The following is a 114,240-nucleotide window of genomic DNA, read 5'->3' as shown; positions in this document are numbered from 1 at the left end:
GTCAGATCGAGGAACAGGAACGGCGCAATCAGCGCGCCGGCGGCAAGCGCTGACCAGCGCCAGCCCTTCCAGACCACGACGAAGCCCATCATCGCCGTGACCACCATGGTACCGGTGACCGAGATGCCGTAGGCGGATGCGAGCGCACTCGACGAGCGGAACAGCAGCACCAGCAGCACCACCGCGACCAGCAGCAGCTGGTTGATGCGCGGAATGAAGATCTGGCCGGAATGGGCTTCCGACGTATGGCGAATTTCAAAGCGCGGCAGCAGCCCGAGCTGGATCGCCTGGCGCGTCAGCGAATAGGCGCCGGTGATGACGGCCTGGCTCGCGATGACGGTCGCCATGGTGGCGAGCACGACCATGCAGCCTCGGAGGAAGCCTTGCGGGAACAGCTGGAAGAACGGGCTCACGATGGCGCCGGGATCGCCGAGCACCAGCGCGCCCTGCCCCAGATAGTTCAGCGCTAGCGAGGGCAGCACGACGATGAGCCAGGCGGTCTGGATCGGCCGCTTGCCGAAATGGCCGAGGTCGGCATAGAGCGCCTCGGCGCCGGTCACCGCCAGGAACACCGCGCCCAGCGTCACGAAGCCGATGACGCCATGGTGCAGCATGAAGTTCACGGCATGGAGCGGGTTGAGCGCGAGCAGCACCTGCGGGTGCTGGGCGATCTGAGGGATCGCCGCCACCGCCAGGACCGCGAACCAGACGCACATGATCGGGCCGAAGAAGGCGGCAACGCGCGCCGTGCCGCGGGACTGCACGGCGAACAGGCCGACCAGGATCACCACCGTCAGCGGAACGATGTAGGGCTCGAACCTCAGCGTGACGTCCTTCATGCCCTCGATCGCCGACAGCACCGAGAGCGCCGGCGTGAGCACGGCATCGCCGTAGAACAAGGCTCCGGAAATGATGCCGAGCAGCACGATTGTCGTGCCGCCGCGGCCGGTGCCGACCGCCCGCTGGGCCAGCGCCATCAGTGCCAGCGTGCCGCCCTCGCCGTTGTTGTCGGCGCGCAGCAGGATCACGACGTATTTGAGCGTCACCACCACGATGAGCGCCCACAGGATCAGGGAGAGCACGCCGAGCACGGCGGCTGGCGTCGGCAACCCGTCCGCGCCCGAGGCGGCCATCACCGCCTCGCGGAAAGCGTAGAGCGGGCTGGTGCCGATGTCGCCGTAAACGACGCCGACGCTCCCGAGCGTCAGCGCGCCGAAACCGGCGGTGGTATGGGCATCGCCATGCCCATTGGCCGCCACCGTTTCCGGGGCGGGAACTGCTACGTCGCTTGTCATGGGAGAGCCCGCTGGCCTCTAGAATGCTTCACTGCACAACGGCGGAAGAGCGCGCGGCTTATAGTCCTGCGCCACCGGCATAGCCTAGCCCGATTCTGGGCCGTAGCCATGCAAATATGCATGGCTGCGTCAGTCGCATTCTAGATGGTGACCTGGGTTCCGACTTCCACCACCCGGCCGGTGGGGATCTGGAAATAATCGGTGGCATCGTTGGCTGATCGGCTCAGCGCGATGAATACATGATCCTGCCAGAGCGGCATGCCCGACTGCGCCGAGGCCTTCAGCGACCTGCGCGACACGAAGAACGAGGTCGACATGATGTCGAACTGCCAACCCTGCTTGCGTGCGATCGCGAGCGCCTTCGGCACGTTCGGCTGCTCCATGAAGCCGAAGCGCAAGCGGACCTTGGAGAACTTGTCGCTGATCTTCTCCATCCTGAACCGCTCCGACAGATCGACCCGGGGCGTCTGCGCGGTCTCGATGGTCAGGATCACGTTGTGCTCATGCAGTACCTTGTTGTGCTTAAGGTTGTGCAGGAGCGCGGTCGGCACGAAGGCGGGGTCGCTGGTCAGGAACACTGCGGTGCCCTTGACGATGTGCGGCGGCCGCTTCTCCAGGCTGCGGATCAGATCGTCCAGTGGAACCTCGATCCTGCGGGTCTTCTGGACCAGGATCGCCGAGCCCTTGCGCCAGGTCCAGATCGTCCCCACCATGACGATGCCGAACAGCAACGGCACCCAGGCACCATCGAGTAGCTTCAAGAGATTGGCACTGAAGAAGCTCAGATCGACGATGACGAACGGCACGATCACAGCCGCAGCCGTGGCGGCGCGCCAGTTCCACAATTTCCAGATCACGACGAAGCCCATGATGCCGTCAGCGACCATGGTGGTCGAGACCGCGATGCCATAGGCCGAAGCCAGATTGCTCGGAGTGTGGAACAGCAAGACCAGCAGCATCACGCCGATCAACAGCAGCCGGTTCACGCGCGGCAGATAGATCTGGCCGGCATGCGATTCGGAGGTGTAGCGCACCTCGAAACGGGGCAGCAGGCCGAGCTGCACGGCCTGATAGACCAGCGAATAGGCGCCCGTGATCACCGCCTGGCTCGCGATCACGGTTGCGGCCGTCGCGAGCCCGACCAGCGGCAGCACCAGCTTCTCGGGCACCATGCGATAGAACGAATGCTCGATCGCGCTGGGATCGGACAGCACCAGCGCACCCTGCCCGAAATAGTTGATCAGAAGCGCGGGCAGCACGAAGAACATCCAGGCGGATTGGATCGGCTTGCGGCCGAAATGGCCGAGATCGGCGTACAGCGCCTCGCCGCCCGTCACCGCCAGGAACACGGCACCGAGGGTCACGAGGCCGATCGTGCCGTGCGACAGCACGAACTGCACAGCGTAATAGGGATTGATGGCCGCCACCACGGTGGGGTCGTCGGCGATGTGGACGGCCCCCATGATGGCAATGACGGTGAACCAGATCACCATCACGGGCCCGAAGGCCGAGGCGACCAGCGCAGTCCCCTTGCTCTGGACCGCGAACAGCAGCAACAGAATGAGGACGGTGACCGGGACGACATAGGGCTGGAGCGCGGGGGTTGCGAGCTTCAGACCTTCCACCGCCGATAGCACGGAGATCGCCGGCGTGATCATGGAATCGCCGATGAACATCGAAGCGCCGATCACGCCGAGCGCGAGCAGGACCCAGCTTCGCCGTCCGAGCGCGCGCTGGCCCAGCGCCATCAGCGAGAGCGTGCCGCCCTCCCCGTTATTGTCGGCGCGCAGCAGCAAGAGGACATATTTGGCGGTGACGACGATCAGGAGCGCCCACAGGATCAGCGAGAGCACGCCGAGCACGATGACGCGCGAGACCGGCTCGCCATGGGCGGCGGCCTTGACCGCCTCGTGGAATGCGTAGAGCGGCGAAGTGCCGATATCGCCAAAGACGACGCCGACACTCCCGAGCGTAAGGGCCCAAAAACTTGAGGTGGGCCGCCCGTCCTGGGTCTCGGCCTGTGTGATGCTCGCCGTCATGAAGGTGGAGAACGCTTCGTCCCTGAAATTGATCCGGCGCCTATTGACGCTTCCGGCGCACCTGTCAATCGGCGCACCATCATAGCAGGCGCCGAGCCGGATGCTGTGACGCCACAGCCACGCTCATCGCCAGCGCGACGACATGCCTCAGGTAAGATGGTAGCGCAAGGGGGTTACGGCCTCAGATTCGGCGGCAGCGGCGGATCTTCGCGCATCAAGGTGATGGTCACCCGCCGGTTGGCTGCCAGCGAGGGATCGTCCGGAAACAGCGGCTGGGTATCGGCCTTGCCGGAGACGGCGAAGATGTGCGACGGCGGCAGGCCCTGGCGCTCGAGGATCTGGCGCACGGCGTTGGCGCGATCGGCCGACAGATCGAAGGCGCCATAGTCGCTGCGGGTCGGCACGAACCCCGCCGCGGTGTGGCCGGCGATGGAGACGCGAAGCGGCGTTGCCTTCAGCGGGATCGCGAGCTTCTCGACGAGGCGGCGGGTGCGGTCATAAGGCACCTTGGAGCCGTCGGCGAACATCGAGCGGCCGTCCTGATCGACGATCTCGAGGTTCAGGCCCTGCTTGGTCTCCTCGAACATGATGTGCTTGGACATCTCGGTCAGCTCCGGCATGTCCTGCAACGCCTGGCGCAACGAGGCTGCCGCCAGCGCGAAATTGCGGTCGATCTTGATCTTCGCGCCGGAGGTCTTTTCGCGGTCTTCCTGATCTGGCGTCGGCGTGTTGGAGGCATCTTCCGGCTGGATGTGGTCGACGTTCTTGAGCCGCGGGCGCGTCGGCAGGCCGTCGGATTCGACGATGCCGGAGTAGCGCGCCTCGGTCTGCACGCCGAACGCCTCGCGCATCGAGCCCGCGACGATCTTCAGCTTGTTGGCATCTTGCGTGGAGAACGCGACCAGCATCACGAAAAACGCCAGCAGCAGCGCCATGAGGTCGGCGAAGGTCACGAACCAGCCGTGGCCGCCGCCGTGAGCATTGCCGCGCTTCTTCTTGGCCATCTTTCAAAATCCAGGCGGCGGCCTCAAGCCGGCACCGGCTCGCCTTCGGTGTGACGATGCTTCTCCGGCAGATAGGCCAGCAGCATTTCGCGCACCAGGGTCGGGCTCTTGGAGTCGCGGATCATCAGGATGCCGTCGATGATCAAGGTGCGGTTGGTCTCTTCGTCCAGCAGCTTGCCGTGCAGCTTGTCGGCGATCGGCAAGCAGATCAGGTTGGCGACAACGGCGCCGTACAGGGTCGCCAGCAGCGCGGTGGCCATGAACGGGCCGAGCTTGGAGGGATCCGACATGTTGGAGAACATCTGCACCATGCCAAGCAGCGTGCCGATCATGCCGAACGCCGGGGCGCAGTCGCCGACGGCGCGGTAGATCTTGCTGCCTTCGTCGAGGTGCATCAGGAAGTTGTCACGGTCGCGCTCCAGATTGTCGCGAATGAAATCGAGGTCGTAGCCGTCGGCGACATAGCGAATGCCCTTGGCGAGGAACGGCTCGTCGGTCTCGACCTTTTCCAGTCCGACCGGGCCCTGCTTGCGGGCGATTTCCGCGATGCGGGCGAGTTCGTCGACGAGGTCGTGGGCGGAAAGGCGGCTGAGAGTGAAGGCAAACTTCGCACCGAGCGGCACGCCGTGGATCATTGCCGACAACGGAAAGCGAATCATCGTTGCGGCGAACGAACCGCCGAAGATGACGATGACGGCGTGGATGTCGTAGAACATCCCGAACGTACCGCCCATCAGGATCAGCGACGACACAACAATGGCGCCTGCGACGAGGCCGACAAGTGTTGCGATATCCATGATCGACTCCAACGCCTACGCAACAACGGCCGTCCTGGCCGCTGGCGCGGCTCAACCCCGAACCGCATCGCAGACCCTAGAGCGCCGCCCTTAAAGCCGCGTAAAGGTTAAGTCTCGACGATGTGCCGCGCTCCGCCTTAAATCTTCCGTTTGCCGTCCGGCGATAGGAATTTCAACCTTCCGCTAACCATAGGCAGGCGCCCACCACGTCGCGTCGGCTGCGGCCCTCCGCCACATCGTGGACGGGGATCAGTTGGTGTCTGCTAGCGTTGCGACAGGGCCAATCGCGGAGCCAGCGCGATGTTGATGCTATTCGGTCTACTCACGGCGCTGCCCGCGGCGCTGGCGTTCCACCTGCTCGAGCCGGAACTCGTACTTCCGGCGTTCAGCGTGTTGCTCTTTATCGAGGCCGCCTTCGCCGTGCTCGCAGCACGGTTGATGCGCAGCGCCAACAGCGCAGACGAAATCACCCTCTGGGACCTTGCCGGCGGCTTCACCCTGATCGGATGCGCCGCCGCCGTGCTCGGAGAACCGGATCAAGCCGCCCTGCTTCTGACAGAGCAAGGCGGCATTCGGCCGTCGTCCGGGCCGTAGATTGCCCTAAAGCGCGATGCGATTAGGATGAATCGTTATCGCACTTTAGGTTATTGTTTGAGCATGATCCTTTTCGGAGAACCGCTACACACTTTTCCGGATCATGCTCCAGCAGCCGTCAATGGATCTCCGCAGAGCGCTTCAGCGCGGCCTTGAGCTTCTCGAGCGAGAAGTCGGGGCTGCGGGCGATCTCCAGGATCGGCGTCTCGCGGCGGCCGCATAGTTCGGCGGCCTCCGGCAGCTTTGCGGCAAGGTCGAGCGGGATCACGATGGCGCCATGCCGGTCGGCGTGGATGAGGTCGTCCGACTTCACGCTCATGCCGGCGACGCGCACCTCCCCGCCAAAGCTTTCCGCGTGCACCCAGGCGTGCGACGGGCCGATCGAGCCGGCCAGCGCCTGGAAGCCCGGGGCCCATTGCGGGATGTCGCGGATCGAGCCGTCGGTGATGACGCCCAGGCAGCCGAGCGCCTTGTGCACGTTGCTCTGTACCTCGCCCCAGAACGCGCCATAGCCGACGTCGGGTCCGTCGATGTCCTGGATCACCGAGATGCGCGGGCCATGGCCGGTGCCGACATATTCGTAATATGCGATTCGGCGCTTGGACTGCTCCTCGGCCGGAAGCGATGACTTCAGAACCGAGCGGATCGTCACCGTGCGGGCATAGCCGACGATCGGCGGCAGGTCGGGAAACGGACAGACCAGCTGCTTGGTGGTGTAGCCGATCAGCCGCCGCTCGGGCGCCACGATCTCCATGGCGTTGCAGATCGTCGGCGTATCGTAACGGCCCAGCGCTTCGAGGACGGAAGCGGGCAGCGGCCCGGTCGCGGAATTGGTCACGGCGTTCTCTCCCAGGTTGGCGGCGATTGATTGCGCGATGCCGCCGGCACAAGGGCGATATAGCCGAGATCGGATCGCGACCCAACTCAGGCGGGCTTCATGGCAGATATCCGCAAGGAGCGCTTTAGTGCAGCCGTCCGGGCCGATCGTCGTCCTGCGGCGGCTCCGACAAATTCGCCAGCGTCGGTGCCGAGGGCGGTGACGGGACCTCGCCTCCCGCCGGCGCGGCGGCTTCCATCGCGCGCGCCTGGTCGCGATAGGATTTGTAGCCGAGCGGCAGCGCGAGAAGGTACAGCACCGTGCCGATCGACAGCACGTGCCAGGGATAGGCGATCAAGAGCGCGATGAAGACGATCACGGCGACGAAGGCCGGCAGCACCAGCTCGGGCGGCACGCGCATCCGCTTGGTCTTGCCGGAGAACACCGGCAGGCGCGACACCATCAGAAACGCGATTAGAAGCGTGTAGGCCGCGGTCACCGCCGCAGGTGTGCGCCCGACGTCGAGGAACGCGACATAGATCGGCAGCAGCACGGTGATCGCGCCGGCGGGCGCCGGCACGCCGGTGAAGAAATTGGCGGCGAAGGCCGGCTTGTTCGGATCGTCCATGGTGGCATTGAAGCGCGCAAGCCGCAGGCCGCCGGAGATCGCGAACACCATGGCGGCGATCCAGCCGGCATTGCCGAGCTCGTGCAGCTGCCAGAAATACAGCATCAGGCCGGGCGCCACGCCGAAATTGACGAAGTCGGCGAGACTGTCGAGCTCGGCGCCGAACTTCGACTGCCCCTTGATCATGCGCGCGATGCGGCCATCGATGCCGTCGAGCGCGGCGGCGAACACGATGGCATAGACCGCGAGCGTCATCCGCCCTTCGATCGACAGGCGGATCGAGGTCAGGCCGGCGCAGATCGCCAGCAGCGTGATGACGTTGGGCACCAGCATCCGCACCGGGATCGGTCGGAACCGCCGGCGGCGGACGTCGGGATCCTTGAAATCGTAAGGCGTCATGGCTCGTCCTTATCTCGAGGCGAGATATAGCAAGCCGCGCCGCCCTCCGCCATTGCGGCGGAACGCCTGCGAGCACCGACTATTGGTTAATTGGCGCGGAACGCGCGGCCCGAGTCGTCGCCGGCAAGGTCGGCCAGGATCGTCTCTCCGGCGATCGCGGTCTGCCCTTCCGAGACCAGCGCCTTGGTACCCACGGGCAGGTAGACATCGAGGCGCGAGCCGAAGCGGATCAGGCCGAAGCGCTCGCCGGAGCCGATCGCCTGCCCCTCCCTGACGAAGCAGACGATGCGCTTGGCGATCAGGCCGGCGATCTGGACCACGCCGATCCGCGCCGTCGGCGTCGTGATCACCAGGGAGTTGCGCTCGTTGTCCTCGCTCGCCTTGTCGAGCTCGGCGTTGATGAAGAGGCCGGGCCGGTAGGCAATACGATCCACCCTGCCCGCCACGGGCGCGCGGTTCACGTGGCAATTGAACACGCTCATGAAGATCGAGACGCGCGGCAGCGGCCGGTCGCCGAGCCCGAGCTCGGCCGGCGGCAGCGCCATGGTGATCATGGAGACACGCCCGTCGGCCGGCGACACCACGAGACCCTCGCGCACCGGCGTCACACGGACGGGATCGCGGAAGAACAGCGCACACCACACGGTCAGGATCGTGCCGATCCACCCCAGCGGCGACCACAGCCAGAACAGGATCAGGCTCGCCAGCGCAAAGGCGCCGATGAAGGGATAACCCTCCTTGTGGATCGGCGGGATCTGACGCTGGATCGAATCGAGAATGGACATTGCTTTTGCCGGTCGGGGTTGATGCCACGGGGTGGTCGCGCGGGCTTGTTTGGGCCAGACTTTGTTTAGGCCAGACTTGGGACCGGAGACAAGGTCACTCCGCCGCCGCGGGCGTCGTCAGGCTATCATCGACCGGCGGCGGCTCTCGGTTGGGCGCGGCATTGGTGTCGGCCATCTTGGCCAGCTTCTCGCGGGCCTCCTCGGCCTCGCGCTGCCTGTTCCACATGCTGGCATAGAGCCCGCCCTGCGCGAGCAGGCTCGCGTGAGTGCCGCGCTCGGCGATGCGGCCCTGGTCCAGCACGATGATCTCGTCGGCGCCGACGATGGTGGAAAGCCGATGCGCGATCACCAGGGAGGTGCGGTTCTTCGCCACGCGGTCGAGCGCCCCCTGGATCTCGTGCTCCGTATGTGTGTCGAGCGCCGAGGTCGCCTCGTCGAGCACCAGGATCGGCGGCGCCTTGAGCACCGTGCGCGCGATCGCCACACGTTGCTTCTCGCCGCCCGACAGCTTCAGGCCGCGCTCGCCGACCTGGGTTTCGTAGCCCTTCGGCGCCATGCGGATGAAGTGGTCGATCTGCGCCAGCCGCGCCGCCGCCTCCACCTCGGCATCGGTCGCGCCCCAGCGGCCGTAGCGGATGTTGTAGCGGATGGTGTCGTTGAACAGCACGGTATCCTGCGGCACCATGCCGATCGATGCGCGCAAGCTGGCCTGCGTGACCTCGCGGATGTCCTGGCCGTCGATCAGGATCCTGCCGCCGGAGACATCATAGAGGCGAAACAGGAGCCGCGAGATGGTCGATTTGCCGGCGCCGGAGGGACCGACGATGGCAACCGTCTTGCCGGCCGGCACCTCGAAGCTGATGCCCTTGAGGATGGGGCGCGCCGGCTCATAGGCAAAGCGCACGTCCTCGAAGCGCACCGTGCCGGCGGAGATGACCAGCGGCTTCGCGCCAGGCGCGTCCTTGATCTCGGCCTCGCGGCTGAGCACGCCGAACATCTTCTCGATGTCGATGATCGCCTGCTTGATCTCGCGATAGACCATGCCCATGAAGTTCAGCGGCTGGTAGAGCTGGATCATCATTGCGTTGACCAGCACGAAATCGCCGACGGTGTTGGTGCCGTTGCGCACGCCGATCGCGCACATCAGCATGGTCGCGGTCAGGCCCAGCGTGAAGATCACCGCCTGGCCTGTGTTGAGCACCGCGAGCGAGGTATAGGTGCGGACGCTCGCCTCCTCGTAGCGCTCGACCGATCTGTCGTAGCGCTGCGCCTCGCGTGCCTCGGCACTGAAATACTTCACCGTCTCGTAGTTGAGCAGCGAGTCGATCGCCTTGGTGTTCGCCTCGGTGTCGGAATCGTTCATCTTGCGGCGGATGCCGATCCGCCACTCGGTCGCGACGTAGGTGTAGTACATGTAGAGCGTGACCGTGATCAGGGTCGCGACCACGTAACGCCAGTCGAACTGCCAGAGCAGCACCGCCAGCAGCAGCGAGACCTCGACGATGGTCGGGATCAGCTGCAGGATCACCATGCGCACGATGACCTCGATGCCCTCGCGGCCGCGCTCGAGCACGCGCGTGAGGCCGCCGGTCTTGCGCTCGAGGTGAAAGCGCAGCGACAGCTCGTGCATGTGGATGAAGGTGAGGGTCGCGAGCTTGCGTACCGCATGCATGGCGACGCGGGCGAAGATGCCGTCGCGCCATTGCGTCAGCACCGCCATCAGGATGCGCATCACGCCGTAGCTCGCGGTCAGCAGCAAGGGCGAGGCGATCACCCAGAGATGCCAATTGTCGGCCGCCACCGGCGCGGTGTTGGCGCCGGTCAGCGCATCCGTCGCCCATTTGAAGCTGAACGGCACGGTGAGCGTGATCAGCTTGGCGGCGAGCAGCAGCACCAGCGACCAGACCACCCTCATCTTCAGGTCGAAACGGTCGCCCGGCCAGATGTAGGGCCACAGATGTGCCAGCGTGCCCATCAGCGTGGCCCCGGCCTGCGGTCCTGCCACGGAAGGATCAGGAACGTCGGCGCCGTCGAACGATTGAGGTTGGTCCATCAACAAACCCGAAAGCCCGCCGGATGCGGGCGAAACTGCGATTAACGATTTTCGCCCGTCATATAGAGCCTTCCCGATGCCCGCGCACCCCGCCAGATGGCGAATCTTCGATTGTTTGTCGCGATTTACCGGTAAATTCCCGGAAGTATCGAATCACCGTTTGGGCTTGACGCCACTTCGCTGCAATGCATCATGGCACCAATGAGCACTATCAAAACCGTCTGTGTCTATTGCGGCTCCGGCCCTGGAACAAATCCCAACTTCATTGAAGCGGCGAAGGCGCTCGGCAGAGCGTTGGCGGAAAACAAGATCCGTCTCGTTTATGGCGGCGGCTCGCTCGGTTTGATGGGCGCGGTCGCGACCTCCGTGCTGGATCACGGCGGCATGGTCACCGGCATCATCCCCGATTTCCTCCGGATGCGCGAGAATGCGCTGACGCGCGTGCAGGAGATGGTCGTCACGCCCGACATGCACGAGCGCAAGCGGCTGATGTTCGAGCGCTCCGACGCCTTCGTGGCCCTGCCGGGCGGGCTCGGGACGCTGGAGGAGCTGGTGGAGCAGCTGACCTGGCAGCAACTCGGCCGTCACGCCAAGCCCGTGCTGCTCGCCAATGTCGACGGCTTCTGGGAGCCGCTGTTCTCCCTGGTGGCCCACATGCGGCAGACCCAGTTCATCCGCGCCGGCCTCACCGTCGATATCCTGAAGGCGGACAAGGTCGAGGAGATCATCCCACGGCTGCGCGCCGCGGCGGCGCAGATTCCCGACGACCAGCGCGATCTCGCGCCCGACGTGGCCCGGCGGCTGTAGGCAGCCTTCTATTCCTGCGGAAACGTCACCGCCTCGATCCGGTTGCCGTCGCAATCGGTGACGAAGGCGGCGTAGTAGCGCACGCGATCGTGCGGGCGAAGGCCCGGTGCGCCGTCGGAGGCGCCGCCAGCGGACAGCGCAGCTGCGTGAAACGCATCGATCTCGGCCGTGGTTTTCGCCCGCAGGCAGATGTGCACGCCGCTCTCCGGCGCGACACGCGGCATGCCCTCGCGCAGATTGATCCAAAACTCCGGATAGGCCTTGCCGAACCCGATCGTCCGCGGCCGCGTGACGAGGCGCGCGAGGCCGAGGGCGGCGAGCGCGGCTTCGTAGAATTTTGCGGCGCGTTCGAGATCGCTGACGCCGACGGAGATGTGGTCGATCATAGCCGTCCTCCCTCCCGCAGTCATTCCGGGGCACGCGAAGCGTGAACCCGGAATCTCGAGATTCCGGGTTCGGTCCTGCGGACCGCCCGGAATGACTCCCGGAAAGCTACGCCGGCGCGTCCGACTTCACGAGCTTGTAGATCACCGAATCCATCAGCGCCTGGAACGAGGCGTCGATGATGTTCGGGGAGACGCCGACGGTGGTCCAACGATCGCCGTTCTCGTCCTCGCTCTCGATCAGCACGCGCGTGACCGCGCCGGTGCCGCCGTTGAGGATACGGACGCGATAGTCGATCAGCGTCAGGCCCTCGATGAATTTCTGGTACTTGCCGAGGTCCTTGCGCAGCGCGACGTCGAGCGCGTTGACGGGACCGTTGCCTTCGGCCGCCGAGATCAGATGCTCGCCGGCGACGTCGACCTTGACCACCGCGAGCGCCACCGTGACGCGTTCGCCGAGCGCGTTATAGCGCTGCTCGACATTGACGTCGAACTGCTCGACCTCGAAATAATGCGGCACCTTGCCGAGCGTGCGGCGCGCCAGGAGCTCGAACGAGGCGTTGGCGGATTCGTAGGCGTAGCCGGCCGCCTCGCGCTCTTTCAATTCCTCGACGAGACGCGTCAGCTTCGGATCGCTCTTCTCGTAAGGGATACCGGCGCGGTCGAGCTCGGCGATGACGTTGGAGCGCCCGGCCTGGTCGGACACCAGCACCTTGCGGTGATTGCCGACCAGCTCCGGCAACACATGCTCGTAGGTCTGCGGATCCTTCAGCACGGCGGAGGCATGGATGCCGGTCTTGGTGACGAAGGCGCTCTCGCCGACGTAAGGAGCATGCCGGTTCGGCACGCGGTTGAGCATGTCGTCGAGCGTGCGCGACACCTTGACGAGCGTCGCCAGCTTCTCCGTGGTGACGCCGATCTCGAAAGCGTCGGCAAACCCCGTCTTCAGCTTCAGCGTCGGGATCAGCGAGCAGAGATTGGCATTGCCGCAGCGCTCGCCGAGGCCGTTCAGCGTGCCCTGGATCTGGCGCGCGCCGGCACGCACCGCGGCGAGCGAATTGGCCACCGCCTGCTCGGTGTCGTTATGGGCGTGGATGCCGACGTGATCGCCGGGGATGTGCCTGGTCACGTCTCTGACGATGGCCTCGACCTCATCGGGCATGGTGCCGCCGTTGGTGTCGCATAGCACCACCCAGCGCGCACCGGCCTCATAGGCGGCCTTGGCGCAGGCAAGCGCAAAGGCGGCGTCCTCCTTGTAGCCGTCGAAGAAATGCTCGCAATCGAGCATCACCTCGCGGCCGGCGGCCTTCGCCGCCGCGACGCTGTCGCGGATCGAGGCGAGGTTCTCTTCCTTCGTGGTCTCCAGCGCGACGCGCACCTGATAGGCCGACGCCTTCGCCACGAAGCAGATCGCATCCGCCTTCGCTTCCAAAAGCCCCGCGACGCCCGGATCGTTGGACACCGACCGGCCTGCCCGCCGCGTCATGCCGAAGGCGGTGAAGCGCGCATGATTGAGCTTGGGCTTGGTCGCGAAGAATTCGCTGTCGAGCGGATTGGCGCCGGGATAGCCGCCCTCGACATAGTCGATGCCGAGGTCATCGAGCATCGCCGCGATGACCTGCTTGTCGGCCAGCGTGAAGTCGACGCCGTTGGTCTGCGCCCCATCGCGCAGCGTGGTGTCGAACAGATAGAGACGCTGCTTGCTCATTGCCCTGCTCCGAGCGTCTTTTTCATCGTGGTGTTGGCGAGCCACTCGTCATTCACAGTGACGCTGTTGCGTTGCTGGGCGGTGTAGCCGCGCTTGGCGAAGAAGCCCTCCGCGGTATCGCTGGCGTCCACCGAGAGACTGTTGGCGCCGCGGCCGCCGGCGAGCTTCTCCAGCGCATCGACCAGCATGGTCGCGATGCCCTGCCCGGCGACGGCCGGATGCACATAGAGCATGCGGATGTGATCGTTGCCGCGCAGCGAGGCGAAGCCGACAGGCGAGCCTTCCAGCGTCGCGATCAGCGTCAGGTCGGACGCAAGCCGCTTGCCGAACTCCTCGTCCTCGGCCGCGGCCATCCAGGCTTCCTGCTGCGCCTCGCTATAATCGTCGCCGGTCAATTCCTCGATGCTGGCGGCGAAGATCGCGGCGAGGATCGGCACATCCGCCGGAAGGAAGGGCCTCAGTGCGGGCTTTGGCAAAGTCTGTCCCATCGTCCTCACCACACCCCATAAAGCTTGAGCACGATCGCCACCGCGCCGGCGAGCAGCGCGATCTTCAACGCGATGTAATAGAGCCAGTGCCGCGGAAATGGCGTGTCGGGCCGTTTCATCGGGCGATCTCCCAGGTCGTGCCTTCCTTGGAGTCCTTGATCGTAACGCCCATCGCAGCGAGCAGATCGCGGATGCGATCGGACTCGCCAAAGTCCTTGCGGCTACGCGCAGCTGTCCGCTCCGCGAGCAGGCGCTCGACCTCCTTGGCGTCGACCCCGCTCGCCTGCTGCTTGCGCCCTTCCCACTGCGCCGCGCTCTCGGAGAGGAATCCGAGCAGCCGCAACGAGCCCGCAAGACTTGCGATATCGTTGCCGCGCAGGCCGTGCAGCGCCGCGATCGCCTGCGGCGTGTTGAGGTCGTCGAGCAGCGGTTCGACCACCGACGCAGCCGGCTCGCCGGGCGCGACATCGGCCGCGACGCGATACCAGTCGTCGAGGGTCTTGGCGCTCTCCTCCAGCGACTTCATGGTCCAGTCGATCGGCGAGCGGTAATGCGTCTTCAGCATGTTGAGGCGCAGCACCTCACCCGGCCAGTCCCTGAGCAGTTCGTGGATCGTGATGAAGTTGCCGAGGCTCTTCGACATCTTTTCGCTCTCGACCTGCAAGAAGCCGTTGTGCATCCAATAATTCGCCATGCGCTCGCGATGGAAGGCGCAGCAGGTCTGCGCGACCTCGTTCTCATGGTGCGGAAACACGAGATCGATGCCGCCGCCGTGGATGTCGAAATGCTCGCCGAGATGCTTCCAAGCCATCGCCGAGCACTCGATGTGCCAGCCCGGACGTCCCTCCGCCTTGATGCCTGATGGCGACGGCCAGGACGGCTCGCCCGGCTTCGACGGCTTCCACAGCACGAAGTCGGTCGCATCGCGCTTGTAGGGCGCAACATCGACCCGCGCGCCCGCGATCATCTCGTCGAGCGAGCGCTTCGACAGCGCGCCATAGCGCGGCAGCGCGGAATTGGCCGCGTTCATCGCCTGCGGCGAGAACAGCACGTGGTCCTCGGCGACATAGGCAAAGCCGCCAGCGACCAGCTTCTCGATGATCTCGCGCATCTCGCCGATATGCTCGGTGGCGCGCGGCTCGACGCTCGGCCGAAGCGCGCCGAGCGCATCGACGTCGGCATGAAACTGCCTGCCGGTCTGCTCGGTGACCTTGCGAATGGCCTCGTTCAGCGGCAGGCCGGGAAAGTCGCGCGCGGCGCGGTCGTTGATCTTGTCGTCAACGTCGGTGATGTTGCGGACATATTTGACGTGCGCCTCGCCGTAGATGTGGCGCAGCAGCCGAAACAGCACGTCGAACACGATCACCGGCCGCGCATTGCCGATATGGGCGAAGTCATAGACCGTCGGTCCGCAGACATACATGCGGACATTGTTCGGATCGAGCGGCACGAAGGTGCGCTTTTCCCGGCTCAGCGTATCGTAAAGACGCAATTCCATGACAACCCATCCCTCTCGGCCGGGCGTCCAAGGCTCTCAATGTGTTTGAGAAAAGACGGCTCCAGCCAGCGAATCGCTAGCTCGTAATCTCGCGGCAAATGGCGCAAATGGCGAGGAGACCGTTCATGCGGCCACATATGGGCCACCGCGGGCCCTGGCGTCAAGGGCCGCGAAAATGCCGTTTTTGCCTCCGCACGGGGCGCGGCCTGCCCGGAGGGTTCATGATCCCCTAACCATTTGAGCCCATTCTGGAACCCGCGGTTCCCTAATTTTTTGCCCCCGGTATTTTCATGCGATCCCTGCTTGCGCTCATTTTCGGCGCCTCGCTCCTTGCAGCATCTCAGGCGTGCGCCGAGACCCGCGTCTTCATCATCGCCGACCAGTGCCTGGCCAAGAACGACACCAAGGGCGACACATGCGGCGCCTCCGCCGCACGCACCTATTGCCAGTCACGAGATTTTGCGAAGGCATCAAGCTATCGCCGGGTCGATCCCGACGAAATTACCGGCTCCGTCCCCAAAACCGGCACAAACTGCTCCCATGGCCGTTGCGACGAATATGTTGCAATCACCTGCCAGCGCTGAATTCCCTCGGAGCTGGCGGACCTTAGGACCAGTTCGGCCCCCGAAACGACGTGACGGTGCCGCAGGAAGCGGCTATTGGGAGGGCGCGCTTCGGCCCCCAACTTACTTGGTAAGTCAGTTGGAAAGTTACGCCGGGCCGCGACCTCGCTAGAATGGCGGATATGCCTGAATTCCTCTCTCTCCTCCGTGCCCGCTCCCTCCTTGCCTGCACCGTGCTCCTCGGCACAGTCGTGCTCGCCAATGGCGCTTTGGCGCAGGCCGGCCCGCCGCCGCAGCCCGGCCAGAACGGGCTCGGACCGAACCCGATGTGCGTGCGGCTGGAAGCCCAACTCGCCGCGCTCGATCGCGGCGGAGGTGATGCCGCGCGCGAAGAGCAGATCCGCCGCTACCAGGATTCCCAGGCCAAGCAGCAGGCCGAGCTCGACCGTGTCACCATGCAGGCCAAGCGCATGGGCTGCGATTCCTCCGGCTTCTTCTCGCTGTTCAACGGCCAGTCGGCGCAGTGCGGCCCGGTCAACACCCAGATCCAGCAGATGCGCGCCAATCTGGACCAGATTACCGGCAGCCTCGAGCGGCTGCGCGGCGGCCCCGGCGCCAACCCGGAGCGCGACAACCAGCGCCGCTCGGTGCTGATGGCGTTGGCGCAGAATAATTGCGGCCCGCAATATGCCAACGCCGTGCAGCAGCAAGGCGGCGGCAACTTCCTCAGCAATCTGTTCGGCGGCAACAACCCGAACAATCCGCAAGCCATGCCGCCCTCCGATCTCGGCCCGCAATCCGGCACCTTCCGCACCGTCTGCGTGCGCACCTGCGACGGCGCTTATTTCCCGATCTCCTTTGCCACCGTGCCGGCGCGCTTCCCTGACGATGAGAAGACCTGCAAGGCGCTGTGCCCGGCCGCGGAAGCCGTGCTCTACAGCCATCGCAATCCCGGCGAGGACATGAACGCGGCGGTCTCGATCGGCGGCCAGCCCTACACGGCGCTGCCGACCGCATTCAAATTCCGCAGCGAGTTCAACCCGTCCTGCTCCTGCAAGGCGGCGGGACAGACCTGGGCGGATGCGCTGAAATCGGCCGATGACAAGGCCGCGGCCGAGCAGCAGGGCGACATCATCGTCACCGAGGAAGGCGCCAGGAAGATGCAGCAGCAACGGCTCAACAAGGGCGCGCCGCAGCCTGCCAATGCCAAGAAAGGCGCGGCTCCTGCACCAGCAACTGCTGCCGCACCGGTCGCCACGCCGCCCGCGGACGCGAGCCCCGCGTCAGAGAACAAGCCGATCCGCTCGGTCGGCCCGACCTTCCTGCCGCAGCAGCAGAAGTAGGCCGTCGCTCTGTCATGCTTCGCGCAGGCGTCCCAGCGCGGCCGTTCCGCTGTTATGGCTCGCCCTCGCGGCTCCAGGGGAAGAGATTGGCCGGAAAGTCTGCTGCGTAGCGCCTGCCCTTCCGGGGCGGAAGCGGTGCATCCGGTGGGTTCGGATTGGGCTCGACCACCCGCCGATAGAGGTGCCAGGTGGCATGACCGAGCACCGGCAGAACGACGGCGAGACCGACGAAGAGCGGCAGCGAGCCGATCACGAGCAGCGCCGCCACGATGAGGCCCCATCCGGCCATCGCAACCGGATTGGCCGCCACCGCTCGGAGCGACGTGCGGATCGCGTCGATCGCCGTCGCATGACGGTCCAGCATCAACGGAAATGACACGACGCTGACGCACAATGCCACAACCGCAAACAGGAAGCCGACACCGCAGCCGATGATGATGAGCGACCAGCCTTCGGGCGTCGTCAGCACGCGAGTTGCGAAGTCGGGTATGCTTGCGGCCGCAGCGTGACCGAAGATCGCGACATAGATTGCGTTCGCGACACCGATCCAGGCCCCGAACAGGACCAGCAGGAGCACGCCGAGTTCGACCATGGCGCCGAACGACGGTGCGCGCAGCACCTTGATCGCATCCCATGCTTCGACCTCCTCGCCGCGCTCGCGACGACGGCTGAGTTCGTAGAGACCGACCGCGGCAAAAGGACCGATCAAGGCAAAGCCGGCGGCCAGCGGAAACAGTAGCGGCAGCACCGAATAGCCGAGCACCATCCTGAACAGGACGAGACCGAGAACGGGATAAATCAGGCACACGACGATCGCGTGGCTCGGCATCGCCTGGAAATCATTCCAACCCAGGCGCAGGACCTCGGTCAAGTCGGACAAGCTGATCTTGCGAATGGGATAGGAGGTCGCTTCGCCGAATGCGCGCCGCCTGATGTCGTGGGAGTACAGAGTGGCCATGTACGGAGCCTCCCGAGCTGAAAATCGCGGGTTTTCGACAACACGCGCTCTTCAGCTACGCGTGTCCGCCTGACGAGCAGGAAACGCGATGGGTCCGGGTACGGCAACCCAGGTTCAGCAACCGAGCCTGGCCGGACGGAACCCGTCGCGACCTGTCCGGCAAGCTTAGCGCGCGCGGAGCACGGTTGCATTCACGGTTGGGTGAATTGCGCACCAGCACGGATTTGTGCGTTGCATCACCCAAACCGAACATGGGCACCGGATGCTTGTCGGTTTGCCAGCACCGGCAATCACACCAATTCGGGCACCTCTATTGCTCTATTGACGCCGGATTAGGCTGGGATCATTTTAGACGCAGACGCCCTTAGAGTTGAAGGTCGCGAGCGTTCTCTTGATTTCGCGATCGGTGGACTGGGCGAAGCAAGAGGCCGGCGATGGCATATGCCAAGAAAGGCCAGCCATCGCGACAGACATGAGCTCCGCCCTGGATTCGTATCCGTAGCCTTCGATGGCAAGGATGGATCAGGATGGCTGTCGCACTGATACTGCTTCTGGTCGCGATCGGCTCGGTGCTGTTTCACGTCTACAGCCCGTGGTGGTGGACGCCGATCGCCACGAACTGGGCCTATATCGACCACACCATCAACATCACGTTCTGGATCACGGGCTTCGTTTTCGTCGCCGTGATCGCCTTCATGGCTTACTGCGTCTTCCGCTTTCGCCACAGAGAGGGAAGAAGGGCTGACTACAATCCGGAAAACAAAAGGCTCGAATGGTGGCTGAGCGTCGGGACCGGCGTCGGCGTCGCGGCCATGCTGGCGCCTGGCCTCGTGGTCTGGCACCAGTTCGTGACGGTGCCTGCGGATGCCACCGAGATCGAAGTCATGGGCCAGCAATGGCAGTGGAGCTTCCGCCTTCCGGGCAAGGATGGGCAGTTGGGCACATCCGATGTCCGCAACATCGCTTCCGACAATCCGATGGGCCTCAATCGTGACGACCGGCACGCGCAGGACGATGTCGTGATCGAGAGCGGCGACCTGCACCTTCAAGTCGGAAAGCCGGTCAAGGTTCTCCTCCGCTCGGTTGATGTCCTGCACGATTTCTACGTGCCCGAATTCCGGGCCAAGATGGACATGGTTCCAGGCATGGTGACCTATTTCTGGATCACGCCGATCCGAACCGGAACCTTCGATGTCCTCTGTGCGGAGCTTTGTGGCACTGCTCACTATCAAATGCGGGCCAAGGTCATCGTCGACGAAGAGCGTGAATATCACGCTTGGCTGGAGCAACAAAAAACGTTCGCAGAATTGTCGCCGGCAAAAGCCGTCGTGAAGACGACGTACCAATCCGGCAGCAAGTAGCAAGCTGCCGCCGAAGATAGATCGGGCGCAAGAGGCCAGCGCCTCCCCCCGATGGAAACGACCGAGGAGGTTCTATGGTCGATGTTCCATATGAAGGAATCCCCGGCATCCCGCCTGCCGAAGTACCTGACGTCGAGCTCTATCATCCGCGGAGCTGGTGGACACGATATGTGTTCTCGCAGGACGCCAAGGTGATCGCCATTCAGTATTCGCTGACGGCCACGGCCATCGGGCTGGTGGCTCTGGTGCTGTCGTGGCTGATGCGGCTGCAACTGGGATTCCCCGGCACCTTCTCTTTCATCGATGCCAACCAGTACCTCCAGTTCATCACCATGCACGGCATGATCATGGTGATTTACCTGCTCACCGCATTGTTCCTGGGCGGCTTCGGCAACTACCTGATCCCGCTGATGGTCGGCGCCAGGGACATGGTCTTCCCCTATGTGAACATGCTGAGCTACTGGATCTACCTGCTCGCAGTCCTGGTGCTTGCCTCGACATTCTTCGTGCCCGGCGGCCCCACCGGCGCCGGTTGGACGCTGTACCCGCCGCAAGCAATCCTTTCAGGAACGCCTGGGCAGGATTGGGGCATCCTTCTCATGCTTGCGTCCCTGATCCTGTTCATCATCGGCTTCACCATGGGCGGGCTGAATTATGTCGTCACAGTGTTGCAGGCGCGCACGCGCGGCATGACCTTGATGCGCCTGCCCCTGACGGTGTGGGGCATTTTCACGGCGACCGTCATGGCGCTCCTCGCGTTCCCTGCATTGTTCGTTGCCTCGGTCATGCTGCTGTTCGACCGTCTCTTGGGAACCAGCTTCTTCATGCCCGCCCTCCTCGAGATGGGCGCGCTATCGAAACATGGCGGCGGCAGCCCGTTGCTCTTCCAGCACCTGTTCTGGTTCTTCGGTCATCCCGAAGTCTACATCGTCGCCCTGCCCGCCTTCGGCATCGTCTCCGATCTGATCAGCACGCATGCGCGCAAGAACATCTTTGGTTATCGCATGATGGTCTGGGCGATCGTAGCCATCGGCGCGCTCAGCTTCATCGTATGGGCGCACCACATGTATGTGAGCGGCATGTTCCCGCAATTCGGGTACTTCTTCGCCACCACGACGCTCATCATCGCCATCCCCACCGCGATCAAGGTCTACAACTGGGTGCTGACCCTGTGGCGCGGCGACATTCATCTCACGGTGCCGATGCTGTTCGCCCTCGGCTTCATCGTCACCTTCGTGAACGGCGGGCTCACCGGCCTCTTCCTCGGCAACGTCGTCGTGGACGTGCCCCTCTCGGATACCATGTTCGTGGTCGCCCATTTCCACATGGTGATGGGCGTGGCGCCGATCATGGTCGTGCTCGGCGCGATCTATCATTGGTACCCAAAGGTCACGGGGCGGATGCTGAACGAGGCCATGGGCAAGTTTCACTTCTGGGTCACCTTCCTCGGCGCCTACCTGATCTTCTTCCCCATGCACTATCTTGGACTGCTCGGGGTCCCGCGCCGGTATTTCGAACTCCTAGATACGACGTTCATCCCGTCCTCGGCCCATTCACTCAACGCCTTCATCTCCGTGGTGGCCTTGATCGTCGGCTTTAGCCAGATGGTGTTCCTGTTCAACCTTGTCTGGAGCCTGTTCAAAGGTGAGGCCTCAGGCGGCAATCCGTGGCGGGCGACGACGCTGGAGTGGCAGACGCCGGAGACGCCCCCAGCGCACGGCAACTGGGGCAAGGAGCTCCCTGTCGTGTACCGCTGGGCCTATGATTACAGTGTGCCCGGTGCCGCGGAGGACTTCATTCCGCAGAACCAGCCGCCGCGCGCGACTCAGCTCGTTCAGGGAGCTGCTTCGTGAGCGCCATCATCCTGTTCCTGGCTGTGCTTGCGGTGATCGCCGGATGGTGGCTGTCTCAGCAGCGCCTGACGGCCAAGCCCTGGCTGGAGGAAGGCCCGGCCGGTGACTTCCCCGGCGGCGATGCCATAACCTGGCCGGCAGCGAAGATCGGACTTGGCGTGTTTCTCGCGGTCGCGAGCGCCTTGTTCGTCCTCTTCATCAGCGCCTACTCGATGCGCATGAGCGTGGCGGACTGGCGGCCGCTGCCGGTGCCGCGGCTGCTGTGGGTCAACACGGGCGTCCTGGTCCTGAGCAGTGTCGCGCTGCAATGGTCGTATGTGGCCGCGCGCCGACACGATACTGAAGGCGTCATGATCGGTCTGCTCGTGGGCGGAGCATCTGCCGTGATCTTCCTCGCCGGGCAGCTCCTGGCCTGGCAACGGCTCGGGGCTGCGGGATATTTCGTGGCGTCCAATCCAGCGAATTCCTTCTTCTACCTGTTGACCGCAGTGCACGGGCTGCATCTGACGGGCGGTCTGGTGGCCTTGGGCCGAACCTCGGCCAAGATGTGGCGCGGCGCCGAGATCGCCGACATGCGCTTGAGCGTGGAGCTGTGCGCCATCTACTGGCACTTCCTGCTGTTGGTCTGGCTTGTCCTGCTCGGTCTTCTCACCGGCTGGACCGACGATTTCGTCGACATCTGCCGCCAATTGCTGAGCTAGGGAGGCGAGACCAGATGGCTGAGACCGTGCTGACAAATCCGGGCCAATCGCCTGCGCCGCTTGAAGGCTGGCGCGGCATCGCCGCCGACTGGGCGTCCGATCAGCGCGCCTTCAAGAATGTGTCCTGGGGCAAGGCCATGATGTGGATCTTCCTCCTCAGCGACACCTTCATCTTCAGTTGCTTCCTGCTCTCCTACATGACGGCGCGCATGTCGACGACCGTGCCGTGGCCCAATCCCAGCGAAGTCTTCGCCCTCAATATCGCGGGCAACCACATGCCCCTGATCCTGATCGCCATCATGACCTTCGTGCTGATCAGCAGCAGCGGTACGATGGCGATGGCCGTCAATTTCGGCTACCGCCGCGACCGCGTGAGAACCGCGATCCTGATGCTGGTCACTGCAGCCTTCGGCGCGACCTTCGTCGGAATGCAGGCCTTCGAATGGACCAAGCTGATCATGGAGGGCGTCCGGCCCTGGGGCAATCCATGGGGCGCCCCGCAGTTTGGTGCGAGCTTCTTCATGATCACCGGCTTCCACGGCACCCACGTGACGTTCGGTGTGATCTTCCTGATCGCCATCGCGCGAAAGGTCTTTCGTGGCGACTTCGACGTCGAGAGGCGCGGCTTTTTCACGAGCCGAAGGGGGAATTACGAGATCGTCGAGATCACGGGCCTGTACTGGCACTTCGTCGATCTCGTGTGGGTGTTCATCTTCGCATTCTTCTATCTTTGGTGAGGTCGGCGCATGACAAACGCGGCGGTACACATGGAAGAACGGCTCCACGCTCCGGCGCACGGCGCAGTGGCAACGGAAGCCGTTCACGCCAAGGGGCAACAGCACCCGATCAAGCTCTACCTCGTGGTCTGGGGCTGGTTGTTCGTCCTCAGCACGTTCTCCTACCTCGTCGACTACTTTGGCCTGCATGGCTATCTGAGGTGGTCGCTGATCCTGCTGTTCATGATGTTGAAGGCCGGCCTGATCGTCGCCGTCTTCATGCACATGGCCTGGGAGCGGCTGGCCTTGACCTATGCCATCCTGCTGCCGCCGGTCGTGGTATTGGTATTTGTGTCGATCATGGTGCTCGAATCCGAATACACGCACTTCCTAAGGGTGCTGTTTTTCGCAACCCCGTCATAGCGCCTGCCGTCGCTCAGGCTAGGCTTCACCCCTCGAATGCGTCGATTGACGCCGTGCTTCCACGTGACACCAGCGCCTCATCCGTCGCCGGCAACGGCTGGCCCTTGTCGCGAAAACGGTTGGTGATGGGATAACGGCGGTCGCGCCCGAAATTCTTCGGTGTCACCTTCACCCCAGGCGCGGCCTGGCGGCGCTTGTATTCGGCGACGTTGAGCAGATGGTCGATCCGGGTCACCGTCTCGCGGTCGAAGCCGGCGGCGATGATCTGGTCGAGCGGCTCCTCGCGCTCGACCAGGCGCTCCAGGATGGCATCGAGGACGTCGTAAGGCGGCAACGAGTCCTGATCGGTCTGGTTCTCGCGCAGCTCCGCGGTCGGCGGGCGCGTGATGATGTCCGGCGGGATCACCTCGCCCGCGGGGCCGAGCGCGCCCTCCGGCTTCCAGGAATTGCGCAAGCTTGCCAGCCGGAACACCTGCGTCTTGTAGATGTCCTTGATCGGGTTGAAGCCGCCGTTCATGTCGCCATAAAGCGTGGCGTAGCCGACCGACATCTCCGACTTGTTGCCGGTCGTCACCACCATCAGCCCGGTCTTGTTGGAGATCGCCATCAGCAGCGTGCCGCGGGTGCGGGCCTGGAGGTTCTCCTCGGTGATATCGGGCGGCAGGTTCTTGAAGATGCCGGACAGGATCGTCTCGAACCCGGTCACGGCTTCGGCGATCGGCAGCACCTCGTAGCGGATGCCGAGATGGCCGGCGAGCTCGCCGGCATCCGCGATCGAATGCGGCGCGGTGTAGCGGTAAGGCAGCATCACGCCATGCACCTGGTCGACGCCGAGCGCGTCGACCGCGATCGCCGCGCAGAGCGCCGAATCGATGCCGCCGGAGATGCCGAGCAGCACGCCTGGAAAGCCGTTCTTGGCGACGTAATCGCGTAAGCCCAGCACGCAGGCGGCGTAGTCGGCCTTGTCGCCTTCGGGCAGCTCGGCGATCGGCCCGCTGCAGCGCCAGTCATCGCCGTTTCTGCTGAAGGGCAGCGTGACGATGCCCTCTTCGAAGGCCGGCAGCTGCGCCGCGAGCGAGAGATCGCCATTGAGCGCGAAGGATGCGCCGTCGAACACGAGCTCGTCCTGGCCGCCGACCTGGTTGAGATAGACCAGCGGCAGCCCGCTCTCCGTGACGCGCGCCACCGCGACCGACAGGCGCACGTCGTTCTTGTCGCGGGCGTAAGGCGAGCCGTTCGGCACCAGGATGATCTCGGCGCCGGTCTCGGCCAGCGTCTCGACCACGTTCTCGTAGTCCTCGGACTCCTCCAGCCAGATGTCCTCGCAGATCGGCACGCCGATGCGCACGCCGCGCACAGTGACGGGACCGGCGGCAGGGCCGCGCGAAAACAGCCGCTTCTCGTCGAACACGCCGTAATTCGGCAGGTTGCACTTGAAACGCAGGCTCGCGATGCGCCCGCCGTCGAGCAGCGCACAGGCATTGTAGAGCATGCCCTCCTCGACCCAGGGCGTGCCGACCAGCATCGCAGGCCCGCCATCGGCGGTCTCGCGCGCGAGGCTTTCGATCGCGGCGCGGCAGGCGGCCTGGAAGGCGGGCTTCTGCACCAGGTCTTCCGGCGGATAGCCGGCGATGAACAGTTCCGGAAACAACACGAGATCGGCGCCGTCGGACTTGGCCTGCGCCCGCGCCGCGCGCGCCTTGGCCGCATTGCCGTCCACGTCGCCCATGGTCGGATTGAGCTGGGCGAGCGAGACCGCGAATGTGTCGAGACGTTCGGTCATGGCCGCTTTATCCGATCCCGAGTTACAGGAACCCCAATCGCTCGATGATGGCAATGATCCAGAACGCGCCGGTCATCAAGAGCGCAACGCCAACCGCGGCCGAACCCATATCCTTGACGCGGCCGATCTGCTTGTCGTGATCCAAGGTCAGCCGGTCGGCGAGCTTCTCGATCGCGGTATTGAGCAGCTCGACCGTCAGCACGAAAGCGACAGAGCACACCAATTCGACCGCGCGCATCGCGGTGGCGCCGATGAACCAGGCGAGCGGCACCGACAGCAGCAGCGCGAATATCTCCTCGCGGACGGCCTGCTCCGACCGGAACGCAAAGGCCAGCCCGTTGCGGGAATTGATCGTGGCCTTCCAGATCCGCAGCAAGGTCTTACAGCCCCGCTGCGGCCGGAATCGGCTGAGCCTTGCCGGCGCGCTCCTGCTTGAGCAGCTCCGCGACCAGGAACGCCATATCGATGGATTGCTCGGCGTTGAGGCGGGGATCGCAGACCGTGTGGTAGCGGTCGTTGAGATCCTCGTCCGTGATCGCGCGGGCGCCGCCGAGACATTCGGTGACGTCCTGGCCGGTCATCTCCAGATGCACGCCGCCGGCATGGGTGCCCTCGGCGGCGTGGACCGCGAAGAACGACTTCACCTCGGACAGGATGCGGTCGAACGGGCGAGTCTTGTAGCCGGACGTCGAGCTGATGGTGTTGCCGTGCATGGGATCGCACGACCAGACCACCACCCGGCCCTCGCGCTTCACGGCGCGGACCATGTTCGGCAGATGCTCGCCGATCTTGTCGGAGCCGAAGCGGCCGATCAGCGTCAGCCGGCCCGGCTCGTTGTCGGGATTGAGCACGTCGATCAGCTTCAGCAGCTCGTCCACCTTGAGCGAGGGGCCGCACTTCAGCCCGATCGGATTCTTGATGCCGCGGAAATATTCGACATGGCCGTGATCGAGCTGGCGGGTGCGGTCGCCGATCCAGATCATGTGGCCCGAGGTCGCGTACCAGTCGCCGGTGGTGGAATCGACGCGGGTCATGGCCTGCTCGTAGCCGAGCAGCAGCGCCTCATGGCTGGTGTAGAAATCGGTGGCACGCAGCTCCGGATGGCTCTCGAGGTCGAGGCCGCAGGCGCGCATGAAGTTGAGCGCGTCCGAGATGCGGTCGGCCAGCTCCTTGTAGCGGCGTGACTGCGGGCTATCCTTGAGGAAACCCAGCATCCATTGATGCACGCTGCCGAGATTGGCGAAGCCGCCGGTGGCGAACGCGCGGAGCAGGTTCAGCGTCGCGGCGGACTGGCGATAGGCCATCAGCTGGCGCTGCGGATCGGGAATGCGCGCTTCGCTGGTGAAGGCGATGTCGTTGACGATGTCGCCGCGATAGCTCGGCAGCTCGACGCCATTCACCTTCTCGGTCGCCGACGAACGCGGTTTTGCGAACTGGCCGGCGATGCGGCCGACCTTCACCACCGGCACCGCGCCGGCATAGGTCAGCACCACCGCCATCTGCAGCAGCACGCGGAAGAAGTCGCGGATGTTGTTGGCGCCGTGCTCGGCGAAGCTCTCGGCGCAGTCGCCGCCCTGCAGCAGGAAGGCCTCGCCGGCCGCAACGCGGCCCAAGGCCTTCTTCAGATTGCGCGCCTCGCCTGCGAACACCAGCGGCGGAAAGGTCGCAAGCTGCGCCTCGACGTCGGCCAGAGCCTTGGCGTCGGGATATTCGGGCACCTGTAGCACCGGCTTGCTGCGCCAGGACTCGGGCGTCCACCGCTCGGACATCGCAATCTCTCCGTGAAGCAAAAATCACAACCTGATCTAGGGGTTGCGAGGGCCGCCTTATACACAGGCCGGCCACGCCCCGCCAGTTGTAAATCCATTTCGCAGCGCAAACCATTGCGGCCAAAGCCGAATTCGCATTTGCTTGGGCGGGCTCAGGAATCCGACAGGACACCGATCGCCATGGGCGCGGCACTGGATGACGTTTTCATCGACGAGATCAGCTTCCCGGCAGCCGACGGCTATGCCCTGACCGGCACCCTGTTCCTGCCGCGAGGCGCCAAGCGCCATGCCGTCCTGATCAATTCGGCGACCGCCGTGCCGCGAAAGATCTATCGGGGCTTTGCCTCCTACCTCGCCCATCGCGGCTGCGCGGTACTGACCTACGATTATCGCGGCATCGGCGATTCCCGCCTGCCGGCGATGGTCGGCTACAACCAGCCGAAATCGCTGGTCGGCTTCAAGGCCTCGATGTCGGACTGGGCTGCGCTCGACGTCACCGCCGCGGTCAGCTGGATGCGCGAGCGCTATCATGCCCTGCCGCTCGCCTATATCGGCCATTCCTTCGGCGGCCAGGCGCTCGGGCTGATCGCGAACAACAGCGATATCTCGCGCGCCGCCTTGGTGGCCTCGCAGGCCGCGACATGGCGGTTGATGGCCTCGCCGGAAAAATACCGGGTCTACGCCTTCATGAATTTTGTCGGTGTGCCGCTGGTCCATGCACTCGGTTACGCACCGGGCTGGGCCGGTGTCGGCGAGGATTTGCCCAAGGGCGTCTTCCTGCAATGGACCGAATGGGTCTCGAGCCCGCGCTATCTGTTCGATTCAAAGCTGCCGGCACTCGAGAACTTCGCCAGGTACAAGGGCGAGTTGCGCTCGCTATGCTTCTCCGACGATCCCTGGGCGACGCGGCCCGCGGTCGAGCTGCTCGCGAGCGGATTCACTGCGATCAAGCCGGAGGTGCTGATGGTCAAACCGTCCGACGTCGGCGCCAAGGCAATAGGCCATTTCGGCTTCTTCCGCCCCGAGCACCGCGACACGCTGTGGCGCGGCGTCGCGGAATGGATTCAGGGGGAATGAGGTTGTTCACCTCTCCCGGATCAGGGCTATTGCAAATGACTTCTAGCGGCGGTCTGCGGCCCGCCTCGTCCTTCGAGACGGCGCTTACGCGCCTCCTCAGGATGAGGCTAATCAGGGTCGGTGCCCGTTGAAACTGCCGCCACATGCTCCGCCCTCATCCTGAGGAGCCCGCCTAAAGCGGGCGTCTCGAAGGATGGCCGCAGGGAAAAGGTGTCATCCACTAGCGGATGATCGTCGTCAGCGACGAGTAGCGCCGGTTCGGCTTGGCGTCGGATGGCGCGAACTGCGCGAAGGCGTCGCTGACGCGCACCGCCGGCGGCGTGTCGCTCGCGAACCGAAACTCCTTCGGCCGCGGTGCGTAGAAGCTGGCGCGGTAATAAGCGTCGTCGAAGCGTGCCTCGCCGACGCCGAACAATGCGTCACAGACCAGCAGGAGCGCGTAGACTCCCGCGACCGCTGCGACGATCTCCCTGAGAACTGTCATGCCGATGCCCTGCCCTTTTTGCGGGCAGGATGCAGATCGGTTCCAAAGGCCTGGTTTAAGGCGCCCGGCTTCTTGTCGGCAGCGTTTGCCGGCGCTGAACCGATTGCAGACAATTTTATCGATCTCGAAAAGAGAGCCCGCCCAACCGGACGATCAGGCGGGCTCCAGGATTGGCCGCTCGGGAGGTATTGGGCGGCCAGCTTATCAGCCGTGCTCGGCTTCCTTGCGATGGCCGCTCTCGCTGAGGCGGTCGACCCAGGCGATGCCGACCGCCGAGACGATGAAGGTCATATGAATCAGCACCTGCCACATCACCCCGCTCTCGGTGAAATTGCTGCGGGTCGTGCCGAGATTGCCGGCCTCGATGAAGGTCCTGAGCAGCGAGATCGAGGAGATGCCGATGATCGCCATTGCGAGCTTGATCTTGAGCACGCTGGCATTGACGTGACCGAGCCATTCCGGCTCGTCCGGATGGCCGCTGAGGTTCAGCCGGGAAACGAAGGTCTCGTATCCACCCACGATTACCATGATCAGAAGGTTCGAGATCATGACGACGTCGATCAGCCCGAGCACGACCAGCATGATCTGCTGCTCGCTGGCGTCGAACGAATGCAAGACGAGGTGCCAGAGCTCCTTCAGGAACAACAGCACATAGACGGCCTGGGCGACGATGAGGCCAACATAGAGCGGCAGCTGCAGCCAGCGCGAGCCGAAGATCAGCTTCGGAAGCAGGCCGACCGGCGGCAACGGCGCGGCCCGCGCCGAAGGTGCTTTGGGTTCAGGCGTCATTGATCACTCCGGATTGCGGTCGATTGTCGCCTCAGAGACTCGCAATCACCGGTGCAAGTTCCAGCGTGCCGCGATAGATCATCTCAAACGCGACGTAAAGGATGATGGCGAGGCCGACATAGGCCACCCAGCGCTGCTTCTGGAGCAAACGGCCAAGCAGATCCGCGGCAACGCCCATCATCCCAACCGACAAGAGCAGGCCGAAGGCCAGGATGTAGGGATGCTCCCGCGCGGCGCCCGCGACCGCGAGCACGTTGTCGAGCGACATCGACACGTCGGCGGCGACGATCTGCACCGCCGCTTGGCCGAAAGTTTTCTGCTTTACCGGCTGCTGTACCGGCGCAGCACCTGCGCCGCCACTATCGAATGAGAGTTCTTTCGCATGCGCGGACTGCTCGCGCAGCTCGCGCCACATCTTCCAGCAGACCCAGAGCAGCAACACGCCGCCGGCGAGCAGAAGGCCGATCACTTGCAGAAGCTGGGTCGCAACGCCGGCGAAGGCGATGCGCAATGCGGTGGCAGCGGCGATACCGACGATGATGGCGCGGCGGCGCTGCTCGGCCGGCAGGCCGGCAGCCGCAAGGCCGATGACGACGGCATTGTCGCCGGCGAGCACGAGATCGATCAGGATGACTTGAAGCAGCGCGGACAGCGCTTCGGCGGTGATGAGTTCAGTCATGATTGATCATTCCTAGAGGCAGACGGATCGAGCCAATGCGGCTTGCGCCGCTCGATCCAATCGAAGACTTTTGAACGGGAGGAGCGCAGCGCAGGCACGTCCTCGGCGAGCAGAGCAAGGCCGAGCGGCAGCATCCAGACGCCGAGCACCGGGAGGATGGAGAGCACACCGCCGACGACCAGCAGCGTGCCCGAGGGGATCCTGACCCAGCGGCTGGACGGCTTGAGCAGATAGGTCAGGGTGTCGCTCATGCGCGGCGGCAGGCGGTCGACGAGCTTGGCCAGGCGCGGGTCTCCACCAGCGATCTGGTCGGTGTTCCCCTCGGTTTGCCCGGCGCGCTCGTTCGAAATCGTGCTCATGCTTACCCCTTCGAGGCGGCCTGCAGCTTGGGGCCCGGCGCACTCGCCCCAACCGGCTTCGCGCGCGGCAGCACCAGCGTCAGCAAGCGCAACAATTTAATCGCCTGGACTTCGTGGGGATGTACGTCCTCGTCTGCGGCAGCAACGCGCTCCGACAGCTCCACCAGATGCGACGAGAGCGGCAGGTTCGAAACCGGTCGCAGCGTATCGATCACGACGTTGGCAAAATCCGGCTCTTCGAGCCGTTCGGCGAGTTCGTCGAACATGGCACGGAGCCGTTCGTCGCCGATGTGCGGCGCCAGCTTGCGGTCTCTGATGAAACGGATCACCTCGTCGCGTTCGACGGCTGAGACGCGCCGGTCGGCCACCGCTACCAGCGCGCCCACGATCACCACGGCCGCCGTGGCCTGCTCATTCAGGCTGGACGGTTCCGTGATCTCGATCGGATCTGAGGTTTCGGTTCCGGACATCGTAGCTCCCTTAACTTGCGAAATGGCCGCACGGAGCTGCGATGGCGACGAATGGTCGGAAAAACGAACAGGGGCCCGACAATCGGCCGATCCATCGCATTCGCGCGGGACTGGTCATCCGACATCGCGAGGTTTGCCGACGACGTCGACGTCCTCGCCAGAGGGGCCCGGATTCTTGTTCGCTTCAGAAATATAGGTACGCCTGTCGGAATCAAGGCGGACTGGCTGCGACCAGCCGCCGCATCGGTTCGGCGTTGCGGGATCGGTCATGCAACCCTTTCGCAGCCGGAACCATGCGTCCGTGACAAGTGTTGATGCACCTCGCGATGCATCAAACCGCCTGGCAGGAACCCGCATGTGCCGCTGGATCGCATACCGGGGCGAAACCACCTCGTTCGAACCCTATGTTACCGAGCCCGAGCATTCGCTGATTGCCCAGAGCATCCGCTCGCTTCAGTCCACGGCGGGCTCGAACGGAGACGGCTTTGGTCTCGGCTGGTATGGCGAGCACCCCGAGCCGGGCCTTTATCGCGAGACGCGCCCGGCGTGGTCGGACGAAAACCTGCGCTACCTCTGCCGGCATCTGCGCTCGCATCTGTTCTTCGCCCATGTGCGTGCCGCAACCGGCACGGCGGTGACGCGGCAGAATTGTCATCCCTTTGCCTGCGGGCACTGGATGTTCATGCACAACGGATTCGTCGGCAGCTGGAATCGGCTGCGGCGCAAAGTCGAGGCGCTGATTCCCGATGCCTACTATCCGTCCCGGCTGGGCACGACGGATTCGGAAGCCGTGTTCCTGGCCATGATGGGGGCCGGTCTCGAGCACGATCCGCTCGGCGCGACCCAGTCCGTGCTGCAATCGCTCCTCGGATTCGTCAATGAAGACGGGCTTCACGAACGGCTGCGCTTTACCAGCGCGATTGCCAACGGCCGCGACCTCTACGCATTTCGGGTCTCGGTGAACGATGCCGCGAACACGCTCTACTTCCGCGAGGACGGCGGGCAAGTCATCGTCGTCTCCGAGCCGTTCGATAAGGAATCGGACTGGGCGGAAGTCCCGCCGAACCATGCCCTGATCGCGCGAGCGTCCGAAGCCGTCAAAATTGTTCCGTTCGAACCTGCAATTTCCAGTACATCGGGTGCGGAACCGGCCACAATCAGACGGATTATCGCCCGCAGGTAGTGACCGCGCCGGTGGCCAATGACATTTGCTTCAGACGTTTCAAAGCTGCTGCGTCTTGCCCCTTCCGAGGACAAGCAGCATGTCGTCATCCGTTCTGCCGGCGGCGGCGGCAATCCGGCGGAATATTCCTTCGGCATCGAGGAGGAATACTTCCTCGCGGACCGCCGCAGCTTCGAGGTCGCGATCCGCACGCCCAACGAGCTGTTCGAATCGGCAAACTGGTCGACCGGCGGCCAGGCCATGCGCGAGATGCTGCAATCGCAGCTCGAGGTCGCAACCAACGTTCATGTCGACGTGAACGACGCGCGCGAGGAGCTGCGCTTCCTGCGACGCGAGGTCGCGAACGTCGCTGCGCAATACGGGTTCGTGATCATGGCCTGCGGCACGCACCCGAGCGCAGTCTGGCGCATGTCGCAGCCCAGCCCGAAACCGCGCTACGAGGAGATGATCGAGGATCTGCGCAGCATCGGTCACCGCAACATGATGTGCGGCATGCATGTGCACGTGCAGTTGCCTGATCCCGAGAAGCGCATGGCGGTGATGCGGGCGATGCTGCCGCACCTGCCGTTGTTCATCGCGCTGTCGGCGTCCTCGCCGTTCTGGAATTCCCACAAGACCGGATTGAAGGGCTACCGCCTCGCGGCTTATTCCGAGCTGCCGCGCACCGGCCTGCCCGAATTGTTCGAAGGCAAGCAGGATTTCGATGCTTATGTCGGCGCGTTGCAGCGCTCCGGCGTGATCCCGGACGAAAGCCACATCTGGTGGGCAATGCGCCCTTCCATGAAGCATCCGACGCTGGAGCTTCGCGCGCCCGACACCTGCACCTTCGTCGACGACGCGGTTGCCATCGCCTCGCTCTACCGCTGCCTGACGCGGCATCTCTATCTGCGCCCTCAGCTGTCCCGGGAGGTCACTGCGGTCGAGCGCGCGATCGCGGTCGAGAACAAATGGCGTGCCCAGCGCTACGGCACCGACTGCATCTTCGCCTCCAAGGACGGGCCGGTGACGATCTCGGAGCTGCTCACCGGGGTGATCGACGACATTGCGGAGGACGCAGCCGCATTGAACTGCTCCGCGGAGATCGAACACTGCCGCACCATCGTCGCCCGCGGCAGCTCGGCGGAATTCCAGCTTCGCGCCTATCGCGAAAGCGGCGACGACATCGCAGCCGTGTCACAATGGATCGCTACCTCTACGCTGTCGGGAACGAGCGCGCCTGTGCATCGCAGCGCTTCTGCGCCGTCATAGCGCCCGCGCAAGCTTGCGCGACGAAAATGCCATTCCTGAGTTACGGAGATCGTTGGAGAAGCGCATGAATCGCACCACACCCTGCACCGGCTGCGGCCATGCGCTTGTCCCGATGCTGACCGCCCACGGCCACACGGAGCCGAGCTGCCTCTGGTGCGAAGGCTTCGACGCGCGCGCCATGGACATGGCGAAATGGGCAGGCAGCCCGTCCGGCAAGCCCGAGCCGGCGCTCCCGCGATCATTCGACTGAACCGTGCCGGGTGCCCGTCGCCGGGGCCGGCTGCATGCGCTTTTGCAGGGCATGCCGACAAATTAGACAAGACAAGCCGCTGCGCCCGCTGACGGATTGCCAGGACAGGTCGGGCGAGTTCGGCGCAACCTATTGTCTAACCTCAGGTGCAATCTCGATTATTTGCGCGTCGCGTGCAGCCGGCGGACCAGCGCGCCGCATTGCGCTCCGGCTGGCCTGAAATTCGCAAGACAGCATCAGGCCAAGTCCCTGCCCGGCCACGATGAGGAGCGGCCAGTCACGTGCGCTCGGCTTCCGGGATGAATGGCCTCAGATCGGAGAATGCCATGAACGTGCATGCTGCGGGAGACATCAAATTCACCGGTCTCACCCATCCGAACGGCGCCCGGCTGCGTCTCAACGATCAGGACTTCGTGGCGATCGATCGCGACAAGAATGCGAATTTCGAGGCGACCTACCGGCCGCAGGCGCTCTACAACCGCGCCAACGAAGGCTTCCACGCCAACAACGAAACCTTCCTGCTGCACGAGGTCGCCACCAATCTGCCGATCTATCGGCCCGACACCGGCCCTACCGACTTCCATTTGCATCTGCCGCCGGGCGGCTTTCAGCTCGTGCTGGTCACCTCGGGCGCGTTCACCTTCGACTATGACGGCCGCTGGTACAATGTCGGCCCGGGCGCGGTGATGCTGCAAAGCGCGATCGTGCATCGCCAGCTGTTCTACACCTGGTCGGGCCTGTCGACCGAAGAGAATTTGAAGACGCCGCAGACGGTGGTGCCCGATCCGATCTCGATGGGCTATTCCGGCAAATTTCTCGAAGCCTTCATCACCGATCCCACCACCTTTCCGAATCCGACCATTGTCGGCCCGGATCAGATCAATGAGGACGAAACGCCGCGCGTGGCCTGGAGCCATCCGCTGCACGACCGCCCGGCCGATGCCGGCTTCTGGCTTCAGGATCCCCTTGCACTCGACGCGCTGTTCAAGCCGCTCACCGACAGTCCTGTCAGATCGGCGATGCCGGTTTACGTGCGCGATATCGGCATCGAGATTCCGAGCGGGCATCTCGTCACCGGCCACATCATCGCAACCGACCCGCGTGGCCACGCGCTCTTGCCGAAGAGCACGTCTGCCGCGGCGGACGCGACCTGCTTTGCCAAGGGCGAGGTCGTGATCTATCGCGTCATTCGCGGCACGGCCGAGTTCAAGAAAAGGTCCGGCGAGAGCTTTGAACTCTCTGCCGGCGACGTGGTGACGGCGGGCAAGGATTCCATCAGCCTGATCGGCGTCGGCGAAAACACGCAGGTCCTCCGCCTCGGCCTGCTCAAGGGCATGAACGAGCTGCGCAGCTGGACGGCGACGCAGCGCGACGAGATCGACGGCCTCGCCGGCCAGATCATCACGCAAAAGGACGTGCGCCCCCTGCGCACGGAAGGCAAGCCGGTCGGGTATTTGTACGGCTAGGCGGCTCGCAGTTAGGCGCCCGAGGCCTTCTGACGCAGAACTGGTACTTGGAGCAGCAGGCCGCGCGACAAAGATGCCTGATGCCCCGCGTTACGTAACGCCTCTGTAAGTGCTCCAGCTCGCAAGTCGCTTTGTTGTGTCGGCGATCTCCTCTGGAGCCGTGATTCCGAGCTTCGCCAACAATCGCGCTCGCTGTTCTGCGATTTGCTTGCAGCTGCCTCCAAGCCGGACAGCGATCTCCGCGTCTGTTTTCCCGGCGGCCAGGCGCCTAAGAAAGCGCTTCTCGTGAGGGCTGAGCAAAATGTCGGTCATTTGCCTCTTGTCGTGTCTCGTGACTCCTCCGCTGCGACGGCGGTCAGCAGTTCGAACGGCCCTTCTTCGACAGTCGCGAGCGTCGGGCACGCTAGTTGGCAATCAAAAGCTTAGGGCGAGGACAGAAACGGCTGCGATTGTGAATATGCTGGCTGACACGGCGAGCACAAGATAAACACGGTCTCGCATGGATTACATTTCCACCTGCCCGACAAACTTACATCGAACTCCTGCGGGCAAAGGTCCAAAAGTGAACGTTCGGCCTCACCGCGCAGAGTTGGCTTGCGCGCGCTGAGCCTTGATCCGCTCGCATTCGCGCGCAGGTTCGGGATGCCATCTGCCGATGCCGGTGCTGCATGCGCAAGGTTGCCTCTGCCATCCCTACCAGGCAGTCATCATCAATCGTGGCCTGGCCGCGCTCCGCTGCATCAACGAACATTGACAGGTTCTTTTCCGAATGCTTTCGTGCCTCCCGCTGTTGCGCAGGCGGGTCCATGGCCGAAGTTTACTTCGGAAGGCATTCGACGTTGTATGCGATGATGATCTGCGTCGGATCGGCTTTCCCTAGGCTCTTCAAATCTTCCAAACCGCTTCTGAGCTTGGCTCCGGCCTCGCTCAAGCTGCCTTCAAGTGTAGTCTTGGCCTTCCGGCAGCGCTCCTCACTCGTGAACTCCTGGAACACGACGGTTGGGAGGAGCCTCCATTCCGCCTTGTCACTGGTGGCGGCGGGGCTGACTGAGTAGGAGAAGACGTACATCAGGACCCACATCCCCTTGCTCCCTACGTGATGCGCGCTGCTAGTTGGCCCCTCGACTGAACCGCTCATGTCCTGTCACCAATTGATGTAGATCAATTCCCTGCGGCTCTGATTGTCAAAATGGAGCTCAGGGAACAGTCGACCTTTTGGGGCGATAGGCATGAAACGCTGGATGGGGCTTCTCGTTACAATGCTCGTATTAGCTGGATCATGCTCAAGCGAGGCGGCCGCCGTACGGATCGCATACGATCCCGGCGGAAGGATCGGAAAATATATCGATCGTTATGAGCGGCTGCGCGCTTCAGGTCGGGACGTAATGATCGACGGCTTCTGCGCATCTGCCTGCACGATTGTCTTGGCGACCTTGCCCTCGAACAGGATTTGCGTCACTTCACGTGCAGAACTCGCGTTTCACGCCGCTTGGGACATTGGGCATCGCGGACAGCCCGTGACAAACCCCGGCGCGACGCGCATGATTTATTCGATGTATCCGGGGCCGGTGCGTCGCTGGATAGCCCAACGCGGCGGGTTAACGCGGCGAACGATATTTCTTAGTGGAGGCCCGCTGCAGGCCATGTATCGCTCGTGCCCCGTCTGAGCCAGCAAGCGAGAGAAGCTTCTTGGACGCTTGGCTCAGGGCAAGACTGACGGGCAAATGCGAAGGCACCGCGAAGAAGATCGCCCTATTCGCAGCGGTCGCTGAGAGAGCGAGGGGCACGGCCGCCCCGCTCCCTCGCTTCTCTCAATACTGATACGGATATTGACCAGGGCAGACGTAGCTGCCGTAGGTATCGTAGTAGCAACCGCTGTTGTAATTGTTGTAGTACCCGTAGGCTCCCGCCGCCGCGGCGGCGCCTACAGCGGCAGCACCGTAACCCCAACCCGGCCGATAATAGCCGCCACCGTATCCCGGGTAACCCGCGATCGGTCGTCCCGGCCGGCCGGCGATTGGACGACCTGGATAGCCTGGACGTCCTGCTATTGGGTGCGAAGGCCGTGGACCTCCGGCCACTCGATAGCCCCGACCACCGTGGATGCGTCCTGCATGAACGGCGCCGCCTCGAACGTGGGCTGCCCTCATGCCGCCACCATGAAAGCCCCGCGCGCTCATGCCGCCGCCGTGAAAACCTCCCCCACCGCGAAAGCCGCCACCTCCACCGCGGCGTGCAAATGCATCATCAGGAACAAGGCTGGCCGCTACGAGGATCGCGGCCGCAAAGCCGATCAGACTGTATCGAACCATAGCATCCTCCCGGGTAGTGAGGTGCCGGCGACTGCTGTCTTCAGAATTGAATGCTCGCGCCAGCGGCACCGGAGGCAATCAATTCTCTTCCAGCACCTTGCGCACTTGATTTAAGTCAATTGAGCAAGGCCCCACCCGATCGGTGGCGTGTTCCCGACAGGAACTTCCGCGCTCGCATTGCTCAGGAAAATGGACGGAGGTGCGGAACCGCATCATGCGGATCACGGGCATGCTTGCCCGCCTCCTCGCGGAGCGACGGGAGACTAAGCAAGAACCGCTCGCGCCTCTACTCCGCCGCCTGCCGCACGTGCCGTGCGGTCGGGGTGCGCATGGTGACGAGCTCTTCGGCCGCCGTCGGATGCAGCGCGATGGTCGCGTCGAAATCGGCCTTGGTCGCCTTCATCTTCACCGCGATCGCGACGGCTTGCGTGATCTCGGCGGCGGCATCGCCGACGATGTGGCAGCCGAGCACGCGGTCGGTCGCGCCGTCGACCACGAGCTTCATCAGCACGCGGGTGTCGCGGCCGGACATCGTCGCCTTGATGGGCCGGAACGTCGTCTTGTAGATGTCGACGTGGCTGAATTGCGCGCGCGCCTCGGTTTCCGTCAGGCCGACCGTGCCGACCTCCGGCTGCGAGAATACGGCCGTCGGGATGTTGGCGTGATCGACCCGCACCTCGCGCTTGCCGAACACCGTGTCGGCGAAGGCATGGCCCTCGCGGATCGCGACCGGCGTCAGGTTGAAGCGGTGGGTGACGTCGCCGATGGCATAGATGCTGTCGACCGAGCTCTTGGAGAAATGGTCGACCGCGATGCCGCCGTTCGCGGGATTGATGGCGACGCCGGCATTCTCCAGCCCGAGATTGGCGACGTTCGGATGGCGGCCGATCGCGAACATCACCTGGTCGGAGGCGAGGCTCGAGCCATTCGACAAATGCGTGGTGAAGTCCTCGCCGTGGCGGTCGACCTTGGTCACGGTGCAGCCGGTGAGGATGGTGATGCCATGCTTCTCCATCTCGGCGCGGACATGGGTCCGGACATCCTCGTCGAAGCCGCGAAGAATGTTGTCGCCGCGATAGATTACCGTGACGTCGGAGCCGAAGCCGGCGAAGATGCCGGCGAATTCCAGCGCGATATAGCCGCCGCCCTGGATCACGATCCGCTTCGGCAGCTTCTTCAGATGAAACGCCTCGTTGGAGGAGATCACGTGCTCGATGCCGGGGATCGCCGCGCCATGATTGGGCGCGCCGCCGGTGGCGATCAGGATGTACTTCGCCGTGACCTTCTTGTCGTTCTCGAGCAGGCGGACGGTGTGCTTGTCCTCGATCACCGCGCGGCACTTGACGATCTGCGCGCCTGATTTCTCGACGTTGGCGGTGTAGGCCGCCTCCAGCCGCGCGATCTCCTTGTCCTTGTTGGCGATCAGCGTCGCCCAGTCGAAGCTTGCGGGCGGAACGGTCCAGCCGAAGCCGGCGGCGTCCTCGAGCTCCTGACGGACATGCGAGCCGATCACGAACAGCTTCTTCGGCACGCAGCCGCGGATCACGCAGGTGCCGCCCATGCGGTACTCTTCCGCGATCATGACGCGGGCGCCGTAGCCGGCCGCGATGCGGGCGGCGCGGACGCCGCCCGAGCCGCCACCGATGACGAAGAGGTCGACGTCGAAATCAGCCATTGTCCACTCCGACCCCTTTTCTGGAACGCCCCTTCAGATAGGTGCGCTCAGATCTCCTTGCCACGCTTGCGCATCTCGGCACGGAAGGCGCCCATCACGGTTTCCGAGAAGCTCTGGGCCCAAGTGTTCATGAACGCCATGCTCTGCCCGATCGCGCGCGGCTCGGCATCGATCAGCTTCTTGCCCAAGGGCGACTTGTAGAAAGTGACGAGGTCCTTCAGCTCCTGCTCGGTGAACTCGCTGGCATAAATCTGCGCCATGCCGTCACCGATCTCGCTCTGGCGGCCGTTGAGCTGCTGGGCCACGATCGGGGCGACCTCGTTGAGGTCCTTCTGGTAGTTCAGGTTCTGCTGGATCAGCGCGCCCTTGGTCTTCTCGACCATGCCCGGCACCGCGCCCGCATACATCGCGGCGGCGTTCTTGATCTGCAGAATTTCCTTGGCCGCCGCGATCGCCGCGGGCGAAGCCTTCGGCTGGGCCGGCGCCGCGGGAGCCTTCTGGCCCGCCTGCTGCGCCACGGCCGGGGCGGCCGAAACGGCCAGTCCCGCAGCGAGAGCCGCAGCCGGCAAGAATTTCAAGACGTTCTTCATTCCTAGTCTCCTTTCGGCTTGCGCCGTTCAATCACGCGGATTCCGCCGCCGCCCGCCAGAACGGCCGAGCTGGCCAAGCCGACGAACAGCCCGTGCTCGACCACACCGGGAATGGCGCTCAACGCCTTGGCGAGACCGGAGGGATCCGTAATACGTCCGAGCTGGGCATCGACGATCCAGTGGCCGCCATCGGTGACGAAAACGTGGCCGTCCTTGTCCCCGCCTTTCGCCTTGCGGAGTGCCATTTGCCCGGAAACGCCGCATTCGGCAAATGCCTTTTCGATCGCGCGGCGCGTCGCACCGAGCCCGAACGGGACGACCTCGACCGGCAGCGGAAACTTGCCGAGCGTCGGCACCCATTTGCTGTCGTCGGCAATCACGATCATGCGGTCCGAGGCGGCCGCCACGATCTTCTCGCGCAACAGCGCGCCGCCGCCGCCCTTGATCAGATTGAGCTCGGGGTCGATCTCGTCGGCGCCGTCGATCGTGAGGTCGAGATGATCGATCTCGTCCAGCGTCGTCAGCTTGACGCCGCAGCGCTCCGCATCGGCCCGCGTCGCCTCGGAAGTCGGCACGCCGATCACCTTGAGCCCGGCGGCAACGCGCTCGCCGAGCAGCTCGACGAAGTGCTTGGCGGTCGAGCCGGTGCCGAGCCCGAGCTGCATGCCGTCGCGCACCTCCTCCAGCGCACGCGCCGCAGCCTGCCGCTTCAACTGGTCCATGGTCACGTGTGCGCCTGCCTTGTGAAGTCTCGGCCGATTCCGGCCGGTTTCGGGCGCCTATGTAGCCTCGTTTTTCCCAAGAGAACAGGGCCTGGAACAGGGTCTGGGAACAGGCCCATAAGGTGATCTTATGGGCCCGCCCCTTGCGCGGATGTAACCGGGCCGGTAGCGCTTGGGAATCATGACCTCCTTCAAGACGACGTCCCCTCACACCATCGTCTTCGATCTCGACGGCACGCTGGTGGATACGGCGCCCGACCTGATCACGGCCCTCAATTACGTGCTCGACCGCGAAGGCCTGCCGCCGGTGCCGATGGCCTCGGCCCGCAACATGATCGGCGCCGGTGCCCGCAAGCTGATCGAGCGGGGGCTGGAAGCGGAGGGCCGCACCGTCACGCCCGCGGACATGGACCGGATGACCGCGGATTTCATCGCGTACTACGCCGACCATATCGCGGTGGAATCCCGCCCCTTCGAGGGTCTTGAGGCTGCGCTCGACCAGTTTTCGGCGCAAGGCCACCGCCTCGCGGTCTGCACCAACAAGCTGGAATGGCTGTCGAAGCGCCTGCTGGACCAGCTCGACCTCAGCCGCCGCTTCGCGGCGATCTGCGGCGCGGACACTTTTGGCGTCCAGAAGCCCGATCCGACCATTTTTCGCGAGACCGTGGCCCGGGCCGGCGGCGACGTGAAGGCCAGCATCATGGTCGGCGATGCCGGAACCGATGTCGGCGTCGCCCGGCGGGCCGGCGTGCCCGTGATCGGGGTCAGCTTCGGCTACACCGACGTACCGATCGCCGAGCTGAAGCCGGACCGCCTGATCCACCACATGCGCGACCTGCCGGCGGCCGCGATCAGCCTGATGACGGCAAGCAACACAGCAACCATTTGATAGGATTGCCATTTGTTGCCCTCACATCCCTAATGGATGCATGGAGGGCTGACTTCACGGGCGCCGCGGGCGTTCGCCGGCCGTAAGCGGAACCCGGCTGCGAGCCGCACCGAACGAGCCGAAATCCCGGGCCGAGGGGGTCACATGCGTCAGTGCTGCACTCACGTATACCACCCGATTGTCCTTGCCGCGTCCGATGCTTAGATTGGGTCGACCGCACCGCTGCAGCAAAGGTGCGCCCGTCGCCACAAGTGACAAGGCCTCTCGCATGACCCGATCCGCCGCATTGTCGACCCCGATGACCGATCCGTTCGGGCGGACCATCACCTACCTGCGCGTCTCCGTCACCGATCGCTGCGACCTGCGCTGCTTCTACTGCATGTCGGAAGACATGACGTTCCTGCCCAAGGCGGACCTGCTGACGCTGGAGGAGCTCGATCGGCTCTGTACGGCCTTCATCGCCAAGGGCGTGAAGAAGCTGCGCCTCACCGGCGGCGAGCCCTTGGTCCGCCGCAACGTGATGTCGCTGGTGCGCTCGTTGTCGCGGCATCTGTCGAGCGGCGCGTTGAGCGAGCTGACGCTGACCACCAACGGCACCCAGCTGGCGAAGCACGCGCGGGAGCTCGCCGATTGCGGCGTCCGCCGCATCAACGTCTCGCTCGACACCCTCGATCCCAAGAAGTTTCGCGAAATCACCCGCTGGGGCGAGATCGACAAGGTGCTGGAAGGCATCGAGGCCGCGCGCGCCGCAGGGCTCGCCGTCAAGATCAACGCCGTGGCGCTGAAGAACCTCAACGAGGACGAGCTGCCGTCGCTGATGCGCTGGGCCCACGGCAAGGGCATGGGCCTGACGCTGATCGAGGTGATGCCGATGGGCGAGATCGGATCGGGCCGCATCGACCAATATCTGCCGCTGTCGCTGGTGCGCGCCCGCCTCGCCCAGCAGTTCACGCTGACGGACCTGGCCGAGACCACCGGTGGGCCGGCACGCTATGTCAGCGTCGCCGAGACCGGCGGCAAGCTCGGCTTCATCACGCCGATGACCCATAATTTCTGCGAATCCTGCAACCGGGTGCGCATCACCTGCACGGGAACGCTGCACACCTGCCTCGGCCACGAGGATGCCTCCGATTTGCGCAAACCTCTGCGTGCATCCGGCGACGATCTATTGCTTGCGGATGCGATCGACCGCGCCATCGGCCTGAAACCCAAGGGCCACGACTTCATTATCGACCGCCGCCACGACCGTCCGAGCGTCTCCCGGCACATGAGCGTCACCGGCGGCTGACGGCATTCGGTTCCGGCCTTATTCCCCTTAACTATCAACAAACTTCCGATTGACTGGCGGCACGCCCGCTGGTTTGGTGCGGCTGCCTCATGCCTGCGCGGCGAGACAAGCCACGCGCCATCTCGGCGCAGTCAAGACGGCCGGGGCACAATCGGGGGAGGACCTATCGTTGCAAGCGCTCCTTAAGCTGAGCAGCAGAATCGACGCGTTCACGCGCTGGACCGGCAAACGTATTGCGTGGCTGATCGTGCTCGCCGTTATCATTTCGGCAGTCAACGCGATCATCCGCAAGACGTTCGACACGTCGTCCAATTCGTGGCTTGAGCTGCAATGGGTGCTATTCAGCATCGTCTTCCTGCTCTGTTCGCCCTGGACGCTGCTCGACAATGAGCACATCCGCATCGACATCGTGAACAACACGCTGCCGAAGAAGGCGCGCAACGTCATCGACGTCGTCGGTCACGTATTCTTCCTCGCTCCGATCTGCATCGTCATGATCATTACCGGGGTGCCGTTCTTCCTGCGCTCCTTCCAGATCAACGAGCAATCCGGCAATGCCGGCGGTCTGCCGCAATGGCCCGCCAAAGCCCTGATCATGATCGGCTTCGCTTTCCTGCTGGTGCAAGGCATCTCCGAGCTGATCAAGCGGATTGCAGTGATGCGCGGCTTGATGCCGGACCCGCACGAATCACAGGTGTCGGCGCTGGAAGCGGAAGTCGAGCATCTCGTCGAAGCGATCGAGAAGAAGTAGCCGTTGGCGACGGTGTAGGGGGAATCCATGACCGCATTCATCATCGCCAATATGGCGCCCATCATGTTCGTGTCGCTGGTCGTCATGCTGCTGCTCGGCTATCCGGCAGCATTCTCGCTCGGCGCCGTCGGCCTGTTCTTCGCCATCATCGGCGTCGAGCTCGGCCAGTTTCATCCCGACTTCCTCCAGGCTCTGCCGGAGCGCGTCTATGGCGTGATGAACAACGACACGCTGCTCGCGATCCCCTTCTTCACCTTCATGGGACTGGTGCTGGAGCGGTCGGGCATGGCCGAGGACCTGCTCGACACGATCGGCCAGCTGTTCGGCACCATCCGCGGCGGCCTCGCCTATGCCGTGATCTTCGTCGGCGCGCTGCTCGCTGCAACGACCGGCGTCGTCGCGGCGTCCGTGATCTCGATGGGCCTGATCTCGCTGCCGATCATGCTGCGTTATGGCTATGATCGCAGCGTGGCTTCGGGCGTCATCGCCGCCTCCGGCACGCTCGCCCAGATCATCCCGCCCTCGCTCGTCCTGATCGTGATGGCCGACCAGCTCGGCAAGTCCGTCGGCGATATGTACGAAGGTGCCTTCGTCCCCGGCCTCGTCCTCGCCGGCCTCTATGCCCTCTACGCCTTCCTCGTGAGCATGATCTGGCCGAAGGCCGCGCCTGGCCTGCCGAAGGAGGCCATCGGCTTCCGCGAAGAGAACGGCGACCGGGGCCTGGTTTCGCTCGGTTTCCTGTTCCTTGCGAGCTGCGCGTTCGGATGGTTCATGATGCGCAGCTCAACCACTCGCGGTGCCGATTACGTCGTGCTCAGCATGTTCTACGGCATCATCTTCGCCTTCGTCGTCGCGGTGCTGAATTGGGGCATCGAGAAGCTCACCGGCTTCCGCTTCCTCTCAAAAATGGCGCAGCAGACCACCTTCGTCATGGTGCCGCCGCTGTTCCTGATCTTCCTGGTGCTGGGCACGATCTTCATCGGCATCGCGACGCCGACCGAAGGCGGCGCGATGGGTGCCGCCGGCGCCCTCATTCTCGGTGCCGCGAAGCGGCGGCTGAGCTGGGACCTGATCCGGCAGGCCACGGAATCGACTGCGAAACTGTCGGCTTTCGTCGTGTTCATCCTGGTCGGCGCCCGTATTTTTTCGCTCACCTTTTACGGGGTCAACGGTCACGTCTGGGTCGAGCATCTGCTGACCTCGCTGCCGGGCGGCCAGGTCGGCTTCCTGATCTTCGTCAACGCGCTCGTATTCGTGCTGGCCTTCTTCCTCGACTTCTTCGAGCTGGCCTTCATCGTGATCCCGCTGCTGGGACCGGCGGCCGAGAAGCTCGGCATCGACCTGATCTGGTTCGGCGTTATTCTCGGCGTCAATATGCAGACTTCGTTCATGCACCCGCCGTTCGGATTCGCGCTGTTCTATCTCCGCTCGGTCGCGCCGAAGGAACGTTACACCGATCGCGTCACCGGCAAGCGGATGGATCCCGTCACCACCGGCCAGATCTATTGGGGTGCGGTGCCCTTCGTCGTCATCCAGATCATCATGGTCGGCCTCGTGATCGCGTTCCCGTCGATGGTGATGCACTACAAGGGCGTGCAGACGAACATCGATCCCTCTACGATCAAGATCGAGGTGCCGCAGATCGAGCTGCCGCCGCTGGATCTCGGCCCACCGCAGAAGTAGCGGGAACCAGGCTCGCCGTCATGCTCCGCTATCGCGGCGCATGACGCGCGTGGGCGCGTGACAATCACCGGAATCGGAGGCATACCGGGCCGTCCCCCACCCGCATGGATGGCCGCTCATGCTCCGATCTCACGCTGCTTCCACGGTCCTTGGCCCGTTGATCGCCTCACTCTGGCTGGCATGTGCCGCAACGCTGGTGCACGCCGAGCCGGTCGCCGACGTCCATGCGCTGGCGCAAAAGGAACAGCAGCCGCTCCTCGACACGCTGCGCGATCTCGTCAACATCGAATCCGGCAGCAAGGACATCGAGGGCCTGAACCGGATCGCCGAGCGTGTTGCCAGCCAGCTCAAGCAGCTCGGCGGCACCGTGGAGATCCTGCAGCCCACCGACATCTATCGCCTCGACGACACCCCCGAAAAGATCGGGCCCGCCGTGCACGCCGTGTTCAAGGGCACGGGGGCCAAGAAGATCATGCTGATTGCCCACATGGACACGGTATACCTGAAGGGCATGCTGAAGGATCAGCCGTTCCGCATCGATGGCGACAAGGCCTACGGCCTCGGCATTGCCGACGACAAGCAGGGCGTCGCGCTCATTCTCCATACCGTGGCATTGCTGCAGAAGCTGAACTTCAGGGATTACGGCACGCTCACGGTGTTCACGAATGGCGACGAGGAGATCTCCTCGCCCGGCTGGCGCAGCACCATCACCAAGCTCGCCTCGGATCAGGACGTGGTGTTCTCGTTCGAGGGCGGCGGCACCGACGGCACGCTGCGGCTCGCCACCAGCGGCATCGGCTCGGCCTATCTCACCGTGCATGGCAGGTCGTCACATGCCGGCGCTCGGCCCGAAGGCGGCGTGAATGCGCTGTACGAGCTCTCGCACCAGGTGCTGCAGATGAAGGACTTGTCCAAGCCCGAGCAGGGCCTGAAGCTGAACTGGACGGTGTCAAAGTCCGGCACCAACCGCAATGTGATCCCTGCCGAGGCGACGGCCCAGGCCGACGCGCGTGCGCTCAAGGTGTCCGACTTCGACGAGCTGCAGAAGGCGCTGCAGGACAAGATCAGGAATCGCCTGCTGCCGGAGTCCAGGGTCGAGCTGAAGTTCGAGGTGCGCCGTCCGCCGCTCGAGCCCAGCGAGGCCTCGCGCCGGGTGGCTGCCCATGGCAAGACGATCTATGGGGAGATCGGACTATCCCTCAAGGTCGACGAGAAGGCCATCGGCGGCGGCACCGATGCGGCTTTCGCCGCGCTTCAATCCAAAGGAGCCGTGGTGGAAGGCATGGGCCTGTCGGCCTTCGGCGCGCACTCCAACGATGCCGAATATGTGCAGGTCGACAGCATCGTGCCGCGGCTGTATCTGGCGACGCGCATGATCATGGACCTGTCCACCGGCAAGCTGAAATAGCGGTCGCGCTCTCTTCCTTCTCCCCTTGTAGGAGAAGGTGGCGCGAAGCGCCGGATGAGGGGTCTCTCTCGGCGCATTCAATTGAGGGTGAGGCTCGCGGAGAGAACCCCTCACCCGTCTCGCCGCTAACGCGGCGCGCCACCCTCTCCCACAAGGCAGCACTAACGCATTTGAAGTTTTTCGCTGCGGCCATCCTTCGAGACGCCCGCTTTAGGCGGGCTCCTCAGGATGAGGACGGAGTGCGCGGCAGCCGTTCAACGGGCACTGACCCTGATTAGCCTCATCCTGAGGAGGCGCGTCAGCGCCGTCTCGAAGGACGAGGCGTGCGCGCAGATCGCCGCCACAAGTCATATGCGATTGCCCTGCACAACAAGCGGAGAGGGTAAAGAGGTAGTTTTGTTCGCCAGCCGAAACCGCAGCGTGAACTCCGCACCGCCGCCGGGCAGGTTCTGCACCGAGACCGTGGCGGCGTGATCATCCGCCACGGCGCGCACGATCGATAGTCCCAGCCCCGCACCGTCGCTGCGCCGGCGATCGGCGCGCCAGAAGCGCTGGAAGATCAGCTCGCGCTCGCCCTCGGCGATGCCCGGGCCGGAATCGCGCACGCGCACTGAACCGTCTTCTCCCACCTCTACCTCGACGGTGGTGCCCTCGGCCGTGAACTTGATGGCGTTTTCGGCGAGATTGAACACCGCGCGCTGCAGCATCTCCGAATTGCCGTGGATCAGGACCGGCGCCTCGGTGCCCTTCAGCGCGATGTCCTTGCGTTGTGCGATCGCGAACGGGGCGATCGAGCCGACCACCTCGGCACAGACGGCGCGCAAATCTGCGGTCTCGCCGGGATCGAGCACCAGGGTGTCGAGCTCGGCGATCTCCAGCAGCTGGGCGACGATCCGGCTCATCGCCTCGATGTCGGCATGGAGCGCCCGCCGTTCCGCGCCGTCGCCGAGCGTCTCGATCCGCGTGCGCAGGATCGCCAGCGGCGTGCGCAATTGATGCGCGGCATCCGCCGTGAACTGCCGCTGCACGCGAAAGCCGGCCTCAAGGCGGTCGAGCGCTTGGTTCACGGCGGTGACCAGCGGCACGATCTCGCGCGGAATCTGCTCGGTCGGCAGGCGAATGTCGGTGCGCGCGGGACCGATATTGCTGGCTTCCTGAGAGGCCTTCCACAACGGCGCGATCGCCCGGCGGAAGATGATGATGTCGATGGCAAGCAGGACCAGGAGGATCGGGACGGTGATCCACCCGACCCGCCGGAAAAAGTTCGAGACGATATCATCGATGATGACGTCCCGGTGGGCCAGATCCTCGGCAACCTGGATGCGCACCGTCTTGCCGGCAACGTCTCGCGTGACGCTGGCGCCGGAGACGGTGTCGGAGAAACGGGAGGGCGCCGTCGCGGCTGCGCGTCGGTGCGAGGAGAACAGCAACCGGCCGTCGGCATCGCGAATGTCGAACTGGTAGCGGCCGTAAGCGTCCGAATAAAGCCCCTTGAGGCTGTCGGGCAGGTTGAAGGTCAACGTGCCGTCCGGCTGCGCGACGATGCGCTCCGCCAGCACCTCGGCCTGCGCGCGCATGGCATCGCGATGCAGCTGGTCGATCTCGGAGTTGAGCAGCCAGAACAGCACCAGCGGCAGGAAGATCGCCACCATCGCGACCGCGACGATGTGCAGGAACACGATGCGCGAGATCAGCGATTTGAAGGTCAGCGCTCCGGCACGGCCCGCGGCGGGCACGCTATTTCTCCTCAGTCATGAGATAGCCGACGCCACGGATCGTATGGATCACGACCTTGGCGCCGTGTTCAGTCAGCTGCTTGCGCAGCCGCGACACGTAGACCTCGATCGCATTGGAGGCGACCTCGCCGTCGAGACCGAAGATGTGGTCCTCGACGTTCTTCTTCGGCACCACCCGCCCTTGCCGGCGCAGCAGGATCTCGAGCACGGAGGTTTCGCGCGCGGAGATGATCCGCGGCTGGTCGTCGACGAAGATCTGCCGGCTCTCGGTGTCGTAGACGAGGTTGGCGAGAGTGAGCGAGCGGCCGAGCAACTGCCCGGGGCGGCGCAGGATGGCCTCCAGCCGCGCCACCAGCTCTTCCATCGCGAACGGTTTTGCCAGGTAGTCGTCGGCGCCGCTGCGCAGGCCGGTGACGCGGTCCTGCAAGCCGCCACGCGCGGTCAGCACCAGCACCGGCAGCGGCTCCATCTGGTGACGCAACTCGCGCAGCACCGACAGGCCGTCGGCATCAGGCAGGCCGAGGTCGAGGATCATCGCGGCATAGTTCACGCTGTTCACCGCCTCGCGCGCCTCGGCCGCGCTGCCCACGATGTCGCTCTCATAGCCGGCTGCGGCCAGCCCGCCGGCCACGAGCCGCGACAGCTCGGCATTGTCCTCGACGATCAGAAGGCGCATCCGAGTCCCCACGAACACCTGAGGTCGCCGCACGGGCCCGCGGCATCCTCGCTCTCTTCCACCATTCCGGCCGCCGCAGCCAGCGAAAAAGGTGCGGTGGCCGCACCGCTTGTCAGGTTGGTGTAAGCCCATCATCACAGGTGCCCGCGAAGTATCCGGTCCAGACCGCAGAAGGAGGTCAAGAGCTCGGACATCTACTGGGGGCGCAATGCCCTGGATCGGCCTGCAGGCGATCCTGGTCGCGGTCTTCGTCGCGCGCACCGCCCCTGCGCGCTTGCAATGCATCGCGGTTCCGTCGGGGTGGACGGCCGCCTCGCGCTATGGCTAAATTTCGAGGTCAGAGCTGCGCCTGGAGGAGCCCGATGCCTTATTTCCATTCCGGACAGGATCAAAGCGACCGCATCTGCAAGGTGCTTGCCGACCTCTTTTGCGCGCTCTTGCTGGGGACTTTTGCCGTCGTGTTCTTTGGCTGGCTCGGCGGCCTTGCCGCCTTCGTGATCATCGAAGCATGCCTGGTGGGGCTCGATTGGCTCATTCCGAGCACGGATGACGCCGCTGGCGTCGTTCGCTAGAGCATGATCCGGAAAAGAGTGCAGCGGCTTTCCGAAAGGATCATGCTCAAACAATAACCTAAAGCGCGATGACGATTCATCCCAATCGCATCGCGCTTTAGGACCCCAGACCAAGCCTCGGCTGCCGCGCGTCTGATTGGATGCAGTGCTCCCGAAAGGCGGTTCTCAATTGCGCCTGCTGGTCGCTTGTCGCTGCCAGTTCTGCGTCGGTCTGAGTTGCAGGTAAATCCATGTAAGCGATCGGCCGATCGAACTGGCTTGCCGTGAAGTCGTACCTCCGGCCGTCGAGCCGATTGTAGAAATGGTCTCCGGTCGGCAGCGGCGTCTTCAGCAAGTCGCCGCCGAAGAGCTCGTGAATGAGCAGCGCAGTAACGTTGCACTGCCCCGCCGCGGGATTGTCCGCCGTCCATTGGCTGGCCGTCGAGACCGACCATGCCTTGCGCAGTGCTCTTTGAATTTCAGCAGGATCGAAGCGCATCGGGCCATCGTCCAGCGGCGCAATTTCGGATCGGGCGATGATGCATGTCTACCACTGTTTTGCCCGACGGGTCAAAAAATTCGGTAATTTCGCAGTCGTTCATGGTGGCGCCGCCAAGTCATGCCGCCAAGTCATTGATAATGCTGCACCCGCCTACTGTGCATGGGGTTGTTTTCGAATTTTTGTTTGATGACCTCCAAATGCCGCAACGACAACGCCCCGGAGCCTTCGCTCCGGGGCGTGCTGCATCCGATCGTGACGTGACTAGCTCTGCGAGCGCCGCGCCATGAAGATGTCGTAGCCGACCTCGGCGACCTGGAACCAGGAATAGCCGTCGCTCGTGAACTTGGCGAGCGAGTCGTTCACTTTCTTGAAGTTCGGGTTGGTCGCAGCGACTTCGGCGTGCAGCTCCTTGGCGGCCTTGTAGCAGGCATCCATGATCGCGGGTGAGAAGGCGTGCAGCTTGGTGCCGCCCGCCAGCAGCTTCCTCAGCGCCAGCGGATTGGCGTTGTCGTAGCGCGCCATCATGTAGTTGTTGGCGTAGTGGCCGGCCTGCTCCAGCACGCTCTGGTAATATTTCGGCAGCGCGTTCCACTTGTCGAGGTTGACGAAAGCCATCAGCATCGGACCGCCTTCCCACCAGCCGGGATAGTAGTAGTGCGGCGCGATCTTGTAGAAGCCGAGCTTCTCGTCGTCATAAGGCCCGACCCATTCGGCGGCGTCGATCGTGCCCTTCTCCAGAGCCGGATAGATGTCACCGCCGGCGAGCTGCTGCGGCACCACGCCGAGCTTCTGAAGCACGCGGCCGGTGAAGCCGCCGATGCGGAACTTCATGCCTTTGAGATCGTCGGGCGTGTTGACCTCTTTCCTGAACCAGCCGCCCATCTGGCAGCCGGTGTTGCCCGCGAGCAGCGAGATGACGTTGTAGCCCTTGTAGAACTCGTTGAGCACGTCGCGGCCGCCGCCCAGCATGTACCAGGCCTGGTTGATGCGCATGTTGGGACCGAACGGCACGGCCGAGCCGAAGGTGAAGGTCGGGTCCTTGCCGAAATAATAATAGGACGCGGTGTGGCCGATCTCGCAGGTGCCGTTCTGCACGGCGTCGAGCACCTGCAGGCCCGGCACGATTTCGCCGGCCGCGAAGATCTGGATCTGGAATTTGTTGTCGGTCGCCTCGGCGACCATCTTGCACATCATCTCGGCGCCGCCAAACAGCGTGTCGAGCGATTTCGGCCAGCTCGTCGGCATGCGCCATTTGATTTCCGGCATCGACTGCGCGATCGCGGGAGCCGCGAGCGTGGCGGCGCCGGCCGCGCCAAGTCCTGTGACCTTGATGAAGTCTCTTCTCTTCATGATTTCCTACCCTGATGGATCTGATTGTGAAGCCTTCTTTGCGAGGCTTGCCCACAGAATGGAACATCACGGGACCGAATGCCATCCCGATCGCACTGCGGCAAAAGAAAAAGCCCGGCCTCGCGAGCGAGGCCGGGCTTTTCCGGTCTTACGACCTCAGCCGTAGATCAGCCGCGGGTGCGGGAGCGGATCATGAAGCTGTCGTAGGTATATTCGGCGACCTGCCACCACAGATATTCGTCGGAGCGGTAGGCCTGCATGGCGTCGATCGCCTTCTTGAAGTCGGCGTTCTTGCCCGAGATCTCAGCCCACAGCTCGTTGGTCGACTTGAGGCAGGCTTCCAGCACCTCGTTGGTGAACGGACGAAGCTGGGTGCCACCGGCGACCAGGCGCTTCAGCGCCGCCGGATTCTGCATGTCGTAGCGCGCGGCCATCCAGGCGTTGGCGTTGGCCGTCGCATTGGTGAGGATCGCCTGGTAGCTCTTCGGCAGCGCACTGAACTTTTCCAGGTTGGCGAAGGCATGCACGGTCGGACCGCCTTCCCAGAAGCCCGGATAGTAGTAGTACTTGGCGACCTTGGCGAAGCCGAGCTTCTCGTCATCGTAGGGCCCGACCCACTCGGCCGCGTCGATGGTGCCCTTCTCCAGCGCGGGATAGATGTCGCCGCCGGCGAGCTGCTGCGGCACCACGCCGACCTTCTGAAACACCTGGCCGGCGATGCCGCCGATGCGCATCTTCAGGCCGGAGAGGTCGGCGACGGTCTTGATCTCCTTGCGGAACCAGCCGCCCATCTGCGCGCCGGTGTTGCCGCAGGGAAAGCCGATCACGTTCGACTTCTTGAAGAACTCGTTGGCAAGCTCGTTGCCGCCGCCCTGGTAAAGCCACGAATTCTGCTGGCGCGCGTTGAGGCCGAACGGCACCGAGGCGAAGATTGCGAAGGTCGGGTCCTTGCCGACGTAGTAGTAGGACACGGTGTGGCACATATCGACCGTGCCGTTCGAGGTCGCATCGAGCGCCTGGAGGCCGGGGACGATTTCGCCGGCCGCGAACACCTGGATCTGGAACTTGTTGTCGGTCATCTCGGCGACGTACTTCGCCACCTGCTCGGCGCCGCCATAGATGGTATCGAGCGACTTCGGGAAGCTCGAAGTCAGGCGCCACTTCACCTCGGGCGAGGACTGTGCGATCGCCGGCGAGGCCACTGCGGTCGCCGCCGCGCCTGCTGCCGACACTTTGAGAAAATCACGACGCTTCATATTCAGGTCTCTCCTTGCTGGGGCGTTTCCCCTTAACTTCTCTTATGCCGCCGCTCATTCCGGCGACGCGTGGATAGTCGCGTCGAACCGAAGGGGCTTGACTGCCGTGCGCCTTTAACACGGCCAGCCCGGTTTCGGAACGCGACAATGGCATGACGGGGCTCTACGAAAGTCGCATGTCCCCGGAGCTTGCCGCGGCTACCGGTCAGGCCGTCGCAATGACGCCCTTGAGCTGGTCCCGGACCTGGCCGGCAATGGCGCGGTAGATCGCCGCATGAGGGCCTTCCGGCTCGCTGTCAACCACGGGATTGCCGGCGTCCGAGGTGGCGCGAATCGCCATGTGCAGGGGGATCTCGCCGAGGAATGGGACCCCGAGCTTCTCGGCCTCATGCCGGGCGCCGCCATGGCCGAAAATGTCCGACCTCGTGCCGCAATGCGGACATTGGAAGTAGCTCATGTTCTCCACAATCCCGAGCACGGGCACGTTGACCTTCTTGAACATGGCAAGCCCCCGCCGCGCGTCGATCAGGGAGAGGTCCTGCGGGGTCGAGACGATCACGGCGCCCTTGAGCGGCACGTTCTGCGCCAGCGTGAGCTGGGCATCGCCGGTGCCCGGCGGCATGTCGACGACCAGCACGTCGAGCTTGCCCCATTCGACGTCGCGCAGCATCTGCGTCACCGCCGACATCACCATCGGGCCGCGCCAGATCATCGCGGTCTCCTCCTCGACCAGGAAGCCGATCGACATGATCGCGAGCCCGAAGCGCCGAAGCGGAATCATCTTGCGCTCGTCGTTCAGCTCCGGCTTGTCGCGCAGGCCCGTCAGGCGCGGCACCGAGGGGCCGTAGATATCGGCATCGAGCAGCCCGACCTTGAGGCCGAGGTCGCGCAGGCCGAGCGCCAGATTGAGCGCCGTGGTCGACTTGCCGACGCCGCCCTTGCCGGAGGCGACCGCGATCACGGCGGCAACGCCGGGAATTTCCGATTGCCGCGCCATCGGGGACCCACCGCCCTGCGGCGGCTTGTGGGCATGGGCCGGCTGCACGCCGGGCGCGCCGCGGCTCGGCTGCGGGGGTGGCGGCGGCGCGGAGCCCGGCTTGCGCTCGGCGGTCAGCGCCACCATGACGGTGGTGACGCCGGGAATGCTGCGCACGGCTGCCTCAGCTTCGGCCCGAACGGATTCCCAGGCCCTTGCTTCGGCGGCGTCGACATTGATCGAGAAGAATACCTTGCCGTCGGAGGCGCTGATCGCGCTCAGCACATTGGCATGGGGGAGCGCGACCCCGCGGGGCGACTGGACCCTGGCGAGGCTATCGAGAACCTGTTGCTGCGTCACGCTCAAAGCGCATCTCCTGCAGTTGAGGATGCCCCATTAGAGCGGAAACGCCCAAAAGGCTACTGTCTGCCGATATCGTCCGCCTTTTCGGCCGGCGCCGCCCCCTGCTCCCGGGCGGCCTCGTAGTTCAGCTCGATCATGACCCCGTTGGGGTCGTGGACGAAGATCTGCCAGAGATCGCCGCCGGGCACCTGGCGGGCCTCGAACTTGATCTTTTTTGACGCCAGCCGCTGTTTCATACCGTCAAAGCCGCGACTGGCGAAGGCGACATGGTGGACAACGCCGGAATCCGGCTTTTGTGGCTCGTCGGTCGGGGAAATGTCGACGAGGTGAACCACCGGCCTGCCCTCGCTGTACATCCAGGCGCCCGGGAAGGCGAAGTTCGGCCGCGCGCCTTTTTCCAGGCCCAGCACGTCTTCGTAGAAGCGGACGGTCTCGGCCAGATTCCGGGTCCGGATGTTGAAATGATCGAGAACGCCCACGCTCACGCCGCCCATGCTTTCGCTCCCTTGTTTTGAAGTCCTTGAGGTCGCCACCCTAGCACGGCAGGCAGCCAAACGAAGCCGTTGCCCTCTGGCCTCAAGGGTTTATGGTGCGCCTCCGGTCCGCCTCACCGCGGAACCCAGGCATCCCTCGCTTGGCAAGAACCGTAAACCCGAACTACGGACAAGGTACCACTATGGCTAAAGTCGCTTTCCTCGGTCTTGGCGTGATGGGCTTCCCCATGGCCGGACACCTCGTGAAAAAAGGGGGCCATGAGGTCACCGTCTACAACCGCACCGCGGCGAAGGCGAAGGAATGGGCGGACAAGTTCGGCGGCAAGACCGCACCGACCCCGAAGGCCGCCGCCGAGGGGCAGGATTTCGTGATGTGCTGCGTCGGCAACGACAACGATCTGCGCGCGGTCACGATCGGCCCCGACGGCGCCTTCGCCGGCATGAAGAAGGGTGCGACCTTCATCGACCACACCACCGCCTCCGCCGAGGTCGCGCGTGAGCTGGACGCGGCCGCCACCAAGGCCGGTTTCAAATTCATCGACGCCCCCGTCTCCGGCGGCCAGGCCGGCGCCGAGAACGGCGTGCTGACGGTGATGTGCGGGGGCACGCAGGAGGCCTATTCCGGGGCAGAGCCGATCATCACGGGCGCCTATGCGCGGATGTGCAAGCTGCTCGGGCCCGCCGGAAGCGGCCAGCTGACCAAGATGGTCAACCAGATCTGCATCGCCGGTCTGGTGCAGGGCCTCTCCGAGGGCATCCATTTCGCCAAGAAGAGTGGCCTGGACGTCGCCGCAGTGATCGAGACCATCTCGAAAGGGGCCGCGCAGTCCTGGCAGATGGAAAACCGATACAAGACCATGAACGAGGGCAAGTACGATTTCGGCTTCGCCGTCGAATGGATGCGCAAGGACCTCTCGATCTCGCTGGCCGAGGCCCGCCGCAACGGCGCCAATCTGCCGGTGACCGCGCTCGTCGATCAGTTCTATTCCGAGGTCGAGAAGATGGGCGGCAAGCGCTGGGATACGTCGAGCCTGCTCGCGCGCCTGCAACGTTGACGCCCTGCTGCGGCCCGGTCCGGGCGCAGCCGACCTTGAACGTCGTCGCGACATCCGTCGCGACGGCGTTCCGTAAAGCGCGCCGACCGATACAATCATAGACTTCCGGGGGGAAGCCTTGCCTAACGTGATCGCCGCCATCCTTGCTGTTGTTGCGCGCCTGCTCCCGGTCGCGCTCCTGGCCCTGCTGGCATCACCTTCGCATGCGCTCGCCGCATCGCTCGATGGTGCCAGCATTGGCCCGCAATGGGCACTTCCATTCGCGGGGATGCTGCTCTCGATCGCCATATTTCCGCTCGCCGCGCCTCACTTCTGGGAGCATCACCAAGGCAAGATTGCCGCGATGTGGGCCACCCTGATCGCGCTGCCGCTTGCAATCTGGTACGGCCCGCTTCCAACCGTCCAAGCGCTCGTTCATACGGCGCTGCTCGAATACGTCCCGTTCATTCTGCTGCTCCTCGCTCTGTTTACCGTCGCCGGCGGAATCGTGGTGCGCGGCAATCTTCACGGCTCCCCCGTCCTGAATACGCTGCTGCTCGCTCTCGGCACTCTGATCGCGAGCGTCATCGGCACGACCGGCGCCTCTATGGTCATGATCCGACCAGTCATTCGCGCCAATGACGATCGGCGGCACAACGCGCACGTCGTGATCTTCTTCATCTTTCTGGTGTCCAACATCGGCGGCTCGCTCACGCCACTGGGAGATCCGCCGCTGTTTTTGGGGTTCCTGCGCGGCGTGGACTTTTTCTGGACGACGACACACCTGTTCCCCCAGACCACGTTCGCAGCCTGGATTCTGCTCGCCCTGTTCTTTTGCATCGATACGTATCTCTATCGCAAGGAAGGCCGCGTCAAACCGGACCCGACTCCGGACAATCCCTTGCGGATCAGCGGCGGCCTCAACTTCGCTTTGATGGGAGTCATCATCGCTGCGATCCTCTTGAGTGCCAAGCTCGACCTCGGCGGATTTGAAGTTCTCGGCACGCACCTCCAGCTGCAGAATCTCCTGCGCGACGCCGTGATGATCGGAGTCGTGTTCGCATCTCTCGCCGTCACCTCGAAGGAGGACCACGACGCGAACGGCTTCTCCTGGGGTCCGATGATCGAAGTAGCAAAGCTGTTTGCCGCGATCTTCATCACCATCATCCCCGTGCTTGCGATTCTCAACGCCGGCAAATCCGGCGCGTTTGCCTCCGTCGTAAACATGGTCACCAACGCAGACGGCACGCCGAACAATGCCGCATATTTCTGGTTGACCGGCCTGCTCTCATCCTTTCTCGACAATGCGCCGACCTATCTGGTCTTCTTTGAGCTTGCCGGAGGCGATGCCAAGCATCTGATGACGAACGGCGCCTTGACCCTTGCCGCGATTTCCGCCGGTGCGGTGTTCATGGGCGCAAACTCCTACATCGGCAACGCGCCCAATTTCATGGTGTACGCAATTGCCCGAGCGGGTGGTGTCGCAATGCCCGGCTTCTTCGGATACATGGCCTGGACCTCCGTCCTGCTGCTGCCGGTCTTCGGGTTGGTCACGCTCGTTTTCTTCAGATGATCGAAGCGCGGGTTGATGAAAGCGGCCGCCCGGACTGCGTATGAATTAACGCTCGGTTAACGTAATTCTTTAGCTCCTTAAGTCAGCTCTTAAGGATTTCTTGCCAGAGATAGACAATGCAGAAAGCCCGCGTCCGGCGTGGGCAGGAATCCGTGTTGCTTGATGAGTAACCCCGCTGAAAAGCCCGAGGTCGTGCAGCTTCCGGCCGAGCCGGTGAGCGCGCCATCGGCGAGCAGCCGAAGGGCTGCGGCGCAGCGGGTGCGCGAGGCGCGCGACAAGTTAACGTCGACCAGTGGAACCCGGCCGGCTTTCGACGCCGAGATGCTGCGGCAATACGCCCAGACGCGGCTGTCGGCCTCCTATGTCGTGATGCTCTTGGTGGTGGCGACCGGCGTGCTGTTCGGGCTATGGATGCAGCCGATCCCGGCCGCGGCCTGGACCGCCGGCATGCTCTGCATCCACAGCGCCATGATCCGCAGTTGCCGGCGCTTCCTGACCGAGCCCGCCTCGCCGGCCGCGACGCGCGCATGGCGGACGCGCTTCGTCGTGCTCGACCTGCTCTATGGCCTGTGCTGGATGGCGATCCTGATCCATCCCGTGCTCGACATGGTCACGGAAACGCTGATGATGTTCTTGATGCTGCTGGTGATCGCAGTATCGAGCATGCTCGCGGCCAATCTACCGATTGCAGCTCTTGCCGCCACCGCGCCGGTCGCGGTTGCGATGGCGCTGAGCTTCGTGACGACCGGATCGCTGGACAATTACATCCTGGCAGCGTTGTCGCTCGCCGCCGAAGGCTATTTCGTGCTGCTGGCGCACCGCCTGCACTCCTCGACCTTCGCCACGCTGGAAGCGCGAGCGGAAAAGGACGCGCTGATCGGCGAGCTGGAGCAGGCCAAGGCGATCTCGGACGAAGCGCGCCACCGCGCCGAAGCCGCCAACGTCGCCAAGTCGCGCTTCCTCGCGCAGATGAGCCACGAGCTGCGGACGCCGCTGAACGCCATCCTCGGCTTCTCAGAGGTGATGAAGAGCGAGATTTTCGGCGCGCATGCGGTACCGGTCTACAAGGAATATTCCGCCGACATCCATAATTCCGGCGTGCACCTGCTCAACCTCATCAACGAGATCCTCGATCTGTCGCGGATCGAAGCCGGCCGTTACGAGCTCAACGAGGAAGCGGTGTCCCTGGTCGGCATCGTCGCCGATTGCCATCATCTGATGAAGCTGCGTGCCTCGAGCCGCGGCATCACCATCCACGAAGTGTTCGAGCAGGCGATGCCGCGGCTCTGGGCCGACGAGCGCGCGATCCGCCAGGTCGTGCTCAACCTGCTCTCCAACTCGATCAAGTTCACCCCGCAGGGCGGCGAGATCTGGCTCAAGGCCGGCTGGACCGCCTCCGGCGGACAATATCTCTCGGTGAGGGATTCCGGCTCCGGCATTCCCGAGGACGAGATCCCGGTCGTGCTCGCCTCGTTCGGCCAGGGCTCCAATTCGATCAAGTCGGCTGAACAGGGCGCCGGCCTCGGCCTGCCGATCGCCAAGAACCTGATCGACCTGCACGGCGGCACGTTCACGTTGAAATCGAAGCTGCGCATCGGCACCGAGGTGATCGTCACGTTCCCGCCGGAGCGCGTGATGAGCGCGCTTGCCCCACTCTCGGACGATTCTCCACCGCTCCAGCCGGAGAGCTCCGTCGTGCCGGACGAGAAACGCCGGCCGCGGCACAAGCCGATCATGAGTGCCGGCACAGGCTCTTAACGAGATGCTTGCAGACATGCCCGATCATCCCTCACTATGTCCGTATGAGCAAAGAAACGCCGTGCGTCGCCGTGTGCATGATCGATCCCAAGACCAAGCTGTGCTTCGGCTGCGGCCGCACCTTGCCGGAGATCGCACGCTGGCACGCCATGGAGAGCGCGGACCGGCGCGCGATCATGGCCCTCTTGCCGGAGCGCATGACGGAAGCCGGACTGGTGCCGATCGCTGGATCCCCAAAGCACGTCTGATCCGCCTGCGTGCCCTTGGAGGCGCGCGATGATCCGCTTCCTGCTCGTTCTGATCATGCTCGCCGGCACGGCAGGTGCCGTCGTCGCCTATGGCGATCCCGACCAGATTGCGCGCGCCAGCCACAAGGTCTCGCATATTTTTCGCGCACAAGCCGCCTCCCCAGCGCCGGCCGTGCAGATCCCGCGCGGCCAGGGCGGCGAATTCACGCTGCGCGCGAAGATCAACGGCGTCACTGCGCCGATGGTGATCGATACCGGCGCGACGTCGGTGGTGCTGACCTGGGAAACCGCAAGGGCGATCGGGCTGCCGCTCGAAATGCTTGAATACGACGTCGATCTCGAGACCGCGGGCGGCCACACCAAGGCGGCCCGGCTCACGCTCGACCGTCTCGCCGTCGGCAAACTGGTCGAGAAGTCGGTGCCGGCCCTTGTCGTGCAGCGCGGTCAGATGAAGACCAATCTGCTCGGCATGAGCTTCCTCGACCGGCTGGAAAGCTGGGGCGTGCGCGCCGACACGCTGATGCTGACAGGGTATCCGGAGCTGCAGCGCAGTCCCCGCCGCGCGCGTACGGCGGTGGACTAAAGCGCGATGCGATTAGGATGAATCGTCATCGCGCTTTAGGTTATTGCTTGAACCTGATCTTTTCGGAAAACCGCTGCGCACTTTTTCGGATCATGCTCCCGCTCACTTAGGCCGCCTCAGCCGGCGCGCGCGCACCGACTCGCGTGATCGCCTCGCGCAGCACGTCGAGACCGGCGCCGGGCTTCACACCCTGCTCGGCCAGATGCCGGCGGAACGCACGCGCGCCGGGCACAGCATGAAATGCGCCGACGAAATGCCGCGTGATCGCGTGCAGCCGCGTGCCGTGCGCGAGCTGCTCTTCGATGTAGGGCATCATCGCCTCGAGAGCGTCCTGCATGGTGGCGTGCGGCGCCGGCCCGCCAAAGATTTCGTGGTCGACCGCGAGCAGCCGCCACGGCTCCTGATAGGCGGCGCGGCCGAGCATCACGCCGTCGACATGGGCAAGATGCGCCTTTGCCTCGTCGATGCTCCGAATGCCGCCATTGATGATGACGGGCACATCGGGCATCGCGCGCTTGAGCCGGTAGACGCGATCATAGTCGAGCGGCGGGATATCGCGGTTCTCCTTCGGCGACAGGCCGTTGAGCCAGGCCTTGCGGGCGTGCACGATCAACGCATCGCAGCCTGCGGCGACCACCGCACGCGCGAGCGCATCGAGCGCGACCTCCGGATCCTGATCGTCGATGCCGATGCGGCACTTCACCGTGACGGGAACGGCGACCACGCGCTTCATCGCGTCGACGCACCTCGCCACCAGCTCCGGCTCGGCCATTAGACAGGCGCCGAAACGGCCATCCTTCACACGATCGGACGGGCAGCCGACATTGAGATTGATCTCGTCATAACCAAAGTCCTCGCCGATCCGTGCCGCCGCCGCGAGCTCGCGCGGATCCGATCCGCCGAGCTGAAGCGCCACGGGGTGCTCGACCGCGTCGAACCCAAGCAGCCGCACCCGGTCGCCATGAACGATCGCGCCGGTCGTCAGCATCTCGGTGTAAAGCAATCCCCGCCGCGTCAGGTGACGGTGGAACACCCGGCAATGCCGGTCGGTCCAATCCATCATGGGCGCCACGGAAAAGCGATAGTCTTGATATTCCAAATACTTACCCTATCATTTCAACGGACTAGAACAGGGGCAAGTGCACACGTGTGCACTCCAAACTAGCCAAAATTGCACACGTTTGTACCGCATTTGATCTCCCGGTGCACACGTAGCGCACACGAAATTGGGGTGCAGCGCACACGCAATGCCGACCTTTACAAAACTCAAATCGGGAAGCTGGCGCGTTCAGGTCAGGAGGAAGAACGAGTATGTCGCAACCACGTTCGTTCGGCGCCGCGATGCTGAGGAGTGGGCTCTTGATGTGGAGCGCTCCATCGATCGTGGGACCCCGATCCGGCGGTCCCGCCCTTTTGAACAGCCTTAGATCTTCTCCGATTGATCGCGCTGCACCTCGACGATCTTGCACAGGTCGGCAAACCCGGACGAAAGCGAGCTACCGAGGGCGCGGGGCCGGCGACGCTCGCGATCGACTTCTCATTCATCCGAACGATCCAACTCCACGCCGCCGCCGTCCATGGCATCGACGATTCCCTTGACAATGTTCAACTCGTTAGAGCTGCGCTCAAGCATCTGGATCTAGTCGGGAAGTCTAATGAACGAGATCGGCGCCTTGCTCAAGACGAACTCGATCGGCTGATTAGATACGCCGAGTCTAATCCGCAACAATTTCTACCCCTAGGTAGAATTGTTCGCTTCGCAGTCGCGACTGCAATGCGCCAAGCGGAGATTTGCCGGATCGAGTGGTCTGATGTCGACATGTCGAAGCGAACCGTCACTATTCGCGACCGCAAATATCCTCGACGCAAAGACGGAAACCACTCCGACCTGCTGTCGTCATCAGGCTCGCTTCTCGGGTGGGCCCTCCCCGTGGACCAGAGACCGGCAATCTGATGCTACGCGGCTTCGGCTCAGCTCGGCTGACGTCGGCATCGCTCCGACGTTCTCATGCACAGCACTTCGGGTCATCACGAGAGAACTCAATCTGGTGCTGGTGTCCTCATCACTCGCATGCTGGGCGCGACTGAAGGCATGATCTTGGGAAGCTCGAGGTCTCCTCGGCTGCCAATACCGAAGCGCTACGATTGGCGAGCCTGGCCGATATCGCGATCTCGAACAGCGACAAGGCGCTCGCGCAATCATCAGCTGCTTGGCTGCTTCTACGAGCTGGCGGAAAAGCCGCCGGTAGCGCCCGCCGCCGCGCCGCAGAACGGCGGGCAATCTCCATTCTCGATCGAGTGGTGGCATTTGATCCGTCGGAACGCGCCCTGCCGGCCGATTTCGGCGTCCGCGTCTCAGGCAAGAACATCCGTATCTCGTCGCAACCAAACGGAAATCAGGGATCAGGTGGCCGTCAACTCCTGGTTGTCAATGCAAATTCCTGCTGCAGACCGTGACCCGAAGGCTCAACACCGTCAGCCGCAAGCAACGTGCCGGTGGCTTGCTCCTGTACGCGTTCGTGCCCATTTGACCCTCCCAGAGTCCTTCGATACGTTGCACTCAACCTCCGCTGTCAACTCAAAGTGAGTCACGACCAAGGTGAGCGCATTCGTCTCTGCGACCAGCAAAGCTGCCGATTCCCCATCGCCAACCCGCTCCAGTTTTCGACGCTTTACTGTCGGGTTCATTGGATTTGTAGCGATGCCTCCGCTCGCCCTCTCCGCGCTCATCGTATTGGTCGATCCCTATTACGTGTTTGGGACCCCTGACATTCCGGGGATCAATGTCGTACGGCCACGATACGAAAATCACGTTCCCGCTGTGAAGCCGTATCAGGTGCGACGGATCAAGCCCGAGGCGATCATGTTGGGGAGTTCCCGCGCCGAGGTCGCGCTCGATCCGCAGCATCCCGGATGGAACGGCAAGAACGTCTTCAACTTCGGCCTGCCATCGGCCACGAGCTACGAGGTCATGCTGGCGTTTCTCCACGCACAATCAGTCGCACCGCTCAAGCAAGCCGTGATCGGCCTGGATTTCTTCGGCTTCAATATCTTCTTTCCGCGTGACCAGGCATATCTGGAGAGCCGATTTTCAGGCGACGGAGTTCGGGCGTTCGCTGATTTTCTGACAACCGAGCTTGCCGCGCGCCGGCCCGATAGCAACAAGAAGCCTTCCGCCTCCGCTGCGACACCTGCGCCCGGCGAAGTGGCCCGCTCGGAGGCTCAGCTGGCACCTCGAACGGAGGCCACCGCCGATCCCGTTTGCAGAAATGCCGAACCCGAGAAATGCACGCAAGCAGGGATGGCGGAGAGCAGCCCCTCTATCGACTGGAATGAGGCTCTCTATTTGCGGCTTCACCCTGATGTCGCCGCCGAAGTGCGTCGCGGCACGTTCACCAGCGGCTATCATCACTATCTCGCCGCCGGGCGCGCCGAAGGTCGGCAGACCGGAGTGCCGACGCCTGGCTGGAACGAGGCGCAATATCTTCGGATCTATCCCGATGTCGCCGCGGAAGTTCGGCGAGGCACCTTCGTCAGCGGCTATCACCATTATCTTGCCGCCGGGCGCGCCGAAGGCCGGCAGGACGGCACACCACCGCCCGACTGGAACGAAGAGCTTTATCTGCGCGTCAACCCCGACGTGAAAGCGGAGGTCACCCGCGGCACCTTCATCAGCAGCTATCACCACTACCTCGCCGCTGGCAAACAGGAACGTCGCGAAGGCGGCTTCACGCCGAAGGTCTGGAGCGAAACGAGATATCTTCAAGTCAACCGCGACGTCGAATATCAGGTTTCGCAAGGTTCTTTTCTGAGCGGTTATCACCACTATCTGGCGGCCGGACGAGCTGAAAAGCGGATGGGCGGCTTCCCTCCCGATGGCTGGGACGAGGCGAGCTATCTGTCCAGAAACCCCGTTGCCCGTGTCAGATTAGCGCTTGGCGAATATAGCGACGGCTACTCGCACTACGCGGCAGTCGGTCAAAAGCAGGGGCTGACGGGTGGATTCCCGTCCGCCGATTTTGGGGACGCGCTATTGTCGCATTCGCAAAGGCTCGAGAAAGCTGCGTTCCAGATCGGCGAGCTCTTCCGCCTGGTTCTTTCGACAACCGCCGTGCGCGATACGCTCGCGACGCTTCGCGGGCAATCGGAGCCCCTGCCCTTCAACGGCCGTGGCATGCGCATCTGGGACTGGCAGGACGACAGCATGCGCAAGAACGGCGGAAATGGCCGCGTTTTCCGCAACAACATCCTGAGCTGGCGGTGGTACATCTGGCTCATGCCACCGCGATATATGTATTGTTTCAGCAACCCCGACACCGGAATGAGCAGTTTCGAGGCCTTCCGCTTCCTCGTTCGGCGGGCCCATGAAAAGGAAACCGATCTGCGGCTCTTCATGACGCCGCTCCATACATCGGTTCGGCACCTATTCGTGGCGCTCGGCCTCTCCGACCGATACGAATTCTGGCAGCGGGAATTGGTCCGCATCAATGAAGAGGAGGCAGCGCGCGCCGATCGCAAACCATTTCTCCTGTGGGACTTCAGCGACGCTAGCTCCGTCACGCGTGAAGTCGTTCCAGAACGCATCGACCTGACGCCGATGCGCTGGTTCTGGGAGTTTTCCCATTACCGCCATACGGCCGGCGATCTCATCCTCGATCGCATCTTGGATCGTCCGGAATCCGCGCTGCCCGCCGATTTTGGCGTCCGCCTCACGCGTGAGAATATCGATGCGCACCTCGCCCACAGCCGGGCGGGAATTGCCGATTGGGCGGCGACCAATTCCGGATTTGCAACGCAGATCTCGGCCGCAACTCAAGGCCCCAAGGTTCAGAATCGTCAAAGCAAAGCGACTTGTTGGTGAACCTTGCTGTTCAACTCGCCCATCTTCCTGTTCGTCTTCCTGCCGATCACGCTCGTTGGCTTTTACCTGCTCGGTTGGTGGCGAGGGCGGAATGCCGCGTTGCTGTTCCTGCTGGCGGCGTGCCTGGTCTTCTATGCCTATTCGAGCCTGTTTAACTTCGGCCTCTTCCTCGTTTCCGTGGCCGTGAATTTCTTCTTCGGCTACGCGATCGCACACGCCGGCCTGAATTCGCGAGCCTGGCTGATCGGCGGCATCGTGCTCAATCTCGCGCTGATCGGCTACTTCAAGTACACCGGCCTGATCGTCTCCAGCATCGACCAATTGTTCTCGGCATCGTTCGTCATCCCAACCATTGCGCTGCCGGTCGGCATCTCCTTCTACACGTTCGAGCAGATCAGCTATCTGATCGAGACCCGGCAACGGAAACAAGCTGAATCCTCGCTGGCGCGCTATTCGTTGTTCGTCAGCTTCTTTCCTCATCTGATCGCCGGGCCCATCATCCGCCCGCATCAGCTGCTGCCGCAGTTTTCCGCGCCGGCTTTCGCGCTGTTCTCCTGGCAGAACTTCGCGCTCGGCATCAGCTTCCTGCTGTTCGGCCTGTTCAAGAAGACCATCATCGCGGACAGCATGGCCGCTTACGCGACACCGGTGTTCGCCTCGGCCGCGAGCGGCGGAACGCCCGGCTTCCTCAACGCTTGGGGAGCCGCCCTGGCCTACACATTCCAGATCTACTTCGACTTCTCCGGCTATTCGGACATGGCGATCGGGCTTGGCCTGATGTTCGGCGTCGTGCTCCCCTTCAATTTCAACTCACCCTACAAGGCGACGAGCATCATCGACTTCTGGCGGCGCTGGCATATCACGCTGTCGCTGTTCCTGCGCGACTACGTCTACATTCCGCTGGGTGGCAACCGGTCCGGCCCGGCCCGGCGCTATGTCAACGTCATGCTCACCATGCTGATCGGCGGCCTTTGGCATGGGGCCAATTGGACGTTCGTCGCCTGGGGCGGGTTGCATGGCCTGTTCCTGCTCGTCAATCACGCCTGGCGAAATCTTCGCGGCGAGCGCGAGGCCAATGGCTTCCGGGAATGGATTGCGCGGGTTGCCACCTTTTTCCTGGTCGCGCTCGCCTGGGTCTTCTTCCGCGCCGAGAGCTTCGATGCCGCGCATCGCATTTTCGACGGCATGAGGGGACTGCACGGCTGGCTCCACGGTCCCCTCCTCGACGCAGCTCCTGGCCTCTCGGAGACGCTGAAGGCGCTCGGGGTCAGCGTTGAAGACAACTGGCTCGCCGGCGGACTTTTGCTCAGCTGGTTTGTCGCGGCATTCGCGATCGCGTGGGGGCTGCCGAACACCCAGCAGTTCCTGCTTGGCGAAGGCCGTTCGAAGAATGCCCGGCTGGCCTGGCGTCCGACGCTGGGATGGGCGACGGCGCTTGGCCTGCTGTTCGGCGTTGCCTTCACCTACAATCTGGTGGCGGCCAATCGCGTCAGCGAATTCATCTACTTCACCTTCTGAGGCAGCGTGGCCTCCGGCCGCCCCATGCCGACGACCTAGCCCATCTGCTCATAGAATGCGAAGCCTTCCTCGACGCCGCCGAAGAAGACGCTCTCGCCCTTGGACAGCACCAGCGCCTTGGTGCACATCAACCGGCACAGATCTTTTGAATGCGACGCGAGCAGCAGAATGCGAGCGCGGCTGACGAACTGGTTCACGCGCTCGCGCGCCTTCTCCTGGAAGTGCGCATCGCCGGCGCCGATGCCTTCGTCGATCAACAGGATGTCCGGATTCTGGGCGGTCGCAAGCGCGAACGAGAGCCGCGCCTGCATGCCTGCCGAGTAGACGCGCGTCGGTAACGACAAATAGATGCCGAGCTCCGTGAACTCCTCGATGTCGCGCACTAGGTCCTGATACTCGTCGCTCGGCCAGTTGTAGAGATTCGCGATCAGCCTGATGTTCTCATATCCGGTCGCATCGGCATTGAGCGCGATGCTGCCGCTGAGCAGCGTGAACGCGCTTCCCTTCACGTCCACCGAACCGGTCGAGGTCGGGTAGATTCCGGCAACCAGCCGCAACAGGGTGGTCTTGCCTGCACCGTTGTGGCCGATCAGGCAGACACGGTCGCCCTCTTCCAGGTCGAGCGACAGGTTCTTCAGGGCATGAATGACGATGATGCCATTGGTGCGGCTTGCCGAGTCGGAGCCGACCCGGGCATTGCTGAACGACGGCAGGCGGACCAGGCGGAGCGCATGGCTGTCGTAGATCGGGATGCTGACGTTGACGTTCTTCAGACGAACATGAGCCATCGGTCAGCCGTGCCCTAGACGCAGAACGCGAGTTGACCGCGCATCCGGCGGTACACCAGGAATGCGAGGCCATAGCCGGCGACGGTCACGCCGAGCACCGTCAGATAGTGCGTCAGCGGCGGGACCTCGCCGAGGAGAGGATTGCGTATGATCTCGATGAAATAGAACAGCACGTTGTATTCGACGAGAAACTGCCGGTTGCTGGCGATCTGCCGATAATTCCAGAATACCGGCGTCACGAAGAAAGCAAGCTGCATCAAGTTGCGCACGATCAGCTCGACATCGCGGTACCGCGCGCAAATGAATCCGAGCACCATCACGACCCAGAAGCCATTGACGAACAGCAGGATGATACCGGGGATCGCCAGCAGGCTCGTCCAACCGAGCGGGACGAGCGCAAACACGAGGCCGAGCACATAGATGATGGCGTGATGGCCGAAGGTGATCATGATCTTGAAGACGGTCCGGCCGACATAGAGACCAAGACCGAGCGTGGAATTGCTGAGATAGCCGGCATTTCTGACGAAGACGCCACCCCCTTCGATGACCAGCGCCGATATGGCCGACCACACGATGATGCCGACGCCGACATAGGCGATGATGTCGGAGACGCTGCTGCCGAAGATTGCCGACGAGACGACGCTCAGGCCCAACAGCATCACGAGAACGTTGAGCGTCTCCCACAGGGGACCGATCCTCGACCGCCGATACTGGCAAACCGTGTCGAGCCATGCCCAGCTCAGGGCATTGGACAACGTGTTCAAGCCCCCGCGGATCGCTGACGCCATGGGATGCGGCTCTGATATCGGCTTTACAACGGTTGAGACCAAGACCACTCCCGACTTCGTGCACGCCCCGCCTCAGGCGCCGCGCTCCATATCGCACCCAACGGGCAGACCGGACGAGACGCCCGCGCAAAAGAACTGGCAATGCGCCCGCGAGATCACTCCGGTCGTCAGGCCCGCAAGCGGGCTTCGTAGCGGCGATAGACGCCTTCGATGCTCAGCATGGCATCTCGCCCAAGCGCCCCCTGTTCGCACGCCGCGACGCTGGCCAAGACTTCGCTACGCGTTAGCATGCCTGGAATCACCGTGGCAACACCGTCCACCGTAAGACAAAACCGCAAAGCCAATGCAGCGCGATTCCCGGGCGTATCGGCCAGATCGAGGCTGCCGACGACCGCTTCGGCGGCATCGATCCAGGTGACGATCCGATCTCGTGGCCATCTGCTGCGGTGATCATTGGCGGGAAACAGGGTGTCCTTGCCGATGCCTCCGGCCAGAAATCCCGAGGCGAGCGGCGTGCGGGCGATAATGCCAATGCCCCGCGATGCCGCCTGCCCCGGCAATCCGGCATCGATCGCACGCCAGTCCAGCATATTGCAGTTGACCTGAAGGCACCCGACGCCGGCCACATCGATCAGCGCGAGCGCATCATCCGGCGAGAGCGTCGAGATGCCCCAGCACCTGACCTTGCCCTCGGCCACGAAGCGCTGCATCAACTCCACGACCTCGGAGCCGCCAATGACGGTGTCCGGCGTGCCATTGTGGAGCTGGAGCACGTCAACGTAGTCGGTCCGCATCCGGCGCAGACTGCCTTCGAGCGACGTCCGCAACGCCGCAGGGTGGAAGTCATATCCACGATAGGACGCCGTGATGCCGGCCTTGGTCGCGATGATGACATCGCTTCGGCGCCCCGCAAAGCACGCGCCGATCAGCTCTTCGCTGTGACCGTCTCCGTAAACATTCGACGTATCGTAGAAGGTGATCCCGTGATCGAACGCGGCGTTGAGAGCGCGAAGCGATTCCTGATCGTCGGTCTCGCCGTAGGACGTGGCGCCCGGCGTGCAGCCCCCGATCCCCCAGGCCCCGAAGCCGATGGCAGAAACCATCATTCCGGTTGAGCCGAGCGGCCGATAGCGCAAGGGCGTGGCCCGCTACTGAGGGTCAGTAATGTCCGGCGAGCTGCGGCTCGGCCGGGATACTGCGGTTGACATAGAGATAGGCGCCCTTCTTGTTGCCCCACCACACGACTTCACGGCACCAGTCGAGGATATCGGAATAGCGAGACTTGCTACGCTCGATCAACACCTCGGACGGCGCCTCGCGCAACGCCGCCGGCGCGCCCTTGCGCACATTGTCGCAGAATTCGAGGACGTTGTAGCGCGTGGACATCCTGAGATCGTCGAGCACGAAGGGTTGCGAGATCAAGGCTGCGTTGAGCTTGATCGCCTCCTTCACCGCGCCTTCGAGCAGCGGCCAGGATTGATCGACCATCGACTTTGCGAGCAGATCCGGCAGCAGGCACTCCGCCTCCGCATAGAACGTCCGCAGCCGACCTTCTGCAGTCAACTTGATGAACGCGTATTCGTCAGCCGGCCAATAGATCCCGAGCCATTCCTTCGAATAGACGTATTCCGGCCCGCCGTGCTGCATCGACAGTGCCTCGCTGTCGAAGAACTCGCGTATGCCGTGAATGACGGGATATTCTTCCTTCGAAGCCGCCAGGAACGCATCGATGATGTCGCGATAGGCGAGCCCGCCGAGCTCGCATGCCACCATCATCGGCAGTTGCAGCAGCTTGTCGAAATGCAGGAAGGCCGCCATCCAGCCGAACACCCGCGTCTTGCGCCAATCCTCCGGTGGCAACGAATAGGTCGAGATCACGAGGTCCTGCACCTCGGGCACATCGTCGGGCATCTCTTCGCGCGTGCCGTGGATGTTGATGATCTCGGACTGCACCGTCACCATCCCGAACTTCTCGAGATAGTCGGGGTTGCCCATTTCCGCGTTTGGCAGAATGGTGAGATTGTTGAACTGCACGCGGTTGTGCTGACCAAGCCGGATCAGCTTGTCGACGCCGTTCCGGAACGTGTCATAGGTCTCGCCGGGCAGCCCGAGGATAATATCGCTATAGGTCTCGACCTTGTCGGCCGTGAAGCGCCGCGCCAGCTCGAAATAGGTCTCCAGCGAGATATTGTCGCGCTTGATGTTCTTGAGCGTGGTCGGATCTAGACTCTGCATCGACAACGCGACGCCCTTGTTCAGCTTCGCGTCCGCCAGAATCTTCTGGGTCTGGTAGGCGCGCTCGGTGGCGTTCTTGGTGTTCTGCACCGAGAACCCATGCGGAAATCCCGTGCGCTCACGGATGGCGGCCACCGCCTCCGCGATCTCGACGTCGCGCTTCTGAATGCCGAAATTGGCGTCGCAGACGAAGATATATTTGACCTCGTGCGCGGCGAACCAATCGAGCTCACGATGCAGACGATCGAATTCGAACTTTGTCACCTTGCCGGCAGTCGCCGAGCCCCAGTCGCAGAACGTACACTGGAACGGACAGCCGCGATTGGTCTCCCACAGACCGATCCACTGCTCGTCCGGGTTGCGGGCGATCAGATCATCGAAGATACCGTTCAGGAACGGCGACGGCAGCTCTTCCAGATCGCGCATCCGCTCGACGGGCGCGGCGCGCACGAAGTCACCGGCCGCGTCGATGTAACTGATGCCGCGAATTCCGCTCCAGTCGCGCTCCGGAAGCCGGCTCAGCAGCTCAACGAAGGTCTTCTCGCCCTCGTTGTGAACGACGAGATCGATGAACGGATTGCTGCGCAGAAAGCTTTCGGCATGATCGGGCACGTGCGGCCCGCCAAAGATCACCAACCGGTTCGGGTGAAGCTGTTTGATGCGGCGCGCCGCCTCGAGCGATATTCTGGCGTTCCACACATAGACACTGAAGCCGACGACGTCGGCACCTTCCACCCGGTCCACGATCTCCGACACCGGAATCCGCTTGTAGATCATCGGAAGGAATTCGAACTTGCCGGGCGGCAGCCGGTGCTCAGCGTAGGATTGCAGGCAAGCAATCGAATACGGCAGGTAATTCTGACCGGAAAAGCTATTATTGATCTGGACGAGCCCGATCCGAACCATCGTCAGTTCCCAGACCCTCACCCGCTGAAGTAATCATGGCCGATTGGATACACGCCAGATCGGCCGTCAACAAGTCAATACCAAATAACTTCTCGGCCACATAGAGCCCGCCGAGGGCCGCGGTCTGGTCAAAACGGTGGGATTTCACCAGGTCGAGCAGCTCGGATCGTGGCAGGAACCGTACGGTTCCACGTTCCGTCCGTTGGAATCCCTCCGCTTCATGGGCTCCCAGGCCCACGAAAAAATGGTCGACCACGTCCTCCCGCTGAAGGGCCAGGCGGCACGGAGTTATCAAGTGCCAATGCTCGCAGACCAGCCCGGTCTCTTCCAGAACCTCTCGCGCAACGGCGGTCTCGAGCGTCTCCCCCGCATCCACCGATCCCGCCGGCATCTCCAGAGTCACCCGCCCAAGCGGCGGGCGGTACTGCTCGACCAGGACGACTGCTCCCTCGCGATCGAGCACGAAGGCAATGACGCCACTCGGACGGACCACGACATAGTAGGGCTCCGTCGTTCCGCTCGGCTCTTGGCCTGGGTCGACGGTCCTGATCTCAAACCAGGGCGTCTGAAATACGGTCTTGAACTCACCCGTCATTTGGCAGAATCACGTTGTTCGATTGATGGACCGTGCGCATTTTGGCACCCAGTCGAGAATGAGGCAGACAGCGACAGGCACCAACGCCTTTGTCGATCGAGATCGGCAACAGCAGGCTAATTCGTCACGGCCCCCTGGGAAGCGCGACCCCAGCGAAGACCGCCCATACGACTATCGATCTCAGCAAGCCCCCTCGGCGCGAATTGCCTCGCGCTGATAGTCGAGCAGATCGCTCAGCGTTTGCCGCGCCGGAATTTCCGGCTTCCAGTTCGTCGCCTTGTGGAATTTTCCGGAATCGGGAATCTGCAACGTGACATCCGACGGACGCAACCGTTTTGGATCCACCTTGTGCTCGATCGGCACGCGTGCCAGCGATTTCAGAGTCTCCAGGATGTCGCCGACCGTCATCGTCTCGCTGCCGCCGATGTTGTAGACTTCGCCGCCTGGACAGTGGTCGAGCAGCAGCTTGTAGGCCCGCACCGCATCCCGCACATCCGCGAGCGTGCGCACGCTATCGAGATTTCCGACCATCACCGGGCCGCTCTTCTTGCGTGCCTCGATCTGTGCGATCTGCCGTGCAAACGAGCTTTCCGCAAAGACATCGCCGCGACGGGGACCGGTGTGGGTGAACATGCGGGTTCGCACCAGGTCGAGGCTATATGACAGCCCGTACTGGCAGGCGATCATGTCCTCGCCGACTTTGGAGACCGCATACGGGCTTGCAGGGCGAAGCGGCGCCTGTTCGGTGATCGGGACTTCGTCGGGCCTCACCTGCCCATAGACCTCGGACGAGGAGCAGATATGGACCCTCGGATTGATTCCGACGATTCGGATCGCATCCAGCAGATTGCATGTGCCGATGATGTTGCTGTTCAGGGTGTCCGCAGGCGCGACAAAGCTCATATCGACGTAGGACTGCGCCGCCAGATGGTGGATGCGATCAGGCTTCACACTGCGCATCATCACGACCAGGGAGTTCAGGTCGCGCAAGTCGCCCTGATGAAGCTTGATCTGTGGCAAAATGCCTTTGATGTTTTGCAGTGGACTCCGCCACCGCACCAGCCCGTGGACCTCGATCTCGGGAAACGCCGACAGGAAATATTCCGCCAGATGGCTGCCCACCATCCCCGTGATACCGGTGATCAGGACTTTCATGATTTCATACGGAAATTCCGCCGTCCCTTTGCGAAATGATGGGAGTGTGGATGGGCCACCAGATTTTCAGTTCAGGATCGTTCCATAGCAGCGTGAATTGCGAGGACCGATCATAGGTTGTAGTCTGTTTGTAGTGAAACATCGCAGACTCAGTCAACACCACATGGCCGTTGCCAAACCCGGGCGGAACCAGAACCTGCTCGCGCTTCCGATCCGACAGCGTCAAGGCGGTCCACTGCCGATACTGGGGCGACTCCGGAATATTGTTGACCACCACCAGATAGAACGCCCCCTGGAGGCACGAAACCAGCTTGGCCGTCTTTCTGTCGCCGTGAATGCCCCTCAAGACATGCTGCCGTGAAACCGAAATATCGTCTTGAATGAAGTCATAGGCGATGCCTGCGGCCTTGTATGCAGGGTCGTTATAGAGTTCGACATATTCACCGCGAAAGTCCTCAAATACCGTGAGCGGCTCCACGACCAGCACGCCGTCCAGCGGTGTCTTTCGTGTCTTGGGCGGCAAATCAGCCGTCATATCAAACACCCTATTGGTCGTCGGGCAAATACCATTTATTGATTGTACCCCCAACTATAGCTACGTTTCCGCACCACGCAAACTCGAACTTGTTTTGCAACCACAGGTGAAATCATGGCCCGCAAAGCCGGCGGGTCCACAACGCACTTTACCGCGACGAGCTAAATCCGGTGTCGCTCCGCTTCGCGCGAGCAGGCAACATTTTCCAATTGGCCGCGCGTCGGAAGCTCACGGTCGGCGTGTCGAGCTCGTTGCGTCGATGCCGGGAGCTCTGCAAGTCACCGGGCGGCTCAGCTCTCCATCGATGGCCTGACAAAATGAACGATATCGTCGCGGCAACTCTCCCTTCGAGCGCCACCCGGCCCGCGCGTAATGTGCTTGTCACCGGTGCGCGCAGCGGCCTCGGACACTCCGTGCATCGCGCGCTCGGCGGAGTTGCCTTTGTGCGAGGGACATCGATCGACAACCCCGCGATTCGCGCCGCGGCGCCGTTCGACGCCATCATCCATTGCGCCGTCAACGCCGCAAAGGACGTCTCCATGAAGACGGCCTATGGCTACATGGCTGACAATTTCCTGCTGACGCAAAAACTGGTCGACATTCCGCATCGCAAGTTCATTTTCGTGTCGACGCTGGCCGTCTATCCGCCGACTGGCCGCGCCGTCCGCGAAGATGAAGACATTGACCTGCTGCCGCTCACCGGCCCTTATGCTTTCACGAAACTGTTCTCCGATCTCTATGTGCAGGAGCACGCGACCGCGCCCCTGATCCTGCGCACGACCACCCTGCTCGGTCCCTCCATTCGCGCCAGCACGGTCCACCGGGCGCTGACCCAGCGGGATTGTCAGCTCTTCCTGGCGCCGACCGCACGCTACAATTTCGTGATGCACGACGAGATCATCGAATTCATGGTTCAGGCCATGGATCGAGGCCACACCGGCGCGTTCAATCTGGGATCAGAGGGCCTGGTCCATTTGTCCAGCATCGTTGATCAGCTCGGCCTGTCCGTGCGCTATGGCGACTATCCGTATGACATCGGGCCGGTCGACAGCCGCAAGGCTGGCGCGCTCCACTCCGCCTTTGCTCGGCCCTCCTGGCAGACGTTGAACAGGTATATCGATTGGCTTGGCCCCGCCTATATCGGCACCGGTCGGCTGCGGGGCCCCTGATGCCCGAAGACGTGCGGAACGAGAGCTTTCGCCTGTATAGCACGGCAACTTCACGTAGGTGTCCGCGATCTCGGGCACTCACTAGACGCGCCCATGATCCGCAGTGTAGATAAAACCAGCTGCAAGACATGGCCAACCTCCGATCCGCGACACCCCAGGCGAGCTTCATGGCAGACATCAAGACGCAAAAGCACGATGCCATCGTGCTTTCGAGCCAAAGCGAGAAGGACCTGCAGCTCAAATTCGTTGAGAAGCTCAAGCAGGCGCCGTTGCCGGAGGACGAACTCCTCGCAAATCTCGGCCTGTTCCTATCCTCGAAATCGCTTTCGCGAATTCTGTTTTTCTATGAGATCTACCGCAAGATCATCAACACCCATGGCGTGGTGATGGAGTTCGGCGTTCGCTGGGGCCAGACGCTTTCCCTGCTGTCGGCGCTGCGCGGAATTTTCGAGCCGTTCAACCGGCACCGCAAGATCATCGGCTTCGACACCTTCGCCGGCTTCAAGGGCATGAGCGACAAGGACGGCAAGTTGTGCAAGACCACAGACGGATCGTTCTCGGTCAGCGAAAATTACCAGCAGTATCTCGGAGAAATTCTCGCGCTGCAGGAAGCGCTCAATCCGATCTCGCATCTGAAGAAATTCGAGCTGGTGCAAGGCGACGCGACCGAAACGATCCCGGCCTATCTGAAGCGCCAGCCGGAAACGCTGGTGTCCCTCGCGATCTTCGATTTCGACATCTACCAGCCCACCAAGGTCGCGCTCGAAGCAATCAAACCGCATTTGTTCAAGGGCAGCGTGCTGGTGTTCGACGAACTCGCTGACGATATCTTCCCCGGTGAGACCATTGCTCTCCGCGAGGTGTTCGACGTCACCAATCTCAAGGTCGAGCGGATGCCGATGACCGCGCGTGTCTCCTACGTGGTGCTTTGATGGACGATATCTGCAGGAAGATCCGGTCGGAAATTCTCAACGTCTCGAACAAGAGCGGGCACGGCCATATCCCCACGTCGTTCTCGATCGTGGAGATGCTGACCGCCGTCTACCAAACCATGCGGCACGATCCCAAGCGCCCCGACATGCCGGAGCGCGATCTGTTCGTCCTGAGCAAAGGGCATGCGTCGCTCGGCTTCTATTGCACCCTCGCCGCGCACGGCTATTTCAGCTTCGAGGACGTCTATGAGTTCGGCGGCTTCGACTCCCGCTTCGGCTGCCATCCCGACCGCACCAAGGTTCCAGGTGTGGAGGCCTCGACCGGTTCGCTTGGCCACGGCATCGGTATCGCAGTCGGCATGGCGCTCGCCGCCAAAATCGCCGGCACGAAACGCAAGGTCTACACCCTGATCGGCGACGGCGAATCCAACGAGGGCAGCGTCTGGGAAGCGGTCATGGTCGCGGTCAACACCCGGCTCGATAATCTCACGGTGTTGTACGACAACAACCAGTCGCAGGGACGCTGCCTGCCGATCGGCAATCCGGCCGAACGCTTCACCGCCTTCGGATGCGACGTATCGGAGGTGCACGGCCACGATCTGGCGGCCATCAAGCAAGCGCTCGCCAAGCCGACCGACCGGGTCCGCATCCTCGTCTGCAACACCGTGAAGGGCTATGGCTGCGAAACCCTCTCCGAGAATGTCTATGAATGGCATCGGCGTGCGCCGAAGCCGGACGAGCTGACCAAGCTTCAAGGGGAGCTCCATGCGGGCGCAATTTAAGAATACCGTCTCGGAGCTGGCCGCGCAGGACGACAGCATCGTCATCGTACTCGGCGACATCAGCGTCTACATGTTCAAGGACTTTTGGGAGAAGCACCCGAACCGGTTCTACAACATGGGCATCTGCGAGAACACGCTGGTCAGCGTCACCGCGGGTCTGAGCTCGCAGGGCTTCAACCCCTTCGTGCATACGATCTGTCCGTTCCTGACCGATCGTAGTCTCGAGCAGATCAAGCTCGACATGTGTTATAACAATTTCGCCGGCAACATCGTGACCTGCGGCGCGACCTTCGATTACGCCTGGGACGGCGCAACCCACCATGCCTATACCGACCTCGCCTCGTTGCGCATGTTGCCGAACATGGAAGTCCTCCATCTCGGCTCCAAGCGGGAGGTCGACGCACTGATCCGGTCGCAGTACAGGAGCCCGCGGCCGACCTATTACCGGCTGTCGGATCATCCCCATACGATCGAGACCAATACCGAGTTCGGCAAGGGCACGGTGCTGAAGGACGAAGGCGCACCCCTGACCGTGATGACCGCGGGCCCGATCCTCACCAATGTGATGGAGGCGTGCCGCGACCTGCCGGTCAACCTCGTCTATTTCCATACCCTCAAGCCGATCGACAAGGCGCTGATCGAGCAGTTCCGCGATACCGAGATCCTGGTCGTCCACGACGCCTACGGACTCTACGAGGCGATTTCCGAAGTGCCGGCCCTGCGCATGCGTTATCATGGGCTGCCGGACGCATTCTGCGGCTGGTACGGGACCGTGCACGACATCCGCAAACGCATCGGCCTGGATCCGGCCTCGATACGTAGTGCCGTACAGACGCGGCTCGCGGACCGCTCCCAGGCCGCCCGGGCTCGCTGAACGCCGACGGAGCATTCCCCTCGCGCCTGGTCGCGCTGAACGATATCTGGGCCGCTGATGTTTTTTCAACGCCGCCTTTCTCTGGTGACCGGCGGAGCCGGTTTTATCGGCACCCACCTTGCCCAGGCGCTCCTGAACGCGGGCGGCCGGGTGCGGCTTGCCCTTCACGAGCGCGCACCGATCATTTCCGATTCCCGTGTCGAGATCGTCCGTGGCGACCTTACCGACCCTCAGGATTGCGTCAGAGCCATGCAGGGCGTGCAGCTTGTCTTTCACGCGGCAGGCGCCGTGTCGGGCGCCGGCGGCTCGTCCGAAGACGCCATGGCCGGAATCGTCAAGAACCTGAATTTGACGGCGCAGGTGCTGCACGCTGCCTGGGCGGCCAAAGTCGAACGTATCCTGATCTTCAGCAGCAGCACGGTCTATCCCGCAACAGACCACCCGATCCGGGAAGACGAGTTGGGCGAGCAAGAGCCACATCCGTCCTATCTCGGCTATGGCCGGATGCGTCGCTATTTCGAACATCTGGCCGAGTTCGTGGCCAGCCGCTCGACCGTCAAGATCGCGCTGGTCCGGCCGACCGCCGTCTACGGCCCGTATGACGATTTCGAACCGAGCCGCAGCCACGTCATTCCCGCGCTGGTGCGCAGGGCCGTCGAAAAGGCAGACCCGTTCGAGGTATGGGGAAGCGGAAGCGAAATGCGCGATTTTCTCCATGTCGAGGATTTCGTGCGCGGCTGCCTGCTCGCGATCGAGAAGCATGCGACCTGCGATCCAATCAATATCGGATACGGATCGGCCATTTCGATACGTCAAGTGGTCGAGACCATCCTCAAGGCGGCAGGACACGACGTTTCGCCGCGCTTCGATGCATCAAAGCCGACAACGATCCCGATCCGGACCGTCGATACATCAAAGGCTCGACGGATCCTCGGCTTCGAGCCGCAGATTTCGATCGAGGCCGGACTGGGCGACCTCGTCCGCTGGTATGCCGCCCGGACGGTAAGCTAGCAGGACCCTACTGCCGGTCAGACGGGTCGCCAGATCGTCTGCGAATAGCCTTCGTGCAAGAGGCTGCCGAATTCCACGCGGTGTTCCTTGACGATTTGGATACGCCCTTCTGCCTGCAAGGCGTGGAGCGCGCGCGGCATCCCGTGCAGGAAGTTACGGATCGCATGCCCGCGCATGGCCAGATGATCGATGAAATTGGCGGGATCGTACCACTCGTAGATCGGCTCGACGAAAACGCACAATTTGGGGCGCTTCGCCAGCAGGAAGTCGACGAAGGCGCCGAATGAATCCGATACCTGCTCGAGTGCGGCAAACGTATAGACGACGCTGTTGCGTGGAATCTCGATATCGTAGTCGGGCTTGTAGAAATCGAACAGACGCCCTTCTGTGTTCCAGCCGCGCAATTTCTTCATGTTGTTGATGATCTCGCAGGACGGTTCGGCCCAGTCGAGACCCGTGATTTTCTTGTCCGGAAACATCTGCGCGAGCACACTGACGTGGCCACCTGAACCGCATCCGAACTCAAATATCTGTTCGCTGTCCACCATATAGGTTCGGAACAGCCATTCCTGATATACCTTGCGCCAGTTCTGCTCGAAGTTCGGCTCGACCGGCTGGGCATACCGCCGGTAAAGCCGGACCGGCATGTTCGGACGAACATATTTCGGCGCCAGCGCGTCGACATCGCCCTTGCTGGTCACGAAATCAGCGAGGTTCTCGCCCCATCCCTTGATCCAGCGCGACTTGTCGCCGGGGACGACAATCGAAAACTCCTTGCGGCGGATGCGTTCGAGCAGGCCGGTCACGACATCATCGAGTTGCTCCCCTTCGATCCAGTCATATCGCCAGTTGCATCGCGCGATCTCGGCAAGGCAGCCTGGCGGCAACTGATCCGCGGGATGTCCCAGAAGGCGCGCGAAGTCTTTCGTCTCAAGGGAATGACTCGTCATGTGCTGATGCTGTCCATTTAGAAAATCGCGTAAATAAAAGGCGCGACCGCTGAGCCTTTCGACAATACCAGCAGTGAGCCGAATAGCAGCGTCATGATGAGATCGGCAATAGCCAGAACTTCTTCCGGACCCGTAGGAACATCGAGAATTCGCTCAGAAACGAGAGCATGTCCGACCTCGGAAGCGACGATGCATCGAGTCCGGGCGGGACGCCGACGGCTTTTCGCGCATGATTCAACAAGCTTCCGCGAACTATTGCATGTCCCAGATCGATCGGGAATAGATTTTAGCGACCAGGGGTTGCAACCTCCGGCAATGGAAGGCTCCGCGGGGCCGAAACGCTAATAAGAGGATGGAAGTCGCAGCGAATATTCCGCATCTCGACCGCTCCGGCAGCCAGGTAGTGCTCGATCCCGGACCGGAACATCTTGCTGATGATCGAGTTTCGAAGATCGCCATACCCAATCAATCCAGTACGCCGCGCCTCCGCAGAAATTGCATCACCTTGTCGGCGAGATGTTCGGCGCTCTCGGTTGCCGTGTCCAGGATCAAGTCCGGATGCTCCGGGGGCTCGTAGGGCGAGTCGATGCCGGTGAAATTGCGAAACTCTCCGCGCCTTGCCTTGCGGTAGAGTCCCTTCGGATCGCGCTGCTCGCAGATTTCGACCGGCGTATCGACGAATATCTCGATGAATTCGTCTGCGGCGACGATTGCGCGCGCCATCCGTCGTTCAGCGCGGAACGGCGAGATCAATGCAACCAGCGTGATCAGGCCGGCATCGACGAAAAGCTTGGCCGTCTCGGCGACGCGGCGAACGTTCTCGACCCGGTCCGCTTCCGTGAAGCCGAGGTCGCGGTTCAATCCTTGGCGGACATTGTCGCCATCGAGCAGGTAAGTTCGCTTGCCTAATGCGTATAGCTTCCGTTCGAGCAAATTCGCGATTGTCGATTTCCCCGCGCCCGACAACCCCGTGAACCAGATGATGATCGGGCGCTGACCGTTCAACTGCGCACGTGCAGCCTTGGTGACGTCGAAATCGGCGTGGTGAATGTTGGCGGCGCGGTTGAGGCCGAAGCGGATCATGCCGGCCCCGACGGTCTCGTTGGTCAACCGGTCGATCAGGATGAAGCCGCCGGTCGTCCGGTTCTCCTGGTAAGGATCGACCGCGATCGGCTCGACGGTCGCGATATTGACGTAGGCGATATCGTTGAGCGCAAGTTGCCGCGCCGCCAGGTGCGCATAATTCGTCACGTCGACTCGGTACTTCAGAGTCGTGATCGTGGCCCCGACGGTCCGGTTGCCGCACTTCAACAAATAGCTGCGCCCCGGCAACAAGGGGGCCTCCGACATCCAGACGAGATCGCAAGCGAACGCATCGGCAATCTGCGGCGGTTTGTCCGGACTGGCGAGCAGGTCTCCGCGCGAAACGTCGATATCGTCGGCCAGTAGCACCGTGACGGCATCGCCCGCACCGGCCCGCGCCAGGTCGCCGTCCATCGACACGATCCGCTCAATTCGTGTCCGAACGTTGGTCCGCGCAATCAGGACCTCGTCGCCCGGATGCAGTTCGCCGGACGCCACCGTCCCGGCATAACCGCGAAACGTCGCATCCGGCCGATTGACCCATTGCACGGGCATCCGGAGCTGCGGCGCCGCATCGGCGTGGATCTCGACGATTTCGAGTTGTTCCAGCAGCGTCGGTCCGTGATACCAGGCCATGCGGCCGCTGCGCCGCGTGACATTGTCGCCCAGCACGGCGGATGTCGGAATTGCCATGACGCTCCGAAAATGAAGAGAACTGGAAAACCCGGCAAAGGCATCGCGGATGCCACTAAAGATACGTTCGTCGAAATCGACGAGATCCATCTTGTTGACGGCGAGGACGATGTCCCGGATGCCGAGTAGCGCACAGATGAAGCTGTGCCGCTGAGTCTGCTCCAGCATGTCCTGGCTGGCGTCCACCAGCAGAACGGCCAGGTCCGCGTTCGACGCTCCCGTCACCATGTTGCGCGTGTAGTGCACATGGCCAGGCGTATCCGCCACGATGAAACGCCGGCGCGGCGTCGCAAAGTGATGATAGCCGACATCGATCGTGATGCCCTGCTCGCGCTCGGCCTGCAGCCCATCAAGTAGCAGCGCGGCGTCGGGTGCGTCGCCGGTCGTCCCGACGGCCTTCGAATCCCGCTCCAGCGCCCGGCGGCGGTCCTCGAACACCGCGCCGCAATCGAGCAACAATCGTCCGATCATTGTCGACTTGCCGTCGTCGACCGATCCGCAGGTGATGAGGCGCAGCAAGTCGCGCTGGACCGCTCCTCCCTCCCGGCCCGATGGCGCTTTCACCTTTGGATCAGAAATAGCCTTCACGCTTCTTTCTTTCCATCGATCCGGTCTGATCGAAATCGATCAGCCGGCCCTCTCGCTCGGACATCGAGGCCGTCTCCAGCTCACGCACGATATCGCTGACCGTCGCTGCGCTTGATTCGATCGCACCTGTCAGCGGATAGCAGCCCAGCGTCCGGAAGCGGATGGCAAGATCCTGCACGACCTCGTCGGCGCCGATCGGCAGCCGCGCGTCATCGACCATGATGAGGTTTCCGCCGCGCCTCACCACCGGCCGTCGTGCCGCGAAGTAAAGCGGGACGACCCGAATGTTCTCATGCTCGATATAGCGCCAGACATCGAGCTCGGTCCAATTGGAGAGCGGAAAGACGCGAATGGATTCGCCTGGCGCGATGCGGCAATTGAAGACGTTCCACAGCTCCGGACGCTGATTTCTCGGATCCCAGACGTGGTTTTTCGAACGGAATGAGAACACGCGTTCCTTGGACCGGCTCAGTTCCTCGTCACGCCGCGCTCCGCCGAACGCAGCATCGAAGCCATGCGCAGTCAGCGCCTGTTTCAATGCGTCGGTCTTCATCACGCCGGTGTAGGCGGCGGAGCCGTGCTGAATCGGATTGATGCCCTGCTCGAGCCCTGCGCGATTGATGTGGACGATGAGATCGAGCCCGAGACGCTCCGCTGTTTCATCACGAAACCGGATCATGTCGCGAAATTTCCAAGTGGTGTCGATGTGCAACAGCGGGAACGGCAGATTCGCCGGATGAAACGCCTTGCGCGCCAGATGCAGCATGACCGAGGAGTCCTTGCCGATCGAATAGAGCATGACCGGCTTGCGGCATTCGGCGATGACTTCACGGAAGATGAAGATCGCTTCCGCTTCCAGGCGACGCAGATCATCGGGCAGATGATTCATCACCGACGCTGCCCTTTGTCGGGGTCGGCGCATCCGGGGCGTTCATTTCGCGCAAGGCATACCGGGAGCATGTCAAAACTTGCCATACGATTGCGAAGCAGACCAGCCCGTTTACGAGTGGATTTCGAGGCGTCTCACCATGGAGCCTGGCATTAAGCTCCAGCCGCACCGCTTGTTCGTTCCAGTGTGGACCGGTTATAGTCAGAGCACGCAATTGATCGGGACGTCAGCTTGACGCTCATTTGGCAACCGGGCGATGTCCCATTCGGGACCGCGGCGTCGAAACCGCAGACCGACTATCGCCGATTTGCATTTGCCGTTTTGGCATTCCTGCTGCTTCCCCCCGCGGCATTCGCCGGCTTTACGATTGCGGTCGATCCTTACTACGTTGGGGGGGCGCCGAGTTGGCCCGGCATCAACGTCGTGCGCCCCGCCTACGAGCCGAAGGTGGTCATCGCCAAGCCGTACCAGGTCGCCCGCCTGCGCCCTAGCGCCGTTTCACTGGGGAGCTCGAGGGTCGAGGTCGGCATCGATCCCCGGCATAATGGCTGGGCACCAGGCACCGTCTTCAATTTCGCCCTTCCCTCGTCCAATTCCTACGCCGTGATGCTCGCATTCCTGCACGCGCAGAAGCACGGCGCTCCGCTGAAGCAGGCTGTCGTCGGTCTCGATTTCTTTGCTTTCAATATGAACTTCCCGCTCGCTTTGACATTGCAGGAACAGCGCTTTGACGAGGGCGCCGTTCGGGAATTTGCCTGGTATCTCGACGGCGCGCTTCGCGATCGCCCGAAATCCGCGGCGACACCGGCGGCCCCTACGGGTGACTGGAACGAAGCGCTTTATCTTGCCGTCAATGCGGATGTGAAAGCCGCCATCCTTCGCAAGGAATTCAAGTCCGGCCGGGAGCACTTCGAGCTGGCCGGCCGGACCGAAGGCCGCAAAGGGGCCGCAATGCCCGCAGACTGGGACGAAGCGGGCTACCTCCAAGTCAATCCCGACGTTGCCGCCGCCGTCAAGGACGGCCCTTTCGTAAACGGCTATCATCATTGGCTCGCAGCCGGACGGGTCGAAGGACGGCTGGGCGGTTTCAGGCCGGCCGATTGGAATGAAGCGCGATATCTCGCCGCCAATCCCTTTGTGCGAATTCGAATAGCGCGCGGGGAATATCGCGACGGCTACCTGCACTACGCCGCGACAGGTAGCAAGCAGGGCCTCAGGGGGGCCACCGCTCCCGCAACCATGCTCGACAGCCTGATGCTACGGTATCCCTCGTTGAGCGATGCGGACTATCTGGCCAGGGACCGGTTCAGTCTGCTGTTCTCGACGACCACTCTTCGCGACGCCATCGCGACTCTTCGCGGACAGTCCGAGCCCGTCGTTTTCGATTCCCGGGGCATGCGAGTCTGGCACGGTCAGGAAGCCGTTTTGGATCGGGTCGGCGGCACGACCGTGGTCATTCGCAGGCTGCTGAAGAGCTGGAATCCCATTTTGGTTGCGCCGAAGATGCAATACTGTTTCACAAATCCCGAAACGGGAATGACGACATTCGATCCGTTTCGTTTCATGATCAGGAAGGCCTACGCCGGCGGAACTGATCTCCGGCTGTTCGTGACACCGCTTCATGCCGTGGTCCGCGCCACAATCGAAGCTCTGGGGCTCGGAGAGCGTTACGCATTCTGGCTCAATGAGCTGGTCCGGATCAACGAGGAAGAGGCATCAAGAGCCGGCCGGCACCCCTTCCCCCTTTGGGACTTCAGTGCGCCCAACTCCATTACCACCGAGCCGATACCTGAGCTCGGGGACCGTTCGCCGATGCGCTGGTTTTGGGAGCGGTCGCACTATCGAAAACAGACAGGCGATCTCATTCTCGACCGGATATTCGACTCGACCGATCCCAATCGTGCGGTTCCTGCCGACTTTGGTACGCGCCTGACATCGGCAAACATCGATGCGCACCTCACCGGCATAGCGACCAATCTCGCGAATTGGAGCGCACATTCGGATCTGGCGTCGCAAATTGCCCGTGAGGTCGGCAAGCCAGGCAAATTCAACCGACAGGCTGAAGCTACCTGCTGGTAGACAATCAGCGCTTGCGCTCGCCGACGTCACCAGCCGGCCCGATGTCGGGCGGGGGCGCCTCAAAACGCCAAAAGCGCGACAAATGCAAGGTGGTTCGAGGGACCTGGCCAAACGACCATCCCAGATAAAACAGCAAACCCAGCCAGCGTCCTTGGGTCAAACAGAACGCGGCGCGTTCGATATTCAAGTAGGCCCTGAGCCGTCGCGCGAGCTCGCCGGAAAGACGATGCGGACTTCCTTCTGCAAAATACTTGCGGTTCAGGCGCGCGATCGCTTGCGTCAAATGGACGCCGGGAAATTGCGATTCGTCCGCGATGACTGCAGCTGGCCTGCTCCAGACCTTCAGGCTGCCGCCGTGGAGTGCCAGCCGCAAGAACCAGTCCAGATCCTCAAGACGACGCAGTTCGACATCGTAGGGCCCGATGCAATCAAACGCTTCCTTCCGCGCCAATAGGGTCGAACCGGGTGCGAACCAGCAGGCGCTCGCGAAATCCAGGGGATCGCCACTTTCGCGAGGTATGCGCGTCTCCAGCCGCTTCGCAATCGAACTTTCCAGGATGAAACCCGCGGCGTGGACCGCCAATGGATTGCGGTCGATAGCGAAATCCACCTCGGCGCTTTCCAGCCGGGGCGCCAACGTGCCCGGAAGCCAATAATCATCCGAATCCAAGAATGCGATCCAGTCGGCACCGGCCGAGCCTATGCCGGTATTCCTTGCGGAAGCCGCGCCAAGATTAGCAGGCTGACGGAGAAGTCTGATCGATTCATTCGAGCGGAGGTCACTCGGAATCTCGAATGGCGGCTCGGAGCCATCGTCGACCACAACGATCTCGGTTTGCGACACGGATTGCGCCGCAGCGCTCCTCAACGCTCGCTCTCCAAGCTCCTGCCGATTGCGAACCGGAATGATGATGGTCAATCTCGGAATGGGAGGCGACCGCACTGACATCTCGCTACAACTCTCATCGGAAAGATGCCAGGCAACTATGAATAGAACCTGGTCCAGGGATGTTCGGCGATCAGCTTCGGCATTCGCGCCAGGCGTTCGTGGTAGATCTCGACCGCTCGATTGTAAAATGCGATGTCATCCGCGAACAGTGACTGAAGCTCGGCAATCTGGTCCTGCGTTACGCCGGCAGCGTCGGGCGTCGTCATATTCAGCATCTTATAGGGATTGACGGGAAGCCCAAGCAGGCGACCCAAGGCGTCGACGTATTGCCCGAACTCCGATTGAAGCCCGAAAAACGAGACCTCCTCCGCCAAACGCCGCAGCGCGACATCGACGCCGCCGTCGGGCGCGAACACCTCGTATTGATTTCGGACCGTGCCAGCGAATTTGCGACAATAATCGACGATCGAAAGACCCTCGTCCCGAATGGCATCCTGGAATACGCTCGGCTGGGTCGAATTGAATCGATAATGCGAGATGACTCGCTCGATCGGATCGCGCAGCAACGTGATGGCAACATACCTGGCCGGCATAGAGCGGAAGATTACATTGTCGAGATTGATGTGCCCGGTAAAGAAAACCGGTCGAGTCCGGTCATCTACCGACCTCGGCACGCTTGCCCAGTCTACCAACTCCTGCGGCGTATAACGCGCGAAGAAGCTGTCCCCCCTGCTATCGGCACGAAACTTGTAGCTCTTCATAAGGAGGCTATTGAGCGTTGATCCAGCGGCCTTGGGAACGTGAAGGAATATCAGCGGCGGTGCCGGAGATTCCTGCCGTTCCAGCAGATCGTCAAAACGATATACAGTCCCCTTGCCTCCACCCAGCTCCAAGAGTTCTTGTTCCAGGCTCTTGTCGGGGGTCGTAGCCGGAGGGAAGGCTGGTGCTTCTGGTTGATCGTTGCGATTCCCGCCCTCCGCACCAATGACCGCCGCCGACTTGTTTCCGGCCCCTGTGCTCATTTGCCGAACCAGATCGTTGAGTGCCGCAAGCTGCGTCTGCTGCGCGAAGACAGTGGAGTTCAAGGTTCCGAGCTGAAGCTGCTGTCCATGAAGCGTGGCCTCGAGATTCGCCCGTTGGGCCGGCGGCAAATGCTGCGAGACTTCAGCCAAAGCAGCGCTGTGGCCTTCGCTCGCCGCGGTCAACTCGCGAAGCTGCGCGCGCAATGCGTCGATCTGCGCTTGCTGCGCTCGCAGAACTTCTGGCGTCGCCGCCTGCGCCTGCTCAAGCAGCGCACCGATTTGCGTTCGCTGACCATGGACCGCATCTCCAATAGAGGCTATTCGCGCCCTCTGGCTCGCAAACCTGGTCATCGCCTCCTGCATCTGGTCATGCTGACGGACCTGGCTTGCGATCATTTCCTCCCAATGATGGCCAAGAGTATCAAGCAACGGCTGCTGCTTTTCGATCGCGGCCTCCACATTGGCCAAACGCGACATAACGCGCCGCACGGCCGGCACCTTCATCAGGACTCGCACCACACGTCCCATCTAGCGAGTCCTTACACCGATCATCACATCAGCTTGCATAGAAAGACTCGAATCACCGAACGGGCCGGAATGTGCGAAGACCTGGGTCCATCGGATCGTCCAACGTCAAAACCCTGCTCACCATCTCTCGACTCGACTTAACCAGCGGCAGCACCTGCGCCATAACGGCTTGCAGGCGCGGATCTCTCATGCGCCTCTCATACTCCTTGACTGCCTGCTGATAGAACCAGATATCGTCCTTGAGCGCTGTCGTGAGGGCGTCTCGTTCTTGATCGGTCAAGTCGGTCTTCGGCGGGTAACCGAGATCTTCGGTTTCCTTCGTAACGTTCATCGGTGGTAAGGCCAAAATCCTCGCGCGCCCGGTAACATAACCGGTCGTCACGGCGAATTCGTCGAAGCGATCCGTCAGTCCGTAGTAGCTGACCTTGTTGAGCAGATTGTCGAAGCACTGCTGAGCCGAGGCCGTTCCGGTCCGGGCGAATGTCCCTTGGCCGGTATCGTCGAAGAAGCTGTATTGCGGGCCGATGGCTTCGAGCATTCTTGCTGAAAATTCGACGAACGACATCCCCCCCTTAACTACTTCGTCATGCCAGGGATTGGCAGGGCGGCGCAGCATGAAGTTGTAGTTGGAGATCATCCGCTCAATCGGATCGCGCAGCACCGTCAACACGACATGTTGCATCCAAAGCCGACGAAAGATCGGCTGGTCGAGACGCATGTGCCCTGTAAGTAGGTACGGATTGCGCGGCGAAGGAGCCGCGTAGTTCTTCCGCCACACGTCCTCCCGAAACGAACCGAAGAAGTCGTTAGTGTTCATGTCGAGCGAAAGTGGAACAAATCCCATCTGGCGGAACAGCGCGTTGACGGTGTGGCCTCCGGTCTTTGGCACATGGATATTCAGGACGAGGTCCGGTCCAAATCTCTCCACTTGCCGGCTCAGGAGTTGCTCGAACGAATAGGGCCTGACAACAGACTGCCCCGCTTGAATCCTGGCCGCAACGAGGGCAACCGGCTCGCTGGTCTGCACAGCGTTTGTCGCGGCGTTCCCACCCGGAGCAGCCGTGACCGGAGGGACGCTTGCCGCCGCCGCCGTGATCTGGCGAACGATGTCGTTGAGCGCCGCAAGCTGCATCTGCTGCGCGCTGATCGTCGAATTCAACGCTCCGAGCTGAAGCTGCTGTCCGTGGAGCGTAGCCTCCAGGTTCATGCGGTGCGCCGGTGGCAGGTGCTGCGACACCTCGGCCAGCCGGGCTTCGAGTTTCTCGCCATCGGCACTCAACTGGTTCACTTGCACGATCAGCGCATCGATCTTGTCGTGACCGGCTCGAACCTGCGATTCGATCTCCGCGTGTTCCGCATTCAGTTGCTCATGATGAGCTTCGAGCGTATCGAGCGCGGCCTGCTGCTTTGCGATCGCATCTCCCACATTCGCCCGATGGAGTTCGAGTGCCTCGAGCGTGGCTTGCTGCTTCGCAATCGCCTCTTCAACATTCCACAGTCTCACCATCACGCGCCGTACGGCCGGAATCTTCATCAGGAGTCGAACGCCACGCCCCATTTAGCCCCTCCTCACCACCGCCTCGATCCTGAGCGACGATCGCCCTCAGGGCAATCCCCGTGTCTTCCGAATCCACCTTAGAATCGGTACGCGCCGGTCACTCACGCCGCATAGGGTTCCTGCCCAGCCGTATCAGCCACGTCCGCAACGAGGGGATCCCCCGTCTCCGTGGCCGGGGAAGCGCGTTCAAGCCTTCACCCTTGGACCATTTGCTGACTGCTGACCATCTCTGGGTACGGACCAGCGCCTGTTTGACGTCGCCGCGCAATCCGAGGCGCACGGCCTTCTTGAGGTAGATCCATCGCACGTCGCCCGGAGCGCGCAGCCAGATCTTCATCGCGCGCACGATGCTGGAGAATACCACACGCTCCTGCCCATAGCCGCTCTCTGCCAGCAAGCGGGCGATCTGGTCGTCTGCCTGAGCCTTTGCAGACCTGAGAGACCACCACTTTCGCTTTCTGTTGGGGAATTCGCTGATCCGCGCGACTTCGATCATGCGCCGTTCGAGCTGGGTCAGATCCTTAACGGATTCCCTGTCCCAGAGCGCCTCGTCGATCCGGTCCAGCAGCGACTTGGGAAGCAGGGAGCGATGATTCCAGAGCAATCCGTACAACGCCAGTTGATGCGCCTCGTCGTCGACCCGGAGTTTATGGACGATGTTGGAGAGCTGGTGCCACCCTGCCAGCACCTCTCGCGCCGCCTGCCGCTCGCCGTTCTCGGCAAGGATCGGAACGACGGTATAGACATGGGTGAGCAGGATCGACGGATTGACATTTGCCACCGCAATGAAAGCCTCGGCCAGATCTGACGCCAGCATTGCCGGAAACTTCGGAACCTTCGCCGCCAGCCGAAGCAACGTGTCGAAATAGAGACGCAACATCGGCAGCCCCTGCGGATAGAGCTCCGCGCCACGCCGCAACCAGGCGACACCACCTTTATTGTCGTTGCGTTTGAGCTTCGCCCAGCCGACATAGCCATGACAGGCGGCGACGATGATGTCGCGCGTGCTGTAAGGCAACTGCTTTCGATCGCGGAGCTCGGGCGTACTTTCCAGCGTCAGTTCGCTGGTCGCAACGTCGGCATATTCGTAGCAGGGAAACACCTCGTCATTGCCGTGCAGCGTGTAGGCGAAGGCAACGTCCGCGCCGCGCGGATCGAAGACGAGCTCGGCCTCCCGATCGATGATAGCGAGGAATTTCTTTTCGGCTGCCCGAAAATCCGCATCGGGCTTGAAGAAGCTCCAATGCGCCTCGTTGAACAGCAGCAATAGCGAATTCGGAAAGCGCGCCAGGCCTTCCCTGAAATATTCATCGGCCCGCGCCGCCCATTTGCCGGCGTTCCGATTCTCGTGGAACGTGAACACCGCCTGGGCATGCAAATGCGCCGCGTTGTTGTAATCGATCTCGTCGGACAAATCGTCAGGTCCGATCCCGTCGCAGAAATTCGCAATCTGCTCGCGGATATGATCGGTGCCGAAGCAACCGCAATCGACCGCCGGCGTCAGCCAGACCAGTCTCCGCTGGCGCTGTCGCTTGGGGACCGGAGTCGCGTGGCGCCAAACCAGTCCCATGAACAGCGCATATTTCAGCAACCGCTGATAGCTCTCCTCACGCGGCTCGCGATGGATCGCGAAGCGCTCGTTCACCACAGGTACGACGGTCGCGAATTCGTAGTCCGGATGACCGGCTGCGCAGCGATCGAGATGCGCAGCGATGTCGGCCGTCATGGTCTCCGCGCGGAACGGATAGCAGCCAGGCGCGATCTCGTCGTAGAACGAACCTTCCGGAAACAGCAGAAACGCGCCGTTGGACAGCGCGTCCCGCCAGCGCGGCGATGGCGAACCGGCATAACGATTGACGACGGGGAGGAATTTCGCGTGCGAGACGGCTTCGAAATAGTCCTTCTCCGGCATATGCCCTTCGATCACCTTCACCTTGTAACGGGGAGCAAGGCTTGAAAGGTTGAACAGGAAGCGGGGCTTTTCGGAATGGAATGGCGCCAATGCGGAGCCGGTGAAGATGATGTCGACGAGCTTTTCGCGATGCGGCGATGCCTCGGGAAACGGTGTCGCGATCGGGTGCAACAGCAGATTGGCTGCACAATAGAGACCCGGCGTGCCCTGGCTGAGCTCAAAATGTTCCTGCGAACAGTTGCAGATCGCGACATCGTAGAGCCCATAATTGTCGGCGTTGCGGTATTGAAAGGCGTCGGAGTCATGACACCAGATCACCTTGGGAACGGTGACCTTGTGGAAGTCCTTTGCCACCAGCCATTGCGGGCTCAACGAGAAGATCAGGTCCGGCCGCTCGCCCTCGGGCAGATTGTCGATGAATTCGCTAAGCGAGTCCGTCGGCGAATAGTCGTAGGCATTGCTGGCAAGCTGACTTCCAACATACTTGACCGTGATCGATCCATATTTGTAGGCCGGCGCAATGAAGCTCTCGGAGTGATGTTCCGGAAATACGGACAGGATCGCGCCGGGCACGAAGATGGTCACGTCGTCGCGCTTGATCAGGTTGCGGAAGGTCGCCGCTGCCGACATGAACTCCGCACTGCCAACTCTCGCCAATTCCGCGTCCGCTTCCCCATCCCGCTTCAGCGACCAGAATGCGAGTGCCCTGCACAGCCTCGCCCGATCGCCGACCGTTGCGAGGCCATCGAGTAGCGCCAGGCCCTGCTCCAGCAGGCCGCCGAGGATCAGCGCACAACCCCGCAGCTCCGAACTCGCGGGCGCCATCTGCGTCACGTTCAAGAAATCGCCGCGAGCGAAAGCGGTGTCCGCCGAACCATAGGCATGGCGGATGTCTTCAGCGGTGAATCGGAACGAGAATTCGGGAGCGATCTTTCGGGAGCTCATGCCTCACTCGTTTCGGTCAGGCGGAGGCGGTCGACGGCCTTCGCGTTGTAGAACCTGTGCCGGAGCCGGCGCGCCTCCACGATGCTCAAGGCGCGAAATATCCACAAGGGGTCGGCCAATTCTTCGCGGAAACATGCCTGTGTCGCCTGCTTCCATTGCCCGGCGCGGCCTTGATAGACAATGAGCCTCACCATCTCGCGCGCCCGCCAGTTTCGCAGGAAGCGCCGGACTTCGGCGGAAATATCCGGACGGGCCAACCATTGGTCGGCGATGTGCACATGCTCCTCTAGGTAGGGCGGCGTAAAGCCCTTGCGGAAGTGCATGGTGCGCGATTCGTCGTGCACTCTCATTTCGGACACGACGACGTTCAGCGAACCTTCCCGCACGCCGGCGATGGTCGCCCGCAGCAGGAATTCGCGGTCGCTGCTCTCTGAGAACATCGGATCGAAATTGCCGATCTGGGAAAATACCGAACGATGGCAGAACCGTGCCGACAACAGAGGCATATCATCGCAGACATTCTCGAGCGACAACCGGGTCATGTCTTCGCCAACCATCCGGCGCACGACGAGCTCCTCGCCGTCAGGGAGCGTGCAGAACATCTGCGCGCCGCCAGTCCAGATCCTCACGTTGGGACGAGCGGCCGCCTCGCTTGCCAATCGGCCAAGCACACCCGGTCGAATCCGGTCGTCGCTGTGAACAAGCAAGATGAAATCGCCGGTCGAAGCCTGGACGCCGAGCGCCGCCGCAGCCGTGGCGCCGGTCCCGTTGCCACCGACGAATTTGATGTGTGGGTATTTCTGCGCCAGGCGCCGGATAAAGCCGTCGGCACCGTCGTGGACGACGATGTGCTCAAGTTCGTAAGGCCCCTGATGCTCGATGCTGCCAATGGCCTCATCGACATAGTCCGACGAATCAATGGTCAGCGTGATAATTGAAATTCGCATTCAGCTTCCGCGATCAAAACTGGCGCTCTTAGGTTGCTGGATTGGGGCTCCCACCCTCATTAGACGAACTGGGATAGGTTTTCAAAGCCGCGAAGGCCCAGGCACACCGGCAACGGCAGACGCGCTGCCGCGCGGCGCGCCCTGAGATTCTCCAGGGCGTCGCTGTGCTCCAAGCTTCATGCCGCCCGCAACTCCCACGCCAAGCACGTACATCCACCCTTCGACAAAATCGAACAGGTGAGAATTGAAAAGGGAACTCACCAGATTTTGGACGACAACCAATAGCCCGATCCAGTTCGCAAGACCTTGGCCGCGGAATAGTTGCGCATGCGCTATCCACATCGCGTACAGAACGGCTACTCCCACAATGCCCCATTCGACCGCGACGGCGAGCGTCTGATTGTGCGGATTCCTGGTGATCTCGGCGGCAAGCCCGGATTGCCCAACCGCGGCTTGCTCGAACAAATGTCGCGTCGAACCGGTTCCATGGCCGATCAAGGGCGCATCCACGAAGAAGCCGAGCGACTTTTGCCAGTATTCGATTCGCCGGCCGGTCGATGCGGCAATGTTCTGCTGATAGTCGTGATACTCCAGCGCAAACGCGCCGATGCGTGCCTGCAGATAGGGCGACGCGAACCACACCGTAGCCGCCAGAACGACGACACCTGCGAACAGCAGCGTCGTCGCCCGACGATCCAGATGCGAGAAGGCAAACACGGCGACCAGCGTCGGGACATAGATTAGCGCCGCGCGGGCCGACACCACGAAGGCCATATTGGCGAAGAAGCCCAGCACCAGGGCCGCGCAGGCCAGTGCGGCCACATATCTACCTTGCTTCCAGAAATCGAGAATGAATGGCGTTAGCGCCACCATGCACAATGCGAATTCCTGGCTCTGGTCGATATAGTTCTTCACGGGTACGCCGGGGCTCCTGCCCGACGCCAACGCCAGGTCCGGAACGAACCACACGATCCAGGACAGCCCCATCAGAATCGCGCAGGAGATCAGAAACCCGCCAAAAACCCAGGCGCTACGGGGCCAGAGGGAGAAATGGTAGAATAGGAGCGGAAGGGCCAGCAGCTTGGCAAGGGGACTGAAGCCTTGAAGCCGATCCTGCCACGAAACATCGCCCCACAGCATTCCAACCAAGCCGAGTGTGACCAAGGCGAGCGGCCACCGGCATATCGGACTGGCGAGCGAGCGCAGGAACGCGCGGTATTCGAAGGTGGGTAACAGCCGCACCAGCGTTAACAGCCAGAGTCCGAATAATATCGAGACTGCGCTCGTCGACCAGGGCAAAGCCACCGCCGCGAGAACCACGAGGAGATTGGCCTCCAGAGACAGCACGCCCCAGCGGCACTTGGAGGCAAGTGCGGCGGCCCAACCGAAAACTGCCGGACTGCGACGCATCGCCTCAGTCATGTTCGTCCCTCGGGCCAATTCGGGCTCGAAGCATCGGTTCCAAAGGGCTGCCCGGCGCGCTGTCGCGCACGTGATTGAATCTCTCCGTCATAACAACCGCATGCTGGACTCGAACAAAAGATGCGTTTCCCGGTCCGTTGATCGTGCGCCTCATTTTTCAGTGAATGCGATATTTGGGTAGCGCTTTGCGCAGGAACCGTCCACCCTTCGAGGGAAGGCCTCGAAAGACAACATGATCCAGAGTGGGCAAATGGGCGGGCCGAATTCCGAGCGTCAAGGAAACCCGGCGAGGGAATTCGAGCGCCTAAAATATTGCGGATCCGGATATCGGGTTCTCGTGATCTGCAACGATGGCGCCTACTTTCTTCGCCATCGGCTGTCGGTCGTCACCCATCTCGCGTCCCTCGGCGTCGATGTGACGGTTATCGCTGGTGGTGATCCAATTCGTGCCGAAGGCATTCAAGGCTGGAATTATATCCATGTGCCGATCGAGCGCTTCAGATTCGATCCATTTGGCGACGCCAGGCTGATGCTTCGGACGGCGCGGACGATCCGCGCGTTCAAGCCACATGCCGTCCATCTCGTGACGCTCAAGCCCGCCATATTTTCGGGATTTGTGTCGATCGTCTCGCATTTTCTCCATGCTTACCCGAAACAAGTTCTGATCACGCTGCCGGGTTTGGGCCGGATGATGTCGCCAAAGGCTCCCGGCCAACGGCGCTACCAGATCGCAAGTGCGCTTACGTTGTTGGCATTTCGAGTGTTGTCGCGACGGGATTACGTGCACTTTACTTTCGAGACCCGGCATGATCGCGAGTTTTGGACAGACAGGGGCATTGCCAGCGAGAGGAATTCATCACTCATCGAGGGCGCTGGCGTGGACCCCAATCTGTTCTATCCACTGGAAAACGCGCGAAGTGGCAGCACGACAAAAGTCCTGTTCGCTTCCCGGCTCTTGAAGTCGAAAGGCTTGAGTACTTTTCTGACGGTCGCGCATGACCTGGCACATCGCAGCGATGTGGAGTTCATCGTCGCCGGCCTCCCGGACGATCACGATCCCGACGCGATATCGCACCGCGATCTCGAACAAATGACGGAGATCCGTTTTCTCGGCCACGTCACGGATATGCCGAATCTGCTCCGGCAATGCGACGTCGTTTGCCTGCCGACAAGGTACGGCGAGGGAATCCCCCGCATCCTGATCGAAGCTGCCGCAACCGGCCTTGCGTCGATCGCCTCCGACCACCCCGGATGCCGTGAGGCCGTCGAGGATGGCGTGACCGGGCAAATCCTGTCGGCGAAGTCCGACACCGAAATGAGGAGAGAGCTATCCGCTGCGATCGTCGGATATCTCGAGAATCCCGACCTTCTGAAGAAACACAAACGGGCGGCCAATCAGCACTTCCTGTCGCGGCCGTTCAATCAGCCTGCGATTGCCGAACGTTTCACGGAACTCCTGGGGATGCCTGCGGCACCGTTGTCGGATTGATCGGCGCGGCGGGAGCGACATCGTCAGGCCTTTCGCATAAGGTTCCATAGACCGCTATCGGGGGTGGCTAAGTGATTGATTTTGCGGGGTCGCCTACTGTGCATGGGGTTGTTTTTCCAGAAAAAGGATCCCTCTGGGTTCCCTATGGCTCGCCCGAGACGCGCCGATCGGCTCTTAGCCGGATTGACTGGGCTCGCGTTGCGGTGGCATGCACGTCATGCACAATCGGAAACGTTTGAAGCGAAGCCGGGGCCAAACGAGATGACTGCCGCGATGCACCACCATTTTTTGGCTTCTGATGCGGGCTCGGACTAGCATGGAGCAGAACACGCACAAGCTTTTCTCCCGAGAGGAGCAAGTGGTGGTCGGCTCGGACCGGACGTTTGGCTGGGTGATGGCTGCTGCGTTTACGCTCATCACCCTTTTCAACGGCTGGCATTCCGGCCGCCTGTGGCCATGGACGGCAGTCCTTGCCGCGATGTTCGCGGTGGTCGCCGCAATCCGCCCCGCCGCACTGCACCCACTGAACCGTGCCTGGACAAGGCTTGGTCTACTTCTGCACAAGGTCACCAATCCCGTTCTGATGGGACTGATCTTCTACGGCACGATCCTGCCGACCGGCCTCGTCATGCGCTTGAGCGGCAAGGATCCGTTGCGGCTGAAGCGTGACGCAAGCACTGAAAGCTATTGGATCCGCCGCACGCCCGGCCCTGCGCCCGAAACCATGCGAGATCAGTTCTGATGATCGATTTGCTGTCCGACGACCGGGGCCTCCTTCGCGCAGCCGCACCTCTCATTTGCGCGCAGCCTTGAGACATGCGCGTTCTCGGCATCTCCGCCTTCTATCATGACAGCGCGGCAGCCCTGATTGCAAACGGCCGCGTGATCGCTGCGGCGCAGGAGGAACGCTTCACCCGGAAAAAGCACGACGCTTCGTTTCCGCACCACGCCATCGCGTTCTGTCTGGAGGCCGCCGGCGCGAAGCTCTCCGGCATCGACCAGGTCGCCTTCTACGACAAGCCGTTTCTCAAATTCGAGCGGCTGCTCGAGACCTATGTTGCCCTTGCACCGCGCGGTTTCCGCTCTTTCAAGATGGCCATGCCGCTTTGGCTGAAGGAAAAACTGTTCCAGAAGAGCCTGCTGCAGAAGCATCTGGCCGAGTTCGACGCCGACTTCGCCCCCGACCGGCTCCTGTTCACCGAGCATCATCTGAGCCACGCAGCCAGCGCTTTTTTCCCGTCCCCTTTCGAGAAGGCGGCCGTGCTCACGATGGACGGCGTCGGCGAATGGGCGACGACCTCAGCGGCGATGGGAGATGGCAACCGTCTCGAGATATTTCAAGAAATCCATTTTCCGCACTCGCTCGGTCTATTGTATTCCGCCTTCACCTACTACACCGGCTTCAAGGTCAATTCCGGCGAATACAAACTGATGGGGCTTGCTCCCTATGGCGAACCGAAATACGCGCAGCTGATCCTGGATTCGCTGATCGATCTGAAAGCGGACGGCTCGTTTCGCCTCGACATGTCGTATTTCGATTATTGCACCGGGCTGACGATGACCAATAACCGGTTTGCCAAACTGTTTGGGCAGCCGGTGCGGACGCCGGGCCAATTGCTCACGCCTTTCCATATGGATATTGCCGCCTCCATCCAGGCCGTCCTGGAGGAGGCGGTCCTTCGTTTGACCCGCAGCCTTGCGGCTCAGACCGGCGCCCGCAACCTGTGCCTTGCAGGCGGCGTTGCGCTCAATTGCGTCGCCAATGGCAAGGTGTTGCGGGACGGCAGCTTCGATTCGATCTGGATTCAGCCGGCCTCCGGCGACGCCGGCGGCGCGGTCGGGGCGGCACTCGCCGCCTACCATCAGTTCCGACAACAAGCGCGCGATGTCGTGGGCGGCGACGGCATGTCCGGCGCTTTCCTCGGACCTGAATTCTCGCAAGCGGACATCGAACAGCGGCTGCGCGCCGCCGGCGCCCGCTTCGATGTCCTCAGCGAGAATGGAATGATCGAGGCGACCGCGGCGGCCCTGGCCGACCAGCTTGCGGTCGGCTGGTTTCAGGGCAGGATGGAATTCGGGCCGCGCTCGCTCGGCGCACGCTCGATCCTAGGCGATCCGCGCTCGTCCTCCATGCAGAAGAACCTCAATCTCAAGGTGAAATTTCGCGAAAGCTTCCGGCCATTTGCCCCGGCGGTTGCACGCGAGGACGTTGCCGACTGGTTCGAACTCGACAGCGACAGCCCGTACATGCTCCTGGTTGCCGGCGTCAGGAGCGACCGGCGCCACATGATGAGCCCGGACGAGCAAGCATTATTCGGCATCGACAAGCTCAACGTGGTCCGCTCGACGATCCCCGCGGTGACGCATGTTGACTATTCCGCCCGAATCCAAACGGTCAGCGCCGACACCAATCCGCTTTTCCATCGCTTGCTGTCTCGTTTCAAGGAGCTCACGGGATGCCCGGTGCTGGTCAACACCAGCTTCAACGTTCGCGGCGAACCGATCGTCTGCACACCAGAGGATGCCTTCCGTTGCTTCATGGGTAACGAGCTCGACATACTGGTCATCGGCAACTGCATCCTGAGAAAAGAGCGCCAGGATTCCGCGCTCAAACGTGACTACAGCGCCGCCTTCACGCTCGATTGATTGCCGGCATAGCGTCGTGGCTCGAATTGCCGAGGGGATATAGATGCCCTGGCCATGAATGCCCCGCGCCATGGTGGCGCCGTGGGCATTGTGCGTCACCCACCACTGGTCCGGTTGGAAGCGCCGGGCAAGGTGGTGTACCGACCTCGCCTGTCAATAAAACGAGGTGAGGCCCAACGCAATTTGCCTCTTCTCCACGGCGCCGGCTCGCAGATAGTGTTCACATCCAGAACGAAACATCTTGCCGATTACCGCATTTCGAACATCTCCGTACGGCACGAGGTAGCCCTCCTCGTCCCAGCCAGAAAAGCCGCCCCTCCGATTTTCAACCGCGCCGATCTTCATGAAGTGGTCTTCGCCATTCTTGAATTTTCCGGCAGCCACGGCCGCGGCGACGTCGGGATTCGCTGCCAGATAAGTTTCCTCGATCCAGCGCATCGGCAGACCCGAGCGGCGCCCTTCCGCCTTCCCGTGTTTGACATAGTGCTCGTATCCGCTGGCGAAGACCCCTTCTCGGATCAGGGGTACGAGATCCGGGTTCGCCGCCAGATACGCCTCCTCGTCCCAGCTGGGAAAACCGCTGTGGCGAAATTCCAAGAACCCGACCGACCGATAGTGCTCAAAACCGTTTGGAAATCTTCCTTCGGCGATCATTGCGGATACATCTGGATTGGCCGCCAGATAGGTCTGCTCGTTCCAGTCGTGAGGGGCTCCCTTGACATGGGTTTCGCGCCAGTTCGGCAGGCTCTTTCCGGCGTACAGAACTCGCACGATTTCCTCGGCCATTCGGGCCGCCACCATGTCGTACCCGAGGCTCTTCTCCAGCGACTCGTATTTCACGTGAGCGAGATCGGCGAAAACCTGCTCATCAGTGAACATCAGGCTCAGGTCGACATAACTGAAAGAAGCGTGCTCGGCGGCGGCCTTTTGCAACTTGGCACGCAGAATGGGATGCACGTCATCTAACCAGGTCAGCAACGCGTGGTCCTGCGCCTTGATGGCGGCCCTGTCGCCATCGCCCAGGACCTTGTGTCTAAGCGACAGGTATGGTGATAGGAATCCGACGAACTTCGCGCCCGATCCCTCGGCGAGGTAAGACATGGCCAACTGGTTGTTGACGTAGGTGTCCAGACGCTCTGGATTAGAAGTGGAATAGCCCGAGTTGGTCGGCACCGGTGCGACGGGCGGCCCTTTGGCGGAGGCATGAGCACGCAGCCCCGCGATCAACGGCGATTTCGATACGACCTCAAAGAGCGCAGACTTGCTGGCGACCTGATCCAGAAGACCGGGCCGTTGCACTACTCCAGTCCGCGCGTCGAAGATCCTGTCCATGTCAAGCTGGGTGGTGTGATAAATCGAATGCTTGAACAACCCCACACCCATCCTGAGCATCGTGCGTTCATCGAGCACGAGGACGTCGTTGATCCCGTTGAGAGTCGTGACCACGTCAGGCTGGAATTGCATGCCATCGTGCGCCAAAGTGCCCAAAGAAATACTCGAGAACCCGGCTGGTACGGAGGCGTTGATCACCTCCCACTCCTCGCCGGTGCGAAGCTCGAGCGCCCGCTTGAGGATTCCTCCAAGGGAAGCCTCCTCGCGACAGCCCCAACAGGAAAATGCCACACTGTCGCCGAGCAGCATCGCACGCCTGACGGACTTGCTGCGCGCAATCGTCGGCTCCGCCCCGCGCCAGCCCCAGCTATTGACGACGACCGGCACCCAATTCCCGAGTTCATAGCGGAACCCTGGCGTGTTCCGATACCCGGACCAGGGCTGATAGGCGGCGTGCTGATTGAGAACGGTAATGGCCTTCGCCTCCGGCTTGGGAGGCGCAATGGACCTAGCCCACCATTCGCCGATCACCAGGCCCAGAACGATCAGGATGATGGCGTTTCCCACGATCAGAGATACCGCCCGCAGGAACATCCCTAGCATCGTCAAATATCGCATCCCCGCTGCCTTTTGCAATTCAAGGATAAAAGCGGAGTAAGGATCGCAAATCCCGGCATGTCAACCAGGGCGCACTGCCGGCAAGATCACTGCCGGTGCTCAGCGCACGAGTGGCATCGTTCGTCTTCTCGAGCATGCAGTTGCCTATCACCATAAGGTCGATTTCCGATCTCATGAAGCAGGCGAGATGCATCCACAGACGTGCACACGATCGGCTCGCCGCGAACGTTGAGGCTGGTATTGAGGAGGCGAAGCCTGCGACGAGTCCAAGCATGATCGCTGCCGCGCACTTGCGACGCGAAACGAACACAGCCAGTCAGCCTGTTCCGTCTATCTCGATCATGGACAAATTGGGAGCTGACACATTTCGAACAGCCCGCAAATTCCAACACCGACAGAAAGGAGCCAGCCGAAATTGCTAGCGGCGGACCCTCGCATTGCGTCGCACAAGCGCCCGATGGGCTCCGAACTTGACGCCTTCAATCCGATGCACCTAATAGTAGTGTTCTGGTCCTCATGCAAATAGTATTGGTGACAGCTGTGAGCGAGGCATTCAGATGGGCACGGTGGCGTACTTCCACCGGGCTCGTCTCTCTATTTTGCTTGTTGTTCTTTTTTTCCGGCACCACTTCCCTGATCTACCAAGTGGCGTGGGTACGGTCCTTGTCTCTGTTCTTCGGCAGCGACGTGTATTCCGCCACCATTACGTTGGCGGTATTCATGGGCGGCTTGGCCCTGGGGAGCTGGCTGGCGAGCCACTTCGTGGACACGTGGACACGTCCGATCGCTATTTATGGACTGTTCGAAATCGCGATCGGACTCGCGGCATTGGCAGTCGCGCCGATGCTCGACTGGTTTCACGACTCCTATCGGCTCATCTACAACCAGCATTTCGAGAGCGCTCCCTGGCTCTACAATGGATTCCGGATGGTAGTCGCGGCATCGTCGCTCATCGTTCCCACGACTCTGATGGGAGCGACGCTGCCCTTGCTCATTCGGTACTTTGTTCGTCAAGCCGACCAGTTGGGTCAGCGCGCCGGTACATTCTACGCGATGAACACGCTGGGAGCGTTTTGCGGAACGATCGTCGGCGGCTTCGTCCTCTTGCCGATGTTCGGTGTTTCCCGAACCGTGGCTCTCGCTGCGTCGCTCAATTTCGCGATCGGTGTCGTAGCGTTGTTCATCGGCGTGAAACGGACATCTGCATTGGGACTTTCCGGGAATGCGATCGCGGCATCCCCCGGACCGGCCGTTCACAAGATTTCCGAGATTGAACGGCGTGCTGTTTTGGCTGCGATCGCCTTGTCCGGGCTGGCGGCATTGGCACTTGAAGTTGTGTGGGTGAGAGTCCTGGTCCAGTCGTTCTCCGCGACGGTATACGCCTTTGCCATCATGCTCGCCTGTTTCCTGTTTGGTATCTACTACGGGAGCTTCAAGGCGTCGCGTTACGCCGACCGATCGCCATTGCCGGCAAAGACACTCAGTGGCCTGTTGATTGGTCTAGCGGTCGCAAGCACCTTTCTCGCGGTGTGCACCTATCTGGTACCGTATCTATTTGGGATGCTGGTATGGAGCTTGACCGCCATTTTGAAGGACGCATTCGGTACGGCGAGCGTCGTGGCGCAATTCATCGTCGCGAGCTTGGTCATCCTTGGGCCAACGATCATGTTGGGCGCAACTTTTCCATTCGCGGTGAAAGCCGTGACCTCCGATTTAGAACGACGTGGCTCTGACACGGGCAAAGTATATGCCGTCAACACGGCCGGAGGGATCGTTGGCTCGTTGTTGGCAGGCTTCGTCTTTCTCCCGTTCCTTGGAGCCCGCCTCAGTTTGGTGCTCATCGGCGGACTATTCGCCTTTGCCGGATTATTGCTGTTGCACGCTCTAAGATCGAGAGCGATGCCGACCACCCTTAGAATCCCGTTCGTGGTCGCTGGGCTCGGGGCAATGGCGATTTTCAGCGCCATCTCTGTCGCGCTGCCCTCGCAGACGGTCGCGAATTACGGCCTGCAGCGATCGACGCAGCCACAAGTCCTCCATCACAGGGAGGGCGTTGCTCACACGGTCTCCGTGGTCCGCAACGACAGCGGCACCATCATCATGATGGTTAATGGCAACGTCGAGGCGGACACTTCGCTCGTCCAGCGTCGCCACTTCGTGCTGAAAGCCCACCTGCCGCTCCTTCTCCATCCCAATCCCGAGCAGATAGGCGTTGTCGGACTCGGTCTCGGCATCACGCTTCGGTCCACGACGCGCTACCCGACGGTAAGGCGCGTTCGATTAATCGAGCTAACATCCGATATGGTGGAAGCACATCAACACTTGAAAGAGATCACCGACGACGTCATGCGCAATCCGAAGATTCATCTGCGTATTGACGACGGCCGCAACTTCATGGCGATGTCCGACGAGCAATTCGACCTGATCACAGCTGATCCGATTCATCCACGGATCACCGGCGTTGGCTTTCTATATACGCGAGAATATTACGAAGTCATCAAGGCCAGGCTTCGCCCGGGCGGGATCGTGACGCAGTGGATGCCCATGTACAGTATCTCGCCGCGATCTTTCGACACGGCATTCCGAACCTTCGCACAGGCGTTCCCGAACGCATCATTCTGGTACGTGCGTGGCCACGGCCTGTTCGTCGCGACGATCGAGCCGATGTCAGTCGACTGTCAAAACCTTGCGGCCGAATTCGCAAATCCGTTGGTCAGAGAGGATCTCAGTTCAATACAAATTAACTCGCCGGCCCAGTTCCTTGGCCATTTGCTCATGGACAGTGACCATATCCGCAGCTACCTGGCGCGTAGCGCGAATGATGAGGTCAATACCGACGACAATGCCTACCTCGAATATCGAACCCCCTTTGAGTTCCTTGGTCGCACCGATGCCATCATACCCGACCTCATTCGTCACGCCGGGTGGAGCCCCGAGCGGATCATGCGCAATTGCAGCGCTGAACAAGCGGCCGCGGCTTCTGACGAGTTTCAGAAACGGCTCGGGCGAATTCCGGTCGAGCTGACAGAGCCGCTGCGGTGAAGGCCAAGGCGTCGGACCTCGAACCCGTCAATTTCCGTGGTTGGTCGTCCGAAGCAGATTGCGGGCACGGAGGAAATCGAAGATTGCCGCGGCGAACCGCTCATCGGCGAGGATGTTCGGGTGCGGATCGGTCGGCGTCACCCAGAGCCGGCCCGGTTCGAGATCGTCGACCGCGGGTAGGAGATCGAGATACGGAAGGTCCAAGCGGTTGGCCAGGGCCTGCACCATCGTCCTTTCCCGCTCGAACGGGTATGGCTTCAACTGCCTGAGCTCGGGCAGATTTGTCACGAGGACCATCGTCCCTCGCGCCCGGCAGAATTCCGCCAAGCGGGCGACGGCCGCTTCAACTTCGGCCCAGCCGCTGGTCGGCGATGATGGGTCATAGAGATCCCTTAAGTAGTCATGCCATGGCCGACGGCTGCCCAGCCCGAGCATCCGCGCGGCAACATCGATCCGCGACGCGAAATAGATGTAAGCCGCAGACGTGCGTTCGAGCCGATGAGAATCGTACCGCGGCGTCCGTTCCGCGTCGTTGATGAAGTAGTTCAGCACCACGATATCCGGCCGGAAGCGATGGCCTTCGGAAAGATAGGCGGCCACTTCCATGCTGGTATTGTAGTTTCCGACGCCCGCGTTGATGACCTCCGCCTGAACGCCGGTCGCGTGGATCATCGCTTCCAGGCGCTTCACGAAAGTCTTGTCGTTCGGTACCCCCCAGCCGAAGGTGAGCGAGTCACCAAGCATCATGATTCGCAAGCTGTCGGGTGTACGTTCGAAGCCAATTTCGCGATCACGGAACTTGTGGCTATTAATGGCAACATCGACACCCATCAAATGGGCAGTTGCGCCGGGGCGATGTTCGTGCCCGATCCGCGGGTCCGCCGACACGCGCTTGACCTCGCGCGCATACTTCCACATTTCCAGATCGAACTGCATGCCGTCGTCGACCGCCAGCCGCACGAACGCTTCAAGTGCAAGCGCGACAAGCAGTGTCGTGGCCGCAACGACTAGACCAGCGAAGAGACGTTCCCGTGACATCGCGAATGGGACGACAATCAAAACAGCGCATAGATAAAGGGCGCCACTGTGCTGCCCTGAGTCAGTATCATGAGACTGCCGAAGAACAGCATGGCCAGCATGATGGGTACCAGCCAATACTTCTTGCGGCTACGCATGAATTCGTAGAACTCAAACAGAAAGCTCTGCATCAGCACCTGCCCGTGCAACCGCGCGCGTGATGGTAGTCGATGCCATTGAGCGTCGCATCGATCAGCATCCGCAGCTCTCCAAAAGAAATGCCGTCAGGTCCCTTTGGATCGTCTACGACTGATCTTCTTCTCGATTATCAGACGCCTGAAGGTCCAAAATACCGTCACATGACTGCCAAGCGTGACGGTATTCCGATTTTCCTTGGGAGGCAAGCGCGACGCATACCATCGCATGTACCGTCAGAACTCGGACCGTAATAGAGCATCCTTGTAAGCGTCGGGCAGGTCACTGAAATAGAGGTGATCGTATAGGATTTGAGCCTTCTGGCCGAAGCTGTAGTCTCCAATCCGCAGGACAAACTTGTGGCCGTTGAGGCCAGCCTGACGGAGCCGTTCCTACGCGGCGACTGCTTGCCCAAAGATGTGCTCGCGAGTGGTTAGCACCGTGCGGGGATTCGGCGATGTCCTAACCATTCGATGAAGTCAGAAATGGCGCGGACTTCGTTGCGAAGGAAACCGGATGCGCGATCGCCGAGGAAAGTTGCGCCCATGAAATCGTCAAAATGGAAGATTTGAGACTTGCCGCGCTGAAAGAGTTTCTGTCCTTCGACAAGATCGCGCCCCCGCGAAGGGCATAGCGCGACGCGATCGGCTTGAGCGCATCGGGCGCGATGTGGTTCCCGCATGGCCACGATTTCGCGACCATCGGCTTGGTGATCACATCCCCTCGAACCCAGGCTCAGGGCACTGGCCGCTGGGCTCATGGAGCAGGTGTTAGAGCGGTGCGGCGACCGCAATTTGACTCTCACCGCCTCCATCGGTGCCGGCTCTCGACGGCGAATTGAGCTCGCTGTCCAGCGAGAATATTGGAGAAATCGCGGCACTGGATGAACGCGCGTTCGGAATCAACCGCCAGAGGCTGCTCGCGTTGCTTTCCGACGGTGCATCGATCTGCGTCCTGCGTCGCGGCGGACAGACCGTCGGTTATTCCATGAAGCGCGAATTCGGGCGCGGTCATGTGATTGGCCCGATCGTCGCCAGCAATGACTGTGACGCGATCGATCTCACGGCCGTGCATCTGAGGGATCTCGCCGGAGGATTCGCCCGCGTGGATATGCGAGAGCAGACGGGCCTGTTTGCCGATTTTCTTCAACAGAGCCGCCTCGGAATGAGCGACACCGTCTCCACCATGTCCAAAGGTAAGAAATTCCTGAATCGGAAGCAAAACGAGCCGTGGGTCTACTTTCGAGCCCTCGACGGGAATAGCAGATTTCATGACCGTGCCGGGCTCGATGACCTCGCGCCATACCGCGATGTGGTGAGTTCGGCACTCGAGCAGCGCCACGTCGGTGTTCGCAAGCTCTGGCGGGAGGCACTCGAAAGCATCGGCGTCGACGCAGCCGGAGCGGAATGATCCGGAAGCCTTGACCCAGATCAAGGGTGGCCGCGTCCCGCCCGCCAACATCCGCACATTACCGCCCTTCTGCCATCGTCGGCCGACCGGGAGTTTCGATCATGAAGGCTGTTTCCGTCGAAGAAGCCGTTGCGATGATCCCGGCGGGCGCCAGCGTCATGGTTGGCGGATTCATGGGAGTTGGAACGCCGGAGCGGCTGCTCGACGAAGTCGTGCGCCAGAGGAAGACAGGCCTGACCTTGATCTCGAATGACGCAGCCACGCCCGGCAAGGGCGTCGGTAAGCTGTTCGATCAAGCGCTGGTGTCGAAGCTGACGGCAACGCATATCGGTCTCAATCCGAAGGCGCAGCAGCAGATGCTGGCGAACCAGATCGCCGTCGATCTCGTGCCGCAAGGCACCTTCGTCGAGCGCATCCGCGCCGGCGGATGCGGTCTCGGCGGCGTGCTGACGCCGACCGGGGTCGGAACGCTGGTGGCCGAAGGCAAGCGCCAGATCGAAGTCGACGGCAAGCCATTCCTGCTGGAGACGGCGCTGCGTGCGCAGTTTGCATTGGTGCACGCCTTCCTCGCTGACTACCTCGGCAACCTCGCCTACGCCCTCACTTCGCGCAATTTCAACCCGGTCATGGCGATGGCGGCCGACACCGTCATCGTGACGGCGGAGCATATCGTCCCGGTCGGCGTGATCGCGCCCGATCACGTCGTCACCCCCGCGCCGCTCGTCGACTATCTCATCACCAACGGGTGACACCATGGATCCCCAGATCATCATCGCCCGGCGTGTCGCCAAGGAGCTGAGGAGCGGCAACCTCGTCAATCTCGGCATCGGCATTCCGACTCTGGTCGCAAACTATGTACCATCCGATCTCAAAGTATTCTTTCAGTCAGAGAATGGCCTGATCGGCACAGGCCCGATTCCCGAGCAGGGCATGGCGCATCCGACGCTCACCGATGCCGGCGGACGCCCGATCAGCGCGCTGCCGGGCGCCTCCACCTTCGACAGCGCGATGTCGTTCGGCCTGATCCGAGGCGGCCACGTCGACGTCACCGTGCTCGGTGGTCTCCAGGTCGATGCGCATGGGCATCTCGCGAACTGGATGATCCCGGGCAAGATGGTCCCGGGCATGGGCGGCGCAATGGACCTCGTCACCGGCGCCAAGCGCGTGATCGTCGCCATGCAGCACGCGGCCAAGGGCAAGTCCAAGATCGTGGCCAAATGCTCGCTGCCGCTGACCTCGGCGCGCCCCGTCAACCTCGTCGTGACGGACATGGCCGTGATCGGTTTTCCCGACGGCAAGGCGACGCTACTGGAAACAGCGCCCGGCCTGAGCGTCGGCGAGGTCGTGGCACTGACGGAGGCCGAGCTCGCCATTCCCGACGATGTTCCGGAGATGAGGATCTAAACGGGTCAACCCATGCGAATATTCAGCGACTTCAACGAGATCAAATCCGCAATCGGCACCGAGATCGGTGCCAGCGACTGGATCGAGATCACGCAGGACCGCATCAACCAGTTCGCCGAGGCGACCTGCGACGAGCAATGGATCCATGTCGACCAGGAGCGCGCCAAGCAGGAGATGCCGGGCGGCAAGACCATCGCCCATGGCCTGCTCTCGCTTGCACTTGCTCCGCTGTTCATCCGCTCGGTCATCGGCCTGAAGGGGCTGCGCAACACGCTCAATTACGGTGCTGACCGGATCCGATATCTCGCGCCGGTGCCGGCCGGCTCGAAGCTGCGCGGCCGGGTCACGATTGCGGAAGCAGAGGACGTGCCGCCGGACGGGTTGCGTGTCAATTACCACCTCGTGATCGAGATCGAGGGCGGCACCAAGCCGGCCTGCGTGGCTGAATTGATCGCTCTGCACTATCGGTGAGTCAAAAGTCGAAAAACAACCCCATGCACAGTAGACATGGGGCTGATTTGACTGAGGTTTCCTTTTTTTGCTCCGGAACCCGTTGCGTCGTCGGGCAAAACACTGGCAATATGTCACCATCAGCCCATGGATCGCCGAAACTCAGCGCCGGCGGCAACGCGCGGTCAATCGATGATGTGGTAGTCGACATCGAGGCCCCGCCGGGCATCAGCCTGGCGCCGTTGACGGTGACGCGGCAAGTCCTCCGAACCAGGCGCCGAAATAGCCCGCATAAAGAGCCGGCGATTCGAGGTTCATCGAATGCCCGACGCCTGGCACGGTGACCAGCCGACAATCTGGCATCGCTTCGGCCATGACGCGAAGATCGGCCGGCGCGATCCAGCCGTCCCGCTCGCCCCACAACACGAGGTGCGGATGCCGGATCTCCGGCATGCGCCGCTCCAGCTCGCCGCTCTTTTTCTCGTGCGTCAAGTTAACTGGCGTGCCGATCCAGATCCCTTCCGATACGCCGAAGGTCTGTTCGATGATCCGGTCGAACAGCACCTGGATCTCGCCTAGCCCCTCGCGAAAGCGGGGGATCATGCTCGGCCCCATACTCTCCGGAACGAACAGCGAAGATGCGGCGGTCGCCATGACTGACCGCGTCAGCTCCTTGCTCGCCATCATCGCCCTGAACAGCCCAATCTGATCGGCATTGAAGGCCATGCCGAGCGGCGTCACCGGGTCCAGCGCGAACACACGGCCAAACCGCCGCGGTTGCATCAACAGCATCCGCGCGGCAATGATGCCTCCGGTCGAATGGGTCGCAAGGTGGCAGTATCGGATGCCCAGCGCATCGAGCGCCATCAGCATGTCCTGCGCATGCTGCTGCATGGAGTAGTTGGAGTAGTCGGTCACCGGCTTCGGCCGGTCGCTGTCGCCGCAGCCGCGCCAGTCAATGGCAATGACGCGGAGCCCAGTTGGAAACATCGGTGCCGCGAGCTCGATCCAGTCCTTGCTCGCGAGATTGCCGTGGATGAAGACGACGGTGACGTCGCCGCCTCCCCACTCCCGCCAGCCGAGCTGGACTTCGCCCGCCTGCACTCTCGGCATCGCCGGACCCTACTTGTTGAGGCCAGCCGTCGGCGCCGCTCCAGGCGGTGTCGGCGCCACTGGCAGGGCAGAGACGACGGCGCCCTTGATCATGCGATCCGTACCGAGGGGCGATGATGTATCGACCTCCCCCTTGGTCACGAAATCCATGACGTCGGCAGCGTATTCCACTGGATTGTCGGTGTGGATAAAGTGCCCGGTCTCCGGATAGATCTTGAGCATCGGCCGGTTGCCGGCATTGGACATCCGCGTCATGAAGGGCGTGATGACGTCGCGGCCGAGGTCCGTCAGCCCGTTGAACGCCGGCGTCGGAATGAACGGCTCCTTGTCGCCGAACGCCAGGAAGATCGGCGCTTTAATCTGGGTGACCCGCTCATAGAGGTTCTTCGGGTCATCCTGCTGAAGTTCGGCACCGATGGTGTAGATGTCGAAGATGAAGACGTTACACCATTGCTCGAGCTCTTTCGGGCTGCCCTTGGTGAGCCCGACACGCTGCTCGGTGTGGAAGCGGGCATATTCGCTGTCGCTGAAGAAGTAGCCGCTCTTCGCAGCCGACACCACGGCGGTGTCCGGGTCACGCTTCTTGAAATAGAAGAAGTCGCGGATGTTCTGCTCGTCGCGCGCCTTCTCCGCGGCGAGAATGCCGGTCTGGTCCCAGATCTGCCTCCACTTGTCGAAGTCCCGGCCGAGAGTCGCATCGAACAGCGGCGCCTTCTTGTCCTTGGCGATGGTGATCTCACGCGGATATTCCTCTAGACCGGACGGCGCTTCCAGGGCAAGGCCTTGCACCGCATCAGGCCAGGTCAGCGCGTAGCCCACCACGAACTGGCCGCCGAGCGAGTGACCGAGATAATAGGCCTTCTTGACGCCGAGCTGGTTGACGACGAGGTCGTAGATCACCTCGCGCATGTCCTGCATCGTGCGCGCCGGGCTCTTGTCGAGATTCCCAGGCCCCGACATACCGTAATGCGGCAGGTCGGGCACGATCACGCGCAGGCCGCTGCGCAGTGCATACTGCATCACGTTGCCGTAATGCCCACCGAACGCGCCCTTGCCATGAATGATGACGAGCACCTTCGGGTCCTTGTCGGTCCCGGCATACTCGTCCATGTAGCCGATTTCCCAGGAGTTGCCGCGCTTGTCCTTGGCATCGGCGAATTTGACCGGATAGGGATAGGTCACATATGCCTTCCAGAACGACTTCTTCGGATCAATGTTGGCAGCAACGTTGGGCACGCGGTAATTCTTGTCGACGAATTTCTGGGCGCGATCGAGAGCCGCCACGTCATCCATGAACGCGACGAACTTCGGATCGTTCTTGCGCTGGTTGATGATCGGGAACACGCCGTAATGCGCGACCGGGCTCTCCTGAGCGATGAGATCAGCGCCGGGCACGCGGTCGACCGCCTTCTGCGCCAGCTTGAAGTTCAGCCAGAGGTCGTTGGTGATGTGCATCACCAGCGTGCGCGCCTGGATGCGGCCGAGATACGGGTTGATGTTGTGGGTCTCGCCGACCCGGTTGCGCCAGACGAGGTCGACCGCGTCGTAGAGCTTGGCGCGGTTGGTGACGTTGAGGCCGGCCTTCTCGCTCGGGGGATCCCAATAGAAAATCTCTGGCTGTACCGCCGCCCAATTCTGGGTCGTCCGGAAAGCGAAATCGTAACCGGTCATGCCGAGGATCGACCAGCCGAAGGCCACGCCCGGCACCGGGTGCTTTTCCTTCGGCAGCTTGTAATAGTCGCCCTTGGTCGCCTGCCAGACCGGGTCGCCCTGGATCGCCGCCGTCATCATCTGGAAGGTCCAGTTGCCAACGGGGTCGTCGCCGTCCGATTGCGTCGTGCCGCCGATCGGCATCAGCGCGCCGACGTACCCCGGATGCATCACGCCCCAGACGTAGGTCTGCGTGCCGCCCATCGAGACGCCGGTCACCAGTGCGACGCGCGCGACCTTCAGCTCGTCGCGTAGCAGGCGGTAATTCGCCTGCACCATGTCGTAGTAGCTGTATTGCGGAAACTTGATGCCGAGGCCGTCGGACGGCTTGCTCGCGCCCCAGGTGCCGAGGGGATCGACCATGATGACATAATAGCGATCCGTGTCGATCGGCCGGCCCGGACCGATGATGGGCACGCCACCCGACAACGCCGCACCCTTGACCCATTGTTCGTACATGTCGGTGGAATCGCCGGAATAGTAGGAGTTGATCACGATGGCATTGGTGATCTCGCCGGCGGCATTGCGCCTTGCGTTGCCGACGGCGATATAGGCGGTGCGCAGCTTGCCGGCCCCGAGCGATTCCAGCGTGACACCGCCCTCGCCGCCATTCTCCCATTTGGAGGGGTCCGACAGGTCGTACTTGCCGCCGAGGCGGAAATTGGCAATCTCATAAGTCTTCTTCAGCCCATCATGCTGCACCTGCGACGAACGGCGTGTGAAAGGCTGCGCGGTTGCGATCGCCGTGCCGAGCAGCAGCACGATCAGGCTCATGAAGCAGCGCTTCAACGCGACTTGTCCGAACATGACGCAAGTCCTCCCTGCAAGATTTTCCCGAAACGCTAGGCAGGGCGGCCACGGAAGGTTTGATCTAGCTCAATGGAATCCGGTCGCGGAGATCGAGGATCGCGGGCATCAAAACACCGGCAGTACCCTCGCGATGCCTTTCCTCAGCCACGGCTCATATCGGATCCGCTATGAGCTCGTCGGGCCGGCGGGCGCGCCGGCCCATGTTCTCGTGAACGGACTGACGCAATATTCAGAGCTGTGGGGCGCCTATTGCGAGGCCTTGTCGGCGCGAGGCTTCCGCGTTGCGACCTTCGATCTGCTCGGCCAGGGCGGCTCCGACAAGCCGAGGCTCTTCATCAGCCAGGACGATCAGGTCGCCGCCTTGGGTCTCCTGATCGACGCGCTGGGGGACGGTCCGGTTTTTCTGAGCGGAATCAGCTTTGGCGGTCTGATCGCGCTGCGGTATGCGATCGAGCATGGCAAGCGACTGACCGGGCTGGTGCCGATGAGCTGCTTTGCGGAGCTGTCGCCGCAACTCTTGCTGCTTGGCAATGCGCTGCGGACGGGGCTGATCCTCGGCGGCACGAGTTACCTCCAGGATCTCCTGTTGCCCATGAACCTGTCGGACCAATGGCTACAGCCGCTGCTGGACAAGCTCGATAGCGTGAAGCGGCAAGGTTGGCTGGTCAACGACGTCTACGCGCTGCAGAACCTGATGGAGTCCTTCCTCGACTTCCAGCCGCTCACGCCGCGCCTGTCTGAGATCGCCGTTCCGACCATGATCCTCAACGGCGAGTTCGATTTTCTGACGCCCCGGGGTCTCCACGAAACATTGCGTGTCGAGATTCAGAACAGCTCATTGGTGATCATTCCCAAGGCGTATCACGCCTTCACGCTGGAGAAAGGGACACTGACCGTCGATCTGCTCGCGCGCTTTGCCGAGGACGTGCTGGCGGGACGCTGGCAGGGCAATCAGGCGGTCTGGGTGGCGCCGGACCAGCCCGGCGGCGAGCTCACGCCGTTTCCGGCCGGCTATGATCATCTGCGCGCCATCCCGGTCAAGCGAGCGCTGCCATGAGCAGCTTCCTCGGTCCCGTCGAGCCGGACGGCCGCATTCCACCATACCAGCAGACGCGGGTCGCAGCATTCCTGATCTCGGCGCATGGCGCCCTCGCCCGGCAATTCGCTTTCAAGCTGCCCGCGCGGCTCGACGCGGCATGGCAGACCGAATTGAATGCGCAATTTTATCGCGAGGCCGAGATCGTCTCGCTGCTGCTGCGCGCCACGTCCTGGGTGTTGGATCCTTCCCTGGGTTACATGGTCGCCTCCTGGGAGTCCGCCTGGCTGCCTGCACCGGTCGAAGGGATCGCAGACCCTCGCCTTGCCCAAATGATTGACCTCGCAGCGCTTGCCCACGCCGTGCATGCCGGCATACGGCCGGCTGCGCTCCTACCGCTCGAGGCCGATGCGCAGGATCCTTTTGTTATGGCGCTGCGCCGGATCGAATTCGAGAGTGGCCGGCTGTTGCAGGCCCAGATTCTGTTTCTGAAGGGCGCAGACCTTGCGCCGCATCGCGACGCAGTCAGTGCGGCGCTCGCGCAGCGTCACGCCGGAGTCCGCAAGCTCTGGCGCGAATTACTCGAGAGCATCGGCATCGGCGCACCGCCGGCATGACAACGCGCGATTGCGCGATCAATCGATGATGTGATAACCGCCATCGATGTAGAGCACGCCACCGGTAATCAGCTTGGCGCCGTCGAGCGCCAGAAACGCGGTGGCATTGCCGACGTCGTCGATGCTGACGAGGCTGCGCGAGGGCGCCTTGGATTGCGCCTTGTCCATCAGCTCGTCGAACTCCGGAATGCCCGAGGCCGCGCGGGTCGCAAGCGGTCCCGGCGAGATCGCGTGCACGCGGATGCCCTTCGGACCGAGCTCGGCAGCAGCATAGCGAACCGCAGCCTCAAGCGCTGCCTTGGCGACCCCCATGATGTTGTAGTTCTCCACCACCATCTGGCTGCCGTAATAGGTCATGGTGAACATCGTGCCGCCGTTCTTCATCAGGGGTTCGGCAAGATGCGCCATCCGCAGGAACGACCAGCAGGAGACGTCCATGGTCTTCAGAAAGCCATCGCGGCCGACATCGACGACGCGGCCGTGCAATGCCTCCTTCGGCGAGAAGGCGATGGAATGAAGCAGGAAATCGAGCTGCCCCCACTCCGACTTGATCCGCTCGAACACAGCTTCAGTCTGGCCCTCCACCATGACGTCGAGCGGCAGGAAGATCGGCGCTTCGAGGGCCTGCGCCAGCGGCTCGACGTGCTTCTTGGCGCGGTCGTTCAGATAGGTGACGGCGAGATCGGCGCCGAGCGCGCGAAACGCCCTGGCGCAGCCCCAGGCGATCGACTGGTCGTTGGCGATGCCGACGACGAGGCCCTTCTTCCCCTTCAGAGCGACCTTGCTGTCCGGAAATACTGGAATCATGACACCCTCTCTTGTCTCGGGTTGGGCGATTGGCCGTTCATCAACAGCGCCAGCGTGTGCTGCGCGATCATGAGCTCCTCGTCCGTCGGGACGACGTAGACCGGAATGAGACTCGTCTTTGCCGATATCAGCCGCGAATGGCGCGTGTTCTCGGCAGGGTCGAGTGCCACGCCAAGCCAGCCGAGCTGCTCCGCCACACGTGCACGGATGCCGCTCGAGTTCTCGCCGATGCCGGCGGTGAAGACGAAGGCATCGATCCCCTGCAGCGCCGCCGCCAGCATGCCGGCGTTGAGGCCGATGCGATAGACGAAATAGTCCACCGCCAGCTTCGCTTGCGGATCAGGGCTCGCCTCCAGCTCGCGCATGTCGTTGCTGACCCCGGAAAGCCCCTTCAATCCGCAATCGCGATAGAGAAAATCCTGCACCTTCGATGAAGTCATTCCCTTCTCGGACATTAGATACAGCACGACGCCCGGATCGAGCTGGCCCGGACGCGTGCCCATCGGCAGCCCGTCGAGCGCGGTGAATCCCATCGTGCTCTCGACGCTCAGCCCATTCTTCATCGCGCACATCGATGCGCCGCTGCCGAGATGGGCGACGATCACGCGACGCTTTGCGACCTCTGGCGCGATCTGCGGCAAAGTCCTGGAGATGTACTCATAGGAGAGCCCATGGAAGCCGTAGCGTCGCACACCTTCGGCGTGGAGCTGGTGGGGAATGGCGTAGTGGTCGGCCAGCGCACCGTGGGTGCGGTGAAACGCGGTGTCGAAGCAAGCGACCTGCGGTATCGTCGGGAAATTGGCCAGGATCGAGCGGATCGGCGCCAGATTGTGCGGCTGATGCAGCGGCGCCAGCGTGACGAAGCGTTCCAGCCGTGCCACCACGCCATGATCGACGAGAATTGGCCGCTCATAATCCGGCCCGCCATGGACGACACGATGCCCGACCGCCAACGGATGGATGCGCGCCTCGTTCCGCAGCCATTCCCCCGCGACCTGCATCGCCGCCGGCACGTCCGGAATGGCTTCGATCGGATAGGCCCGGTCCGCCATGGGATCGTTGCCTGCCCTGCTTGCCCGCAAGCGCGGCCGGCTGCCGATGCCGTCCACCTGCCCCTTGATCAGGCGGCGCAGAATGCCCTCACCCTCGATCGCAAAGACCTGGAACTTGACGCTCGAGGAGCCGGCGTTGACGACGAGGATGCTGTCCATGGCCGTCACGCCGCGATAGTCGGCGCCTTCTGGCGCCGCGCGTGAGCATAAAGTGCAGCAACAGCGCAGGAGGCCATTCGCGCCCTTGGGCTGTCCGCACGCGAGGTCAGGACGACGGGGACGCGCGCGCCGAGCACGATGCCGGCGCCGTCGGCCTTGGCGAAATAGGCGAGGTTCTTGGCCAGCATGTTACCCGCTTCGAGGTCGGGCACGACCAGGATCTGAGCGCGGCCGGCCACCTCGGACTTGATGCCCTTGATGCGCGCCGATTCGAGGTCGATCGCGTTGTCGAACGCCAGCGGCCCGTCGAGCACGCCGCCCGTGATCTGGCCGCGATCCGCCATCTTGCAGAGCGCCGCGGCCTCGATCGTGGACGGAATTTTCGACGTGACCGTTTCGACTGCGGAAAGAATGGCCACGCGCGGCGATTGGCCGAAGCCCGCCTGATTGTAGAGGTCGATCGCGTTCTGAATGATGTCCCGCTTGGCGTC

104 protein-coding genes and 3 pseudogenes (2 of these 107 running past the window's edge) are annotated in these 114,240 nt (G+C 62.5%); 47 read left to right on the top strand and 60 right to left on the bottom strand.

Translation table 11 applies throughout. The features are described from left to right. From P0R31_RS10590 to P0R31_RS10575, 4 genes are all read right to left on the bottom strand, one after another. A protein-coding gene (locus P0R31_RS10590; protein WP_275514024.1) for a potassium transporter Kup crosses the window boundary here: on the bottom strand, positions 1-1,295 show its 5' portion. 640 nt of this gene lie to the left of the window's left edge; the window shows 1,295 of its 1,935 coding nt (coding positions 1-1,295); the start codon lies at positions 1,293-1,295; its stop codon lies beyond the left edge, outside the window. A gap of 140 nt (positions 1,296-1,435) precedes the next feature. Next, a complete protein-coding gene (locus tag P0R31_RS10585) occupies positions 1,436-3,334 on the bottom strand; it encodes a potassium transporter Kup (RefSeq protein ID WP_275514023.1) in 1,899 nt (632 codons plus the stop codon). Between the two features lie 173 nt (positions 3,335-3,507). Further along, positions 3,508-4,338 carry an OmpA/MotB family protein gene (locus P0R31_RS10580; protein ID WP_036034445.1) on the bottom strand — a complete coding sequence of 277 codons (831 nt, stop codon included), beginning with the start codon at positions 4,336-4,338 and terminating at the stop codon, positions 3,508-3,510. Positions 4,339-4,361: 23 nt separating this feature from the next. Next, complete coding sequence (locus tag P0R31_RS10575; RefSeq protein ID WP_036001447.1) at positions 4,362-5,135, bottom strand: motility protein A; 774 nt, start codon at positions 5,133-5,135, stop codon at positions 4,362-4,364. Positions 5,136-5,435: 300 nt separating this feature from the next. On the opposite strand from P0R31_RS10575, the gene P0R31_RS10570 reads away from it, so the two are divergent. Next, on the top strand, positions 5,436-5,729 hold the full coding sequence (locus tag P0R31_RS10570) for a hypothetical protein (RefSeq protein ID WP_275514022.1): 294 nt from the start codon (positions 5,436-5,438) through the stop codon (positions 5,727-5,729). Positions 5,730-5,847: 118 nt separating this feature from the next. Here the strand turns inward: P0R31_RS10570 and P0R31_RS10565 are convergent, their stop codons facing one another. The 4 genes and pseudogenes from P0R31_RS10565 to P0R31_RS10550 all read right to left on the bottom strand — a co-directional run bounded on the left by P0R31_RS10565 (position 5,848) and on the right by P0R31_RS10550 (position 10,411). After that, complete coding sequence (locus P0R31_RS10565) at positions 5,848-6,567, bottom strand: RraA family protein (protein WP_275514021.1); 720 nt, start codon at positions 6,565-6,567, stop codon at positions 5,848-5,850. A gap of 124 nt (positions 6,568-6,691) precedes the next feature. Beyond that, positions 6,692-7,573, bottom strand: coding sequence for a CDP-alcohol phosphatidyltransferase family protein (locus P0R31_RS10560; protein ID WP_275514020.1), 882 nt, complete (start codon positions 7,571-7,573; stop codon positions 6,692-6,694). Positions 7,574-7,659: 86 nt separating this feature from the next. After that, positions 7,660-8,361, bottom strand: a pseudogene (locus P0R31_RS10555) (phosphatidylserine decarboxylase); the annotation flags it as partial. 91 nt (positions 8,362-8,452) lie between these two features. Next, complete coding sequence (locus tag P0R31_RS10550) at positions 8,453-10,411, bottom strand: ABCB family ABC transporter ATP-binding protein/permease (RefSeq protein ID WP_275514019.1); 1,959 nt, start codon at positions 10,409-10,411, stop codon at positions 8,453-8,455. Between the two features lie 201 nt (positions 10,412-10,612). On the opposite strand from P0R31_RS10550, the gene P0R31_RS10545 reads away from it, so the two are divergent. Further along, positions 10,613-11,218 (top strand): TIGR00730 family Rossman fold protein, encoded by a 606-nt coding sequence (locus P0R31_RS10545; RefSeq protein WP_036001463.1) that lies wholly within the window; start codon positions 10,613-10,615, stop codon positions 11,216-11,218. Between the two features lie 8 nt (positions 11,219-11,226). Here the strand turns inward: P0R31_RS10545 and P0R31_RS10540 are convergent, their stop codons facing one another. The 4 genes from P0R31_RS10540 to cysS all read right to left on the bottom strand — a co-directional run bounded on the left by P0R31_RS10540 (position 11,227) and on the right by cysS (position 15,295). Next, positions 11,227-11,604 carry a VOC family protein gene (locus tag P0R31_RS10540; RefSeq protein ID WP_275514018.1) on the bottom strand — a complete coding sequence of 126 codons (378 nt, stop codon included), beginning with the start codon at positions 11,602-11,604 and terminating at the stop codon, positions 11,227-11,229. A gap of 106 nt (positions 11,605-11,710) precedes the next feature. Continuing rightward, on the bottom strand, positions 11,711-13,309 hold the full coding sequence (cimA, locus tag P0R31_RS10535; protein WP_275514017.1) for a citramalate synthase: 1,599 nt from the start codon (positions 13,307-13,309) through the stop codon (positions 11,711-11,713). Next, the gene (locus tag P0R31_RS10530) at positions 13,306-13,797 is read right to left on the bottom strand and encodes a GNAT family N-acetyltransferase (RefSeq protein WP_275514016.1); all 492 of its coding nucleotides are present in this window, start codon (positions 13,795-13,797) and stop codon (positions 13,306-13,308) included. Before P0R31_RS10530 ends, cimA begins: the two co-directional genes overlap by 4 nt. Positions 13,798-13,912: 115 nt before the next feature. Further along, positions 13,913-15,295, bottom strand: coding sequence for a cysteine--tRNA ligase (gene cysS / locus P0R31_RS10525; RefSeq protein WP_275514015.1), 1,383 nt, complete (start codon positions 15,293-15,295; stop codon positions 13,913-13,915). A gap of 290 nt (positions 15,296-15,585) precedes the next feature. On the opposite strand from cysS, the gene P0R31_RS10520 reads away from it, so the two are divergent. Together P0R31_RS10520 and P0R31_RS10515 are read left to right on the top strand one after the other, a co-directional pair. After that, positions 15,586-15,879 carry a hypothetical protein gene (locus P0R31_RS10520; RefSeq protein WP_275514014.1) on the top strand — a complete coding sequence of 98 codons (294 nt, stop codon included), beginning with the start codon at positions 15,586-15,588 and terminating at the stop codon, positions 15,877-15,879. Positions 15,880-16,031: 152 nt separating this feature from the next. Beyond that, positions 16,032-17,201, top strand: a complete 1,170-nt coding sequence (locus P0R31_RS10515; protein ID WP_275514013.1) for a DUF2865 domain-containing protein — start codon at positions 16,032-16,034, stop codon at positions 17,199-17,201. 52 nt (positions 17,202-17,253) lie between these two features. Here the strand turns inward: P0R31_RS10515 and P0R31_RS10510 are convergent, their stop codons facing one another. Continuing rightward, complete coding sequence (locus tag P0R31_RS10510) at positions 17,254-18,159, bottom strand: DUF2189 domain-containing protein (RefSeq protein ID WP_275514012.1); 906 nt, start codon at positions 18,157-18,159, stop codon at positions 17,254-17,256. A 527-nt stretch (positions 18,160-18,686) separates the two neighbouring features. Between P0R31_RS10510 and P0R31_RS10505 the strand changes: the two genes are divergently transcribed. The 5 genes from P0R31_RS10505 (at position 18,687) to P0R31_RS10485 (ending at position 23,213) form a co-directional block, all read left to right on the top strand. Continuing rightward, positions 18,687-19,520, top strand: a complete 834-nt coding sequence (locus tag P0R31_RS10505; RefSeq protein ID WP_275514011.1) for a cytochrome c oxidase subunit II — start codon at positions 18,687-18,689, stop codon at positions 19,518-19,520. A 74-nt stretch (positions 19,521-19,594) separates the two neighbouring features. After that, positions 19,595-21,373, top strand: coding sequence for a cbb3-type cytochrome c oxidase subunit I (locus tag P0R31_RS10500; protein ID WP_275514010.1), 1,779 nt, complete (start codon positions 19,595-19,597; stop codon positions 21,371-21,373). Further along, a complete protein-coding gene (locus tag P0R31_RS10495) occupies positions 21,370-22,074 on the top strand; it encodes a cytochrome c oxidase subunit 3 (protein ID WP_275514009.1) in 705 nt (234 codons plus the stop codon). Before P0R31_RS10500 ends, P0R31_RS10495 begins: the two co-directional genes overlap by 4 nt. A gap of 14 nt (positions 22,075-22,088) precedes the next feature. Next, positions 22,089-22,811: a heme-copper oxidase subunit III family protein gene (locus P0R31_RS10490; RefSeq protein WP_275514008.1), complete on the top strand. Its 723-nt coding sequence runs from the start codon at positions 22,089-22,091 to the stop codon at positions 22,809-22,811. 9 nt (positions 22,812-22,820) lie between these two features. Next, entirely contained in the window at positions 22,821-23,213 is a 393-nt protein-coding gene (locus P0R31_RS10485) for a cytochrome C oxidase subunit IV family protein (RefSeq protein WP_275514007.1), read from the top strand. A 25-nt stretch (positions 23,214-23,238) separates the two neighbouring features. Here P0R31_RS10485 and P0R31_RS10480 read toward each other — a convergent pair whose 3' ends face one another. From P0R31_RS10480 to P0R31_RS10470, 3 genes are read right to left on the bottom strand one after another with little or no spacing between them, the layout of a single operon-like run. Continuing rightward, positions 23,239-24,996, bottom strand: a complete 1,758-nt coding sequence (locus P0R31_RS10480; RefSeq protein ID WP_275514006.1) for an NAD+ synthase — start codon at positions 24,994-24,996, stop codon at positions 23,239-23,241. 22 nt (positions 24,997-25,018) lie between these two features. Further along, positions 25,019-25,372: a diacylglycerol kinase gene (locus tag P0R31_RS10475; protein WP_036001513.1), complete on the bottom strand. Its 354-nt coding sequence runs from the start codon at positions 25,370-25,372 to the stop codon at positions 25,019-25,021. 4 nt (positions 25,373-25,376) lie between these two features. Further along, a complete protein-coding gene (locus P0R31_RS10470; protein WP_157282327.1) occupies positions 25,377-26,765 on the bottom strand; it encodes a class II 3-deoxy-7-phosphoheptulonate synthase in 1,389 nt (462 codons plus the stop codon). Positions 26,766-26,945: 180 nt separating this feature from the next. On the opposite strand from P0R31_RS10470, the gene P0R31_RS10465 reads away from it, so the two are divergent. Next, on the top strand, positions 26,946-27,842 hold the full coding sequence (locus tag P0R31_RS10465; protein WP_275514005.1) for an alpha/beta hydrolase family protein: 897 nt from the start codon (positions 26,946-26,948) through the stop codon (positions 27,840-27,842). A gap of 220 nt (positions 27,843-28,062) precedes the next feature. Here P0R31_RS10465 and P0R31_RS10460 read toward each other — a convergent pair whose 3' ends face one another. From P0R31_RS10460 to P0R31_RS10440, 5 genes are all read right to left on the bottom strand, one after another. Next, entirely contained in the window at positions 28,063-28,326 is a 264-nt protein-coding gene (locus P0R31_RS10460; protein WP_275514004.1) for a hypothetical protein, read from the bottom strand. Positions 28,327-28,530: 204 nt separating this feature from the next. Next, on the bottom strand, positions 28,531-29,115 hold the full coding sequence (locus P0R31_RS10455; protein WP_275514003.1) for a TIGR00645 family protein: 585 nt from the start codon (positions 29,113-29,115) through the stop codon (positions 28,531-28,533). Positions 29,116-29,146: 31 nt separating this feature from the next. After that, positions 29,147-29,794 (bottom strand): TerC family protein, encoded by a 648-nt coding sequence (locus P0R31_RS10450; protein WP_275514002.1) that lies wholly within the window; start codon positions 29,792-29,794, stop codon positions 29,147-29,149. Beyond that, positions 29,791-30,153: a hypothetical protein gene (locus tag P0R31_RS10445; protein ID WP_275514001.1), complete on the bottom strand. Its 363-nt coding sequence runs from the start codon at positions 30,151-30,153 to the stop codon at positions 29,791-29,793. The genes P0R31_RS10450 and P0R31_RS10445 overlap by 4 nt, the downstream gene beginning before the upstream one ends. 2 nt (positions 30,154-30,155) lie before the next feature. Further along, the gene (locus P0R31_RS10440) at positions 30,156-30,623 is read right to left on the bottom strand and encodes a tellurite resistance TerB family protein (protein WP_275514000.1); all 468 of its coding nucleotides are present in this window, start codon (positions 30,621-30,623) and stop codon (positions 30,156-30,158) included. A 355-nt stretch (positions 30,624-30,978) separates the two neighbouring features. Here P0R31_RS10440 and P0R31_RS10435 point away from each other — a divergent pair, with 355 nt between their 5' ends. From P0R31_RS10435 to P0R31_RS10420, 4 genes are all read left to right on the top strand, one after another. After that, positions 30,979-31,806, top strand: coding sequence for a class II glutamine amidotransferase (locus P0R31_RS10435; protein ID WP_275514069.1), 828 nt, complete (start codon positions 30,979-30,981; stop codon positions 31,804-31,806). An 18-nt stretch (positions 31,807-31,824) separates the two neighbouring features. Next, complete coding sequence (locus P0R31_RS10430; protein ID WP_275513999.1) at positions 31,825-33,054, top strand: carboxylate-amine ligase; 1,230 nt, start codon at positions 31,825-31,827, stop codon at positions 33,052-33,054. 64 nt (positions 33,055-33,118) lie between these two features. Then, complete coding sequence (locus P0R31_RS10425) at positions 33,119-33,304, top strand: hypothetical protein (protein WP_225141415.1); 186 nt, start codon at positions 33,119-33,121, stop codon at positions 33,302-33,304. A 326-nt stretch (positions 33,305-33,630) separates the two neighbouring features. Then, positions 33,631-34,770, top strand: a complete 1,140-nt coding sequence (locus tag P0R31_RS10420; protein ID WP_275513998.1) for a hypothetical protein — start codon at positions 33,631-33,633, stop codon at positions 34,768-34,770. A gap of 90 nt (positions 34,771-34,860) precedes the next feature. Here P0R31_RS10420 and P0R31_RS41050 read toward each other — a convergent pair whose 3' ends face one another. Both P0R31_RS41050 and P0R31_RS10415 read right to left on the bottom strand, forming a co-directional pair. Further along, a complete protein-coding gene (locus P0R31_RS41050) occupies positions 34,861-35,082 on the bottom strand; it encodes a LuxR C-terminal-related transcriptional regulator (RefSeq protein ID WP_430516819.1) in 222 nt (73 codons plus the stop codon). 505 nt (positions 35,083-35,587) lie between these two features. Continuing rightward, on the bottom strand, positions 35,588-35,851 hold the full coding sequence (locus P0R31_RS10415; protein ID WP_157282337.1) for a hypothetical protein: 264 nt from the start codon (positions 35,849-35,851) through the stop codon (positions 35,588-35,590). A gap of 148 nt (positions 35,852-35,999) precedes the next feature. Here P0R31_RS10415 and P0R31_RS10410 point away from each other — a divergent pair, with 148 nt between their 5' ends. Together P0R31_RS10410 and P0R31_RS41045 are read left to right on the top strand one after the other, a co-directional pair. Continuing rightward, positions 36,000-36,437: a hypothetical protein gene (locus P0R31_RS10410; protein ID WP_275513997.1), complete on the top strand. Its 438-nt coding sequence runs from the start codon at positions 36,000-36,002 to the stop codon at positions 36,435-36,437. 447 nt (positions 36,438-36,884) lie between these two features. Beyond that, positions 36,885-37,196, top strand: coding sequence for a hypothetical protein (locus tag P0R31_RS41045; RefSeq protein ID WP_430516818.1), 312 nt, complete (start codon positions 36,885-36,887; stop codon positions 37,194-37,196). A 172-nt stretch (positions 37,197-37,368) separates the two neighbouring features. On the opposite strand, the gene gor is transcribed toward P0R31_RS41045, so the two are convergent. From gor to rpiA, 3 genes are read right to left on the bottom strand one after another with little or no spacing between them, the layout of a single operon-like run. Further along, on the bottom strand, positions 37,369-38,757 hold the full coding sequence (gene gor, locus P0R31_RS10400) for a glutathione-disulfide reductase (RefSeq protein ID WP_275513995.1): 1,389 nt from the start codon (positions 38,755-38,757) through the stop codon (positions 37,369-37,371). A 47-nt stretch (positions 38,758-38,804) separates the two neighbouring features. Further along, entirely contained in the window at positions 38,805-39,347 is a 543-nt protein-coding gene (locus P0R31_RS10395) for a DUF2059 domain-containing protein (protein WP_275513994.1), read from the bottom strand. 2 nt (positions 39,348-39,349) lie between these two features. Continuing rightward, on the bottom strand, positions 39,350-40,075 hold the full coding sequence (rpiA, locus tag P0R31_RS10390) for a ribose-5-phosphate isomerase RpiA (protein ID WP_275513993.1): 726 nt from the start codon (positions 40,073-40,075) through the stop codon (positions 39,350-39,352). Between the two features lie 175 nt (positions 40,076-40,250). Here rpiA and P0R31_RS10385 point away from each other — a divergent pair, with 175 nt between their 5' ends. From P0R31_RS10385 to P0R31_RS10365, 5 genes are all read left to right on the top strand, one after another. Then, positions 40,251-40,958 (top strand): HAD family hydrolase, encoded by a 708-nt coding sequence (locus P0R31_RS10385; protein ID WP_275513992.1) that lies wholly within the window; start codon positions 40,251-40,253, stop codon positions 40,956-40,958. Between the two features lie 268 nt (positions 40,959-41,226). Then, positions 41,227-42,246, top strand: coding sequence for a GTP 3',8-cyclase MoaA (moaA, locus tag P0R31_RS10380; RefSeq protein WP_275513991.1), 1,020 nt, complete (start codon positions 41,227-41,229; stop codon positions 42,244-42,246). A gap of 169 nt (positions 42,247-42,415) precedes the next feature. Continuing rightward, a complete protein-coding gene (locus P0R31_RS10375) occupies positions 42,416-42,997 on the top strand; it encodes a TRAP transporter small permease subunit (protein ID WP_275513990.1) in 582 nt (193 codons plus the stop codon). 27 nt (positions 42,998-43,024) lie between these two features. After that, complete coding sequence (locus tag P0R31_RS10370) at positions 43,025-44,680, top strand: TRAP transporter large permease (protein ID WP_275513989.1); 1,656 nt, start codon at positions 43,025-43,027, stop codon at positions 44,678-44,680. A 118-nt stretch (positions 44,681-44,798) separates the two neighbouring features. After that, a complete protein-coding gene (locus tag P0R31_RS10365) occupies positions 44,799-46,088 on the top strand; it encodes a M20/M25/M40 family metallo-hydrolase (RefSeq protein WP_275513988.1) in 1,290 nt (429 codons plus the stop codon). Between the two features lie 347 nt (positions 46,089-46,435). Here P0R31_RS10365 and P0R31_RS10360 read toward each other — a convergent pair whose 3' ends face one another. Both P0R31_RS10360 and P0R31_RS10355 read right to left on the bottom strand, forming a co-directional pair. Then, positions 46,436-47,824 carry an ATP-binding protein gene (locus tag P0R31_RS10360; protein ID WP_430516817.1) on the bottom strand — a complete coding sequence of 463 codons (1,389 nt, stop codon included), beginning with the start codon at positions 47,822-47,824 and terminating at the stop codon, positions 46,436-46,438. 1 nt (position 47,825) lies between these two features. Further along, complete coding sequence (locus P0R31_RS10355; protein WP_275513987.1) at positions 47,826-48,500, bottom strand: response regulator transcription factor; 675 nt, start codon at positions 48,498-48,500, stop codon at positions 47,826-47,828. A gap of 362 nt (positions 48,501-48,862) precedes the next feature. On the opposite strand from P0R31_RS10355, the gene P0R31_RS10350 reads away from it, so the two are divergent. After that, a complete protein-coding gene (locus tag P0R31_RS10350) occupies positions 48,863-49,072 on the top strand; it encodes a hypothetical protein (RefSeq protein WP_275513986.1) in 210 nt (69 codons plus the stop codon). 97 nt (positions 49,073-49,169) lie between these two features. Here P0R31_RS10350 and P0R31_RS10345 read toward each other — a convergent pair whose 3' ends face one another. From P0R31_RS10345 to P0R31_RS10325, 5 genes are all read right to left on the bottom strand, one after another. After that, positions 49,170-49,550: a YunG family protein gene (locus P0R31_RS10345; RefSeq protein WP_275513985.1), complete on the bottom strand. Its 381-nt coding sequence runs from the start codon at positions 49,548-49,550 to the stop codon at positions 49,170-49,172. Positions 49,551-49,814: 264 nt separating this feature from the next. Beyond that, a complete protein-coding gene (locus P0R31_RS10340) occupies positions 49,815-50,903 on the bottom strand; it encodes a TRAP transporter substrate-binding protein (RefSeq protein WP_225146538.1) in 1,089 nt (362 codons plus the stop codon). Positions 50,904-51,070: 167 nt separating this feature from the next. Beyond that, complete coding sequence (locus P0R31_RS10335) at positions 51,071-52,159, bottom strand: TRAP transporter substrate-binding protein (protein ID WP_275513984.1); 1,089 nt, start codon at positions 52,157-52,159, stop codon at positions 51,071-51,073. A 205-nt stretch (positions 52,160-52,364) separates the two neighbouring features. After that, positions 52,365-53,501 carry an Mrp/NBP35 family ATP-binding protein gene (locus P0R31_RS10330; RefSeq protein WP_275513983.1) on the bottom strand — a complete coding sequence of 379 codons (1,137 nt, stop codon included), beginning with the start codon at positions 53,499-53,501 and terminating at the stop codon, positions 52,365-52,367. A gap of 53 nt (positions 53,502-53,554) precedes the next feature. Beyond that, a complete protein-coding gene (locus tag P0R31_RS10325; RefSeq protein WP_275513982.1) occupies positions 53,555-53,992 on the bottom strand; it encodes a VOC family protein in 438 nt (145 codons plus the stop codon). A 182-nt stretch (positions 53,993-54,174) separates the two neighbouring features. Between P0R31_RS10325 and P0R31_RS10320 the strand changes: the two genes are divergently transcribed. The 5 genes from P0R31_RS10320 (at position 54,175) to P0R31_RS10300 (ending at position 59,188) form a co-directional block, all read left to right on the top strand. After that, the gene (locus tag P0R31_RS10320; RefSeq protein ID WP_275513981.1) at positions 54,175-55,047 is read left to right on the top strand and encodes an NAD(P)-dependent oxidoreductase; all 873 of its coding nucleotides are present in this window, start codon (positions 54,175-54,177) and stop codon (positions 55,045-55,047) included. Between the two features lie 118 nt (positions 55,048-55,165). After that, a complete protein-coding gene (locus tag P0R31_RS10315) occupies positions 55,166-56,599 on the top strand; it encodes a sodium:proton antiporter (RefSeq protein ID WP_430516816.1) in 1,434 nt (477 codons plus the stop codon). A gap of 162 nt (positions 56,600-56,761) precedes the next feature. Beyond that, positions 56,762-58,357: a sensor histidine kinase gene (locus P0R31_RS10310; RefSeq protein ID WP_036001601.1), complete on the top strand. Its 1,596-nt coding sequence runs from the start codon at positions 56,762-56,764 to the stop codon at positions 58,355-58,357. 44 nt (positions 58,358-58,401) lie between these two features. Further along, positions 58,402-58,605, top strand: coding sequence for a DUF1289 domain-containing protein (locus tag P0R31_RS10305; RefSeq protein ID WP_036022214.1), 204 nt, complete (start codon positions 58,402-58,404; stop codon positions 58,603-58,605). A 28-nt stretch (positions 58,606-58,633) separates the two neighbouring features. Continuing rightward, complete coding sequence (locus tag P0R31_RS10300) at positions 58,634-59,188, top strand: TIGR02281 family clan AA aspartic protease (protein ID WP_275513980.1); 555 nt, start codon at positions 58,634-58,636, stop codon at positions 59,186-59,188. A 106-nt stretch (positions 59,189-59,294) separates the two neighbouring features. Here the strand turns inward: P0R31_RS10300 and dusA are convergent, their stop codons facing one another. Beyond that, on the bottom strand, positions 59,295-60,287 hold the full coding sequence (gene dusA / locus P0R31_RS10295; RefSeq protein ID WP_275513979.1) for a tRNA dihydrouridine(20/20a) synthase DusA: 993 nt from the start codon (positions 60,285-60,287) through the stop codon (positions 59,295-59,297). A 339-nt stretch (positions 60,288-60,626) separates the two neighbouring features. On the opposite strand from dusA, the gene P0R31_RS10290 reads away from it, so the two are divergent. The 4 genes from P0R31_RS10290 (at position 60,627) to P0R31_RS10275 (ending at position 65,567) form a co-directional block, all read left to right on the top strand. Then, positions 60,627-61,142: a tyrosine-type recombinase/integrase gene (locus P0R31_RS10290; RefSeq protein WP_275513978.1), complete on the top strand. Its 516-nt coding sequence runs from the start codon at positions 60,627-60,629 to the stop codon at positions 61,140-61,142. Positions 61,143-61,333: 191 nt separating this feature from the next. Beyond that, positions 61,334-61,645, top strand: coding sequence for a hypothetical protein (locus P0R31_RS10285; protein ID WP_275513977.1), 312 nt, complete (start codon positions 61,334-61,336; stop codon positions 61,643-61,645). A gap of 244 nt (positions 61,646-61,889) precedes the next feature. Beyond that, on the top strand, positions 61,890-64,049 hold the full coding sequence (locus tag P0R31_RS10280) for a hypothetical protein (protein ID WP_275513976.1): 2,160 nt from the start codon (positions 61,890-61,892) through the stop codon (positions 64,047-64,049). A 3-nt stretch (positions 64,050-64,052) separates the two neighbouring features. Then, positions 64,053-65,567, top strand: coding sequence for an MBOAT family O-acyltransferase (locus P0R31_RS10275; RefSeq protein WP_275513975.1), 1,515 nt, complete (start codon positions 64,053-64,055; stop codon positions 65,565-65,567). Positions 65,568-65,602: 35 nt separating this feature from the next. Here the strand turns inward: P0R31_RS10275 and P0R31_RS10270 are convergent, their stop codons facing one another. The 7 genes from P0R31_RS10270 to P0R31_RS10240 form a co-directional block, all read right to left on the bottom strand. Beyond that, positions 65,603-66,355, bottom strand: a complete 753-nt coding sequence (locus tag P0R31_RS10270) for an ABC transporter ATP-binding protein (protein ID WP_275513974.1) — start codon at positions 66,353-66,355, stop codon at positions 65,603-65,605. Positions 66,356-66,369: 14 nt separating this feature from the next. Further along, positions 66,370-67,143: an ABC transporter permease gene (locus tag P0R31_RS10265; protein WP_275513973.1), complete on the bottom strand. Its 774-nt coding sequence runs from the start codon at positions 67,141-67,143 to the stop codon at positions 66,370-66,372. A gap of 167 nt (positions 67,144-67,310) precedes the next feature. Beyond that, entirely contained in the window at positions 67,311-68,249 is a 939-nt protein-coding gene (locus P0R31_RS10260; RefSeq protein ID WP_275513972.1) for an aldo/keto reductase, read from the bottom strand. A 52-nt stretch (positions 68,250-68,301) separates the two neighbouring features. Continuing rightward, the gene (locus tag P0R31_RS10255; protein ID WP_275513971.1) at positions 68,302-70,284 is read right to left on the bottom strand and encodes a B12-binding domain-containing radical SAM protein; all 1,983 of its coding nucleotides are present in this window, start codon (positions 70,282-70,284) and stop codon (positions 68,302-68,304) included. Beyond that, positions 70,253-70,879: an NUDIX hydrolase gene (locus P0R31_RS10250; protein ID WP_275513970.1), complete on the bottom strand. Its 627-nt coding sequence runs from the start codon at positions 70,877-70,879 to the stop codon at positions 70,253-70,255. Before P0R31_RS10250 ends, P0R31_RS10255 begins: the two co-directional genes overlap by 32 nt. A 180-nt stretch (positions 70,880-71,059) precedes the next feature. Next, positions 71,060-72,034: a GDP-mannose 4,6-dehydratase gene (locus P0R31_RS10245; RefSeq protein WP_275513969.1), complete on the bottom strand. Its 975-nt coding sequence runs from the start codon at positions 72,032-72,034 to the stop codon at positions 71,060-71,062. 4 nt (positions 72,035-72,038) lie between these two features. Then, on the bottom strand, positions 72,039-72,569 hold the full coding sequence (locus P0R31_RS10240) for a dTDP-4-dehydrorhamnose 3,5-epimerase family protein (RefSeq protein ID WP_275513968.1): 531 nt from the start codon (positions 72,567-72,569) through the stop codon (positions 72,039-72,041). A 443-nt stretch (positions 72,570-73,012) separates the two neighbouring features. On the opposite strand from P0R31_RS10240, the gene P0R31_RS10235 reads away from it, so the two are divergent. The 5 genes from P0R31_RS10235 to P0R31_RS10215 all read left to right on the top strand — a co-directional run bounded on the left by P0R31_RS10235 (position 73,013) and on the right by P0R31_RS10215 (position 77,337). After that, positions 73,013-73,738, top strand: a complete 726-nt coding sequence (locus P0R31_RS10235; protein ID WP_343299305.1) for an NAD-dependent epimerase/dehydratase family protein — start codon at positions 73,013-73,015, stop codon at positions 73,736-73,738. A 167-nt stretch (positions 73,739-73,905) separates the two neighbouring features. Further along, positions 73,906-74,670 (top strand): hypothetical protein, encoded by a 765-nt coding sequence (locus tag P0R31_RS10230; protein ID WP_275513966.1) that lies wholly within the window; start codon positions 73,906-73,908, stop codon positions 74,668-74,670. Further along, positions 74,670-75,452, top strand: a complete 783-nt coding sequence (locus tag P0R31_RS10225) for a transketolase (RefSeq protein WP_275513965.1) — start codon at positions 74,670-74,672, stop codon at positions 75,450-75,452. The genes P0R31_RS10230 and P0R31_RS10225 overlap by 1 nt, the downstream gene beginning before the upstream one ends. Continuing rightward, positions 75,436-76,326, top strand: a complete 891-nt coding sequence (locus tag P0R31_RS10220) for a transketolase family protein (RefSeq protein ID WP_275513964.1) — start codon at positions 75,436-75,438, stop codon at positions 76,324-76,326. Before P0R31_RS10225 ends, P0R31_RS10220 begins: the two co-directional genes overlap by 17 nt. A 57-nt stretch (positions 76,327-76,383) precedes the next feature. After that, positions 76,384-77,337 (top strand): NAD-dependent epimerase/dehydratase family protein, encoded by a 954-nt coding sequence (locus P0R31_RS10215; protein ID WP_275513963.1) that lies wholly within the window; start codon positions 76,384-76,386, stop codon positions 77,335-77,337. Positions 77,338-77,354: 17 nt separating this feature from the next. Here the strand turns inward: P0R31_RS10215 and P0R31_RS10210 are convergent, their stop codons facing one another. The 4 genes and pseudogenes from P0R31_RS10210 to cysD form a co-directional block, all read right to left on the bottom strand. After that, entirely contained in the window at positions 77,355-78,143 is a 789-nt protein-coding gene (locus P0R31_RS10210; protein ID WP_126255403.1) for a class I SAM-dependent methyltransferase, read from the bottom strand. Positions 78,144-78,304: 161 nt separating this feature from the next. Then, positions 78,305-78,456: pseudogene (locus P0R31_RS10205) on the bottom strand (DUF5989 family protein). A 296-nt stretch (positions 78,457-78,752) separates the two neighbouring features. Continuing rightward, the gene (gene cysC / locus P0R31_RS10200) at positions 78,753-80,651 is read right to left on the bottom strand and encodes an adenylyl-sulfate kinase (protein WP_430516815.1); all 1,899 of its coding nucleotides are present in this window, start codon (positions 80,649-80,651) and stop codon (positions 78,753-78,755) included. After that, on the bottom strand, positions 80,635-81,540 hold the full coding sequence (gene cysD / locus P0R31_RS10195; RefSeq protein ID WP_275513962.1) for a sulfate adenylyltransferase subunit CysD: 906 nt from the start codon (positions 81,538-81,540) through the stop codon (positions 80,635-80,637). The genes cysC and cysD overlap by 17 nt, the downstream gene beginning before the upstream one ends. Positions 81,541-81,771: 231 nt before the next feature. Here cysD and P0R31_RS10190 point away from each other — a divergent pair, with 231 nt between their 5' ends. After that, positions 81,772-83,619, top strand: coding sequence for a hypothetical protein (locus P0R31_RS10190; protein ID WP_275513961.1), 1,848 nt, complete (start codon positions 81,772-81,774; stop codon positions 83,617-83,619). A gap of 4 nt (positions 83,620-83,623) precedes the next feature. On the opposite strand, the gene P0R31_RS10185 is transcribed toward P0R31_RS10190, so the two are convergent. The 6 genes from P0R31_RS10185 to P0R31_RS10160 all read right to left on the bottom strand — a co-directional run bounded on the left by P0R31_RS10185 (position 83,624) and on the right by P0R31_RS10160 (position 92,842). Continuing rightward, on the bottom strand, positions 83,624-84,538 hold the full coding sequence (locus P0R31_RS10185; protein WP_275513960.1) for a glycosyltransferase family 2 protein: 915 nt from the start codon (positions 84,536-84,538) through the stop codon (positions 83,624-83,626). Between the two features lie 65 nt (positions 84,539-84,603). Then, positions 84,604-86,034 carry a sulfotransferase family 2 domain-containing protein gene (locus P0R31_RS10180; RefSeq protein WP_275513959.1) on the bottom strand — a complete coding sequence of 477 codons (1,431 nt, stop codon included), beginning with the start codon at positions 86,032-86,034 and terminating at the stop codon, positions 84,604-84,606. A gap of 76 nt (positions 86,035-86,110) precedes the next feature. Further along, the gene (locus P0R31_RS10175) at positions 86,111-87,592 is read right to left on the bottom strand and encodes a sulfotransferase family 2 domain-containing protein (RefSeq protein WP_275513958.1); all 1,482 of its coding nucleotides are present in this window, start codon (positions 87,590-87,592) and stop codon (positions 86,111-86,113) included. 121 nt (positions 87,593-87,713) lie between these two features. Then, positions 87,714-90,473 (bottom strand): hypothetical protein, encoded by a 2,760-nt coding sequence (locus P0R31_RS10170; RefSeq protein ID WP_275513957.1) that lies wholly within the window; start codon positions 90,471-90,473, stop codon positions 87,714-87,716. Continuing rightward, on the bottom strand, positions 90,470-91,420 hold the full coding sequence (locus P0R31_RS10165; RefSeq protein ID WP_275513956.1) for a glycosyltransferase: 951 nt from the start codon (positions 91,418-91,420) through the stop codon (positions 90,470-90,472). The genes P0R31_RS10170 and P0R31_RS10165 overlap by 4 nt, the downstream gene beginning before the upstream one ends. 81 nt (positions 91,421-91,501) lie before the next feature. Beyond that, a complete protein-coding gene (locus P0R31_RS10160) occupies positions 91,502-92,842 on the bottom strand; it encodes an O-antigen ligase family protein (RefSeq protein WP_275513955.1) in 1,341 nt (446 codons plus the stop codon). Between the two features lie 232 nt (positions 92,843-93,074). Between P0R31_RS10160 and P0R31_RS10155 the strand changes: the two genes are divergently transcribed. The 3 genes from P0R31_RS10155 to P0R31_RS10145 all read left to right on the top strand — a co-directional run bounded on the left by P0R31_RS10155 (position 93,075) and on the right by P0R31_RS10145 (position 96,977). Then, the gene (locus tag P0R31_RS10155) at positions 93,075-94,331 is read left to right on the top strand and encodes a glycosyltransferase (protein ID WP_275513954.1); all 1,257 of its coding nucleotides are present in this window, start codon (positions 93,075-93,077) and stop codon (positions 94,329-94,331) included. A 316-nt stretch (positions 94,332-94,647) separates the two neighbouring features. Beyond that, the gene (locus tag P0R31_RS10150) at positions 94,648-95,073 is read left to right on the top strand and encodes an SxtJ family membrane protein (RefSeq protein ID WP_275513953.1); all 426 of its coding nucleotides are present in this window, start codon (positions 94,648-94,650) and stop codon (positions 95,071-95,073) included. A 74-nt stretch (positions 95,074-95,147) separates the two neighbouring features. Then, positions 95,148-96,977, top strand: a complete 1,830-nt coding sequence (locus P0R31_RS10145) for a carbamoyltransferase family protein (RefSeq protein ID WP_275513952.1) — start codon at positions 95,148-95,150, stop codon at positions 96,975-96,977. 153 nt (positions 96,978-97,130) lie between these two features. Here the strand turns inward: P0R31_RS10145 and P0R31_RS10140 are convergent, their stop codons facing one another. Further along, complete coding sequence (locus P0R31_RS10140; RefSeq protein WP_275513951.1) at positions 97,131-98,903, bottom strand: hypothetical protein; 1,773 nt, start codon at positions 98,901-98,903, stop codon at positions 97,131-97,133. Positions 98,904-99,443: 540 nt separating this feature from the next. On the opposite strand from P0R31_RS10140, the gene P0R31_RS10135 reads away from it, so the two are divergent. After that, positions 99,444-101,969, top strand: a complete 2,526-nt coding sequence (locus P0R31_RS10135; RefSeq protein WP_275513950.1) for a fused MFS/spermidine synthase — start codon at positions 99,444-99,446, stop codon at positions 101,967-101,969. Between the two features lie 27 nt (positions 101,970-101,996). Here the strand turns inward: P0R31_RS10135 and P0R31_RS10130 are convergent, their stop codons facing one another. The 3 genes from P0R31_RS10130 to P0R31_RS10120 all read right to left on the bottom strand — a co-directional run bounded on the left by P0R31_RS10130 (position 101,997) and on the right by P0R31_RS10120 (position 103,898). Further along, positions 101,997-102,929 (bottom strand): SGNH/GDSL hydrolase family protein, encoded by a 933-nt coding sequence (locus P0R31_RS10130; RefSeq protein ID WP_275513949.1) that lies wholly within the window; start codon positions 102,927-102,929, stop codon positions 101,997-101,999. A 95-nt stretch (positions 102,930-103,024) separates the two neighbouring features. Next, positions 103,025-103,177, bottom strand: coding sequence for a DUF5989 family protein (locus tag P0R31_RS10125; RefSeq protein ID WP_275513948.1), 153 nt, complete (start codon positions 103,175-103,177; stop codon positions 103,025-103,027). Between the two features lie 466 nt (positions 103,178-103,643). Beyond that, positions 103,644-103,898 carry a hypothetical protein gene (locus P0R31_RS10120; RefSeq protein WP_275514074.1) on the bottom strand — a complete coding sequence of 85 codons (255 nt, stop codon included), beginning with the start codon at positions 103,896-103,898 and terminating at the stop codon, positions 103,644-103,646. On the opposite strand from P0R31_RS10120, the pseudogene P0R31_RS10115 reads away from it, so the two are divergent. The 4 genes and pseudogenes from P0R31_RS10115 to P0R31_RS10100 form a co-directional block, all read left to right on the top strand. Continuing rightward, positions 103,819-104,420, top strand: a pseudogene (locus tag P0R31_RS10115) (GNAT family N-acetyltransferase); the annotation flags it as partial. The gene P0R31_RS10120 and the pseudogene P0R31_RS10115 overlap by 80 nt on opposite strands. Positions 104,421-104,692: 272 nt before the next feature. Next, the gene (locus P0R31_RS10110; RefSeq protein WP_035999395.1) at positions 104,693-105,340 is read left to right on the top strand and encodes a CoA transferase subunit A; all 648 of its coding nucleotides are present in this window, start codon (positions 104,693-104,695) and stop codon (positions 105,338-105,340) included. 4 nt (positions 105,341-105,344) lie between these two features. Beyond that, a complete protein-coding gene (locus P0R31_RS10105) occupies positions 105,345-105,995 on the top strand; it encodes a 3-oxoacid CoA-transferase subunit B (RefSeq protein ID WP_275513947.1) in 651 nt (216 codons plus the stop codon). A gap of 12 nt (positions 105,996-106,007) precedes the next feature. Next, on the top strand, positions 106,008-106,466 hold the full coding sequence (locus P0R31_RS10100) for a MaoC family dehydratase (RefSeq protein ID WP_157284365.1): 459 nt from the start codon (positions 106,008-106,010) through the stop codon (positions 106,464-106,466). Positions 106,467-106,673: 207 nt separating this feature from the next. Here P0R31_RS10100 and P0R31_RS10095 read toward each other — a convergent pair whose 3' ends face one another. Then, on the bottom strand, positions 106,674-107,558 hold the full coding sequence (locus P0R31_RS10095; RefSeq protein WP_275513946.1) for an alpha/beta fold hydrolase: 885 nt from the start codon (positions 107,556-107,558) through the stop codon (positions 106,674-106,676). A gap of 9 nt (positions 107,559-107,567) precedes the next feature. After that, the gene (locus tag P0R31_RS10090; protein ID WP_275513945.1) at positions 107,568-110,075 is read right to left on the bottom strand and encodes an alpha/beta hydrolase; all 2,508 of its coding nucleotides are present in this window, start codon (positions 110,073-110,075) and stop codon (positions 107,568-107,570) included. A 133-nt stretch (positions 110,076-110,208) separates the two neighbouring features. On the opposite strand from P0R31_RS10090, the gene P0R31_RS10085 reads away from it, so the two are divergent. Next, entirely contained in the window at positions 110,209-111,135 is a 927-nt protein-coding gene (locus tag P0R31_RS10085) for an alpha/beta fold hydrolase (protein ID WP_275513944.1), read from the top strand. Next, entirely contained in the window at positions 111,132-111,731 is a 600-nt protein-coding gene (locus tag P0R31_RS10080; RefSeq protein ID WP_275513943.1) for a hypothetical protein, read from the top strand. Before P0R31_RS10085 ends, P0R31_RS10080 begins: the two co-directional genes overlap by 4 nt. A gap of 18 nt (positions 111,732-111,749) precedes the next feature. Here P0R31_RS10080 and fabI read toward each other — a convergent pair whose 3' ends face one another. The 3 genes in view from fabI to P0R31_RS10065 are tightly spaced (at most 5 nt apart) and all read right to left on the bottom strand, a layout consistent with a single transcriptional unit that may run on beyond the window. Then, positions 111,750-112,538, bottom strand: coding sequence for an enoyl-ACP reductase FabI (gene fabI, locus P0R31_RS10075; protein WP_025035483.1), 789 nt, complete (start codon positions 112,536-112,538; stop codon positions 111,750-111,752). Next, a complete protein-coding gene (locus P0R31_RS10070; RefSeq protein ID WP_275513942.1) occupies positions 112,535-113,749 on the bottom strand; it encodes an acetate/propionate family kinase in 1,215 nt (404 codons plus the stop codon). The genes fabI and P0R31_RS10070 overlap by 4 nt, the downstream gene beginning before the upstream one ends. A gap of 5 nt (positions 113,750-113,754) precedes the next feature. After that, positions 113,755-114,240 carry the 3' portion of a phosphate acetyltransferase gene (locus P0R31_RS10065; protein WP_275513941.1) on the bottom strand. It continues 477 nt past the right edge of the window, so the window shows 486 of its 963 coding nt (coding positions 478-963); its start codon lies off the right edge, out of view — the gene reads right to left on this strand; it ends in the stop codon at positions 113,755-113,757.

The sequence above is a fragment of the Bradyrhizobium yuanmingense genome, from assembly GCF_029167105.1.
In the GTDB taxonomy this organism is placed as follows: domain Bacteria; phylum Pseudomonadota; class Alphaproteobacteria; order Rhizobiales; family Xanthobacteraceae; genus Bradyrhizobium; species Bradyrhizobium yuanmingense_A.
This window is presented reverse-complemented; position numbering and strand designations above follow the sequence as displayed.

Excerpts from the sequence above, each read along its gene's own strand:
- P0R31_RS10585 (WP_275514023.1), bottom strand. The coding sequence starts at position 3,334 with ATGACGGCGAGCATCACACAGGCCGAGACCCAGGACGGGCGGCCCACC.
- P0R31_RS10580 (WP_036034445.1), bottom strand. The coding sequence starts at position 4,338 with ATGGCCAAGAAGAAGCGCGGCAATGCTCACGGCGGCGGCCACGGCTGG.
- P0R31_RS10575 (WP_036001447.1), bottom strand. The coding sequence starts at position 5,135 with ATGGATATCGCAACACTTGTCGGCCTCGTCGCAGGCGCCATTGTTGTG.
- P0R31_RS10570 (WP_275514022.1), top strand. The coding sequence starts at position 5,436 with ATGTTGATGCTATTCGGTCTACTCACGGCGCTGCCCGCGGCGCTGGCG.
- P0R31_RS10560 (WP_275514020.1), bottom strand. The coding sequence starts at position 7,573 with ATGACGCCTTACGATTTCAAGGATCCCGACGTCCGCCGCCGGCGGTTC.
- P0R31_RS10550 (WP_275514019.1), bottom strand. The coding sequence starts at position 10,411 with ATGGACCAACCTCAATCGTTCGACGGCGCCGACGTTCCTGATCCTTCC.
- P0R31_RS10545 (WP_036001463.1), top strand. The coding sequence starts at position 10,613 with ATGAGCACTATCAAAACCGTCTGTGTCTATTGCGGCTCCGGCCCTGGA.
- P0R31_RS10540 (WP_275514018.1), bottom strand. The coding sequence starts at position 11,604 with ATGATCGACCACATCTCCGTCGGCGTCAGCGATCTCGAACGCGCCGCA.
- cimA (WP_275514017.1), bottom strand. The coding sequence starts at position 13,309 with ATGAGCAAGCAGCGTCTCTATCTGTTCGACACCACGCTGCGCGATGGG.
- P0R31_RS10530 (WP_275514016.1), bottom strand. The coding sequence starts at position 13,797 with ATGGGACAGACTTTGCCAAAGCCCGCACTGAGGCCCTTCCTTCCGGCG.
- cysS (WP_275514015.1), bottom strand. The coding sequence starts at position 15,295 with ATGGAATTGCGTCTTTACGATACGCTGAGCCGGGAAAAGCGCACCTTC.
- P0R31_RS10520 (WP_275514014.1), top strand. The coding sequence starts at position 15,586 with ATGCGATCCCTGCTTGCGCTCATTTTCGGCGCCTCGCTCCTTGCAGCA.
- P0R31_RS10515 (WP_275514013.1), top strand. The coding sequence starts at position 16,032 with ATGGCGGATATGCCTGAATTCCTCTCTCTCCTCCGTGCCCGCTCCCTC.
- P0R31_RS10510 (WP_275514012.1), bottom strand. The coding sequence starts at position 18,159 with ATGGCCACTCTGTACTCCCACGACATCAGGCGGCGCGCATTCGGCGAA.
- P0R31_RS10505 (WP_275514011.1), top strand. The coding sequence starts at position 18,687 with ATGGCTGTCGCACTGATACTGCTTCTGGTCGCGATCGGCTCGGTGCTG.
- P0R31_RS10500 (WP_275514010.1), top strand. The coding sequence starts at position 19,595 with ATGGTCGATGTTCCATATGAAGGAATCCCCGGCATCCCGCCTGCCGAA.
- P0R31_RS10490 (WP_275514008.1), top strand. The coding sequence starts at position 22,089 with ATGGCTGAGACCGTGCTGACAAATCCGGGCCAATCGCCTGCGCCGCTT.
- P0R31_RS10485 (WP_275514007.1), top strand. The coding sequence starts at position 22,821 with ATGACAAACGCGGCGGTACACATGGAAGAACGGCTCCACGCTCCGGCG.
- P0R31_RS10480 (WP_275514006.1), bottom strand. The coding sequence starts at position 24,996 with ATGACCGAACGTCTCGACACATTCGCGGTCTCGCTCGCCCAGCTCAAT.
- P0R31_RS10470 (WP_157282327.1), bottom strand. The coding sequence starts at position 26,765 with ATGTCCGAGCGGTGGACGCCCGAGTCCTGGCGCAGCAAGCCGGTGCTA.
- P0R31_RS10465 (WP_275514005.1), top strand. The coding sequence starts at position 26,946 with ATGGGCGCGGCACTGGATGACGTTTTCATCGACGAGATCAGCTTCCCG.
- P0R31_RS10460 (WP_275514004.1), bottom strand. The coding sequence starts at position 28,326 with ATGACAGTTCTCAGGGAGATCGTCGCAGCGGTCGCGGGAGTCTACGCG.
- P0R31_RS10455 (WP_275514003.1), bottom strand. The coding sequence starts at position 29,115 with ATGACGCCTGAACCCAAAGCACCTTCGGCGCGGGCCGCGCCGTTGCCG.
- P0R31_RS10450 (WP_275514002.1), bottom strand. The coding sequence starts at position 29,794 with ATGACTGAACTCATCACCGCCGAAGCGCTGTCCGCGCTGCTTCAAGTC.
- P0R31_RS10445 (WP_275514001.1), bottom strand. The coding sequence starts at position 30,153 with ATGAGCACGATTTCGAACGAGCGCGCCGGGCAAACCGAGGGGAACACC.
- P0R31_RS10440 (WP_275514000.1), bottom strand. The coding sequence starts at position 30,623 with ATGTCCGGAACCGAAACCTCAGATCCGATCGAGATCACGGAACCGTCC.
- P0R31_RS10435 (WP_275514069.1), top strand. The coding sequence starts at position 30,979 with ATGTGCCGCTGGATCGCATACCGGGGCGAAACCACCTCGTTCGAACCC.
- P0R31_RS10430 (WP_275513999.1), top strand. The coding sequence starts at position 31,825 with ATGACATTTGCTTCAGACGTTTCAAAGCTGCTGCGTCTTGCCCCTTCC.
- P0R31_RS10425 (WP_225141415.1), top strand. The coding sequence starts at position 33,119 with ATGAATCGCACCACACCCTGCACCGGCTGCGGCCATGCGCTTGTCCCG.
- P0R31_RS10420 (WP_275513998.1), top strand. The coding sequence starts at position 33,631 with ATGAACGTGCATGCTGCGGGAGACATCAAATTCACCGGTCTCACCCAT.
- P0R31_RS41050 (WP_430516819.1), bottom strand. The coding sequence starts at position 35,082 with ATGACCGACATTTTGCTCAGCCCTCACGAGAAGCGCTTTCTTAGGCGC.
- P0R31_RS10415 (WP_157282337.1), bottom strand. The coding sequence starts at position 35,851 with ATGTGGGTCCTGATGTACGTCTTCTCCTACTCAGTCAGCCCCGCCGCC.
- P0R31_RS10410 (WP_275513997.1), top strand. The coding sequence starts at position 36,000 with ATGAAACGCTGGATGGGGCTTCTCGTTACAATGCTCGTATTAGCTGGA.
- P0R31_RS41045 (WP_430516818.1), top strand. The coding sequence starts at position 36,885 with ATGAACGGCGCCGCCTCGAACGTGGGCTGCCCTCATGCCGCCACCATG.
- gor (WP_275513995.1), bottom strand. The coding sequence starts at position 38,757 with ATGGCTGATTTCGACGTCGACCTCTTCGTCATCGGTGGCGGCTCGGGC.
- P0R31_RS10395 (WP_275513994.1), bottom strand. The coding sequence starts at position 39,347 with ATGAAGAACGTCTTGAAATTCTTGCCGGCTGCGGCTCTCGCTGCGGGA.
- P0R31_RS10385 (WP_275513992.1), top strand. The coding sequence starts at position 40,251 with ATGACCTCCTTCAAGACGACGTCCCCTCACACCATCGTCTTCGATCTC.
- moaA (WP_275513991.1), top strand. The coding sequence starts at position 41,227 with ATGACCCGATCCGCCGCATTGTCGACCCCGATGACCGATCCGTTCGGG.
- P0R31_RS10370 (WP_275513989.1), top strand. The coding sequence starts at position 43,025 with ATGACCGCATTCATCATCGCCAATATGGCGCCCATCATGTTCGTGTCG.
- P0R31_RS10365 (WP_275513988.1), top strand. The coding sequence starts at position 44,799 with ATGCTCCGATCTCACGCTGCTTCCACGGTCCTTGGCCCGTTGATCGCC.
- P0R31_RS10355 (WP_275513987.1), bottom strand. The coding sequence starts at position 48,500 with ATGCGCCTTCTGATCGTCGAGGACAATGCCGAGCTGTCGCGGCTCGTG.
- P0R31_RS10350 (WP_275513986.1), top strand. The coding sequence starts at position 48,863 with ATGCCTTATTTCCATTCCGGACAGGATCAAAGCGACCGCATCTGCAAG.
- P0R31_RS10345 (WP_275513985.1), bottom strand. The coding sequence starts at position 49,550 with ATGCGCTTCGATCCTGCTGAAATTCAAAGAGCACTGCGCAAGGCATGG.
- P0R31_RS10340 (WP_225146538.1), bottom strand. The coding sequence starts at position 50,903 with ATGAAGAGAAGAGACTTCATCAAGGTCACAGGACTTGGCGCGGCCGGC.
- P0R31_RS10335 (WP_275513984.1), bottom strand. The coding sequence starts at position 52,159 with ATGAAGCGTCGTGATTTTCTCAAAGTGTCGGCAGCAGGCGCGGCGGCG.
- P0R31_RS10325 (WP_275513982.1), bottom strand. The coding sequence starts at position 53,992 with ATGGGCGGCGTGAGCGTGGGCGTTCTCGATCATTTCAACATCCGGACC.
- P0R31_RS10320 (WP_275513981.1), top strand. The coding sequence starts at position 54,175 with ATGGCTAAAGTCGCTTTCCTCGGTCTTGGCGTGATGGGCTTCCCCATG.
- P0R31_RS10310 (WP_036001601.1), top strand. The coding sequence starts at position 56,762 with ATGAGTAACCCCGCTGAAAAGCCCGAGGTCGTGCAGCTTCCGGCCGAG.
- P0R31_RS10305 (WP_036022214.1), top strand. The coding sequence starts at position 58,402 with ATGAGCAAAGAAACGCCGTGCGTCGCCGTGTGCATGATCGATCCCAAG.
- P0R31_RS10300 (WP_275513980.1), top strand. The coding sequence starts at position 58,634 with ATGATCCGCTTCCTGCTCGTTCTGATCATGCTCGCCGGCACGGCAGGT.
- P0R31_RS10280 (WP_275513976.1), top strand. The coding sequence starts at position 61,890 with ATGCCTCCGCTCGCCCTCTCCGCGCTCATCGTATTGGTCGATCCCTAT.
- P0R31_RS10270 (WP_275513974.1), bottom strand. The coding sequence starts at position 66,355 with ATGGCTCATGTTCGTCTGAAGAACGTCAACGTCAGCATCCCGATCTAC.
- P0R31_RS10265 (WP_275513973.1), bottom strand. The coding sequence starts at position 67,143 with ATGGCGTCAGCGATCCGCGGGGGCTTGAACACGTTGTCCAATGCCCTG.
- P0R31_RS10260 (WP_275513972.1), bottom strand. The coding sequence starts at position 68,249 with ATGATGGTTTCTGCCATCGGCTTCGGGGCCTGGGGGATCGGGGGCTGC.
- P0R31_RS10255 (WP_275513971.1), bottom strand. The coding sequence starts at position 70,284 with ATGGTTCGGATCGGGCTCGTCCAGATCAATAATAGCTTTTCCGGTCAG.
- P0R31_RS10250 (WP_275513970.1), bottom strand. The coding sequence starts at position 70,879 with ATGACGGGTGAGTTCAAGACCGTATTTCAGACGCCCTGGTTTGAGATC.
- P0R31_RS10245 (WP_275513969.1), bottom strand. The coding sequence starts at position 72,034 with ATGAAAGTCCTGATCACCGGTATCACGGGGATGGTGGGCAGCCATCTG.
- P0R31_RS10240 (WP_275513968.1), bottom strand. The coding sequence starts at position 72,569 with ATGACGGCTGATTTGCCGCCCAAGACACGAAAGACACCGCTGGACGGC.
- P0R31_RS10230 (WP_275513966.1), top strand. The coding sequence starts at position 73,906 with ATGGCAGACATCAAGACGCAAAAGCACGATGCCATCGTGCTTTCGAGC.
- P0R31_RS10225 (WP_275513965.1), top strand. The coding sequence starts at position 74,670 with ATGGACGATATCTGCAGGAAGATCCGGTCGGAAATTCTCAACGTCTCG.
- P0R31_RS10220 (WP_275513964.1), top strand. The coding sequence starts at position 75,436 with ATGCGGGCGCAATTTAAGAATACCGTCTCGGAGCTGGCCGCGCAGGAC.
- P0R31_RS10215 (WP_275513963.1), top strand. The coding sequence starts at position 76,384 with ATGTTTTTTCAACGCCGCCTTTCTCTGGTGACCGGCGGAGCCGGTTTT.
- cysD (WP_275513962.1), bottom strand. The coding sequence starts at position 81,540 with ATGAATCATCTGCCCGATGATCTGCGTCGCCTGGAAGCGGAAGCGATC.
- P0R31_RS10180 (WP_275513959.1), bottom strand. The coding sequence starts at position 86,034 with ATGAAGGTGCCGGCCGTGCGGCGCGTTATGTCGCGTTTGGCCAATGTG.
- P0R31_RS10175 (WP_275513958.1), bottom strand. The coding sequence starts at position 87,592 with ATGAAGATTCCGGCCGTACGGCGCGTGATGGTGAGACTGTGGAATGTT.
- P0R31_RS10170 (WP_275513957.1), bottom strand. The coding sequence starts at position 90,473 with ATGAGCTCCCGAAAGATCGCTCCCGAATTCTCGTTCCGATTCACCGCT.
- P0R31_RS10165 (WP_275513956.1), bottom strand. The coding sequence starts at position 91,420 with ATGCGAATTTCAATTATCACGCTGACCATTGATTCGTCGGACTATGTC.
- P0R31_RS10160 (WP_275513955.1), bottom strand. The coding sequence starts at position 92,842 with ATGACTGAGGCGATGCGTCGCAGTCCGGCAGTTTTCGGTTGGGCCGCC.
- P0R31_RS10155 (WP_275513954.1), top strand. The coding sequence starts at position 93,075 with ATGATCCAGAGTGGGCAAATGGGCGGGCCGAATTCCGAGCGTCAAGGA.
- P0R31_RS10150 (WP_275513953.1), top strand. The coding sequence starts at position 94,648 with ATGGAGCAGAACACGCACAAGCTTTTCTCCCGAGAGGAGCAAGTGGTG.
- P0R31_RS10145 (WP_275513952.1), top strand. The coding sequence starts at position 95,148 with ATGCGCGTTCTCGGCATCTCCGCCTTCTATCATGACAGCGCGGCAGCC.
- P0R31_RS10140 (WP_275513951.1), bottom strand. The coding sequence starts at position 98,903 with ATGTTCCTGCGGGCGGTATCTCTGATCGTGGGAAACGCCATCATCCTG.
- P0R31_RS10135 (WP_275513950.1), top strand. The coding sequence starts at position 99,444 with ATGCAAATAGTATTGGTGACAGCTGTGAGCGAGGCATTCAGATGGGCA.
- P0R31_RS10125 (WP_275513948.1), bottom strand. The coding sequence starts at position 103,177 with ATGCAGAGCTTTCTGTTTGAGTTCTACGAATTCATGCGTAGCCGCAAG.
- P0R31_RS10110 (WP_035999395.1), top strand. The coding sequence starts at position 104,693 with ATGAAGGCTGTTTCCGTCGAAGAAGCCGTTGCGATGATCCCGGCGGGC.
- P0R31_RS10105 (WP_275513947.1), top strand. The coding sequence starts at position 105,345 with ATGGATCCCCAGATCATCATCGCCCGGCGTGTCGCCAAGGAGCTGAGG.
- P0R31_RS10100 (WP_157284365.1), top strand. The coding sequence starts at position 106,008 with ATGCGAATATTCAGCGACTTCAACGAGATCAAATCCGCAATCGGCACC.
- P0R31_RS10095 (WP_275513946.1), bottom strand. The coding sequence starts at position 107,558 with ATGCCGAGAGTGCAGGCGGGCGAAGTCCAGCTCGGCTGGCGGGAGTGG.
- P0R31_RS10090 (WP_275513945.1), bottom strand. The coding sequence starts at position 110,075 with ATGTTCGGACAAGTCGCGTTGAAGCGCTGCTTCATGAGCCTGATCGTG.
- P0R31_RS10085 (WP_275513944.1), top strand. The coding sequence starts at position 110,209 with ATGCCTTTCCTCAGCCACGGCTCATATCGGATCCGCTATGAGCTCGTC.
- P0R31_RS10080 (WP_275513943.1), top strand. The coding sequence starts at position 111,132 with ATGAGCAGCTTCCTCGGTCCCGTCGAGCCGGACGGCCGCATTCCACCA.
- fabI (WP_025035483.1), bottom strand. The coding sequence starts at position 112,538 with ATGATTCCAGTATTTCCGGACAGCAAGGTCGCTCTGAAGGGGAAGAAG.
- P0R31_RS10070 (WP_275513942.1), bottom strand. The coding sequence starts at position 113,749 with ATGGACAGCATCCTCGTCGTCAACGCCGGCTCCTCGAGCGTCAAGTTC.